Source organism: uncultured Pseudokineococcus sp. (genome assembly GCF_947495735.1).
Lineage (GTDB): Bacteria > Actinomycetota > Actinomycetes > Actinomycetales > Quadrisphaeraceae > Pseudokineococcus.
In genome coordinates, this window is sequence record NZ_CANMAA010000006.1 from 1 (window position 1) to 113022 (window position 113022).

Below are 113022 nucleotides of genomic sequence, written 5' to 3' on the forward strand. Positions count from 1 at the left end.
GTCCATCACGGCAGTGAACCTGACCATCGCCGTCCCCTGGTGGCTTCGGCTGTTGCGACCACCGCGAGGATCCGGGCAGGGCCGTCCGGACGGCCAGGGGGCGGAGGGCAGCGCTCAGACGGGCAGGGCCGCGGCGGCGTCGAAGCGCGACCAGACGGCCGCCAGCACCCGGGGCTCCAGCGCGCCGTCGGGCGCGGTGAGCAGGGGCTCGGAGACGGCGTCGGCGCCGACCCCGGCGAGCCGGTCGTGGAAGAAGCCGGGCCCGAGCAGGTAGGAGGCCACCAGGACGCGCCGGGCGCCCCGCTCGCGCAGGGCCGCGACGGCGTCCGGGACGCGGGGCTGCGCCGCCGCCCCGTAGCCCACGACGACCTCGCCGTCGTGGCGGGTCCGCAGCGCTGCGGCCACGCGCTCGACGTCGGGGGCGGCGCGCGGGTCGCTCGACCCGGCGGCCGCGAGCACGACGGCGTCCCCGGGGAGCGCGCCGGCCTCGGCGAGCCGGTCGGCGAGCACCTCGTCGAGCAGCGGGTGGGGGCCCAGGGGCCCGGCCGAGACCGCCCGAGACCACGGGGCCACGGCGCGCGCCACGTCGGAGCCCACGTGGTGCCCGGCGGACAGCAGCACCGGCACGACCACCACGCCGCGCTCGGGCGCGTGCTGGGCGACGACGTCGGCCACGGTCGGCGGCTGCACGTCGACGAAGGCGGCGCGCACGGCCGTGCCCGGACGGGCGCGCGACAGCGCGTCCACCAGCGCCCCGACGGTGCGCCGCCCCCGCGGCCCCCGCGTGCCGTGGGCGCACAGCACGAGCAGCGGTGCCGAGCCGCCGGGCGACGGCGTGCTCGGGGGCGGCGGCGTCGCGCTCTGCTCGTCCACGCACCGATCGTGGCACCTCGCGCGCGACGGCGTCGCCCCGCCCCGGCGCCCCGGCGCAGCCCGCTCGCCGGGCACCGAGCCCCGCCGGACCTCCCCGCGCGCGTGCTGCGCGCGCCGGCACCGCCCCGGCGTGCCGGAGACCGCCGCACCGAGGGACAGCACCGCCCGGAGACCCCGACGTCCCCGTCGTCGTCCTGCTCCGGGACCGCCCCGCCGGGAGCGCCCCGCCCGGGACCACCCTCCCTGGGAGCGCCCTGGGCGCAGCCTGCGCCTTCGCCCCGCCGGGCGCGCCGATCACGACGGCGCCGCGCGCTGCTGCGAGGATCGCCGGCATGAGCACTCCTGACGACAGCACCCGGCGCCCCGTGGCCGGCGACCCCGACCTCTCCGCGCACGGCGCCGCGCCCGCCGACGGCCCCGCCACCACCACCGACCTCGACCGCGACGACGACGTCCTCCTCGTCGAGGAGGACCGCCGGCGCGAGCGCGGCGGCTCCGCCGGCCCCGGTCTGGCCCTGTCCGGCCTGCTCACCGGCCTGCTGGCCCTCTTCCTCGCCGGGACGGAGTCCGCTGTCCGCGAGTGCACGCCCGACCCGGTCGGCGTCACCGCCAGCGGGGTCGACGGGTACCTCACCGCCCTGCTGCTCGCCGTCGTCGCCGTCGTCCTGTCGGCCGTCGGCGTGGCGCTCTCGCGGGAGGCGCGCTGGGGCGCGTCCGTCGGCGTCGCCGGCGTCGTGGTCGGCGTCCTCGTGGTCGTGGTGTGGCTGCTGTCGGTGTGGCTGCTGGCCGCCGACCCCGTCGACCTCGCCACGGTGACCTCGCAGGAGGCGACCTTCCCGCTGCAGGGCGTCGGCTGCGCCTGACCCGCCCGACCCTCGGCGACGAGGCCCCCGCGACGCACGTCGTCGCGGGGGCCTCGTGCGTCGGGGCTCCTGCGCGTCGGGGGTGCTGCGCGTCGGGGGGCTCGCCCGCCGGGGCAGGCGGGAGCCCGCCGCGGACCGAGGAGCCGCAGCGGCCCGCCCGGCCCGCCCGGCCCGCCCGGCCCGCCCGGGCCCGCCCGGCCCGCCCGGCCCGCCCGGCGCGGCGGGGCGAGGGCGCTCGGGGTGGGAGCATGCGGCGCGTGGGACTGGGTGGAGCGCCGGGCGAGTGGGCCGACTACGAGTGGGTGCGGCTCGCCGACCTGCCGCAGGCCCGGGACGGGCGGGCGGCCGGTGCCGCGGCGGGAGTCGCACCCGACGGGCCCCGGCGCCGGGGGCGGGTGCGGCGGTCCGCGACGAGCGCCCCGGCACCCGCGCCCGACCCGCTGGGCGCGGCCGTCTGCGCGTGGCTCGACCGAGACCCGCTGTGGGGCGAGGGACCGGGCACCCGGGTGCTGCTGGCCGACCTCGACAACCTGCGAGCCGGGCCCGTGCGCTGGCGCGCGCGCATGGCCGTGGTGGTCGGGCTGGCGCGCCAGGCCGACGTCGTGGGCATCTCGGGCCAGCACGGCGCGGCCGAGCGCGCCGCCCCGCACCTCGGGGAGTGGGCGGAGGTCGTGCGCGCCGTCGACGACGGCAGCGACCTCGCCGACCACGAGCTGCTCGACGTCGCCGCGTCGGTGCCGGCGGAGGCGGAGCCCCTGCGCGTGGTCGTGATGAGCAACGACAACATCTTCGCCGACCTCGCCGACCGGGGCCGCCTCGTCGTCGCCTCCCCGGGGGCGGACGCCCTCAGCGAGCGGCTCGACGGCGCCGCTGCCGACGTCGTCGACCTCGCCGCCCTCGAGGGCGCGATGGCCGCGGAGCTGGCCGCCGCCCTCGAGGCCGACGACGCCGAGGAGACCGGGGCGGGCTGAGCCCGCTCAGCGCACCTCGGCCAGCAGGCGCTGCAGCCGGCCCACGCCCTCGACGAGGTCGTCGTCGCCGAGGGCGTACGACAGGCGCAGGTAGCCGCTGGGCCCGAAGGCCTCGCCCGGGACCACCGCCACCTCCGCCTCGGCCAGCACGACCTCGGCGAGCTCGGCGGACGTCGTGGGGGTGCGCCCCCGCAGCTCGCGCCCGAGCAGGCCCTGCACGCTGGGGTAGGCGTAGAAGGCCCCCTGCGGCATCGGGCAGACCACGCCGTCGATCTCGCGGAGCATCGAGACCATCGTGCGGCGCCGGCGGTCGAACGCCTCGCGCATCGACGCGACGGCCGACAGGTCGCTGGTCAGCGCCTCCACCGCGGCGCGCTGGGAGACGTTGGCCACGTTCGACGTCAGGTGGGACTGCAGGTTGGTCGCGGCCCGCACCACGTCGAGGGGGCCGGCCAGCCACCCCACCCGCCAGCCCGTCATCGCGTAGGTCTTCGCGACGCCGTTCAGCACGACGCACGTGTCGGCGAGCTCGGGCACGAGGACCGGCATCGACGGCGCCGTGGCGCCGTCGTAGACGAGGTGCTCGTAGATCTCGTCCGTCACGACCCAGACGCCGTGCTCCAGCGCCCAGCGGCCGATCGCCTCCACCTGCTCGGGCGGGTAGACGGCGCCGGTGGGGTTGGAGGGCGAGCAGAAGAGCAGGACCTTGGTACGCGGGGTGCGCGCCGCCTCGAGCTGCTCGACGGTGACCAGGTAGCCGGCGTCCTCGCCCGCGAAGACCTCCACCGGCACGCCGCCGGCCAGGCGGACCGCCTCCGGGTAGGTCGTCCAGTACGGCGCGGGCAGGAGCACCTCGTCACCCGGGTCCAGCAGCGTGGCGAAAGCCGTGTACACCGCCTGCTTGCCGCCGTTGGTGACGAGCACCTGCGCGGGGTCCAGCTCGAGCCCGGAGTCACGCGCCGTCTTGGCGACGACCGCCGCCCGCAGGTCGGGGAGCCCCGCGGCCGGGGTGTAGCGGTGGTTGGCGGGCTCCCGCGCGGCGGCGGCGGCCGCCTCGACGACGGGTGCCGGCGTCGGGAAGTCCGGCTCGCCCGCCCCGAAGCCGATCACCGGGCGGCCCTGCGCCTTGAGGGCCTTGGCCCGGGCGTCCACGGCGAGGGTCGCCGACTCGGCGATGCCGCCGACCCGGGCGGACACGCGGGCCGCGGGGCCCCGGGGGGTGTCGCGGGGGGTGTCGCGCGGGGTGCCGCTCTGGGCTGCGGGGGAGGCGTCGGGGGCGGCGGTCTCGTCGGTCACGCGCGCGATCCTCCCACCGCGGACCCGGCCGGGGCCGGGTCCGCCCGCTCCGCGGACCGGCGCGCGCAGCCGCGCCCGAGGGGCGGGGTTCGACGGCGGCAGGCGCAGCCGCGTACAGTGACCGACGGCAGCACAGGTGCGCCGTCCGCCATCCCCGCCGGGGTGGTCGTCGGCGCGCCGCAGCGGCCGAAGGGCAGTGGCGCAATTGGTAGCGCACCGGTCTCCAAAACCGGCGGTTGTGGGTTCGAGTCCCTCCTGCCCTGCGGACGCCGTCCCCCCGGGGGGCGGCGAGGCAGCCGAGCGGTCCGGCGCGGTGGGGCGCCCAGCGGGGCGCCGTCGCGCGGGCCGCTGCGGCGCACCCGATCCCGAGACCCGAGGCAGGAGCCCCTGTGACGCACGCCGATGCGGCCGACGCCCCACGTCCTGGTGGAGGCGCTCCCGGTGACAGCGGCTCCGGCGGCGGCTCCTCGCCCGTCCGCGGTGGCGGCGCCGACCGGGCCCCCGGCGTGGGCGCCCGCCTGGTGCGCTTCCTGCGCGAGGTGTGGGCCGAGCTCAGCAAGGTCGTCCGCCCGACGCGACGCGAGCTCCTCACCTACACCGCGGTGGTGCTCGTCTTCGTGGCCGTCGTGATGCTCTACGTGTCCGCCCTGGACTTCGTCTTCGGGCGCGCCGTCCTCTGGGTCTTCGGCGGCGGCTGAGCCGCACCGGACCCCGTCCGACCCGAGACCCCCGCGGGCGCGCAGCGCCGACGCGCGCCCCCCCGCCCAGCACGCCGGAAGGCAGGCCCACCCGTGACCGAGCAGCAGACCGAGCAGCAGCCCGACCCCGCGCTCGACGCAGCCCTCGACCGGGAGGTCGAGACCGACGTCGCCCCGGACGTCACGCAGGACGCGGGCACCGGCGCCGGGCAGGGCGAGGACGCCGTCGCGCAGGACGAGGACGCCGTCGCGCAGGACAGGGAGCGGGTGGACGTCGGCGACGGCGCCGTCGGCCCGGTGGACGTGGACGCCTCCGACGAGGAGGGCGACCCGGTCGAGGAGTTCAAGGCGGCGCTGCGCCGTGAGCCGGGCGACTGGTACGTCATCCACTCCTACGCGGGCTACGAGAACCGCGTGAAGGCGAACCTCGAGAACCGCATCACCAGCCTCAACATGGAGGACTACATCTACGGGATCGAGGTCCCCATGGAGGAGGTGACGGAGATCAAGAACGGCCAGCGCAAGCTGGTCCGCCGCGTCCGGATCCCCGGCTACGTCCTCGTCCGCATGGACCTCACCGACGAGTCGTGGGGCGCCGTCCGGCACACGCCGGGCGTCACGGGCTTCGTCGGCCACACCCACCAGCCGGTGCCGCTGAGCCTCGACGAGGTGTTCTCCATGCTGGCGCCGACGATCGCGCCGAAGGAGCAGCGCGCAGGCGCCTCCGGCGGCGGCGAGGGCGGCGGCGCGCAGCCGGCGCGCACCACCGAGGTCGACTTCGAGGTCGGCGAGTCGGTCACCGTCATGGAGCCGCCCTTCGAGACGCTCCCGGCGACGATCACCGAGATCAACGCGGACGCCCAGAAGCTCAAGGTCCTCGTGTCCATCTTCGGCCGCGAGACGCCCGTCGAGCTGGCGTTCAACCAGGTCGCCAAGCTCTGACGACCCCCGGCAGGCCGGCGCCCCGCGGCGCCCGCCGCCGGCACCAGACCCCCGGCGGCGAGTCAGCGCCGCCGGCGCCCGCGGCCCCCGAGGTCCCGGGCACCTGCGAGAGAAGGACGTGCCATGCCCCCCAAGAAGAGGGTCTCCGGACTCATCAAGCTCCAGATCAAGGCCGGCGCCGCGACGCCGGCCCCGCCGATCGGCCCCGCGCTGGGCCAGCACGGCGTGAACATCATGGAGTTCTGCAAGGCCTACAACGCCGCGACGGAGTCCCAGCGCGGCAACGTGGTCCCGGTCGAGATCACGGTGTACGAGGACCGCTCGTTCACCTTCATCACCAAGACGCCGCCGGCCGCCGAGCTCATCAAGAAGGCCGCGGGCGTCGACAAGGGCTCCCCGACCCCCCACACCGCGAAGGTCGCCAACCTGACGGCCGAGCAGGTCCGGGCCATCGCCGAGCAGAAGCTCGAGGACCTCAACGCCAACGACGTCGAGGCGGCGAGCAAGATCATCGCCGGCACCGCGCGCTCGATGGGCATCACGGTCCAGGGCTGACCCGCTCCTCCCGGCGCCCCTCGGGGCACCGACCGCACCACCAGTGGCAGGGCCCGCGCTGGCTCGCCGACCACGACTCCCACCCGAAGGGCTCCCGGACTCCTCCGGTCGCCCGCCCCACCGCGGCCCCGCGCCGCGAGATGCGAGGAGCTGACATGCGCAGCAAGAAGTACCGCGCCGCCGTCGAGAAGATCGACGAGACCCGCCTGTACGCGCCGCTCGACGCCGTGCGCCTGGCGCGCGAGACGTCCACGACGTCCTACGCCGGCACCGTCGAGGTCGCCATGCGGCTCGGCGTCGACCCCCGCAAGGCCGACCAGATCGTGCGCGGCACGGTCAACCTGCCCCACGGCACGGGCAAGACGGCCCGCGTCCTCGTCTTCGCGACCGGCGACCGCGCCGCGCAGGCCGAGGCGGCCGGCGCGGACGTCGTCGGCGGCGACGAGCTGATCGAGCGCGTCCAGGGCGGCTTCCTGGACTTCGACGCGGCCGTGGCCACGCCGGACCTCATGGGCAAGGTCGGCCGGCTGGGCCGCGTGCTGGGCCCCCGCGGGCTCATGCCCAACCCGCGCACCGGCACGGTGACGATGGACGTGGCCAAGGCGGTCTCGGACATCAAGGGCGGCCGCATCGAGTTCCGCGTCGACAAGCACTCCAACCTGCACTTCGTCGTGGGGAAGACCTCCTTCACCGACGAGCAGCTGGTGCAGAACTACGGCGCGGCGCTGGAGGAGGTGCTGCGGCTCAAGCCGTCGGCGTCCAAGGGCCGCTACATCGCCAAGGCCGTCATGACCACGACGATGGGCCCGGGCATCCCGCTCGACGCCTCCCGCACGCGCGACCTCCTGGAGGAGACCCCCGCGGTCTGACGCACCTGCCCACGAGCCCCCGTCCCGGTCCCCGGGGCGGGGGCTCGTCGCGTCCCGGCCCGCGCGCGCCCGGTTCTCGTGCGCACGGGGCCGCCGGGCGGTGGAGGGGATTTGGCGCTCCTCCGCGCGTCGCCTAGGCTGCCCACGACCGAAGACCGCCGGTCGCCGTCCGCTCGCGGACGGCGCCAAGGTCCCGCGACCGACGCGGGTGCCGGCGCAGGTGCCAGCTCCTCCCGCCGTCACCCCCTGGGGTGCGGCGCCCCGAGCCCCGTGCGCCGTGCGCCGGGGCTCTCGTCGTCCCCGGGCCCGAGCCGTCGGGAGCCCGCTCGTCGGGGTCTCGACGGCGGTGGTGACCACCCACCCACCCCGGAAGGAGGGCCATGGCGAAGCCCGAGAAGGAAGCGGCGGTCGCCGAGCTCGCGGAGCGCTTCCGCGGCTCGAACGCCGCCGTGCTGACCGAGTACCGCGGGCTCAGCGTCGCGCAGCTCAAGCGGCTGCGCCGCGTGCTGGGCGACGACGTGACGTACGCGGTCTCCAAGAACACCCTCACGAAGATCGCGGCGTCCCAGGCGGGCGTCGACGCGTTCGACGCCGACCTCAAGGGCCCCACGGCCATCGCGTTCATCAGCGGTGACCCCGTGGAGGCCGCGAAGGGCCTGCGCGACTTCGCGAAGGAGAACCCGCAGCTCGTCATCAAGGCGGGTCTGCTCGACGGGCGCGCGATGAGCGCGGCCGAGATCGGCCAGCTCGCGGACCTCGAGTCCCGCGAGGTGCTGCTCGCCAAGACCGCCGGCGCTCTCAAGGCCACGCTGTCGCGGGGCGCCTACGTCCTCGCGGCGCCGCTGTCCAAGGCCGTCCGGACGGTCGAGGCCCTGCGCGTCGAGCGCGAGGCCCAGGGCGGCCCCGCCGCCGCGGACGAGGCTCCGGCCGACGCCGCACCCGCGGACGAGGCCTCGGCCGAGCCCGCTCCCGCGGACGCCTGAGCCGCACCCGGAGCGTGCGGCCCCGCCGCCCGCTCCGCCGCCCCCCGGGGCGAGCACCGCACCAGCACGCCCACCGAACCCGCCCCACCAGGCCCGCCGAGAGCGCGGGCCGGGCACCGACCTGAGAGGAACGCCCCCATGGCGAAGCTCAGCACCGACGAGCTGCTCGACGCGTTCAAGGAGCTCACGCTCATCGAGCTCTCCGACTTCGTGAAGAAGTTCGAGGAGACCTTCGACGTCACCGCCGCGGCCCCCGTGGCCGTGGCCGGCGGCGGCGCCGCCGGTGGCGCGCCCGCCGAGGCCGAGGAGGAGAAGACGGAGTTCGACGTCGTCCTCGAGGCGGCCGGCGACAAGAAGATCCAGGTCATCAAGGAGGTCCGCGCTCTCACGAGCCTGGGCCTCAAGGAGGCCAAGGACCTCGTCGACGGCGCTCCCAAGAACGTCCTCGAGGGCGTGGCCAAGGACGCTGCCGACGCCGCGAAGACCCAGCTCGAGGGCGCCGGCGCCACCGTCACCGTCAAGTGACCTGACCCGCCGACGCGCCGCTGAGGCGGGGCGCCGACGGGAGCACGACCGCCGAGGGGCGGGAGCAGCGGCAGCGCCGCGGCTCCCGCCCCTCGGCGCGTCCGGCCGCGGCGAGCGGGGGACCGGTCCCCGGCGACGGCGCGGCGGGCTTGACCGCGGCGCCGCCCTCGGCGAGAGTGCGGACGCATCCAGCCCCGCGGAGCCGTCTCGTGCGCCCGCCGCGGCCCGCGACGACGACGTCGACGGCGCCGGTTGGACACGCGAGCCTGCCTGCGGCTACTCTCGCGATTTCGCCCTGTCCTGTGCCGACCCCTCAGATGCCCGCGTCCCCTGGTGACGTGCCGGTGGGGCGCGGTCGGAAGCGCCCAGGACGGCGACCGATCCGCCCGCAGGCACGTGGAAGGACCCCTCTTGGCCGTCTCGCGCACAGCGTCTGACTCCACCACCCCCAGCTCCGCCGCACGCCGCATCTCCTTCGCCAAGATCGACGAGCCCCTCGACGTCCCCGACCTGCTCGCCCTCCAGACCGAGAACTTCGACTGGCTGCTGGGCAACGACCGCTGGCAGGCCCGCGTGGCCACCGCGCTCGAGCAGGGCCGGCAGGACGTGCCCACCAGCTCCGGCCTCGAGGAGATCTTCGAGGAGATCTCCCCCATCGAGGACTTCTCGGGCTCCATGTCGCTGTCCTTCCGCGACCACCGCTTCGAGCCTCCGAAGTACTCCCTCGAGGAGTGCAAGGAGCGCGACATGACCTACGCCGCGCCCCTGTTCGTGACGGCCGAGTTCATGAACGCCACCACGGGCGAGATCAAGAGCCAGACGGTCTTCATGGGCGACTTCCCGCTCATGACCGACCGCGGCACGTTCGTCATCAACGGCACCGAGCGCGTCGTCGTGTCCCAGCTGGTCCGCTCGCCGGGCGTGTACTTCGAGCGTTCCGTCGACAAGCTGTCCGACAAGGACGTCTACACCGCCAAGGTCATCCCCTCGCGCGGCGCCTGGCTCGAGTTCGAGGTGGACAAGCGCGACACCGTCGGCGTCCGCGTCGACCGCAAGCGCAAGCAGTCCGTCACGGTGCTGCTCAAGGCCCTGGGCTGGAGCGAGGCGCGGATCCTCGAGGAGTTCGGCGACTTCGAGTCGATCCGCACGACGCTGGAGAAGGACGGCGCGCAGACCACCGACGACGCGCTGCTCGACATCTACCGCAAGCTGCGCCCGGGCGAGCCGCCCACGCGCGAGGCCGCGCAGACGCTGCTCGAGAACCTGTACTTCAACCCGAAGCGCTACGACTTGGCCAAGGTCGGTCGCTACAAGCTCAACAAGAAGCTCGGGATGTCGGAGCCGCTGTCCGACGGCGTGCTGTCCGTCGACGACATCGCGGCCACCGTGCGCCTGCTGGTCACGCTGCACGCCGGCGGCGCGACCATGCCGGGCGTGGGCGAGGACGGCTCGGCGACCGAGGTACGCGTCGAGGTCGACGACATCGACCACTTCGGCAACCGCCGCCTGCGCAGCGTCGGCGAGCTCATCCAGAACCAGGTCCGCACGGGCCTGTCCCGGATGGAGCGCGTCGTGCGCGAGCGCATGACGACCCAGGACGTCGAGGCCATCACGCCGCAGACGCTCATCAACATCCGCCCCGTCGTGGCCTCCATCAAGGAGTTCTTCGGGACGAGCCAGCTGAGCCAGTTCATGGACCAGACCAACCCGCTGGCGGGGCTGACGCACAAGCGCCGTCTCTCCGCGCTGGGCCCCGGCGGTCTGTCCCGCGACCGCGCCGGCATGGACGTGCGCGACGTCCACCCGTCGCACTACGGCCGCATGTGCCCGATCGAGACGCCGGAGGGCCCGAACATCGGCCTGATCGGCTCGCTGTCGAGCTACGGCCGCATCAACGCCTTCGGGTTCGTCGAGACGCCGTACCGCAAGGTCGCCGACGGGGTCGTCTCGGACGACGTCCTCTACCTCACCGCGGACGACGAGGACGACGTCGTCATCGCCCAGGCGAACGCGCCGCTGACGGAGGACAAGCGCTTCGCCGAGGCCCGCGTCCTCGTGCGCAGCCGCGGCGGCGAGGCCGAGTTCGTGCCGGCCGACGAGGTCGACTTCATGGACGTCTCGCCGCGCCAGATGGTCTCCGTGGCCACCGCGATGATCCCGTTCCTGGAGCACGACGACGTCAACCGCGCGCTCATGGGCTCGAACATGCAGCGCCAGGCCGTGCCGCTCGTCAAGGCCGAGGCCCCCCTCGTGGGCACCGGCATGGAGCGCCACGCGGCCGTCGACGCCGGCGACGTCATCGTCGCGGTGAAGCCGGGCGCGGTCACCGACGTCTCCGCCGACGCGGTCGTCGTGAGCAACGACGACGGCTCCTCGAACACCTACCGGCTGGCCAAGTTCACGCGCTCGAACCAGGGCACGTCGTACAACCAGCGCGTGGTCGTGGACGAGGGCGTGCACGTGGAGGCGGGCGACGTCCTCGCGGACGGGCCGTCGACCGACAACGGCGAGCTCGCGCTCGGCAAGAACCTGCTCGTGGCCTTCATGTCCTGGGAGGGCCACAACTTCGAGGACGCGATCATCCTGTCGCAGCGGATCGTGCAGGACGACGTCCTGTCCTCGATCCACATCGAGGAGCACGAGGTCGACGCCCGCGACACCAAGCTGGGCGCCGAGGAGATCACGCGGGACATCCCGAACGTCTCCGAGGAGGTCCTCGCCGACCTCGACGAGCGCGGCATCATCCGCATCGGCGCCGAGGTCGTCCCGGGCGACGTCCTCGTCGGCAAGGTCACGCCCAAGGGCGAGACCGAGCTCACCCCCGAGGAGCGCCTGCTGCGCGCGATCTTCGGCGAGAAGGCGCGCGAGGTGCGCGACACCTCGCTGAAGGTGCCCCACGGCGAGACCGGCACCGTCATCGGGGTCAAGGTCTTCGACCGCGACGAGGGCGACGAGCTGCCCCCGGGCGTCAACCAGCTCGTGCGCGTCTACACGGCCCAGCGGCGCAAGATCACGGACGGCGACAAGCTGGCCGGCCGCCACGGCAACAAGGGCGTCATCTCCAAGATCCTGCCGGTCGAGGACATGCCGTTCCTCGAGGACGGCACGCCGGTCGACATCGTGCTCAACCCGCTCGGCGTGCCGGGCCGGATGAACGTCGGCCAGGTGCTCGAGCTGCACCTCGGCTGGATCGCCTCCCGCGGGTGGCAGGTCGAGGGGACGCCCGACTGGGCGAAGACCCTGCCCGAGGCCGCCTGGAGCGCCGAGGCGCGCACGAACGTCGCGTCGCCGGTCTTCGACGGCGCGTCGGAGGACGAGATCACGGGTCTGCTCGGCTCGACCATCCCGAACCGCGACGGGGTCCGCCTCGTCGACGGCACGGGCAAGGCGCGGCTGTTCGACGGCCGCTCCGGCGAGCCGTTCCCGGAGCCGGTGTCGGTGGGCTACCAGTACATCCTGAAGCTCCACCACCTCGTCGACGACAAGATCCACGCCCGCTCGACGGGCCCCTACTCGATGATCACGCAGCAGCCGCTGGGCGGTAAGGCCCAGTTCGGCGGTCAGCGGTTCGGCGAGATGGAGGTGTGGGCCCTCGAGGCCTACGGCGCGGCGTACGCGCTCCAGGAGCTGCTGACGATCAAGTCCGACGACGTGCTGGGCCGCGTGAAGGTCTACGAGGCCATCGTCAAGGGCGAGAACATCCCCGAGCCCGGCATCCCCGAGTCCTTCAAGGTGCTCATCAAGGAGATGCAGTCGCTCTGCCTGAACGTCGAGGTCCTCTCGGCGGACGGCACGATGATCGAGATGCGCGACTCGGACGACGACGTCTTCCGAGCGGCCGAGGAGCTCGGCATCGACCTGTCGCGGCGCGAGCCGAGCAGCGTCGAGGAGGTCTGAGCCGGCGTCCGGCGCGCGCTCCCGCAGCGCGCGCCGGACGCCCCCGCACGCCGCTCCCGGCGGTCGGTCCGCGCCCTGGCGGGCGCACCGGCCGGCGGGGGAGCGGCGCCCCGATCCACCACCCTTCACGCGAGAGAAGGACACCCCTTGCTCGACGGCAACCTCTTCGACGACCTGCGCATCGGCCTGGCTACCGCGGACAGCATCCGCGACTGGAGCTTCGGCGAGGTCAAGAAGCCAGAGACCATCAACTACCGGACGCTCAAGCCGGAGAAGGACGGTCTCTTCTGCGAGAAGATCTTCGGTCCCACCCGGGACTGGGAGTGCTACTGCGGCAAGTACAAGCGCGTGCGCTTCAAGGGCATCATCTGCGAGCGCTGCGGCGTCGAGGTGACGCGCGCCAAGGTGCGCCGCGAGCGGATGGGCCACATCGAGCTCGCCGCCCCCGTCACCCACATCTGGTACTTCAAGGGCGTCCCCAGCCGGCTCGGGTACCTGCTCGACCTGGCCCCCAAGGACCTCGAGAAGGTCATCTACTTCGCGGCCTACATGATCACGTGGGTGGACGAGGAGTCGCGGCACCGCGACCTGCCGTCCCTGCAGGCCGCCATGGAGCTCGAGAAGAAGCAGGTCTCCGACCGGCGTGACTCCGACGTCGAGGCCCGGGCCAAGCGCCTGGAGTCCGACATCGCCGAGCTCGAGGCCGAGGGCGCCAAGTCCGACGCCCGCCGCAAGGTGCGCGAGAGCGCCGAGCGCGAGATGAACCAGATCCGCCGCCGCGCGGACGCCGAGGTCGACCGCCTCACGCAGGTGTGGGACCGCTTCTCCAAGCTCAAGGTCTCCGACCTCGAGGGCGACGAGGTGCTCTACCGCGAGCTGCGCGACCGCTACGGCCTGTACTTCGAAGGCAGCATGGGCGCGAACGCGATCCAGAAGCGCCTCGAGAGCTTCGACCTCGAGGCCGAGGCCGAGCTGCTCCGCGAGATCATCCGCAGCGGCAAGGGCCAGAAGAAGACCCGCGCCCTCAAGCGGCTGAAGGTCGTCTCGAACTTCCTGACGACGAGCAACTCGCCGATGGGCATGGTGCTCGACTGCGTCCCGGTCATCCCGCCGGACCTGCGCCCGATGGTGCAGCTCGACGGCGGCCGGTTCGCGACGAGCGACCTCAACGACCTGTACCGCCGCGTGATCAACCGGAACAACCGGCTCAAGCGGCTGCTGGACCTCGGCGCGCCCGAGATCATCGTCAACAACGAGAAGCGGATGCTCCAGGAGGCCGTCGACTCGCTGTTCGACAACGGCCGCCGCGGGCGCCCGGTGACGGGCCCGGGCAACCGGCCGCTGAAGTCGCTGTCCGACCTGCTCAAGGGCAAGCAGGGCCGGTTCCGCCAGAACCTGCTCGGCAAGCGCGTCGACTACTCGGGCCGCTCGGTCATCGTCGTCGGCCCGCAGCTGAAGCTGCACCAGTGCGGCCTGCCCAAGCAGATGGCGCTCGAGCTCTTCAAGCCCTTCGTCATGAAGCGCCTCGTCGACCTCAACCACGCGCAGAACATCAAGTCGGCCAAGCGCATGGTCGAGCGCGCCGGCGGCAGCGGTGCCCGGTACGGCCACGTGTGGGACGTGCTCGAGGAGGTCATCACCGAGCACCCGGTGCTGCTGAACCGCGCGCCCACGCTGCACCGCCTGGGCATCCAGGCGTTCGAGCCGCAGCTGGTCGAGGGCAAGGCCATCCAGATCCACCCGCTCGTCTGCACGGCGTTCAACGCCGACTTCGACGGCGACCAGATGGCCGTGCACCTGCCGCTGTCCACCGAGGCGCAGGCCGAGGCCCGCATCCTCATGCTGAGCAGCAACAACATCCTCAAGCCGGCCGACGGCCGGCCGGTGACCATGCCCAGCCAGGACATGATCATCGGGCTCTACCACCTCACCGACCGGCGTGACGGCGGTGCGGGCGAGGGGCGCTCGTTCGGCTCGGTCGCCGAGGCGCTCATGGCGCACGACAACCGCGAGCTCGAGGTCGGGTCGCCGGTCAAGATCCGCCTCGACGGCGTGGTGCCCCCGGCGGGCGTGACGCCGCCGGATGGCTGGGAGGCGGGCTCGCCGCTCGTGCTCGAGACCACCCTCGGCCGGGCGCTGTTCAACGAGACGCTCCCGGTGGACTACGCCTACATCAACGAGGGCGTGGACAAGAAGCGCCTCTCGACGATCGTCAACGACCTTGCCGAGCGCTACGACAAGGGCCAGGTCGCGGCGACGCTGGACGCGCTGAAGGAGACGGGCTTCTACTGGGCGACGCGCTCGGGGACGACGATCTCCATCGCCGACGTCCTCACGCCGCCGCACAAGCAGGAGATCCTCGAGACCTACGAGGCCAAGGCGGAGAAGGTCCAGCAGCAGTACGAGCTGGGCCTGATCACCGACGACGAGCGCCGCCAGGAGCTCATCGAGATCTGGACCGAGGCGACCAACGTGGTCGCCAAGGACATGCAGGACAACCTCGACGCCAACGCCACGCGCAACTCGGTCTACCGGATGGTCGTCTCCGGGGCGCGAGGCAACTGGATGCAGGTCCGCCAGATCGCCGGCATGCGCGGCCTGGTGGCCAACCCGAAGGGCGAGATCATCCCCCGCCCGGTGAAGTCGAACTTCCGCGAGGGCTTCTCCGTGCTGGAGTACTTCATCTCCAGCCACGGCGCCCGCAAGGGGCTCGCCGACACCGCGCTGCGGACGGCGGACTCGGGGTACCTGACCCGGCGCCTCGTGGACGTCTCCCAGGACGTCATCGTGCGCGAGGAGGACTGCGGCACCCGCCGCGGGCTGCTCATGCCGATCGCCGACGAGTCCGCCGACGGCTCCGGCCTGCGGCGCGGCGAGCACGTGGAGACGAGCGTCTACTCGCGCACGCTGGCCTCCGACGTCACCGCGGAGGACGGCCAGGTGCTCGCGCCCGCGGGCAGCGACGTCGGCGACGTCCTCATCGACGCCCTCGTGGCGCAGGGCGTGCGGGAGATCAAGGTCCGCTCGGTCCTGACCTGCGAGTCGCGGGTGGGCACGTGCGCCCGCTGCTACGGCCGCTCGCTGGCCACCGGCAAGCTCGTGGACATCGGCGAGGCGGTGGGCATCATCGCCGCCCAGTCGATCGGCGAGCCGGGCACGCAGCTGACCATGCGCACCTTCCACACGGGCGGCGTCGCGGGTGACGACATCACCCACGGCCTCCCGCGCGTCCAGGAGCTCTTCGAGGCCCGCACGCCCAAGGGTGTGGCGCCGATCTCGGAGGTCCCCGGCCGCGTGAGCATCGACGAGACCGAGCGCGCGCGCCGGCTGGTCGTGACGCCGGACGACGGCGGCGAGGAGTTCGCGTACCCGCTCACGAAGCGCTCGCGCCTGCTCGTCTCCGACGGCCAGCACGTCGACGTGGGGGACCAGCTCCTGCACGGCGCCGTGGACCCCAAGCAGGTCCTGCGGATCCTCGGCCCGCGCAAGGTGCAGCAGCACCTCGTGGACGAGGTCCAGGAGGTCTACCGCAGCCAGGGCGTGGGCATCCACGACAAGCACATCGAGGTCATCGTCCGGCAGATGCTCCGCCGGGTGACGATCATCGACGCCGGTGACGCGGGCCTGCTCCCGGGCGAGCTCGCCGAGCGGGCGCGCTTCGAGGAGGAGAACCGCCGCGTGGTGGCGGAGGGCGGGAGCCCGGCCGCCGGGCGTCCCGAGCTGATGGGGATCACCAAGGCGTCGCTGGCCACGGACTCGTGGCTGTCGGCGGCGTCCTTCCAGGAGACGACCAAGGTGCTCACCGAGGCCGCGCTCGCGGGCCGGAGCGACCCGCTGCTCGGCCTCAAGGAGAACGTGATCCTGGGCAAGCTGATCCCGGCCGGCACGGGTCTGTCGCGCTACCGCGACGTGGTCGTCGAGCCGACGGAGGAGGCGAAGGCCGCCATGTACTCGATGCCCGGCTACGAGGAGGTCGACTACGACCACTTCGGCCTGGGCTCGGGCCAGGCGGTCCCGCTGGAGGAGTACGACATGGGCGGCGACTTCCGCTGACCCGCTGCGGCGGTCGGGCTCGCGCCCGACCGCTGCGGCGGTCGGGCTCGCGCCCGACCGCCGCGGCGTCCGGGCCGGGGCGCTCCTGCGGGGGAGCCCCGGTCCCGTCCCGTCCGGCGCCCCGTCTTTGACGGTGCGCGGGGCGGGCGCCTATCCTCGTGAGGACGTCCGGTGACCCGGGTGCTCACGCGCGCCCCGCGAGCGGTCTCACGGCTGCTCCCGGGCAGCGCGAGGCCGCAGCTCCACGAGCCGCAGCCGGCGAGGACAGATCAAGACACGCCCGGGCGCGGGGGTGGGCGGGAGCCCAGCACCCCGAGGCCGGACGCCGCGCTCGCGCGGCACACCGCACGAGAGCCGCCTGCCCAGGGCGGCGGCCCAGCACAGACGACAGACGGAGATGCACCGGTGCCCACGATCCAGCAGCTGGTCCGCAAGGGCCGGCAGGACAAGGTCGGGAAGCAGAAGACCCCGGCCCTCAAGGGGAGCCCCCAGCGCCGCGGCGTGTGCACCCGCGTGTACACCACGACGCCCAAGAAGCCGAACTCGGCGCTGCGCAAGGTCGCGCGCGTGCGGCTCTCCAGCGGCATCGAGGTCACGGCCTACATCCCGGGCGTGGGGCACAACCTGCAGGAGCACTCGATCGTGCTCGTGCGCGGCGGTCGCGTGAAGGACCTGCCGGGCGTGCGCTACAAGATCGTCCGCGGCTCCCTGGACACCCAGGGCGTGAAGAACCGCAAGCAGGCGCGGAGCCGCTACGGAGCGAAGAAGGAGAAGCGCTGATGCCTCGCAAGGGCCCGGCCCCGAAGAGGCCGCTCGTGATCGACCCCGTCTACGGCTCCCCGCTGGTCACCCAGCTGGTGAACAAGGTCCTGGTGGACGGCAAGAAGTCCACCGCCGAGCGCATCGTGTACGGCGCGCTCGAGGGCGCTCGCGCCAAGACGGGCAACGACCCGGTCATCGCGCTCAAGCGCGCGCTCGACAACGTCAAGCCCGCCCTCGAGGTCCGCAGCCGCCGCGTCGGCGGTGCGACCTACCAGGTGCCCGTCGAGGTCCGCGCGGGCCGCTCGACGACGCTGGCCCTGCGCTGGCTCGTCGGCTACTCCAAGGCCCGTCGTGAGAAGACCATGACGGAGCGCCTGATGAACGAGATCCTCGACGCCAGCAACGGCCTCGGTGCCGCGGTGAAGCGCCGTGAGGACACGCACAAGATGGCCGAGTCCAACAAGGCCTTCGCGCACTACCGCTGGTGAGCCGGTGGCGCGCGGCGGGGGAGACCCTCCCGTCGCGCGCCCGCTCCCGCGCAGCGACCCCTCACCGAAGGGTCGCCCCCACCGCTCCACGACCCAGGGAAGAGGCAGCGCCTAGTGGCACAGGACGTCCTGACGGATCTGCTCAAGGTCCGCAACATCGGGATCATGGCGCACATCGACGCCGGCAAGACCACCACCACCGAGCGGATCCTCTTCTACACGGGGATCAACTACAAGATCGGTGAGGTCCACGACGGCGCGGCCACCATGGACTGGATGGAGCAGGAGCAGGAGCGGGGGATCACGATCACCTCGGCCGCGACCACCTGCTTCTGGGAGGGCACCCAGATCAACATCATCGACACGCCGGGGCACGTCGACTTCACCGTCGAGGTGGAGCGGTCCCTGCGCGTGCTCGACGGCGCCGTCGCCGTCTTCGACGGCAAGGAGGGCGTCGAGCCCCAGTCCGAGACGGTCTGGCGCCAGGCCGACAAGTACGACGTCCCGCGCATCTGCTTCGTCAACAAGATGGACAAGCTCGGCGCGGACTTCTTCTTCACCGTCCGGACCATCACCGAGCGCCTCGGCGCCAAGCCGCTGGTCCTGCAGATCCCGATCGGGGCCGAGAACGACTTCATCGGCGTCGTCGACCTGATCCACATGCGGGCCCTCACCTGGCGCGGCGAGACGGGCAAGGGCGAGGCCTACGAGGTCGAGGAGATCCCGGCCGACCTGGTCGAGGTCGCCGCCGAGTACCGCGACAAGCTCCTCGAGGCCATCGCGGACACCAGCGAGTCGCTGATGGAGAAGTACCTCGGTGGCGAGGACATCGCGCCGGAGGAGATCAAGGAGGCCGTCCGCAAGGTCACGGTCGCCAGCGAGCAGTACCCGGTGCTCTGCGGGTCGGCGTTCAAGAACAAGGGCGTGCAGCCCATGCTCGACGCCGTCCTGGACTACCTGCCGACGCCGCTCGACGTCGAGGCCGTCAACGGCCACGACGTGCGCGACGAGGAGAAGGTGATCGTCCGCCACGCCGACGTCACCGAGCCCTTCTCGGCGCTGGCGTTCAAGGTCGCCTCGCACCCCTTCTTCGGCAAGCTGACCTACGTGCGCGTGTACTCCGGTCGCGTCGCTGCCGGCTCGCCGGTCACCAACTCGACCAAGGGCAAGAAGGAGCGCATCGGGAAGCTCTTCCAGATGCACTCGAACAAGGAGAACCCGGTCGACGAGGCCCGCGCCGGCCACATCTACGCGATGATCGGCCTGAAGGACACGACCACGGGCGACACCCTGTGCGACCCGCAGGACCAGGTGGTCCTCGAGTCGATGACCTTCCCCGAGCCGGTCATCTCCGTGGCCATCGAGCCCAAGACCAAGGGCGACCAGGAGAAGCTGAGCACGGCCATCCAGAAGCTCGCCGAGGAGGACCCGACCTTCCAGGTCCAGCTCGACGAGGAGACCGGCCAGACGATCATCAAGGGGATGGGCGAGCTCCACCTCGACATCCTCGTGGACCGGATGCGCCGCGAGTTCCGCGTCGAGGCGAACGTCGGCAAGCCGCAGGTCGCCTACCGCGAGACCATCCGTCGCTCCGTCGACAAGATCGACTACACGCACAAGAAGCAGACCGGCGGTTCCGGCCAGTTCGCCAAGGTGCAGGTGTCGATCGAGCCGCTGGACACCAGCGAGGCCGACGCGGCGATGTACGAGTTCTCCAACAAGGTCACCGGTGGCCGCGTGCCCCGCGAGTACATCCCGAGCGTCGACGCCGGCATCCAGGACGCGATGGCGCTGGGCGTCGTGGCGGGCTACCCGATGGTCGGCATCAAGGCGACGCTGCTGGACGGCGCCTACCACGACGTCGACTCCTCGGAGATGGCGTTCAAGATCGCCGGCTCGCAGGTGCTCAAGGAGGCGGTCCGCCGCGCGGACCCCGTGCTCCTCGAGCCGGTCATGGCCGTCGAGGTGCGCACGCCCGAGGAGTACATGGGCGACGTCATCGGCGACATCAACTCGCGCCGCGGCATGATCCAGGCCATGGAGGACGCCAGCGGCGCCAAGGTCGTCCGGGCGCAGGTGCCGCTGTCGGAGATGTTCGGGTACGTGGGTGACCTGCGGAGCAAGACGCAGGGCCGTGCGGTCTACTCGATGTCCTTCGACAGCTACGCCGAGGTCCCGCGCGCGGTGGCCGAGGAGATCGTCAAGAAGGTCCGCGGGGAGTGACCCCCCGGTCCTGACGGACCAGCGCCGGCGCCTCCGGGCGCCGGCGCGCCCCGCCCGGGGCGGCAGCAGCCAGCACCACCGAAGACCACGCCAGAGACATCCCAGGAGGACCCAGTGGCGAAGGCCAAGTTCGAGCGGACCAAGCCGCACGTCAACATCGGCACCATCGGTCACATCGACCACGGCAAGACGACGCTGACCGCGGCGATCACCAAGGTGCTGCACGACAAGTACCCGAACCTGAACCAGGCGTCGGCCTTCGACTCGATCGACAAGGCGCCCGAGGAGAAGGCTCGCGGCATCACGATCTCCATCGCGCACGTCGAGTACCAGACCGAGGCGCGCCACTACGCCCACGTCGACTGCCCGGGTCACGCCGACTACATCAAGAACATGATCACCGGCGCGGCGCAGATGGACGGCGCGATCCTCGTGGTGGCCGCGACCGACGGCCCCATGCCCCAGACGCGCGAGCACGTCCTCCTGGCCCGCCAGGTCAACGTGCCCTACATCGTCGTCGCGCTGAACAAGAGCGACATGGTGGACGACGAGGAGATCCTCGAGCTCGTCGAGATGGAGGTCCGCGAGCTGCTGACCTCCTACGACTTCCCGGGCGACGACGTCCCGGTCGTCCGCGTGTCGGCGCTCAAGGCCCTCGAGGGCGACGCCGAGTGGAGCAACAAGCTCATGGAGCTCATGGACGCCGTCGACACGGCGATCCCCGAGCCCGAGCGCGACGTCGACCAGCCGTTCCTCATGCCGGTCGAGGACGTCTTCACGATCACCGGTCGCGGCACCGTCGTCACGGGTCGCGTCGAGCGCGGCATCGTCAACGTGAACGAGGACGTCGAGATCGTCGGCATCAAGGAGACGAAGACCAAGACGACCGTCACGGGCGTCGAGATGTTCCGCAAGCTCCTCGACGAGGCGCGCGCGGGTGAGAACGTCGGTCTGCTGCTGCGCGGCATCAAGCGCGAGGACGTCGAGCGCGGGCAGGTCATCTGCAAGCCGAACTCGATCGTCCCGCACACGGAGTTCGAGGCGTCCGTCTACATCCTGTCCAAGGACGAGGGCGGCCGGCACAACCCCTTCTACTCCAACTACCGTCCGCAGTTCTACTTCCGGACGACCGACGTCACCGGCGTCATCGAGCTGCCCGAGGGCACCGAGATGGTCATGCCCGGCGACAACACGGACATGAAGGTGAACCTCATCCAGCCGGTGGCCATGGAGCAGGGTCTGCGCTTCACGATCCGCGAGGGCGGGCGCACCGTCGGCGCCGGTCAGGTGACCTCGATCACCCAGTGACACCCCGCCCTCCGGGGCGGTCCGGTCACGCGGTCAGACCCTCGGGTCGGGCCGCCTGATCACCAGCAGGGGCCCGCGCGCTCGTCGCGCGGGCCCCTGCTGCATGCTGGAGGGCCGGGTCGCCGGGTCGCCGCAGGTGCGGCCGGGGGAGTGGGGCCGGGGCGATTGGCCAAGGCCGGGGGCCCTCTGGCAGACTGCACCAGTTGATCCGCGCAGGCTCATGCCCGCGTGCCGCCATCCCGGGTCCTCCTGGGGGTCGAGCGGCGGCCGCACGAGCGGCGCCGGACTCCTGATCCGGAACAGCACGACGCACGCAGATCCACAGCACGACCACGCACACGGAGGTCTCCTCCGGCCAGACCCCCGGGTCGGGTGAGGAGCGAGACCGACCCGCTCGCGAACTGCGCGACACGCCCGACCTCGGGGGTCGGAGCGGGACGCGGTGCGGGCACGGCGGGTCGGGCCCGCGCCGCGGGCCGGCCCGCAGGACCTCAGCGGTACGACGGAGAGAGAGATCGCGACGCCATGGCGGGACAGAAGATCCGCATCCGGCTCAAGTCCTACGACCACGAGGTCATCGACAGCTCGGCGCGCAAGATCGTCGACACGGTGACCCGCGCTGGTGCGACGGTCGTGGGCCCGGTGCCGCTTCCGACGGAGAAGAACACGTTCTGCGTGATCCGCTCTCCGCACAAGTACAAGGACAGCCGCGAGCACTTCGAGATGCGCACGCACAAGCGGCTCATCGACATCATCGACCCCACGCCGAAGGCGGTCGACTCGCTCATGCGAATCGACCTGCCGGCGGACGTGAACATCGAGATCAAGCTCTGAGGACTGCTGACGCCATGACCACCACCACTCCTGACCAGCGCGTCGTCGCGGGTCTGCTGGGGTCCAAGCTGGGGATGACCCAGGTCTGGGACGCCGACGGGCGACTCGTGCCCGTGACCGTCGTCCAGGCCGCGCCGAACGTCGTGACCCAGGTGCGCACCCCCGAGACCGACGGCTACGCCGCCGTGCAGCTCGCCGCCGGCGCCGTCGACCCCCGCCGCGTGACCAAGCCGCTGACGGGCCACTTCGCCAAGGCCGGTGTCACGCCGCGCCGCCACCTCGTCGAGATCCGCACCTCCGACGCCGCCGGGTTCACGGCCGGCCAGGAGGTCACCGCGGAGATCTTCTCGGCGGGGCAGGTCGTCGACGTCGTCGGCACCACCAAGGGCAAGGGCACCGCCGGCGTCATGAAGCGCCACGGCTTCCACGGCGTCGGCGCCTCCCACGGCGCGCACCGCAACCACCGCAAGCCGGGGTCCATCGGCGGGTGCGCCACGCCGGGCCGCGTCTTCAAGGGCATGAAGATGGCGGGCCGCATGGGGCACGTACGCCAGACGACCCAGAACCTGACGGTCCACTCGGTCGACACCGAGAAGGGCCTGATCCTGATCAAGGGCGCTCTGCCCGGCCCCACGGGCGGCGTCGTCCTCGTGCGGACGCCGGCCAAGGCGATCGCGAAGGAGGCCTGAGCCGATGACCACGACCACCGACAGCACGGCCGTCGGCGCCGCGCCGACGACGCGCACCGTCGACGTCCACGACGCGGCGGGTGCCGTCACCGGCACCGTCGAGCTCCCGGGCGCGGTGTTCGACGTGACGTCGAACGTCCCGCTCATCCACCAGGTCGTCGTCGCGCAGCTCGCCGCGGCGCGCCAGGGCACCCACTCCACCAAGACGCGCGGCGACGTGCGCGGTGGTGGCAAGAAGCCCTTCCGCCAGAAGGGCACCGGCCGCGCCCGCCAGGGCTCGACCCGCGCGCCCCAGTTCGCCGGCGGTGGCGTGGTGCACGGCCCGCAGCCGCGGGACTACGCGCAGCGGACGCCCAAGAAGATGAAGGCGGCCGCCCTCCGGGGAGCGCTGTCCGACCGCGCGCGCCACGACCGCGTCCACGTCCTGTCCTCGGTCGTGGAGGGCGCGCCCTCCACCCGGGCCGGGCTGGCCGCCATCCGCGCGCTGCCGGGCACCGGCGGTCGCGAGGGCTTCCTCGTGGTCCTGGACCGCGCGGACGAGACCGCGTGGCTGAGCCTGCGCAACGTCCCGGAGGTCCACCTCCTGCGGGCCGACCAGCTGAACACCTACGACGTGCTGTGCAGCGACGACGTCGTCTTCACGACGGCGGCGCTGCAGGCGTTCCTCGGCGGCTCGCGTGCCGCCACGGCCGAGAGCGAGGGCGAGGCGTGAGCGAGGCAGGCACGACGACGGCCGCGGAGACGACGAGCGACCCGGCGCAGGCCGGCACGCTGTCCGCGCGCTTCGGCAAGGACCCCCGCGACGTGCTCCTCGGGCCGGTGGTCTCCGAGAAGAGCTACTCCCTGCTCGACGAGGGCAAGTACACGTTCCTCGTGGACCCGCGCGCGAACAAGACGGAGATCCGCATCGCCGTCGAGCGCGTGTTCGGGGTCAAGGTGACCGGGGTCAACACGATCAACCGCCAGGGCAAGGCTCGCCGCACGCGGGGAGGGACGGGGCGCCGCAAGGACACCAAGCGCGCCGTCGTGACCCTCCGCGAGGGCGACACCATCGACATCTTCGGCACCACGGCCTGAGCCGGCGCCACAGAAGAGGACTGAAGCATGGGAATCCGCAAGTACAAGCCGACGACGCCGGGCCGACGCGGCTCGTCCGTCGCCGACTTCGTCGAGATCACGCGGTCCACGCCGGAGAAGTCGCTGGTGCGCCCCCTGCCCAAGAAGGGCGGGCGCAACAGCAGCGGCCGGATCACGACGCGCCACCAGGGCGGCGGGCACAAGCGCGCCTACCGGGTGGTCGACTTCCGTCGTCACGACAAGGACGGCGTGCCCGCCAAGGTGGCGCACATCGAGTACGACCCGAACCGCACGGCGCGCATCGCGCTCCTGCACTACGTGGACGGCGAGAAGCGCTACATCATCGCGCCGACGCGCCTGAAGCAGGGTGACGTGGTGGAGAACGGGCCGGGCGCGGACATCCGTCCGGGCAACAACCTCCCGCTGCGCAACATCCCGGTCGGCACGGTGGTGCACGCCATCGAGCTCCGCCCGGGTGGCGGCGCGAAGATCGCCCGCTCGGCCGGCACCTCGGTGCAGCTCGTGGCGCGCGAGGGGGGCAACGCCCAGCTGCGCATGCCCTCCGGCGAGATCCGCAACGTCGACGTGCGCTGCCGCGCCACCGTCGGCGAGGTCGGCAACGCCGAGCAGTCGAACATCAACTGGGGCAAGGCCGGGCGCATGCGCTGGAAGGGCCGTCGGCCCACCGTGCGCGGTGTCGCCATGAACCCGATCGACCACCCGCACGGTGGTGGTGAGGGCAAGACCTCGGGCGGTCGCCACCCGGTGAGCCCCTGGGGCCAGGCCGAGGGCCGCACGCGGCGCCCGGGCAAGCCCAGCGACAAGCAGATCGTCCGCCGGCGCCGCACCGGCAAGAAGCGCTGAGGAGACCGGACATGCCGCGCAGCCTGAAGAAGGGCCCGTTCGTCGACGACCACCTGCAGAAGAAGGTGGACGTGCAGAACGAGAAGGGCACCAAGAACGTCATCAAGACCTGGTCCCGGCGCTCCGTCGTCACCCCGGACTTCCTGGGCCACACGTTCGCCGTGCACGACGGGCGCAAGCACGTCCCGGTCTTCGTCACCGAGGCGATGGTCGGCCACAAGCTCGGGGAGTTCGCTCCCACGCGGACGTTCCGCGGCCACGTGAAGGACGACCGCAAGGCTCGTCGTCGCTGACCTCCGGGTCGGCGGCGAGCCCTCACGGGCAGCACTCGTGGAACTGAAGGCGTAGAGGAAGAGAAGGCAGGACAGCGATGGAAGCCATGGCGAAGGCGCGCTACGTGCGCGTCACGCCCCAGAAGGCCCGACGCGTCGTCGACCTCGTCCGCGGCCGGCGTGCGGGCGATGCGCTCGCCGTGCTCGAGTTCGCCCCCCAGGCGGCGAGCGAGCCGGTGCGCAAGGTCGTGCAGAGCGCGATCGCGAACGCTCGCGTCAAGGCCGACCAGGCCGGCGAGGCGTTCGACGAGAAGACGCTCGTCGTCTCGGCGGCCTACGTGGACGAGGGCCCGACGATGAAGCGGTTCCGCCCGCGCGCCCAGGGTCGCGCGGCGCGCATCAACAAGCGCACCAGCCACATCACCGTGGTGGTCGCGCCGACGCCGGCGCGCGCCGCCGCGACGACCTCGACGACGGGGAGGAGCTCCTAGTGGGCCAGAAGGTCAACCCGCACGGCTTCCGGCTGGGCATCACCACCGAGCACCGCTCGCGGTGGTTCGCCGACTCGACGAAGGCGGGCCAGCGCTACCGCGACTACGTGGGCGAGGACGTCTCGATCCGCAAGCTCATGTCCACGGGCATGGAGCGCGCCGGCATCGCCAAGGTCGACATCGAGCGCACCCGCGACCGCGTCCGCGTGGACATCCACACGGCGCGCCCGGGCATCGTCATCGGTCGCCGCGGCGCCGAGGCGGACCGCCTGCGCGGCGAGCTCGAGAAGCTCACCGGCAAGCAGGTGCAGCTCAACATCCTCGAGGTCAAGAACCCCGAGACGGACGCGCAGCTGGTCGCCCAGGGCATCGCCGAGCAGCTCGCCAGCCGCGTGGCCTGGCGCCGCGCCATGCGCAAGGGCATGCAGACGGCGACGCGCGCGGGCGCCAAGGGCATCCGCGTGCAGTGCGCCGGCCGTCTGGGCGGCGCCGAGATGAGCCGCTCGGAGTTCTACCGCGAGGGCCGTGTGCCCCTGCACACGCTCCGCGCCAACATCGACTACGGCACCTACGAGGCCAAGACGACCTTCGGTCGCATCGGCGTCAAGGTGTGGATCTACAAGGGCGACCTCACGAGCCGCGAGCTGGCGCAGCAGCAGGCCAACGCTCCGCGTGGTCCCCGCGGCCCGGGCGGGCCCCGCGCCGAGCGCCCCGCCCGCGGGCGTCGTCCCGGCAGCGACGGCCCCCCGGCGTCGGCTCCGGCCACGGACGCCGGTGCCGCGCCGCAGGCCGTCGCGAACCCCGGAACGGAGGGCTGAGGCGTGCTCGTCCCGCGCAGGCTGAAGCACCGCAAGCAGCACCACCCCAGGCGCACCGGCGCCGCCAAGGGCGGCACCGCGATCGCCTTCGGCGACTACGGCATCCAGGCGCTCGAGCCGGCGTACGTCACCAACCGGCAGATCGAGTCCGCCCGCATCGCCATGACCCGCTACATGAAGCGCGGCGGGAAGGTGTGGATCAACATCTACCCGGACCGCCCGATCACGAAGAAGCCCGCCGAGACCCGCATGGGCTCCGGCAAGGGCTCGCCGGAGTGGTGGGTCGCGAACGTCAAGCCGGGCCGGATGATGTTCGAGCTGTCCGGCGTCCCGGAGGACGTGGCCCGCGAGGCCATGCGCCTCGCCATCCACAAGCTGCCGATGAAGTGCCGCTTCGTCGTGCGCGAGGGGAGTGACTTCTGATGGCCGTCGGCAGCGAGGACCTGGCTCCCGCGAAGCTCCGCGACAAGGACTCCGACCAGCTGGTCGAGGAGCTGCGCCGCGCGAAGGAGGAGCTCTTCAACCTCCGCTTCCAGTCGGCCACCGGCCAGCTGGAGAACCACACGCGGCTGCGCGCCGTCCGCCGCGACATCGCGCGCATCTACACGGTGATGCGCGAGCAGGAGCTCGGCATCATCAGCGCCCCGGCCACCGGGGGAGGCAGCAGTGAGTGAGGACGCAGTGAGCACGAGCGAGACGACGAGCGCGGCGGAGGCCGAGGGCTCGCAGACGAGCGGGCGCGGCTACCGCAAGACGCGCCTGGGCGTGGTCAGCAGCGACAAGATGGACAAGACCGTCGTCGTCGTCGTCGAGGACCGCGTCAAGCACCCGCTCTACGGCAAGGTCATCCGCCGGTCGAGCAAGGTCAAGGCGCACGACGAGACGAACGCCTGCGGCATCGGGGACCGGGTGCGGATCGCGGAGACGCGGCCGCTGTCGGCCACGAAGCGCTGGCGCGTCGTCGAGGTGCTCGAGAAGGCCGTCTGACACCGCGGCGGGCCGATCTCCTCCCGGGGACGTCGGCCCGCCGCAGGCACCACCCAGCACCCCAAGCACGCTTTCCCAGAAGTCCGTTCCGCCAGGCTCGGTGCGAGAACCGGCGCGACGACAGGAGTGTCGAACAGTGATCCAGCAGGAGTCGCGGCTCAAGGTCGCCGACAACACGGGTGCCAAGGAGATCCTCTGCATCCGGGTGCTCGGCGGCTCCGGCCGCCGGTACGCCGGCATCGGAGACGTCATCGTGGCGACCGTGAAGGACGCCATCCCCGGTGGCAACGTCAAGAGGGGCGAGGTCGTCAAGGCGGTCGTCGTCCGCACCCGCAAGGAGCGCCGTCGTCCCGACGGCTCGTACATCCGCTTCGACGAGAACGCCGCAGTGATCCTCAAGGCCGACGGCGACCCCCGCGGCACGCGCATCTTCGGCCCGGTGGGCCGCGAGCTGCGCGACAAGCGCTTCATGCGGATCGTCTCGCTGGCCCCGGAGGTGCTCTGACATGCCGAAGCTGAAGATCAAGAAGGGCGACCTCGTCCAGGTCATCTCCGGCGCCACGCAGGCGCGGGGCGGTGACCGGGGCAAGCAGGGTCGCGTCATCGCGGTGATCCCCGAGCGCCAGCGCGTGCTGGTCGAGGGCGTCAACCGCATCACCAAGCACGTCAAGGCCGGCGCCGGGCGCGGCTCGGGCGGCCGCGAGACCGTCGAGGCCCCCATCCACATCAGCAACGTGCAGGTGGTGGACCCCGAGACCGGTCGGCCCACGAGGGTCGGCGTGCGCACCGAGACGACCGAGCGCGACGGGCGGACCGTCACCACGCGCGTCCGCGTGGCCAAGCGCTCCGGCAAGGACATCGCATGAGTGAGACCACCACCGAGCTCGCGACCGACGCCTCGGGCGCGCAGCTGCCCCGCCTGAAGGCCCGCTACCGCGCGGACATCGCCCCGGCGCTGCGCGAGCAGTTCGGCTACCCGAACGTCATGCAGATCCCCGGCCTGGTCAAGGTCGTGGTGAACATGGGCGTGGGCGAGGCCGCTCGCGACTCCAAGCTCATCGACGGAGCCGTCCGCGACCTGACCACCATCACCGGCCAGAAGCCGCAGGTGACCCGGGCGCGCAAGTCCATCGCGCAGTTCAAGCTGCGCGAGGGCATGCCGATCGGCTGCCACACCACGCTGCGCGGTGACCGCATGTGGGAGTTCCTCGACCGGCTCGTGTCGCTGGCGCTGCCCCGGATCCGCGACTTCCGCGGCCTGTCGCCCAAGCAGTTCGACGGGCGCGGCAACTACACGTTCGGCCTCACGGAGCAGTCGATGTTCCACGAGATCGACCAGGACCGCATCGACCGCGTGCGCGGCATGGACGTCACCGTGGTGACGACGGCCCGGAACGACGACGAGGGCCGGGCGCTGCTGCGCCAGCTCGGCTTCCCCTTCAAGGAGGACTGACATGGCGAAGACCGCCCTCATCAACAAGGCCGCCCGCAAGCCGAAGTTCGCCGTCCGCGCGTACACGCGCTGCCAGCGCTGCGGCCGCCCGCACTCGGTCTACCGCAAGTTCGGCCTGTGCCGGATCTGCCTGCGCGAGATGGCCCACCGCGGCGAGCTCCCGGGCATCACCAAGAGCTCCTGGTGAGCTCCCGCCCCCGGCGTCGCCGGGGGCGCGCCGGCGCGCCGCAGCCCGCGGTCGCCGGCGCCTGCACCACCTGAGTCCCACGACAGCGCCGGTCCACCGGACCGGCACGGACGCCTCAGGTCCGCCCCCGCTCCGGCGGGTGCGCGGAAACCGAGGTGAGGAAGGGCGGACGAGCCCGATGACGATGACCGACCCGATCGCGGACATGCTCACGCGCCTGCGGAACGCCAACTCGGCGTACCACGACGACGTGACCATGCCCTACAGCAAGCTCAAGCAGCGGATCGCCGAGATCCTCCAGGCCGAGGGCTACATCGCCGGCTGGGCCGTGGAGGACGCCGAGGTGGGGCGCAAGCTCACCCTCGAGCTCAAGTTCGGCCCGAACCGCGAGCGCTCCATCGCCGGCGTCCGGCGGGTCAGCAAGCCGGGCCTGCGCGTGTACGCGAAGTCGACCAACCTGCCCCGGGTCCTGGGCGGCCTGGGCGTGGCGATCTTGTCCACGTCCTCCGGCCTCCTCACGGACCGGCAGGCCACGAAGCAGGGCGTGGGCGGGGAAGTCCTCGCCTACGTCTGGTAAGGGCGGAGGAGGAACGCATGTCCCGCATCGGCAGACTGCCCATCGACGTCCCCGCCGGCGTCGACATCAGCATCGACGGCCAGGACGTCGTCGTGAAGGGCCCTCGGGGCACCCTCACGCACACGATCCCCGGACCCATCTCGGTGGGTCGCGGCGAGTCCGGGGCCCTCGAGGTCACCCGGCCCGACGACGAGCGGACCAACCGCTCGCTCCACGGCCTCACCCGCTCGCTGCTGGCCAACATGGTCACCGGCGTGACGAGCGGCTACGAGAAGAAGCTCGAGATCGTGGGCACCGGGTACCGCGTGCAGGCGCGCGGCGGCTCCCTCGAGTTCGCGCTCGGCTTCAGCCACCCGGTCGTCATCGCGGCGCCCGAGGGCATCACCTTCACGGTCGAGGCCCCGACCCGCTTCTCGGTGCAGGGCATCGACAAGCAGCTGGTCGGCGAGGTCTCCGCCAACATCCGCAAGCTGCGCAAGCCCGACCCCTACAAGGGCAAGGGCGTCCGCTACGCGGGCGAGCAGGTCCGGCGCAAGGTCGGAAAGGCAGGTAAGTGATGGCACGCAGGTCTCCCTACCGCGGGGTCACGGCGGTCCGCGGCACCGGTACCACCGCCGCGCGCGGCCGTCGCCACCTGCGCGTCCGCAAGAAGGTCTCCGGCACTGCGGCGCGTCCTCGCCTCGTGGTCAACCGGTCCACGCGGCACGTGTTCGTGCAGGTCGTGGACGACACCGTCGGCCGGACCCTGGCCAGCGCGTCGACCATGGAGGCGGACCTCCGCGTCCTGGACGGCGACAAGACGGCCAAGGCCCGCCGCGTCGGCGAGCTGGTGGCCGAGCGCGCCCGTGCCGCGGGCGTCGAGGCCGTGGTCTTCGACCGCGGCGGTAACCGCTACCACGGCCGTGTGGCCGCTGTGGCCGACGGCGCCCGCGAGGGCGGGCTCGCCGTCTGAGCCGGCTCCCCGCCGCCTGACGCGAGACACGAGAGAGAGAAGAGACCAGACATGCCTGGACCCCAGCGCCGCGGCGCCGGCACCGGCACCGGCACGGGCGGCCCCGGCGGGAACGACCGCCGGGGCGGCCGTGACGGCCGCCGTGGCGAGCCCGCGGACCGCAGCCAGTTCCTCGAGCGCGTGGTGACCATCAACCGCGTCTCCAAGGTCGTCAAGGGCGGACGCCGCTTCAGCTTCACCGCGCTGGTCGTGGTGGGCGACGGCGACGGCACCGTCGGCGTCGGCTACGGCAAGGCGAAGGAGGTGCCCGCGGCGATCGCCAAGGGCGTGGAGGAGGCCAAGAAGGCGTTCTTCCGCGTCCCGCGCGCCCAGGGCACGATCCCGCACCCGATCACGGGTGAGGCCGCAGCGGGCGTCGTCCTGCTGCGCCCGGCCTCGCCGGGTACCGGTGTCATCGCCGGTGGCCCGGTGCGCGCCGTGCTCGAGTGCGCGGGCGTGCACGACGTCCTCACCAAGTCGCTCGGCTCGAGCAACGCCATCAACATCGTCCACGCGACGGTGGCGGCCCTGAAGGGCCTCGAGCGCCCCGAGTCCGTCGCGGCGCGCCGCGGCAAGACGCTCGAGGAGGTCGCCCCGGCGGCCCTCGTGCGGGCGATGTCGGGGACGGCGTCCTGATGGCGCGGCTGAAGGTGACCCAGACCCGCTCCAAGATCGGCGGGAAGCAGAACCAGCGCGACACGCTGCGCAGCCTCGGGCTCCGGCGGATCGGTGACGTCGTCGTCAAGGACGACCGTCCCGAGATCCGCGGGATGGTCTCGACGGTCTCGCACCTCGTGTCGTTCGAGGAGGTCGACTGACCATGGCTGACGAGACCACCGGCTCGCGGGGCCACGCCCTGCGCGTCCACCACCTGCGCCCCGCCCCCGGGGCCAAGACCGCGCGCACCCGCGTCGGTCGCGGTGAGGGCAGCAAGGGCAAGACCGCCGGTCGCGGCACCAAGGGCACGAAGGCCCGCTACCAGGTGCCCGCGGGCTTCGAGGGCGGGCAGACGCCGCTGCACATGCGTCTGCCCAAGCTCCGCGGCTTCAAGAACCCCTTCGGCACGACCTACCAGGTCGTGAACCTGGACCGGCTCTCCGAGCTGTTCCCCCAGGGCGGGACCGTGGGCGTCGACGAGCTCGTCGCCGCCGGCGCCGTCCGCAAGAACGAGAAGGTCAAGGTCCTGGGCCAGGGCAGCGCCGACGTCGCGCTGCAGGTCACGGCCCACGCGTTCTCGGCCTCCGCGGTGGAGAAGATCGCCGCCGCGGGCGGGAGCACCAGCACCCTCTGAACCACCCGACGCCCCGCCGCCCACCAGGGTGGCGGGGCGTCGTGCTACCGCCCCCGGGGCGGGCGGGGCGGTGCCGTGGCGCCGCCCGGCCCGTCGTCCGCGCGGAGCGCGCGCCCGCCCGGGTTGTCCCGAGCGGGCGCGCCGCGCGGGTAGTGTCCTTCCCCGGCGCTCCCTGCGAGGCGGGGCGGCGGCCCACCTGACCGCACCGACCCCCGTCGCCGTCCCGGCCTCGGGCTCGGCGACCGCCCGAGCCGGGCGATCTGGAGGAGACGTGCTCAGCGCATTCGTGCGGGCCTTCCGCACGCCGGACCTGCGGCGCAAGCTGCTCTTCACCGCAGGCATCATGGCGATCTTCCGGCTGGGCTCCTTCGTCCCCGTGCCGGGTGTCAGCTACGCGAACGTCCAGCAGTGCCTGTCGACATCGGCGTCGTCCAACGACCTGCTGGGCCTGGTGAACCTCTTCAGCGGGGGAGCGCTGCTGCAGCTCTCCGTCTTCGCGCTGGGGATCATGCCGTACATCACGGCGAGCATCATCACGCAGCTGCTCACCGTCGTGATCCCCCGCTTCGAGGAGCTGAAGAAGGAGGGGCAGTCCGGCCAGGCGAAGCTCACGCAGTACACGCGCTACCTGACGATCGCCCTGGCCGTCCTGCAGTCCTCCACCTACATCGCCGTGGCGCGCGCGGGCCAGCTCTTCCCCGGGTGCGCCGCCGAGATCATCCCGGACGACTCCGTGGTGACGATCGTGCTGATGGTCATCACGATGACGGCGGGCACCGGGCTCATCATGTGGATGGGGGAGCTCATCACCGAGCGGGGCGTCGGCAACGGCATGTCGCTGCTCATCTTCACGTCGATCGCGGCGACGTTCCCCGGCCAGCTGTGGAGCATCGGCCAGAGCCAGAGCCTCGGCGTGATGGCGATCGTCATCGCCGTCGGCCTCGTCATCGTGGCCCTCGTGGTCTTCGTGGAGCAGTCCCAGCGCCGGGTGCCGGTCCAGTACGCCAAGCGCATGGTCGGGCGCCGGATGTACGGCGGCACGAGCACCTACATCCCGATCAAGGTCAACATGGCCGGCGTCATCCCGGTCATCTTCGCCTCGTCGCTGCTGTACCTGCCGGCGCTGGTCGCGCAGTTCAACGACCCGCAGTCCGGCTGGGTGCAGTGGGTGAACGGCAACCTGGTGCAGGGCGACAGCGCGGCCTACATCATCACGTACATCGCGCTCATCATCTTCTTCACCTACTTCTACGTCGGGATCACGTTCAACCCGGACGAGGTCAGCGACAACATCAAGCGCGTCGGCGGGTTCATCCCCGGTGTGCGCGCCGGCCGTCCGACGGCCGAGTACCTCGACTACGTCCTGACCCGCATCACGCTGCCCGGGGCCATCTACCTCGGCTTCGTCGCCCTCATCCCGCTCATCGCCCTCGTGCTGGTCGACGCCACGCAGAACTTCCCGTTCGGCGGGACGTCGATCCTCATCGTCGTCGGTGTCGGCCTCGAGACGGTGAAGCAGATCGAGAGCCAGCTCCAGCAGCGCAACTACGAGGGGTTCCTTCGATGAGGCTCGTCCTCCTGGGCCCGCCGGGAGCCGGCAAGGGCACGCAGGCCGCCCGCCTGGCCGCCGAGCTGGACGTCCCGGCCATCTCCACCGGCGACATCTTCCGCGCGAACGTCACCGAGGGGACCGAGCTCGGGCGCACGGCGAAGCAGTACATGGACGAGGGCGAGTACGTGCCCGACGAGGTGACGAACGCGATGGTGCGCGACCGGCTGCGGGCCGACGACGCCCGGGACGGCTTCCTCCTCGACGGCTACCCCCGCACCCCCGCCCAGGTCGAGGAGCTCGACCTGATGCTGGGCGAGGCGGGCGTCGACGCCGTCGTGCAGCTGACCGTGGACACCGAGGAGGTCGTCGCGCGCCTGGCCCAGAGGGCCACGGAGCAGCAGCGCTCGGACGACGGGGAGGCGGTCCAGCGCCACCGCCTGGAGGTCTACGAGGAGCAGACGGCGCCCTTGGTCGATGTCTACGACCGTCGCGGGCTGCTGCGCCCGGTGGACGGCATGGGCGCCGTGCCCGCGGTGACCGCCCGCATCCTCGCGGCGCTGGACCGGGGCTGATCCCGTGGGTCTCCTGCGGCGCGAGCGCATCGAGTGGAAGACCCCCGAGCAGGTGCGGCTGATGCGCCGCGCGGGCCTGGTCGTGGCGGACGCCCTCGAGGCCGTCCGGGACGCGGTGGCACCGGGGGTCACGACGGGGCAGCTGGACGCGGTGGCGGAGCGGGTCATCCGCGGCGCCGGCGCGGAGCCGTCCTTCCTCGGCTACCAGGGCTTCCCGGCCTCGCTCTGCGTCTCGGTCAACGAGGAGGTCGTCCACGGCATCCCGGGGGAGCGGGTGCTGCGCGACGGCGACGTCGTGTCCGTGGACTGCGGAGCCGTGGTGGGCGGCTGGCACGGGGACGCGGCGTTCAGCGCCGTGGTCGACGGCGGTGGTGGCGCGGTCGACCCGGAGGACCTCGCGCTGGTCGAGGCGACCGAGGCCTCGATGTGGGCCGGCCTGGCCGCCCTCGCGACGGCCGAGCGCCTCGGAGAGGTCGGCGCGGCCGTCGAGGACGCCGTGGGGGGGCGCTACGGCATCGTCGAGGGCTACGTCGGCCACGGCATCGGCACGGCGATGCACCAGCCGCCGGAGGTCCTGAACCACCGCTCCCGCGACCGGGGCCCGCGCGTGCGCCCGGGGCTGTGCGTGGCGGTGGAGCCGATGGTCGCCCGCGGCGGCGCGGAGACCGACGTGCTCGAGGACGACTGGACCGTCGTGACCACCGACGGCTCCCGCGCCGCGCACTGGGAGAGCACGGTGGCCGTCCACGAGGGCGGCCTCTGGGTGCTGACCGCGCGTGACGGCGGGGCCGCGGGGCTCGCGCGCCACGGCGTCGTCGCCGCCCCGCTGGACTGACGGGCGCACCGGCCCCGTCGTCCGGGCGATCCGCACCGGACGACGATTTCGCGTCGGCGCCCCCCTCGCGTAGGCTGGCCCGTCGGTGCACGAGCGCGCTCGCACGCCCACGTCCTCGCCCCGCGGCTGGTTCGGCGAGGAGGTCCCCCGGCACGCCGGGGGGTGGGCTCTCTCACGCGCGCGAGGAGCACCGGACACCGGTTAACGACTGCGACGGGTGGCGCCTGCGGGCGCGCCCGCACCGAGCGGAGGGCAATGGCCAAGAAGGACGGGGTCATCGAGATCGAGGGCGCTGTGGTGGAGGCGCTGCCGAACGCCATGTTCCGCGTGGAGCTGTCGAACGGCCACAAGGTCCTCGCGCACATCTCGGGGAAGATGCGCCAGCACTACATCCGGATCCTCCCGGAGGACCGCGTGGTGGTGGAGCTGAGCCCCTACGACCTCACCCGCGGCCGCATCGTCTACCGCTACAAGTGATCCGGCGGCACCACCCGCAGCACCGCACCACCGCCCACCCGCGGAGCCCGTGGCCCGGCGGGGGTGCGCCACGTCCCGCGGGACGGTCCGTCCCAGCGCTCGCGCCGGCGGTCCGGCCCACCGAGCCCCACGAGCACCGGCGGACCCGAGGCGGGTCCGGCGGTGGAGGACAGCGATGAAGGTCAAGCCGAGCGTCAAGAAGGTCTGCGACAAGTGCAAGGTGATCCGCCGCAACGGCCGGGTCATGGTCATCTGCGAGAACCTGCGCCACAAGCAGCGCCAGGGCTGATCGCAGCCGGCGCCCGCGCACCAGCGGGCACCGGCACCGCAGCACCCGACCCCTGCGCCTCCTCTCCAGGAGGCCAGGACGTCACCCCCCGCCCGGAGGCGGGGGACCCGCCTCGCGGCGGGACGGTGCTGCCCCACACCTCCGGCTGAGCACCAGGAGCACCGCGATGGCACGCATCGTCGGCGTCGACCTCCCCCGCGACAAGCGGCTCGAGGTCGCGCTCACGTACATCTTCGGCGTCGGGCGCACCCGCGCCCTCGAGACGCTCGCGGCGACGGGCGTCAGCCCCGACCTGCGCGTCAAGGACATGACCGAGGACGACCAGGTCAAGATCCGCGACCACATCGAGTCGGCCTACCAGGTGGAGGGCGACCTCCGCCGCGAGGTGGCCGCCGACATCCGCCGCAAGGTCGAGATCGGCTGCTACGCGGGTCTGCGGCACCGCCGGGGCCTGCCGGTGCGCGGTCAGCGCACCAAGACGAACGCGCGCACCCGCAAGGGCCCGAAGCGCACGGTCGCCGGCAAGAAGAAGGTCGCCCGCAAGTAGGGCCGACCGGTCGGCCCCGGGCCACGCCCCGGTGGCCGGCCAGCTCCGCCCCGTGCGCCGCAGCGCGCGGGGCGACGGCTCCCAGACCCGCACCGGCAGGTGACCGCGGCAGCAGCCGCGGCACCCCGGCCAGCTCGCCCCACGTCCAGGAGAGAACCAGCCAATGCCCCCCAAGACCCGCTCGGCCGGCGGCGCACGCCGCACGCGCCGCAAGGAGAAGAAGAACGTCTCCTTCGGCCAGGCCCACATCAAGAGCACGTTCAACAACACCATCGTCTCGATCACGGACCCCACGGGTGCGGTGATCTCCTGGGCCTCCGCGGGCCAGGTCGGCTTCAAGGGCTCGCGCAAGTCGACCCCCTTCGCCGCGCAGATGGCCGCCGAGGCCGCCGCCCGCCGCGCGCAGGAGCACGGCATGCGCAAGGTCGACGTCTTCGTCAAGGGCCCGGGCTCGGGCCGCGAGACCGCCATCCGCTCGCTGCAGGCCACCGGCCTCGAGGTGGGCACCATCCAGGACGTGACCCCGCAGGCGCACAACGGCTGCCGTCCGTCCAAGCGCCGGCGCGTCTGACCGCGGCCAGCAGCGAGACGAAGGAGACCTGACACCACATGGCGCGTTACACCGGGCCTGACTGCAAGCGTTGCCGCCGCGAGAAGCAGAAGCTGTACCTGAAGGGCAGCAAGTGCGACTCCGGCAAGTGCCCCATCGAGATCCGTCCGTACCCGCCGGGCGAGCACGGCCGCGGGCGCACCAAGGACAGCGAGTACCTGCTGCAGATGCGTGAGAAGCAGAAGTGCGCGCGCATCTACGGCGTCCTCGAGAAGCAGTTCCGCGGCTACTACGAGGAGGCGCAGGGGCGCGCCGGGCGCACCGGCGAGACCCTGCTCGAGATCCTCGAGCTTCGCCTCGACAACGTCGTGTACCGCGCGGGCTTCGCCAAGTCGCGCGACGCCGCCCGCCAGGCGGTCCGCCACGGGCACATCCGGGTGAACGGCCAGAAGGTCGACATCCCGAGCGCCCGCGTGTCGCCGAACGACATCATCGAGGTGCGCGAGAAGTCGCTCGAGATGACGCCGTTCGTGGTCGCCCGCGCCGAGCTCGAGGGCAAGACCACGCCCGCGTGGCTCGAGGTGCAGGCCGACCGCATGCGCGCCCTGGTGCACGGGGTCCCCGCCCGTGCGGCCATCGACGTGCAGGTGCAGGAGCAGCTCATCGTCGAGTACTACTCGAAGTGATGCTCCACCCGGTCGTCTAGGACTACCGAGGGCCGGTCCTCGCCGCGTGCGAGGGCCGGCCCGCACCCGCGCCGGTCGACCACGACCGCGCGGGGGCCGGCGGGCGCTCGCGCGCCCGGGCCGGTCGCGCCCCACTGGGGTCATATGGCGGACCCCGCGCCCGGAAGGACACCCCGTGCTCATCGCACAGCGCCCCACGCTCACCGAGGACCGCGTCGCCGACCGCCGCTCGCGGTTCACCATCGAGCCGCTCGAGCCCGGCTTCGGCTACACGCTCGGCAACTCCCTGCGCCGCACGCTGCTCTCGTCGATCCCCGGTGCGGCGGTCACGAGCATCCGCATCGACGGCGTGCTGCACGAGTTCTCCACGATCCCCGGGGTCAAGGAGGACGTCACCGAGATCATCCTCAACGTCAAGAGCCTCGTCGTCTCCAGCGAGCACGACGAGCCGGTGACGATGTACCTGCGCAAGCAGGGCCCGGGCGAGGTCACCGCCGCGGACATCGCGCCCCCAGCGGGCGTCGAGGTCGCCGACACCGGTCTGCACATCGCCACGCTGAACGAGAACGGCCGGCTCGAGATGGAGCTGACCGTCGAGCGCGGCCGCGGGTACGTCTCGGCGGCGCAGAACAAGTCCGGCGACGCCGAGATCGGCCGCATCCCGGTCGACTCGATCTACTCGCCGGTGCTCAAGGTCACGTACAAGGTCGAGGCCACCCGCGTCGAGCAGCGCACCGACTTCGACCGGCTCGTGGTCGACGTGGAGACCAAGCCGTCCACCGTGCCGGCGGACGCCATGGCCTCGGCGGGCAAGACGCTCGTCGAGCTCTTCGGCCTGGCCCGCGAGCTCAACGTCGAGGCCGAGGGCATCGACATGGGCCCCTCGCCGACCGACGCCGCGCTGGCCGCCGACCTGGCGCTGCCGATCGAGGACCTGGACCTGACGGTCCGGAGCTACAACTGCCTCAAGCGCGAGGGCATCCACTCGGTCGGCGAGCTCACCGCCCGCAGCGAGGCCGACCTGCTGGACATCCGCAACTTCGGCGCGAAGTCCATCGACGAGGTGAAGGTCAAGCTCGGCACCATGGGCCTGCAGCTCAAGGACAGCCCGCCCGGGTTCGACCCGAGCGCCGCCCTCGAGGCCATGGAGGAGGACGACGACACGTCGTTCGCCGAGGACGAGCAGTACTGACCACCCGCACGAGCTTCCCGTACGGCCCACCTGAGGAGACACCATGCCCACCCCCACCAAGGGCCCGCGGCTCGGCGGCGGTCCGGACCACGAGCGGCTGATCCTGGCCAACCTGGCCACGCAGCTGTTCGAGCACCGCAGCATCACGACCACGCAGGCCAAGGCGAAGCGGCTCCGGCCCTTCGCCGAGCGCCTCATCACGTTCGCCAAGCGCGGTGACCTCGCGTCGCGGCGTCGCGTGATGACGGTCGTGCGCGACAAGACCGTCGTGCACGAGCTCTTCACCGACATCGCCCCGCAGATGGTGCAGCGCGACGGCGGGTACACCCGCACGACGAAGATCGGCCCCCGCAAGGGCGACAACGCCCCCATGGTGGTCATCGAGCTGGTGACCGAGCCCGTCTCGGCGCGCCAGGACGTCGTCCGCGAGGCCAGCGCCGCCACCGGTCGCGCGTCGCGTGACGCCGCCCGCGCCAGCGCCGCCGAGGCGGCCGACGTGCCGGCCGAGCAGCTCGGGGACGACGACGCCGCGGCGGTCTCCGCCGCGAGCGCCGAGGACTCGGCCGCGCAGGCCGAGGACGCGGCGGGCCGCGCCGACACCGAGGGCGCGGGCGACGCGACGGCCGACGCCGAGACGGCTGCCGGCGACGCGGACGCGCTGGCCCCCGGATCCTCCGACGCGCAGGACGCCGACGCGGCGGCCGACGCCGCCGACGAGGTCACCACGGCGTCCGAGGACGCCGAGAAGGACAGCCGCAGCTGACCGAGGACCGCGTGCGAGAGCCCGTCACCCCTGCTGGGGGAGGCGGGCTCTCGCCGTTCCCGGGGCCGCCTCGAGGACCGGGCGAGGGGCTCCTGCGGGTGCGCCTCGACCTGGCCTACGACGGGGCGGGCTTCGCGGGCTGGGCGGCGCAGCCGGGTCTGCGCACGGTCGAGGGGGAGCTGTCCCGGGCGCTGGGGCGGGTCCTGCGCGTCCCGGCCCCGCGCGTGGTGGTGGCGGGCCGGACGGACGCCGGCGTCTCCGCCCGCGGCCAGGTCGTGCACGTGGACGTCCCCGTCGCGGCGTGGGAGGCGCTGCCCGGCCGAGCGGTCGGGCGCGCGGACGCGCCCGCCCCGGCCGCGTCGCTGCTGCGGCGGCTGGCCGGCGCCCTGCCCGAGGACGTCGTCGCCCGGGGCGCGCGCCCGGCCCCGGAGGGCTTCGACGCCCGCTTCGGGGCGCTGCGGCGCCGCTACGCCTACCGGGTGGTCGACGACCCCGCGGCGCGGGACCCCCTGCGGCGGCGCGAGGTGCTCGTCGTGCGGCGGCGCCTCGACGAGGCGGCGATGGCGCGAGCCGTGGCGCCGCTGCTCGGCGAGCACGACTGGCTCCCGTTCTGCCGCCCGCGCGAGGGCGCGAGCACGGTGCGGACGCTGCTGCGCCTGGGCTGGTCGCGGCGGGACGACGGCGTGCTCGTGGCCGACGTCGAGGCGGACGCCTTCTGCCACCACATGGTGCGGTCGCTCGTGGGCGCGAGCCTGGCCGTGGGGGAGGGGCGCCGGGACGAGGGCTGGCCCGCCCGCGTGCTGGCGGCCGGGGTGCGCGACCCGGCCGTGGCCGTCGTCCCCGCGCACGGCCTGGTGCTCGAGGAGGTCGTCTACCCGCCCGACGGGGAGCTGGCCGCCCAGGCGCGCCGTGCGCGGGTGCACCGGGGGACGCCGGGCGCGCGACCGGGCGCGGCGGATGGCAGGGTCGAGCCATGAGCACGACACCTGATGACTCCAGCGCCGTCGGCGACGACGTCTACCAGCCCGACGGCGGCGGGGTGGGCGACGCCGCGGTGGAGCCCGACATCCGCGACTACGACGACGAGAACAGCCTCGGCACCCTGACGCAGGACGAGGCGCTCGACCAGGGGTACTCCCCGCCCGAGCGCCCCCGCGAGATGGGCCGGTTCGGCGAGACGCTCGAGGAGCAGCGCGAGGGCGAGAGCCTCGACCAGCGCCTCGCCGAGGAGGTCCCGGACCCGGCCATGGCGGTCCCGGACCCGCTGGCCGAGGACCCGGGACCCGTGCGCCACGACGCCGAGATGTCGACCGGCATCAGCGAGGACGCGCTCGACGAGCCGCTGCCCGGCACCGAGGCCGACCTGGACACCGACGGCGAGCTCCTCGACGACCAGGTGGGCGACGTGCGCGCGGGCCGGCTCGTGAGCCCGTCCGGCGGCATCGGGCCGGACACCGAGAAGGACGAGGTGGCCCGCGACGCCGGCATCGCCGGCGGGGCGGCCGGGGCCGAGGAGGCCGCCGTGCACGTCGTGGACGCGGACGAGGCGCCCGGGCTCTCCACCCCCTGACGCCCGACGACCACCCCCCGCCACGGGGGCAGCACGACACCGGGCGTCCCCGGGGCTCTCGCCCCGGGGACGCCCGTGCTTCGGGAGACTCGTGCGCTGGGACACTCGCGCGCATGGGCCACGTCGAGCTGAACCGGGTGAGCCTCGCGCTGCCCGACGGGCGGCCGCTCCTGCACGAGGTCTCCTTCCGGGTGGGTGAGGGCTCCACCACCGCGCTCGTGGGCCCGAACGGCGTCGGCAAGACGACGCTGCTGCGGGTCGTGGCCGGTGGCGTGATCCCCGACGCCGGGGCGGTGACGCGCTCCGGCGGCCTCGCGGTCCTGAGCCAGGACGTGGGGCGCGCCGGCCCCGGCCCCGGTGGCGAGCAGCGGGTCGTCCGCGACCTGCTCGTGGAGACCTCGCCGGCGCGGCTGTGCGACGCGCTGCTCGAGCTGGACGCCGCCGAGCTGGCGGTGATGGAGGTCGACGACGAGCCGAGCCAGATGCGGTACGCGCAGGCGCTGGTGGACGCGGGGGAGGCCGGGGCCTACGAGGTGGAGGTCGCCTGGGACGCCCTCACCCGGGCAGCCCTCGGGATCCCCTACGAGCGCTGCCGCTGGCGCTCCCTCGCCGAGCTCTCGGGCGGCCAGGCCAAGCGGCTGGCCGTGGAGGCGCTCCTGCGGGGGCCGGACGAGGTGCTCGTGCTCGACGAGCCGGACAACTCCCTCGACGTCCCCGCCAAGCGCTGGCTCGAGGCGGCGCTGTCGTCCTCGCCGAAGACGGTGCTGTTCGTCAGCCACGACCGCGAGCTGCTCGCCCGGACGGCGTCGTCGGTGGTCGCGCTCGAGCCCGGTCCGCGTGGAGCCGTGGCCTGGGTCCACGGAGCCGGGTTCGGCACCTGGCACGCCGCCCGGGAGGCGCGCACGGCGCGGCTCGAGGAGCTGCGGCGCCGCTGGGACGAGGAGCACGTCCAGCTCCGCGCGCTCGTGGTCTCCCTGAGGCAGCGGGCCACCTTCAACGACGGCATGTCCTCGCGGTACCAGGCGGCCCTCACCCGCCTGGCCCGCTTCGAGGAGGAGGGCCCCCCGCCCGAGCCGCCCCAGCAGCGGGCGCTGCGCCTGCGCCTGCGCGGCGGGCGCACCGGGCGGCGCGCCGTCGTGCTGGACCAGCTGGCCGTCCCGGACCTGCTGCTCCCCGCCGACGCCGAGATCTGGTTCGGCGACCGGGTGGCGCTGCTGGGGCCGAACGGGTCCGGCAAGTCCTCGCTCCTGCGGCTGCTCGCCGCGGGCGGCACCGAACCGGGGCCCGAGCACGCGCCCGCCACCTCCGACGTCCCGGTCGAACCGGTGCCGCACACGGGCACGGCCCGGCTCGGCGCCCGCGTGGTGCCGGGCTGGTTCTCCCAGCGCCACCGCGGCCCGGAGGTCCCCGGACGCGAGGCCGGGGGGAGGGGGCCGACGCTGCTGGAGGTCCTGCACCGCGGGGACGGCGCGCGAGCCGGCCTGGGCCGGGAGGGGGCGAGCCGCGCCCTGGACCGCTACGGCCTCGCCGGGGCCGCGGAGCAGACGGCGGCCGAGCTCTCCGGCGGCCAGCGGGCGCGCTTCCGGGTGCTGCTCCTGGAGCTCTCCGGCGCGACGCTGCTCCTGCTCGACGAGCCCACCGACGACCTGGACCTGGAGTCGGCGGAGGCGCTGGAGTCCGCGCTGGCGGACTTCGAGGGGACCGTCGTCGCGGTCACGCACGACCGCTGGTTCGCCCGCGGGTTCGACCGCTTCCTCGTGCTCGGCGCGGACGGGCGCCTCGTGGAGGTGGCCGAGCCGGTCTGGGAGCCCCTGCCGGCGCGCTGAGCGCCGGGCGGCCGCCGGGCGCGGTGACCCGGGTGGGACGGGAGCCGCTTTGACCGGCGCGGCGCCCTTCCGTACAGTCGACGCGAGTTCCGGGACGTGCCATGCCCTGCGGCAGCCACGTCCGCCTCGTCGGGTGACGACCGCGGTGGAGACACCGCGCGGCGTGCACGACGAGCCCCGGACGAAGCAGCCCGGACCCAGGCCGTGGACGACCCCGACAGGACGAAGGCAACGACCGTGCGCACGTTCTCCCCCAAGCCCGCTGACGTCGAGCGCCGCTGGCTCGTCATCGACGCCAATGACGTCGTGCTCGGCCGGCTCGCCACCCACGCCGCCTCGCTGCTGCGCGGCAAGCACAAGACCGTGTACGCCCCGCACGTCGACACGGGTGACTTCGTGGTCATCATCAACGCCGACAAGGTGGCGCTCACCGGCAGCAAGCGCGAGCAGAAGATCGCCTACCGCCACTCCGGCTACCCGGGCGGCCTCAAGGCGACCTCCTACACCGAGCTCCTCGAGAAGGACCCGGAGAAGGCCGTCGAGAAGGCGGTCCGGGGCATGCTCCCCAAGACGACTCTCGGGCGAGCGATGATCAAGAAGCTCAAGGTCTACTCCGGCCCGTCGCACCCGCACGGCGCCCAGCAGCCGCAGCCCTTCCAGATCACCCAGGTCGCGCAGTAGTCCCCTCGCGCCCGGCCCCCGAACCCGCTCCCGAGGAGAACCCGTGACCGTCCAGACCGACAGCACCGAGATCCAGGACGGCGGCCTCGACACCACCGTCGAGGACGACGCCCCCAGCAGCTACACCAGCGAGTCCGCAGCCACCGTCGGCGGTGGCCAGGGGATCGTGGCCCCGTCCATGGCCACCGGCCGCCGCAAGCAGGCCGTGGCGCGCGTGCGCATCTTCCCCGGCACGGGCCAGTACCTGATCAACGGCCGCGACCTCGCGACCTACTTCCCGAACAAGGTCCACCAGCAGCTCGTCAACGACCCGTTCACGGTCACCGAGCTGCAGGGCCGCTTCGACGTCGTCGCCAACATCGACGGCGGCGGGACCTCCGGCCAGGCCGGAGCGCTGCGGCTCGGCATCGCCCGCTCGCTCAACGCGGTCGACGTCGAGGCCAACCGCGCCGTGCTGAAGAAGGCCGGCTTCCTGACCCGCGACGCGCGGGTCAAGGAGCGCAAGAAGGCCGGGCTCAAGAAGGCCCGCAAGGCGCCCCAGTACTCCAAGCGCTGACCCGGCGCCGGGCCCGCCCGGCACCGCGACGCGTCGCACCGAAGCCCCGGGGCCTGCGCCCCGGGGCTTCGCCGCGTCCGGGAGCTCCTGCTCCCGCCCGCCGCCCGCTCCCGCGCCGCCCACGGCGCGGGCCCACCAGCGACCACACGGAGGACCCAGTGGCCAGGCTCTTCGGCACCGACGGGGTGCGGGGCGTCGCGAACGTCGCCGTCACCGCCGAGCTCGCGCTGGACCTGTCGGTGGCGGCGGCGCACGTGCTCGCGGACATCGGGGCGTTCGCCGGGCACCGGCCGCGCGCTGTCGTCGGGCGCGACCCGCGGGCGTCGGGGGAGTTCCTCGCCGCCGCGGTGACCGCGGGTCTGGCGAGCGCCGGGGTCGACGTCGACGACGTCGGCGTCGTGCCCACGCCCGCCGTCGCGGCGATCGTGGCCGCCACCGGGGCCGACCTGGGCGTGGTGCTGTCCGCCTCGCACAACCCGATGGCCGACAACGGCATCAAGTTCTTCGCCCGCGGCGGGCACAAGCTGCCCGACGACGTCGAGGACGCGATCGAGCGGCGCGTCGGCGAGACGTGGGCCCGCCCCACCGGCCCCGGCGTCGGCCGGGTCCGTCGCGACGACGAGGCGGGGCCCGCCTGGGCGCGCGCCCTCGGCGAGGCGGTGCCCCACCGCCTCGACGGCCTGCGCGTCGTCGTGGACTGCGCCCACGGCGCGGCCAGCGCCCTGGGGCCGCTGGCCCTGGCCTCCGCCGGTGCGGACGTCGTGGTCGTCGGCGCCTCGCCCGACGGGGTGAACATCAACGACGGCGTGGGGTCGACGCACCCCGCGGGCCTGCAGGCGGCGGTCGTCGAGCACGGCGCGGACGTCGGGGTCGCCTACGACGGCGACGCGGACCGGTGCCTCGCGGTGGACGCCACGGGGGCGCTCGTGGACGGCGACCAGATCATGGGCGTGCTGGCGCTCGCGCTGCACGAGCGCGGCGAGCTGCGCGGGGACGTCCTCGTGACCACGGTGATGAGCAACCTCGGCCTCGTCCTCGCGATGGAGGGCGCCGGCATCCGCTGCGAGCGCACCGCCGTGGGCGACCGGTACGTGCTCGAGGCGATGCGCCGCGGCGGCTACGCGCTCGGCGGCGAGCAGTCCGGGCACCTGCTGCTGCTCGACCACGCGACGACGGGCGACGGCGTCCTGACCTCGCTGCACCTGCTCGCCCGCGTCGCCCAGACCGGTCGTCCGCTCGCCGAGCTCGCCGCGGCCATCCCGCGCCTGCCGCAGGTGCTGGTGAACGTGCCCGGGGTCGACCGCTCGGCCGCGGGCACGGACCCGGGCGTGCGCGACGCGGTGGAGGCGGCCGAGGCCGAGCTCGGCGAGACCGGCCGGGTGCTGCTGCGCCCCTCGGGCACCGAGCCGCTGGTGCGCGTGATGGTCGAGGCGCCGAGCGCCGAGACCGCCCAGGCCGTGGCCGACCGCCTGGCCGACGTCGTCCGCCGCCGCCTGGCGCTGCGCGAGGACTGACGGCGCCGACCGCCGCGCGGGGACGGGTGGGCCGAGAACTCGCTGGTCGCAGGGCGGCGTCGGCGCCATCCTGCACCCCGTGCACGTGACGACCTGCTCCGCGGACGACCCCGCCTTCCTCGCCGGCGGCTTCAGCGCCTGGCACGCGGCCCTCGAGGCGGGCCGCCACCACGACCTCCCCTCGGCAGCGCCCTGGCCCGCGGCGCAGGCGCGCGCCGAGCTGGCGCACCCCGTCTCGTGGGAGCACGGGGCCGCCTTGTCGGCGGTGGGGTCCGGCGCCGTCGTCGGCGCCGCCCGCGCGGACCTGCCGCAGCGGGACAACCGCGACGTCGTCTTCGTGGACCTGGCCGTGCCCGGCCCCCACCGCCGCCGCGGCACCGGCACGGCGCTCCTGCGGGCCGTCTGCGACCTGGCCGAGGCCGAGGGGCGCCCGAGGCTGCTGACCGAGGTGGCCGTGCCGCTGGGGGCCGACGTCGCCCGGTGGCCGGGCACCGCGTTCGCCGCCCGGTCCGGGTTCTCGCTCGGCGTCGCCGACGTCCGCCGCGAGCTGCCCCTGCCCCCCGACGCCGGGCTCCTGGCCGGCCTGCGGGCGGGCGCCGCGCCCCTCGCGGCCGGCTACCGCTGGGGGGTGGTCCGCGGCACCCCCAGCCGTCGCGACGCCGCCGCGATGGCGGAGCTCTCCTCGCGGATGCTCTCCGAGGCCCCGCAGGACGACCTCGTCCTTCAGCCCGAGGACGTCGACGCCGGCAGGGTCCTGGAGGAGCACGGGCGCTCGCAGGCCCTGCGGCGCACGACGTGGGTCGCCCTGGCCCGCGCCCTCGACGGGACGACGGCGGGCTACTCCGTCCTCGTGCGCAGCGAGCACGAGCCCGGCGTCCTGCACCAGTGGGACACGCTCGTGCTGCCCGAGCACCGCGGGCACCGCCTCGGCCTGCTGCTCAAGGTCGACTGCCTCGCGCGGGCGCTCGCCGACGGGGAGGCCGAGGGGTGGGCGGGGGACCTGCGGGCGGTGCGGACGTACAACGCCGCCAGCAACGCCCCGATGATCGCCGTCAACGAGGCCATGGGGTTCCGCCCCGTCGAGCTCCTGCACGAGATGCAGGCCGAGGTCGCGGACGTGCGCGCGGCGCTGGCCGGTCGGGCCGCGGCGCGCGGCTGAGCGTCAGACCTTCCGCAGCCGCACGCGGCGGACCGTGTGGTCGGCGTCCTTGGTGAGCACGAGGGACGCGCGCCCGCGGGTGGGCTGGACGTTCTCGACGAGGTTCGGCTCGTTGACCGCGCCCCAGATCTCCAGGGCCAGGGCGGTCGCCTGCTCGTCGGTGAGGTCCGCGAACCGGCGGAAGTAGGACTCCGGGCGGCTGAAGGCGGTCTCCCGCAGCCGCAGGAAGCGCTCGACGTACCAGCTGCGGACGTCGGGGGTCCGCGCGTCGACGTAGATCGTGAAGTCGAAGAAGTCGCCGACGGCGAGCCCCTGGCGCCCGTCGGCGCGGGGGCGGGCGGGCTGCAGGACGTTGAGCCCCTCGACGAGCAGGACGTCGGGCCGCCGGACGACGACCTGGGCCCCCGGGACGATGTCGTACACGAGGTGGCTGTAGAGCGGGGCGCGGACCTCCTCGGCCCCGGACTTGACCGCCTGGACGAAGCGCAGCAGCGCGCGCCGGTCGTAGGACTCGGGGAACCCCTTGCGCTGGAGCAGTCCCCGGCGCTCGAGCTCGGCGTTGGGGTGCAGGAAGCCGTCGGTGGTCACGAGCTCGACGCGGGGCGTGCTGGGCCAGCGCGCGAGCAGCTCGCGCAGCACGCGGGCCGTCGTGGACTTGCCCACGGCCACCGACCCCGCCACGCCGACGACGAAGGGCGTGGGCGCCGTCCGCTCGCCGAGGAAGGCCGCGCGCGCCGCGTGCAGCGCTCGGGCGGCCTCGACGTAGAGCTCGACGAGGCGCGAGAGCGGCAGGTAGACCTCCTGGACCTCGGCGAGGTCGATCGGCTCGCCCAGGCCGGCCAGGCTCTCCAGGTCCTCCTCCGCCAGCTGCAGCGGGGTCGCGGGCGCGAGGGCGCTCCAGGCGTCCCGGTCGAGCTCGACGTACGGGGAGGAGTCGGCGGCCACGGGCGTCGATGGTGCCAGGCGCCCGCGGGTCGCCCGCGGGTGCGTCGCGGAGCGGGGGCCGGACGCGGCGCACCTACGCTGGCGCCCATGTGCGGGATCGTGGGGTACGTCGGGTCAGCGGGCACCGGGAAGGCGCTGGAGGTCGTCGTCGACGGCCTCGCCCGCCTGGAGTACCGGGGCTACGACTCCGCGGGCGTCGCCCTCGTGGGCGCCGACGGGCTGGCGACGCGCAAGAAGGCGGGCAAGCTCGCCAACCTGCGGGCCCTGCTCGACGCGGCTCCGATGCAGGAGGCGTCCACCGGCATCGGGCACACCCGCTGGGCGACCCACGGCGGGCCGACCGACGCCAACGCCCACCCCCACCTCGCGGGCGCCGGCGAGGACGAGGTCGCCGTCATCCACAACGGCATCATCGAGAACTTCGCCGCCCTGCGCGCCGAGCTCGAGGCGGACGGCGTCGAGCTGGCCTCGGAGACCGACACCGAGGCGGCCGCGCACGTCCTCGCCGGCCAGCTCGTCGCCGTGCGCGCCGAGGGGCTGACGGGCGGCGCCGGGCTGACCGAGGCGATGCGCCGCACGTGCCGCCTCCTCGAGGGGGCCTTCACGCTCCTGGCCGTGCGGGCGGGCGACCCGAGCACGGTCGTGGGCGCGCGGCGGAGCTCGCCGCTCGTCGTGGGCCTCGGCGACGGCGAGACCTTCCTCGGCTCGGACGTGGCGGCCTTCATCTCCCGGACCCGCTCGGCCCTGGCCCTCGGCCAGGACGAGGTCGTGACCATCACGGCGGACGGCGCCTCCATCACGACCTTCGACGGCGAGCCCGTCGAGGGCTCGCCCTTCCACGTCGACTGGGACGTCGAGGCCGCGGAGAAGGGCGGCTACCCCTCGTTCATGGCCAAGGAGATCGACGAGCAGCCGCGCGCGGTCGCCGACACCCTCCTGGGTCGCAGCGACGCCGAGGGCCGCCTGGTGCTCGACGAGGTGCGCATCTCCACCGACGAGCTCGCCGCGGTCGACAAGGTCGTCGTGATCTCCTGCGGCACGTCGTCCTACGCCGGCCAGGTGGCCAAGTACGCGATCGAGCACTGGTGCCGGATCCCCGTCGAGGTCGAGTACGCGCACGAGTTCCGCTACCGCGACCCCGTGGTCGACGCCCGCACGCTGGTGGTCTCGATCTCCCAGTCCGGGGAGACGATGGACACGCTGATGGCCGTGCGCCACGCCCGTGAGCTCGGCGCCCGCACGGTCTCCATCTGCAACACCAACGGCGCGACGATCCCCCGCGAGTCCGACGCCGTGCTGTACACCCACGCCGGCCCCGAGGTCGCCGTCGCGTCGACCAAGGCGTTCCTGGCCCAGATCACCGCGTGCTACCTGCTGGGGCTCTACCTCGGGTCGCTCAAGGGGACGGCCTCGGCGGCCCTGGTCAAGGACGTCCTCGACGAGCTGCACGCCATGCCGGAGAAGATCCAGACGGTCCTCGACGGCCTGGAGCGCGTGCGCGAGATCGCCCGCTTCATGGCCGACTCCCGCTCCGTGCTGTTCCTCGGCCGGCACGTGGGCTACCCCGTGGCGCTCGAGGGCGCGCTGAAGCTCAAGGAGCTCGCCTACATCCACGCCGAGGGCTTCGCCGCCGGCGAGCTCAAGCACGGGCCGATCGCGCTCATCGACGCCGGGCAGCCCGTCTTCGTCGTCGTCCCGCCGCCGAGCAGCCCGCACGGCCTGCACGGCAAGGTCGTCTCCAACATCCAGGAGATCCGCGCCCGCGGCGCCCGCACCCTCGTCATCGCCGAGGAGGGCGACGAGGGCGTGGCGCCCTACGCGGAGGAGGTCATCCGGGTGCCGGCGTGCCCGCCGCTGCTGATGCCGCTGCTGACCGTCGTCCCGCTGCAGGTCTTCGCCGCCGAGCTCGCCACGGCCAAGGGGCTCGACGTCGACCAGCCGCGCAACCTCGCCAAGTCCGTCACGGTCGAGTGAGCCGGCCGTGACGCCTCCCGCGCCCGGCGGTGGTCCGGTCGGCCCCGGAGCCGGGGGAGGCGTCGTCGGCGTGGGCGTCGACGTGGTGGGGATCGAGCGGTTCGCCGCGGTGCTGGCGCGCGGGGGCGCCCTGCGCGCGCGGCTCTTCGACCCCGACGAGGCCGACCTGCCGGTGCGCTCGCTGGCGGCGCGCTTCGCCGCCAAGGAGGCCCTCGCCAAGGCGCTCGGTGCCCCGCCGGGGCTGCGCTGGCGCGACGCCCGCGTGCGCCGGGGCGACCACGGCGCCCCCTGGCTGGAGCTGCGGGGAGGCGTGGCGCTGCGCGCCGCCGAGCTGGGCGTCGGGGCGGTGCACCTCTCGCTCAGCCACGACGCCGGCATCGCCACGGCGTTCGTCGTCGCCGAGCGCGCCCCGGCCACCGCTCTCCCGCCGGCCGCCCCCGCCCCCGGACCGCCGTCGCGTCCGGCGCCGCCCGTCCCCGGTGCGCCGCCCGCTGCTCCGGGCCGCCCGCACCCCGACCCGACGCACCCGTCCTGACCGGCTCGGGCTGACCGGCCCGAGCTGACCCGCCCGTCCCGACCCCGCCCGCCCCGAGCCCGAGGAGCCCCGCGTGACCAGCGCCCACGCCGTCGACGCCGTCCGCGCCGCCGAGGAGTCCGCCGCCGCCGACCTGCCCGAGGGGCTGGCGACGCTCGTCGGACGGGCCAGCGCGGCCCTGGCCCGCGTCGTCGGCGGCCAGCTGCGCGACGTCGCGGGCAGCGTCTACGGCGCCCGGCTGGTGCTCCTGGTCGGCTCGGGCACCAACGGGGGCGACGCCCTGCACGCCGGGGCGCTGCTGGCGCGGCGCGGCGCGGCGGTCACCGCCCTGCTGGCCGCGGGCCGGGCGCACGGGCCGGGGCTGGTGGCGCTGCGCGCCGCCGGCGGCCGCGTGCTCGAGGACGGCGCGGGCGCGCGGGGACGGGCCGCCGTCGCCGGGGCGGACGTGGTCGTCGACGGGCTGCTCGGCGTCGGGGGACGTCCCGGGCTGGCCGGGGACGCCGCCGCGCTCGCGGGCGCCGCGGCCAGGGCCCGGGCCCGCGTGGTCGCGGTGGACGTGCCCAGCGGCGTCGACGTCACGACGGGCGCCGTGCCGCCGCCCGCGGAGCCGGGCGGGGCCTCGGCCGTCCGCGCCGACGTGACCGTCACCTTCGGCACCGCCAAGCCCTGCCTGCTGCTGCCGCCGGCGTCGGCGCTCGCGGGTCGCGTCGTGGTCGCCCCGATCGGGCTGGCGGAGGACGACCTCGGCGACCCCGTCGTCGAGCGCCTCGGCGCCGCCGAGCTCGCGGCCCGATGGCCGCGCCCGCACGGCGAGAGCGACAAGTACTCCCGCGGCGTCCTCGGCGTGGTCGCCGGCGGGGCCACGTACACGGGGGCGGCGGTGCTCTCCACCGGCGCCGCCGTGCGCGCCGGGGCGGGGATGGTCCGCTACCTCGGTCCGGTGCCGCCGACCGACCTCGTGCGCGCCCGCTGGCCGGAGGTCGTGCCCGGCCCCGGCCGGGTGCAGGCGTGGCTGCTGGGCCCCGGCGTCGACCCCGACGACGAGGGCCAGGGGGAGCACGTGCGCGAGGCTCTCGCCCAGGACGTGCCGTGCGTCGTGGACGCGGGGGCGCTCCCGGCGCTCGTGACCGCCCTCGACGAGGGGGAGCGGGGCACGGGCAGCACGCTCGTCGTCCCGCACGCCGGGGAGCTGGTCCGCTTCCTCGGCCTGCTGGGGCACGAGTGCGACCGCGAGGACGTGGTCGCCCGCCCGCTCGAGCTAGCCCAGCGCGCCGCCGACCTCTCGGGCGTCGTGGTCCTCCTGAAGGGGTCGACGACGCTCGTCGTCGCCCCGGGGACCGACGGGTCTCGCCTGCCGGTGCGGGCGCAGGCGGACGGGACGCCGTGGCTGGCGACGGCGGGCAGCGGCGACGTCCTCGCGGGGGTCGTCGGCGCGCTGGCCGCCCTCGGCCTCGCCGCGCGGGACGCCGGCTCGCTCGGGGCGGCCGTGCACGGCCTCGCCGCGCACGCCGCCTCCGGAGGCGGCCCGCTGCACGCCGAGGCCGTCCTGCACGCGCTGCCCGAGGTCGTCACGGCGCTGCTCGAGGACGTCCCCCGGGCCTGACGCGCCGGGACCGGCGAAGGGCGCACGGGGCGGCGGCGCACCGCGTCGGGGAGCCGGCGGGACCGGGCCGGCGCCGCGTCGGACAGGGAGGGCGGCCACCGGGGGCGCCGCGGCGGCGGCCCCGGCGACCCCGGGGCCGGGGCGTCCCACGGTGGCGACGTGCGGCCCGTCGGGGGCGCCGCGCCGCAGGAGCCGAGACGACCGAGGTGGCGGAGCAGGGCGTGGTGGCTGCCGCCGGGAGCCCGGTGCGAGACTGGGCGGCGATGAACGAGCCCGCGGTGGAGCCCGCCGGAACGCACGCCGCCCCGGCCGGCGACGTCCTCCCCGGCGACGTCGTGCCCGGCGGCGTCCTCCCCGCCCGGGCGGTGGTGGACCTGGACGCCGTGGCCGCCAACACCGGCGTCCTGCGCGAGCGCGCGGGCGGCGCCGCGGTGATGGCCGTCGTCAAGGCCGACGGCTACGGGCACGGGATGGTCCCCGCGGCGCTCGCCGCGCTCGCCGGCGGCGCCACCTGGCTGGGGGTGGCCCACCTCGCCGAGGCGCTGGAGCTGCGCGCCGCGGGCGTCCACGCCCCGGTGCTCGCCTGGCTCGTGGTGCCCGGGCAGGACCTGGCCCCCGCCGTGGCCGCCGGCGTCGACGTCTCCGCCTCGGCGGTCTGGGCCCTCGAGGCGCTCGCGGACGCCGCGCGCCGCAGCGGGCGCACCGCCCGCGTCCACCTCAAGGTCGACACGGGGCTGTCGCGCGGCGGCGCCACGGCGGACGACTGGCCCGCGCTCGTGCGCGCCGCCGCCGCGGCGCAGGCCGAGGGCGCGGTCGAGGTCGTGGCCGTGTGGTCGCACCTGGCCTCGGCCGACGACGAGGCCTCCGACGACCTGACGCTGCGGCAGGTCGAGCGCCTCTCCGACGCCGTCGAGGTGGCGGCGCGCTGCGGCGTCCGCCCCTCGCTGCGGCACCTCGCGGCGTCCTCGGGGGTGCTGGCCCACCCGGCCGCCCACCTCGACCTCGTGCGCCCCGGCGTGGCCGTCTACGGCGTCTCGCCCGCGCCGCAGCGCTTCTCGGCCGCCGACGTCGGGCTGGTCCCGGCCATGTCGCTGCGGGCTCGCCTGGCGCTGGTCAAGGAGGTCGGCGCCGGGGAGGGCGTCTCCTACGGCCACTCCCACGTCACCGGCGCCCGCACCCGTCTCGCGCTGGTCCCGCTGGGGTACGGCGACGGGCTGCCGCGGCACGCCAGCGGCCGCGGCCCCGTGGCGCTCGCGGGGCGGCGGTACGCCGTCGCCGGGCGGGTGTGCATGGACCAGGTCGTGCTCGACCTCGGCGACGACGAGGCCGCCCGCGCCGCCCGCGCCGGGGACGAGGTCGAGGTCTTCGGGTCGGGCGCGGACGGCGGTCCCACCGCCCAGGACTGGGCGGACGCCGCCGGGACCATCGCCTACGAGGTCGTCACCCGCATCGGGGCGCGGGTGCCCCGCGTCCACGTCGGCGCCGTCGCCGAGCAGCACGGCCTCGCGCCCGCCCGGCGACCGTCCCCCGTCCCCGCCCCCTCCCGCGGAGCCGGAGGCGTGCGGTGACGAGCGGGGACAACCTGCGCCTGCTCCACCTCGGCGCGGGCCTCGCGGCCGCGGGCGCGGGGGCCCTCCTCGGGCTGGGTGCCGAGCGGCTCGCCGTCGGCCGCCCCCTGCTGCCCGGCCGGCGCCCGCCCCGGCGCGAGGTGCCGCTGGGCTCGCTGTCGGGCCGGCGGGTGGTCGTCCGCGCCGGGGACGGCACCGAGCTGCACGTGGAGGTGGACGACCTGCCCGAGGCCGAGCGCGCCGCCGCGGAGGCCGAGCGCCGCCCGACGGTCGTCCTCAGCCACGGCTACGGGCTGAACCTCGACTTCTGGCACGTCCAGCGCCTCGCCCTGCGCGGCCGCTACCGCCTGGTGCTGTGGGACCAGCGGGGCCACGGCCGCTCCGAGCGCGGGCCGAAGGGGTCGGCGACGATCGACCAGGTCGGCGAGGACCTCGAGGACGTCATCGCGGCGACCTGCCCGGAGGGTCCCCTCGTCCTGCTCGGGCACTCGATGGGCGGCATGGCCGTCATGGCGCTGGCGTCGCGGCGCCCCGACCTCGTCGCCGAGCGCGTCGTCGGGACGGCGCTGATCGCCACCAGCGCCGGCGGCATGGACACCAACGACTTCGGCCTCGCGGCCCTGGCGCCGCTCCTGCACCGGTTCGCCCCCACCGCGCTCGGCCTGCTGAGCCGGCAGGCGGCCCTGGTGGAGCGCACCCGCGCGCTCGGCGGCGACCTGGAGTCGGTGCTGGTGCGGCACTGGTCCTACGCCTCCCCGGTGCCCCAGGACCTCGTCGACTTCACCGCGCACATGATCGCCGGCACGAGCGTGGCGGTCATCGACGACTTCTTCCCGGCCTTCGCCCTGCACGACAAGGCCGAGGCGCTCGAGGCCCTGTCCGGCGGGGAGGTGCTCGTGCTCGTCGGCGACGGCGACCTGCTGACGCCGCCCTCCTACAGCGAGGACATCCTGCGGCGGCTGCCGACGGCCGAGTACGTGCTCGTCCGCGACGGCGGGCACCTGGTGCCGCTGGAGCACCCCGAGGTCGTGCAGGACGCCGTCGAGCACCTCCTCGCGCGCGCCGCCCGCGTGGTCGAGCACGACCGTGCGCAGGCGGTCGCCGAGACCGCGCAGGACGCCCTCCCCGAGGGGGGCGCGGGGTGAGCGACCGGGGCGAGCTCGTGCTCGAGATCCCCTCTGCGGCAGCGATGGACGACCTCGGGCGCCGGCTCGGACGCCTGCTGCGCGGCGGCGACCTCCTCGTCCTGTCCGGGGACCTCGGCGCCGGGAAGACCACGCTCGTGAAGGGCCTGGGGGAGGGGATGGGCGTGCGCGGCCCGATCACGTCCCCGACGTTCGTCATCGCGCGCGTGCACCCCTCGCTGGTCGGCGGCCCCGCGCTGGTGCACGCCGACGCCTACCGCCTGCAGGGCGCGCTCGAGCTCGACGACCTCGACCTGGACGCCGACGCCGGCTCCTCCGTCGTGGTCGTCGAGTGGGGCCGCGGGCTCGTCGAGCAGCTCGCCGGCGACCGCCTCGAGGTGGACCTGCACCGCGAGGACGGCGACCCGTCCTCGCTCGCGAGCCCCGCGCCCGCCGACGCCGGTGAGGTCGACGAGCACCGCACCGCCGTCCTGCGCGGCGTGGGGCAGCGGTGGGCCGACGTCGGTGCGCTCTTGGGCGTCGACGGCTGACACCGGCCCCGCGCCCCGGTGGCGCAGGACCTGGCGGTGGTCCTGCCCGACGGCGTCCGTGAGGCGCGGCGAGCCGCGCCCGCCGCCCGACCTACCCTGGGCGCGTGCTGCTGGCCCTCGACACCTCCGCCGTCGCGAGCGCGGCGCTGCTGGACGGCGGCCGCGTCGTCGCCGCGCGCACGTCGACCGACCCGCGCCGGCACGCCGAGCTGCTGCAGCCGATGGTGGCCGCCGTCCTCGCCGAGGCGGGCGCCTCCCGCGGTGACCTGGAGGCCGTGGCCGTCGGCGTCGGCCCGGGGCCCTACACGGGGCTGCGGGTGGGCTTGGCCGCCGCGCAGACGACCGGCCTCGCGCTCGGCCTGCCGGTGCACGGCGTCTGCAGCCTGGACGCGCTCGCCCGCGCGGCCGCCGACGCGCTGGCGGCCGACGGCGTCGGGGTGCCCGGGCGCTTCGGCGTCGCCACCGACGCGCGTCGGCGCGAGGTGTACTGGGGCGCCTACGAGCTCGGCCCGCAGGGGCTGCGGCGCACGGGGGGCCCGGGCGTGGGGGCGGCCTCCGACGTCGCCGGCGAGGCCCCGCTCTGGCTCGGGCGCGGGGTGCGCCTGTACGGGGAGCACCTGCCCGCCGTCCCCGGGACCGCGCGGGAGGCCCTGCTCGACCCCGGTGCCGCCGCGCTCGGCGTCGTGGCCGCCGACGCGCTCGCGGGGCGCGGCGCGACGCCGCTCGTGCCGGTGGAGCCGCTGTACCTGCGCCGGCCCGACGCCGTCGCGACCGCCGACCGCCTGCCGCCGCCGGCGCCGGCGCCCGTGCGCGCCCCGGCCCGCGACTCGGCCGCCGGAGCCCGGCGGTGACGTCGCCCGCGGCCGGCACGAGCGCACCTGCCTGCGGCTGGGAGCTGGCGCCGATGCGCTGGTGGGACGTCGCCGACGTCGCGCGCCTGGAGGCCGACGTCTTCGGCCCCACCGCGTGGAGCGCGGAGCTGTTCTGGTCGGAGCTGGCGGCGGCCGGCCGCGCGTTCTGGACGGCGCGGTCGGCGACCGGGGAGCTGCTGGGCTACGCCGGAGCGGCCTCGGCGGGGGCCGACGCCGACGTGCAGACGATCGCCACGGCGCCCGCCGCGCGGGGGCGGGGGCTCGGCGACGCCCTGCTGCGGGCCTGCGAGGAGCACGCCGAGCGGCTCGGCGCCACGGCCCTGCTCCTGGAGGTCGAGGCCGGCAACGCGCCCGCCGTGCGGCTGTACGAGCGCCACGGCTTCGAGCGGCTGGCCCGGCGACGGGACTACTACGGGCCGGGCGCCGACGCCCTGGTGATGCGCCGCCGCGTCGAGCACGACCCGATCGCCCTCGAGCCGGGCACCGGCGACCCCGGCGCCCCCGCCGCTCTCATCGCCCCCGCCGCCCCCATCGCCCCGAGAGCCCCAGGAGCCCCGACCGCATGAGCCCTCTCGTCCTGCTCCGGGCGGCCGGGGAGGAGGTGGGCGTCGACCAGGCGGTCGGCGGACTCACCGGCCTGTCCGGCGCCCTCGCGCGCTTCATCGCGGCCATCGGCGAGCCCGGCGTCTTCGTCGCCACGGTGCTGGAGACGGTGGTGCCCCCGGTCCCCAGCGAGGTGACGCTGCCGCTGGCGGGCTTCATCGCCGCGCAGGGCGGCATGAGCCTGGTCCTCGCGCTGGTCGCCGCCACGCTGGGCTCGCTCGTCGGCGCCCTCGCGCTGTACTGGCTGGGTCGGGCCTTCGGGGAGGCCCGCGCCGTGGCGTGGATGGCGCGGGTGCCCCTGGTCGACCGCGAGGAGGTCGAGCACGCCGTCGGCTGGTTCCACCGCCACGGCTCGGCGTCGGTCTTCGTCGGGCGGCTCGTGCCCGGCGTGCGCAGCCTCGTGTCGATCCCCGCGGGCGCCACGCGCATGTCCCTGCCGCGCTTCTGCCTGCTCACCGCCGCGGGGTCGCTGCTGTGGAACGCGTTCCTCGTGGGCGGCGGCTACGCGCTCGGGTCGCAGTTCGAGCGGGTGGAGCAGTACGCCCAGTACATCGACTACGCCGTCATCGCGGTGCTCGTCGTCCTGCTCGCCTGGTTCGTGCGCAGCCGGGTGCAGCGGGCCCGCCGGCACCGCGACGTGAGGGAGGCGCTGTGAGCGCGGCAGACCCGGGCACCGGCTCGCGGACGGCGGTCCCCCAGGGGGGCGGGGCGCGGCTGCTCCAGCCCGGCCGGCGCCCGGCGCCCGGGATCGAGCCGCTGGTCCTCGGCATCGAGACGTCCTGCGACGAGACGGGTGTCGGCCTGGTCCGGGGCACGACCCTGCTGGCCGACGCCGTCGCCAGCAGCGTCGAGGAGCACGCGCGCTTCGGCGGCGTCGTGCCCGAGGTGGCCAGCCGCGCCCACCTCGAGGCGATGGTCCCGACCATCACCCGCGCGTGCGAGGACGCCGGCGTCACGCTCGCCGACGTCGACGCGGTGGCGGTGACGGCCGGCCCGGGCCTCGCCGGCGCGCTGCTCGTGGGGGTCGGCGCCGCCAAGGCGCTCGCCTGGGCCCTCGACGTGCCGCTCTACGGGGTCAACCACCTCGACGCGCACGTCGCCGTCTGCGTCCTCGACGGCGGGCCGATGCCCACCCCCTGCGCGGCGCTGCTGGTCTCGGGCGGCCACACGTCGCTGCTGCACGTGGTCGACATCGCGAGCGACGTCCGCCTGCTCGGCGAGACCGTCGACGACGCCGCGGGGGAGGCCTTCGACAAGACGGCGCGCCTGCTGGGCCTGCCCTACCCCGGGGGCCCGTCCATCGACGCGGCCGCCCGCGAGGGCGACCCGACCGCCATCGCCTTCCCGCGCGGGCTGACGTCAGCTCGCGACCTGCAGCGGCACCGCTTCGACTTCTCCTTCTCGGGCCTGAAGACGGCCGTCGCCCGGTGGGTCCGCGCGTGCGAGGCCTCGGGGCGCCCGGTGCCGGTGGCCGACGTCGCGGCGTCCTTCCAGGAGGCGGTGGCCGACGTCCTCACCCGCAAGGCCGTCGACGCCTGCCGGGAGAACGGGCTCGAGCACCTCATGCTCGGCGGCGGCGTCTCCGCGAACGGGCGGCTCCGGGAGCTGCTCGCCGAGCGCTGCGAGGCCGCGGGGATCGCGCTGCGGGTGCCGCGGCTGCGCCTGTGCACCGACAACGGCGCCATGGTCGCCGCGCTCGGCGCCCAGGTGGTGGCCCGGGGGCTGGCGCCGTCCGGGCCCGAGCTCGGCGGCGACTCCTCCCTGCCCGTCGGGACGATCCTGGTCCCCTGAGGGTCGCGGCGACGCCTGGGCTCGTCCCGTGGCTGCGCCGGGGGCGGTCAGACGGCGATCGGGCGCGGGAGCGCGCGGCAGATCAGCGCGCTCTGGCGGCCGGCGACGCGGGTGAGGACGAGGACGGCCTCCTCGGGGCCCTCGAGCCGCAGGCGCCGGCGCAGCTCCTCGGGCTCGACCGCGGTGCCGCGCTTCTTGATCGTCAGGCGCCCGACGCCGCGCTCGCGCAGGCGCGCCCGCAGCGGCTTGAGCCCGAACGGCATCACCTCGTCGACGACGTAGCCGGTCGCCGACGGCAGCTCCAGGTGGCGGTCGGCGGTGACGTAGGCGATCGAGGGGTCGACGAGCCGGCCGTCGAGCGCCGCGACGACGGCCCCCACGAGGCCGGCCCGCACGACGGCGCCGTCCGGCTCGTAGAGGAAGCCGCCCACCGGGCCGACCGGGGGCGCCGTCGCGGCGAACGGGTCGGCGGCGTCGTCGACGACCGCCGCGGCGCCGCCGCGCACCACCACGGCGCTGCGCCGCACCCCGGGGCGCGCCAGGGGGCCGCTCCACAGGGCCGCCTCGACGACGTCGCCGTCGACGGAGGTCCACTGGCACTCCCACGCGCCGCCCGGGCCGGTGGGCACGAGGTCGTGGTCGATCCCGGGCGCGGTCTTGACGCCGACGGGCAGGCGCTCGGCGAGGTCGACGGCGAAGGACAGCGGAGGGCTGGCGCGCCGCGGGTCCAGGACGCGGCGGCCGGCGGCGTCCCGGCGCGCCGGGTCGAGCCAGACGCCGTCCACGCCCGTGAGGTCGGTCGCGACGACGTCCTCGCAGCGCACGGCGGCGGCCGGGAAGCGCCGCAGGTTGGCGGCGGCCACCGCGGCGGTCGGCTCGTCGCGGTCGACGGCGAGGACGCCGAGCCCCAGCCCGGCCAGCGCCAGGGCGTCCCCGCCGATGCCGCACCCGAGGTCGGCCACCCGCCGCACGTCGGCGGCGGCGAAGCGCCGCGCGTGCCGCGCGGCGACCTCCAGGCGCGTGGCCTGCTCCAAGCCCGCTGCGGTGAAGAGCATGTCGTCGGCGAAGGGGCCGAACTTGGCGACGGCCCGGGCGCGCAGGCGGCTCTGGGTCAGGGCGCCGGCCACGAGGGCGGGGTCGTGGCCCTCCGCGCGCAGCCGCGCCCCCAGCGCCAGGCCCGCCGCCTCCTCGTAGGGGGGCAGGGCGTCCAGCAGGGCCAGGCCCTCCGGCGCCAGCACGGCGGCGAGGCCGGCGACGGCGGGATCCTCCACGCCGCGGATCGTCGCACGCCGGACGACGCGGGCTCCCCCCACCGTGCTGGCACTCGGATTGACCGAGTGCTAACCACCGTCCTAGAGTCGCGCACGGCGAGACGGCAGGACCCGGCCGACCCCCGCGACGGCGGACGGCTCCCGCTGCACCGCCTGCCCCCGTCACGTGAACCACCACGAAGGAGAGGTCCGCACAGTGTCGGTCTCCATCAAGCCGCTCGAGGACCGCATCGTCGTCAAGGCCGTCGAGGCCGAGCAGACGACCGCATCCGGCCTGGTCATCCCGGACACCGCGAAGGAGAAGCCCCAGGAGGGCGAGGTCCTCGCGGTCGGCCCGGGTCGCATCGACGACAACGGCCAGCGCGTGCCCGTCGACGTCAAGGTCGGCGAGAAGGTCATCTACTCCAAGTACGGCGGCACCGAGGTCAAGTACGGCGGCGAGGACCTCCTGATCCTCTCCGCCCGCGACGTGCTCGCCGTCGTCGGCTCCTGACGACAGCGCCCCAGCACCCTGGCGGAGCGCGGCCCTCGGCCGCCCGCCCGCACGACCGCCCCGGCGGACCGGTCCGCCGGTCCCCGGGGCGTCCTGCGTCCGGAGGTCGACCAGCACCCCGCGCCGACGCGCGCCGAGCCGTCGTCCTCCGAGGCGCCCCGCCGGGGCGCCGCCGCACACCCGCACGACCCACCCAGGACGGAGCACCATGGCCAAGACCCTGAAGTTCGACGACGAGGCGCGCCGCGCGCTCGAGCGCGGCGTGGACGCGCTCGCCGACGCGGTCAAGGTGACCCTCGGCCCGCGCGGCCGCAACGTCGTCATCGACAAGCAGTGGGGCGCACCCACGATCACCAACGACGGCGTGACGATCGCCCGCGAGGTCGAGCTCGACGACGCGTACGAGAACCTCGGCGCGCAGCTCGCCAAGGAGGTCGCCACCAAGACCAACGACGTCGCCGGCGACGGCACCACCACGGCGACGGTCCTCGCGCAGGCGCTCGTGCACGAGGGTCTGCGCAACGTGGCGGCGGGCGCGGCCCCCGGCGCGCTCAAGCGCGGCATGGACGCCGCCGTCGTCGCGGTCGGCGACGCGCTGCGCGCCGCGGCCCGCGAGGTCGACGGCAAGGACGAGATCGCGCACGTCGCGGCCATCTCCAGCCAGGACCGCACCATCGGCGAGCTCATCGCCGAGGCCTTCGACAAGGTCGGCAAGGACGGCGTCATCACGGTCGAGGAGACCTCGACGGCGGCGATGGACCTCGAGTTCACCGAGGGCATGCAGCTCGACAAGGGCTACATCTCCCCGTACTTCGTCACCGACAACGAGCGCATGGAGGCCGTCCTCGAGGACGCCCACGTGCTCATCACCTCCGGCAAGATCAGCGCGGTGCAGGACCTCCTGCCGCTGCTGGAGAAGGTCCTGCAGACCTCCAAGCCGCTCTTCGTGGTGGCCGAGGACGTCGACGGCGAGGCGCTGTCCACGCTGGTCGTCAACAAGATCCGCGGCACCTTCACCGCCGCGGCCGTCAAGGCCCCCGGCTTCGGCGACCGCCGCAAGGCGATGCTCGAGGACCTGGCCGTCCTCACCGGCGCGCAGGTCGTCAGCGCCGACGTCGGCCTCAAGCTCGACCAGGTCGGCCTCGAGGTGCTGGGCTCGGCCCGCCGCGTCGTCGTCACCAAGGACGACACGACCGTCGTCGACGGCGGCGGGGAGCGCGACGACATCGAGGCGCGCGCCGCGCAGATCCGCTCCGAGATCGAGCGCACCGACTCCGAGTGGGACCGCGAGAAGCTGCAGGAGCGCCTCGCCAAGCTCGGCGGCGGCGTCTGCGTCATCAAGGTCGGCGCGGCCACCGAGGTGGAGCTCAAGGAGAAGAAGCACCGCATCGAGGACGCCGTCTCGGCGACCCGCGCGGCCATCGAGGAGGGCATCGTCGCCGGCGGCGGCTCCGCCCTCGTCCAGGCCGCCTCGGTGCTCGAGGGCGACCTCGGCCTGAGCGGGGACGAGGCGGTGGGCGTGGGCATCGTCCGCCGCGCCGTCGACCAGCCCCTGCGCTGGATCGCCGAGAACGCCGGTCTCAACGGCTACGTCGTCGTCGACAAGGTCCGCACGCTCGGCGGGGGCCAGGGCCTCAACGCGGCGACCGGGGAGTACGAGGAGCTCGTGCCCGCCGGCGTCATCGACCCGGTCAAGGTGACGCGCTCGGCGCTGGTCAACGCGGCGTCCATCGCGTCGCTGGTGCTGACGACCGAGACGCTCGTCGTCGAGAAGAAGGAGCCGGTCGAGGAGTCCGAGGCCGGGCACGGCCACGGGCACGGCCACTGATCCACCGCTGACGCGCCTCCCCGGCTCCGGGGCGGCGCGCGCGTGACGAGGGCCCCGGGCGGCACGCCGCCCGGGGCCCTCGTGCTCCCGGCCCGGCCGCCTCGCGCGGTCGAGGCGTCCAGGGTGCGCAGAAGGCCCCGCACCCTGGTCGGGTGCGGGGCCTTCGTGGTGCTGAGCGCTGCGGCGCCGGAGAGCGAGCCCCCCTCAGAGACGGTGCGCGGACGCCGAGCTCGGGGAGGTGGTCAGCTCGCGAGGGGGAGCACGCGGGCCGCGCTGCGACGGCGCGTGTACTCGGCCTCGCGCTCGTCCTCGGTCATGCCGCCCCACACGCCGTAGGGCTCGCGGACGGCGAGGGCGTGCTCCTTGCAGGACTGGATGACGGGGCAGCTGGCGCAGATGGCCTTGGCGGCGTTGTCGCGGTTGCGACGGCTCGGGCCGCGCTCGCCCTCCGGGTGGAAGAACAGGGTGTCGTCCGCCTCGCGGCAGGCGCCCTGCATCTGCCACTCCCAGAGGTCGGCGACGGGTCCGGGGAGGCGCGAGATCTCAGCCATGGGTGCTCCTGCGGTTCGTGCCCTGAGGGGGGCGGTGCGGTGAGCGCCTCGCTGGTGTCAGCGGCGGCGCCGTGTCGATGTGCAGGACGCTACAACCGATCCAGAAGTTGTTCAAGGACCTGCTGGCGCGGATCTGAACTTGTTCACCGAGCCGTCACGGCCTGTGCAGGAGCGCGCCAGGCGCGAGCGGGGCGCGGTGCCGACTGGCCGGCGGAGGCCGCCGCCGCCAGCATGGGGTCGTGCCCGCCTCCGCTCCCGCCCCCCGTGCCGAGGGGGACGTCGTGGGGCGACGATCCGACGACGACGCGAGACCCCCTGCGCGGCAGCGCCTCCGGAGTCGGCGCGAGGAGGTCCGGGTGGACTCCCAGGACGACAGCACGGCCGCGCTCGCGCCCGTGACGGCCCAGGACGGGGCGCCGACCCTGAAGGTCGCCGCCGTGGCGCGGCGCCTCGGCGTCGCCCCGGCGACGCTGCGCACCTGGGCGCGGCGCTACGACCTGGGTCCGTCGGCCCACACCGCCGGCGCGCACCGCCAGTACTCCCTCGAGGACCTCGACCGCCTCATGGTGATGCGGCGGATGACGCTGGAGGGCTACTCGCCCGCGGAGGCGGCCCGGGTGGCCGTGCAGACGTCCGGGACCACGAGCGCGGGGCCCGCGGCTCGCGCCCCCGAGCCCGCCCGGGCGCGGGAGGTGCAGCCGCCGGCCGAGCCCGGTCCGGCGCTGCGCGCGACCAGTCCCTCGGTGCGCTCGCTCGCGCGGGCGGCGATGGCCCTGCAGGCCGGCGAGTGCGGTCGCCAGCTCGAGGCGAGCACCGCGGTGAGCGGTGTCGTGGAGACGTGGACCGGGCTCGCCCGGCCGGTGCTGCAGGCCCTGGCCGACCGGGTCGGCGCCGTCGCGCCCGGGCGCTCGCCCGGCGCCCTGCTCGAGTCGGCGGTCATGGCCGCCCTGCGCGGCGTCGCCGACGCCGAGCCCGTCAGCGGTCCGAGCGTGCTCGTGGTCCGCCCGTGCGTGCCGGCCGAGGGCGCCGCGCGGGCGACTCCCGACGGCCCGACCGGGGACCTGCTCTCCCACGTCGTCGCCGCCGCGCTGCGCGAGGAGGGGGCGGACAGCTCCGTCCTCCCGGGGGCGCACCCGGCCGAGCGCGTCGCCGCGGTCGCCGAGCAGGTGGACGCCGCCGTCCTGGTCGTCGTCTCGGACGCCGCCGTCGGGAGCGCGGCCGCCGCCGAGACGGGGCGCCTGGTGGACCCCGACGGGCTGCGCGTGCTGCTCGTCGGCCGGGGGTGGGGGGACGGCGCACCCGCGCCGGTGGTCCCCGACCTCGGCGACGTCGTCGCGGCCGCCCTCGCCTGATCGGCGGCGGCGGTCGCCGCGGCGCCGCCGAGCGCACCGCGACCCGCCTCGCGCCCTCCGCGGCCCCCGCCCGACCCGTCCGGGGCGCCGGCTGCTCCGAACCCGGTCCGGAGCCTGTGGACGACGCCTGCGGCGGTCGTGCCTGCTGGGGTTCCCTCAGGTCTCGGTGCCCTCCTGCCGATCACCAGGGCAGACAGGCCGCGACCGCGGTCACACCACCCGGAGGTTCGCGTGTCCACCGTGCTCGTCTGCGACGACGTCCTGCCCGTGCGGGAGTCGCTCCGCCGCCAGGTCGGCTCCATCCCCGGCGTCAGCCGCACCGCGGGCGCCGCCAGCGGCGGCGCCGCGGCGCGCACGGCCCCGGGGGGCCCGCCGGACGTGGTCCTCATGTCCTGCTCCTCCCCGCGCTCGGCCGAGCACATCCGCTCCTGGATGCAGGCCCGGCCGCAGACCGCCGTCATCGCCCTGGTCGCGCCCGGGGACGGCGACACCGCCGGTGCGGCCATGGCCGCCGGCGCCTGCGCCGTGCTCGTCCGCGAGCCCAGCACCCCCGAGCTGACCGCCGTCCTGCACCACGCCATGTCCGTCAGCGACGCGCGCCGGGCGGCCGTCGCGGCCAGCGCCCAGGACGACGTGCCGGTGCTCACCGAGCGCGAGCAGCAGGTCCTCGCCGGCATGAGCCGCGGGCGCAGCAACGGCGAGATCGGCAAGGAGCTGTTCCTCTCCGAGGACACCGTGAAGACCCACGCGCGCAGGCTCTTCCGCAAGCTCGGCGCGGCCGACCGCGCGCACGCGGTCGCCATCGGGTTCCGCGCCGGTCTCGTGCGCTGACCCCGGGTCGGCGCCCGGTCGGCGGGGGGTCCTCCGGGCGGCGCGCGGGGGCTGCGGGCGGTCGTACGATCGCCTGACGCAGCGTCGCGTCCGCAGCCGTCCCCGTCCCCCTGGGAGCCCCGCCGTGCCGGACATGCCCGTCGACCCGTTCGCCCGCGTGGGCCTCACCTACGACGACGTCCTGCTGCTGCCGGGGGAGAGCGACGTCATCCCGAGCGAGGTCGACACCAGCACGCGCCTGTCGCGGCGGGTCGAGCTGCGGGTCCCGCTCCTGAGCTCGGCCATGGACACCGTCACCGAGTCGCGCATGGCCATCGCCATGGCGCGCCAGGGCGGCCTCGGGGTGCTGCACCGCAACCTCTCCATCGAGGACCAGGCCGACCACGTCGACCTGGTGAAGCGCTCGGAGGCGGGGATGATCACCTCGCCCGTGGTGACCTCGCCCGAGGCGAGCCTCGCGGAGGTCGACGCGGCCTGCGCCCGCTACCGGGTCTCCGGGCTCCCCGTCGTGGACGCGGGCGGCGTGCTCGTGGGCATCGTCACCAACCGCGACCTGCGGTGGGAGCCCGACCACAGCCGTCGCGTCGCCGACGTCATGACGCCGATGCCGCTCGTGACCGCGCCCGTCGGCGCCGACCGCGACACGGCGATGCAGCTGCTGCGCCAGCACAAGATCGAGAAGCTGCCGATCGTGGACGCCGACGGCCGCCTGCGCGGGCTCATCACCGTCAAGGACTTCACCAAGAGCGAGCAGTACCCGCTCGCCACCAAGGACGACGCCGGGCGCCTGCGCGTGGGGGCGGCCGTCGGCTTCTTCGACGACGCCTGGGAGAGGTCCATGGCGCTCGTGGAGGCGGGCGTGGACGTGCTCGTCGTCGACACGGCGCACGGGCACAGCCGCGGGGTGGCCGACATGGTGGCCCGGCTCAAGGCCGAGCCCGCCGCCGCGCACGTGGACGTCGTCGGCGGCAACGTCGCCACCCGCGAGGGCGCGCAGGCCCTGGTCGACGCCGGCGCCGACGGCGTCAAGGTCGGCGTCGGGCCGGGCTCCATCTGCACGACCCGCGTCGTCGCGGGAGTCGGCGTGCCGCAGGTCAGCGCGATCTGGGAGGCCGCGCAGGCCGCCCGCCCCGCGGGCGTGCCCGTGATCGGCGACGGCGGCCTCCAGCACTCGGGGGACATCGCCAAGGCGCTGGTCGCCGGCGCCGACGCCGTCATGCTCGGCTCGCTGCTCGCCGGCTGCGACGAGAGCCCCGGGGACCTCGTGTTCGTGGGCGGCAAGCAGTACAAGGGCTACCGCGGCATGGGCTCGCTCGGGGCGGCCCAGACCCGCGGTCGCGCCCGCTCCTACTCCAAGGACCGCTACTTCCAGGGCGACGTCGACGACGACGCCTTCATCCCCGAGGGCATCGAGGGCCGGGTGCCCTACCGCGGCCCGCTGTCCGCGGTGGCCCACCAGCTCGTCGGCGGCCTGCGGCAGTCGATGTTCTACACGGGCGCCCGCTCCGTGCCGGAGCTGCAGCAGCGGGGCCGCTTCACGCGGATCACGGCCGCGGGGCTCAAGGAGAGCCACCCGCACGACGTGCAGATGACGGTCGAGGCGCCCAACTACGGGCGCCGCTGACCGCGGCGGCCCCCGGCCGGGCGGCGACGGCGGAGGCGGCGTCCTCCGCCGTCGGTGCGCACCGCTAGCCTCCCGGCGTGGCTGAGATCGAGATCGGACGGGGCAAGCGCGCCCGGCGGACGTACTCCTTCGACGACGTGGCGGTGGTCCCGAGCCGCCGCACGCGCGACCCGGAGGACGTCTCGACGTCCTGGCAGATCGACGCCTACCAGTTCGAGGTCCCGGTGCTCTCGGCGCCGATGGACTCGGTGACGTCGCCGGCCACCGCCGTCGCGCTCGGCCGCCTCGGCGGCCTGGGGGTGCTCGACCTCGAGGGGCTGTGGACCCGCTACGAGGACCCGGAGCCGCTGCTGGCGGAGATCGCGTCCCTGCCCGAGGCCGAGGCGACGCGGCGCATGCAGGAGATCTACGCCCAGGACATCGACCCCGACCTGGTCACCCTGCGGCTGCGGGGGATCCGGGAGGCCGGCGTCACGGTCGCCGGGGCGCTCAGCCCGCAGCGCACCAACCAGCTCTGGAAGACCGTCGTCGACGCCGGCGTCGACGTGTTCGTCATCCGCGGCACCACGGTCTCGGCCGAGCACGTCTCCTCGCGCACCGAGCCGCTGAACCTCAAGAAGTTCATCTACGAGCTCGACGTGCCCGTCGTCGTCGGGGGCGCCGCCTCCCACACCGCGGCCCTGCACCTGATGCGCACGGGCGCCGCGGGCGTCCTCGTCGGCTTCGGCGGGGGAGCGGCCAGCACCACGCGCACGACCCTCGGCATCCACCCGCCGATGGCGAGCGCCGTCGCCGACGTCGCCGGGGCGCGCCGCGACTACCTCGACGAGTCCGGCGGCCGCTACGTGCACGTGATCGCCGACGGCGGCGTCGGCCGCTCCGGCGACCTGGTCAAGGCCGTCGCGTGCGGGGCCGACGCGGTCATGCTCGGCGCGGCGCTCGCCCGTGCGGTGGAGGCGCCCGGGCGCGGGTGGCACTGGGGGCCGGAGGCCCACCACACCGAGCTGCCGCGCGGTGAGCGGGTGCACGTCGGCACCGCGGCGCCGCTCGCGGAGATCCTCGGCGGCCCCGGCCGCACGGCCGACGGGACGACCAACCTCGTCGGGGCGCTGCGCCGCGCGATGGCCACCACGGGCTACTCCGACCTCAAGGAGATGCAGCGCTGCGAGGTCGTCGTCAGCCCCTACCAGCCCGGCTGACCGCCGGGCGCCTCGCCGGCGGGACGCCCCTGCGCCCCGTCCCGCGCTGCGCCTCCGGGGGTCCCCGGGGGAGGGTGGGGCCATGAGCGACGCCCCTACCCCGCCCCCCGGCCCCTCGACGAGCGGCTGGACCCCTGAGCAGGTCGGCGACCAGAGCGGCCGCACGGCGCTCGTGACGGGCGCCACCTCCGGGCTGGGGCTCGAGGTCTCCGCCGTGCTCGCCGACGCGGGCGCGCGCGTGCTCATGACGGCCCGCTCGCGCGCCAAGGGCGAGGCGGCGGTCGCGGAGGTGCGGCGCAGGGTGCCGAGCGCCCGGGTGGAGCTGGAGATGCTCGACCTCGCCTCCCTCGCCAGCGTCACCGAGCTCGCGCAGCGGCTGCCCGAGGGGCTCGGCGCCTCCGGGCTGGACCTGCTCGTGAACAACGCCGGCGTGATGGCCGTCCCGCACGCTCGCACCGAGGACGGCTTCGAGCTGCAGCTCGGCACCAACTTCCTCGGCCACTTCGCCCTCACCGGGCGACTGCTGGGCCCCCTGCTGGCGAGCGAGGCCGCCGGGCGCCGGCCGCGGGTGGTGGCGCTGTCGAGCATGGCCCACCGCTTCGGGCGCATCACCCCGCAGGACCTGATGCGCGAGAAGCGGTACGAGGCCTGGAGCGCCTACGGCCAGTCCAAGCTCGCCGACCTCATGTTCGCGCTCGAGCTCGACCGGCGCACCGATCGCGCGGGGCGCGAGCTCGTCAGCGTCGCCGCCCACCCCGGCATCTCGGCCACCAACCTCTTCACCGGCGGCCCGCTGGGCCGGCTGCCGGGCCCGGTGCGGGGTGCGCTGGGGCGGGTGGGCGAGGCGCTCATGCAGAGCGCCGAGATGGGCGCGTGGCCGGTGCTGCGCGCGGCGACCGCCCCCGACGTCGTCGGGGGCGAGTACTACGGCCCCGCCGGCGCCGGCGAGCGCAGCGGCCCGCCGGTCCGCGTGGGCACCTCCGCCCGCGCGCAGGACACCGACATGGCTCGCTGGCTGTGGCAGGAGGCCGTGCGGCTCACCGGTGTCGACTACGCCGATCTGGAGCCGACCCCCGCCTGACCCGAGCCGGTCCCATGCGGCCGGTGCCACGCGGCCGTCCCACGCGGACTCCCGGGTCCTCGCCGCTGGGCCGGCCGCCCTCGGCGGGCGCCCAGGGAGGCCCCGTACCGTGGCCCCGTGCCGCCGACCGACCCCCGCGCCCCCGCGGGCAGCCTCGTCCGGACGGCCCTGAGCCCGCGGATGCTGGCCCTGCTGGCGCTGGCGGTCGTCCTCGCCGTCGTCTTCGCCGAGCTGGGCTCCTGGCAGCTGGGGCGCTCGCGCTCCGGTGACCAGGCGCCGCCCGAGCGCGCGGTGGTCCCGCTGCAGGAGGTCCTGGCGCCGCAGGAGCAGCTGGACGGCGAGGCCGTGGCCGGCCCGGTGTCCGTCGAGGGCGCCTGGGCCGACGAGCCGCAGCAGCTGGTCGTCGACCGGGCGCCCGACGGCTCGCCGGGCGACGGCGCGTGGGTCGTGGCGGCCGTCGAGGTGGCCGACGGGACGGGCGACGGGGCGCTGCTGCCGGTCGTGCGCGGCTGGGTCGCCGGCGAGCCCGGCGCCGACGGCTTCGCCCCCGCCCAGGAGGTCCCGGAGCCGCCCGCCGAGCCGGCGGACCTCGTCGGGCACCTGGCCGTCTCCCAGGACCCCCGGGGCCTGGCCGCCCTCCCGGAGGGCCAGCTCGCCGCCGCGAGCTCCGCGGACCTGCTCAACGTCTGGGACGGGCGCATCTACGCCGGCTACCTGGTCGCGGACGCCCCGGCGCCCGGCCTGGCCGCCGTGCCCGCTCCCGAGCGGGAGGGCGGGACCAACCTCCAGAACGTCTCGTACGCCTTCCAGTGGTGGGTCTTCGCCGTCTTCGCCGTCCTCATGTGGCTGCGCGTCGTCCACGACGTGCACCGGCGCGGGCTGGAGCGCGCCGAGGACGAGGCGGAGGCCCGGCTCGCCCCCGCCGAGCACGTCCCGGTCGACGAGCCCGTCGACCGCTCCCGACCCCAGGAGGCCTCCCGGTGACCACCGGACCGTCGTCCACCGCCGCGCCCACCGGCGCCCGCGCCCGCCGGCTGCGGGAGGCGAGCCTCGGCCCGGCGCTCACCCGCTACCGGGTGATGGCGATCATCACGGGCGTCCTGCTCGTGCTGGTCTTCCTCAACCTCGGCGTCCGGCTCGTGACGCACCTGCTCGGGGACGAGGTCGAGCTGATCGGCAGCTGGCTCGCCGTCACCCACGGGTGGGTCTACATCATCTACCTGGTCACGGTGGTGGACATGTGGTCCCGCCTGCGCTGGGGGCCGGGCCGTCTGGCCGGGCTCGTGCTCGCCGGGGTGGTGCCGGCGGTGAGCTTCGTCGTCGAGCGGCGGGTCACGCGGGAGGTCCGCGCCCTGCTGCGCCAGCTCGGGGTGCCGTCGGGGTCCTCGTCCCCGCGGTGACCAGCGGCGGGGCGGCTCCCGCGCTCCGCGCGGTGAGGGCTGTCGAGCCGGCGCACTAGCCTGGCGCGCGTGAGCGAGCCCACCCGCGAGGCCACCGGCGACCCGAGCGCCGCAGACCCGGGCGCCCCCGGCCCCGACGACGCGCCCAGCGCCCAGCAGGTCGAACCCGTGCCGGGGCAGCTGCCCGCGGTCGCCCCCGGGGCCTCGGCCCCCGGTGGCGGGCTCCCGCCGGGCGAGCGGACCGCGCGTCCGGTCCTCGTCGTCGACTACGGGGCGCAGTACGCCCAGCTCATCGCCCGGCGCGTGCGCGAGGCCGACTCCTACTCCGAGGTCGTCCCGGCCTCGTCGAGCGTCGCCGAGCTGCTGGCGCGCGACCCCGCGGCCATCGTCCTGTCCGGCGGCCCCGCCTCGGTGTACGCCGAGGGCGCGCCGCTCGTGGAGGCCGACCTCTTCGAGGCCGGCGTCCCCGTCCTCGGCATCTGCTACGGGTTCCAGGCCATGGCCAAGGCGCTCGGCGGCGACGTCGCCCGCACCGGGCTGCGCGAGTACGGGGGCACCGACGCACTGCTCGAGCCCGTCGAGGAGACCGCCGCTGGCCCCGGCAGCGTCCTGCTCGAGGGGCAGCCGACCACGCAGAGCGTCTGGATGAGCCACGGCGACGCCGTCCGCAGCGCACCGCCCGGCTTCACCGTCACCGCCTCCACGCCGGGCGCCCCCGTCGCGGCGTTCGAGGACCACGAGCGGCGGCTCTACGGCGTGCAGTGGCACCCGGAGGTCAAGCACTCGACGTTCGGCCAGCAGGTCATCGAGAACTTCCTGCGCGGGGCGGGCGTGCCCGACGACTGGACCACCGAGGGCGTCATCGCCGAGCAGGTCGAGCGCATCCGCGCGCAGGTCGGCTCCGCGCGCGTCGTCTGCGGGCTCTCCGGCGGCGTCGACTCCGCCGTCGCCGCCGCGCTCGTGCACCGCGCCGTCGGCGACCAGCTCACCTGCGTCTTCGTCGACCACGGGCTCCTGCGGGCCGGCGAGGCCGAGCAGGTCGAGCGCGACTACGTCGAGGCCACCGGCGTCGACCTCGTCGTGGTGGACGCCGAGGAGGCCTTCATGGCGGCGCTCGCCGGGGTCACCGACCCGGAGACCAAGCGCAAGGCCATCGGCCGCGAGTTCATCCGCGCCTTCGAGGGGGCGGCGGCCGACCTGGTCGCGCGCGCCGGGGAGCACGGCGAGGAGGTGCGCTTCCTGGTCCAGGGGACGCTGTACCCCGACGTCGTGGAGTCCGGCGGCGCCGTCCACGGCGGCACCAGCTCCACGGCCACCATCAAGAGCCACCACAACGTCGGCGGCCTGCCCGACGACCTGCAGTTCGAGCTCGTGGAGCCGCTGCGCACCCTGTTCAAGGACGAGGTGCGCGCCGTCGGCGCCGAGCTGGGCCTGCCCGAGGCCATCGTCTGGCGCCAGCCCTTCCCGGGCCCCGGCTTGGGCATCCGCATCATCGGCGAGGTCACCCGGGAGCGGCTCGAGACCCTGCGGGCGGCTGACGCGATCGTCCGCGAGGAGCTCACCGAGGCCGGACTGGACCGCTCGATCTGGCAGTGCCCGGTGGTCCTGCTCGCCGACGTCCGCTCCGTCGGCGTCCAGGGGGACGGGCGCACCTACGGCCACCCGGTCGTGCTGCGCCCGGTCAGCTCCGACGACGCGATGACCGCCGACTGGTCGCGCCTGCCGCACGACCTGCTGGCGCGGATCTCCACGCGCATCACCAACGAGGTCGACGAGGTGAACCGCGTCGTCCTCGACGTCACGAGCAAGCCGCCGGGCACCATCGAGTGGGAGTGACGCCCGGGTGACCGGTCGGGGGCCCGCGCCGGCCGTGCCCGACCGAGCGGGGCAGCAGGTGCGCGCCGGGGTCGTCCTCGCGTGGGCCTCCCTGGCTGCCGCGGTCGTCGCCGCGGTGGCGACGGCTCTCCTGCTGGGAGGGACGGCGCTCGAGGACGGCGGCGCCGTCACCGTCCTCGTGCTGCTGGGGCTGCCGGCCCTCTGCTGCGCCGCGGGCGTGCTCGGCGCCCGCCGGCGCTCGCGCTGGGCGGTGCCGCTCATGGCCGCCGCGGCGCTCGTCTGCCTCGCCTGGACCCTGCTCACCGCGCTCGGGGTGGGCTTCCTCCCGCTCGTCCCGGCGGTGCTGCTCGTGGCGGCGACGGTCCTGTCGGGGGCCGGTCGCCTGGAACGGCGGATGGACGCGAGATCGCGGACGTCCGGGCGGTGAGCCGCAGGGCAGCGGCGCCGCGGCAGCCCGGGAGCGCGAGGTCAGGCGTGCCCGTGCGCCGGCGCCGCGCCGGCCTCGCGCGCGGCGGCTGACGGAGCCGTGGTGGCTCGACGAGCCACCTCCGGGTCACCGGTGAGCACGCCGCGCGCGACCTCGACCGGGTCCGGGCCCAGCGGCCCCCGGGCGCCCTGCTCCAGAGCGCGCGCCAGCCGCGCCAGGGTCGGCGAGCCCGCCGCCTCGACGACGAGGGCGGCCACCGCCTCCGGCGCCCCCGCTGCTGCGGAACCGGGCTCCAGCGCGGCCGCGAGCACCCGTCGCTGCTCGGGGTCGGCGCGCTCGGCCGCCAGGGCGGCCAGCGCCCCCAGGACGGCGCCCCGCGCGTCGGCGAGGTCCTCGGCGTCCGGGCCGTGCGAGGCCAGCGCGGCCTCCAGCTCGGAGGCGGCCGTCGCCTCGCGCAGCACCGCCCCCTCGCCGTGCCGGACGTCGACGACGCCGCGGACCTCGAGCGCGACGAGGGCCTGGGCGAGCGTCGCCCGGCTGACGCCGAGCTGCTCGGCCAGCAGGCGCTCGGGCGGCAGGCGCTCGCCGGGGGACAGGCCCTGGGCCTCGATGAAGGCCGTGATGTGGTCGGCCAGCTGCTCGTACAGGCGCGGGCGGCGCAGGCGGGCGGGACCCGTCGACGGCGCGCTGCGCGCGCGCCCCCGGGAGCCGGCCCCCTCGCCCACCGGGCACCCCCTCCTCGGCCGACGTCGCGGCGTCGTCGTCGCGGACCACGGCGTTGACAGCCGGCCTCGCTGGCCAAGAGGCTAGGCCACTGCGCCACCCCGGAGGGCGTGATCCACCGTCGTTCACCGTCGAACCGAGGTGCTGCCCGTGTCCCCTGATGTCATCGCGCTGCTGGTGCTGGCCGCCGTCTTCCTCATCGCCACCGTGCGGCCGGTCAACATGGGCGCGCTCGCGCTCGTGGCCGCCTTCGTCGTCGGCACGTACGTCTTCGGAGTCGAGACCGCCGACGTGCTCGGGGGCTTCCCCGCCAGCCTGTTCGTGATCCTCGTCGGCGTCACCTACCTGTTCGCCCTGGCGAAGAACAACGGCACCGTCGACTGGCTCGTGCACGCGGCCGTGCGCGCGGTCGGCGGGCGGGTCTCGCTCATCCCGTGGGCGCTGGCCCTGGTGGCCGGCGCCATCACCGCCATCGGCGCCGTCACCCCGGCCGCCGTGGCGATCATCGCCCCGGTCGCCATGCAGTTCGCCGTCCGGAACCGGATCAACCCCGTCCTCATGGGCTTCATGGTGGTCCAGGGCGCGACCGCCGGGAGCTTCAGCCCCATCGGCGTCTTCGGCATCATCACCAACACGGTCGTGCGCGACAACGACTTCGACCAGTTCCCCGTGCGCCTCTTCCTCGGCAGCGTCATCACCGCCGTGGTGCTGAACGTCATCGCCTACGTCGTCTACCGCAACCGCGACCTCGACGGCGGTCGCATCGACCGCTCCGGGCGCGACGAGGCCTTCTCGGTCGACGCGCTCGCGGCCAGCGCCACCACCCGCACGCCCGTGCAGGGGACGCCGTCGGCGCTCGTCGAGCGCGGGGAGCGCCTGCGGCACAGCGGCGGCCGCGGCGGGGGAGGGCAGGGCGAGGAGCCGGAGGTCGTCTCGCCGTCGCTGGACGCCCAGAAGTCCCTCACGCTGGCCGGCCTCGCCCTGCTGGCCGTCCTCGCGCTCGCCTTCGGCCTGGACGTCGGCTTCACGGCCCTCGCCGTCGCCGTCCTGCTGACGCTGCTGTTCCCCGCCTCCGCCAAGGGCGCGGTGGACAAGGTCAGCTGGGGCACCGTCCTGCTGATCGGCGGCATCGTCACCTACGTGGCGCTCCTGGAGGAGCAGGGCACCATCGACCGCTTCGGCGACGCCGTCGCCGGCTTCGGCACGCCGCTGCTGGCCGCGCTGGTCATCTGCTTCATCGGCGCGATCGTGTCCGCCTTCGCCTCGACCACCGGCATCCTCGGGACGCTCATCCCGCTGTCGGTGCCGTTCCTGCTCGCCGGCGAGGTCGGCACCGTCGGGCTCGTGGTCGCCCTCGCGATCTCCAGCTCGGTCGTCGACTGCAGCCCGTTCTCGACCAACGGCGCCCTCGTCGTCGCGAACTCCGAGCCGGAGATGCGCGACAAGATCTTCCGCTCGCTGATGATCCTCGGCATGGGCCTGGTCGTCGTCGCGCCCCTCGTGACCTGGCTCGCCCTGGTCGTCACGACGTCCTGAGCCCGGGCGGCCACCGCCCACCGCCCACCCCGCCCCTCGGAGGACCTCGTGACCGACCCCACCGGCCCGCTCGCCGGGACCCTCGTCGTCGACCTGACCCGCGCCCTCGCGGGTCCGCACGCCGGCATGGTGCTGGCCGACCTCGGCGCGCGCGTCGTCAAGGTCGAGACGCCGGGCGGCGGTGACGACACGCGCGGCTGGGGGCCGCCCTTCGTGGAGCCCGAGGGGGAGGGCGACCGCCAGTCGACGTACTTCATGTCCTGCAACCGCGGGAAGGAGTCCGTGGCCCTCGACCTCAAGAGCGAGGACGGCCGCCGCTACCTCACCGCGCTGGTGGAGCGGGCGGACGTGCTGCTCGAGAACTTCCGCACCGGCGTCCTGGACCGGCTCGGCTTCTCGACCGAGCGGCTGCTGGAGCTGAACCCCCGCCTGGTGGTGCTCTCCATCACCGGCTTCGGGCACGACGGGCCCGAGGGCGGGCGCGCCGGCTACGACCAGATCGCCCAGGGGGAGGCGGGGCTGATGTCGATCACCGGCTCGGGCCCCGACGACCCGCAGCGGGTGGGCACCCCCATCGCCGACCTGCTCGCCGGCATGACGGGCGTCCACGGCGTCCTCGCGGCGCTGCTGGAGCGCGAGCGGACCGGACGCGGCCAGGTGGTGCGCACCTCGCTGCTCGCCTCGGTCATCGGCGTCCACGCCTTCCAGGGGACGAAGTGGACCGTCGCCGGCGAGGTGGGGCGCGCGCAGGGCAACCACCACCCCTCGATCAGCCCGTACGGACTGTTCCGGTGCGCCGACGGAGCCGTCCAGATCGCCGTCGGCAGCGAGGGGCTGTGGCAGCGCTTCTGCGCGGGCTTCGGCGTCGACCCCGCGACCGAGGGGATGACGACCAACGGGGAGCGCGTGGGCCGGCGCGAGGAGGTGATCGCCCTCGTCGAGGACCTGTTCTCCTCGTGGTCGGCGCCCGACCTGCTGGCGCGCCTGGCCGAGATCGGGGTGCCCGCCGGCAAGGTCCGCACGCTCGACGAGGTCTACGCCTGGGACCAGACGGCGAGCCAGGGCCTGCTCGTGGACGTCGAGCACGCCACGCTCGGCACGCTCACGCTCCCCGGCCCGCCCCTGCGCTTCTTCGACGCCGACGGCGCGGAGACCACCCGCCGCGAGCACGTCGCCCCGCCCGTGCTGGACGGCGACGGCGACGCGGTGCGCGCCTGGCTGGACGCCGGGTGAGCGGCTCCGGCTCGTCCGCAGGAGCAGGGGCCCCCGGCGAGCGCCCCCGCCGCCTCGGCGGCCGGGAGATGCTCGAGCTGGTGCTCGACGACGGCACCTTCAGCTCGTGGGACGTCGCCCCCGTCCAGACCCGCACGAGCCCGGCCTACGCGGCCGAGCTCGTGCGGGCGGCGGAGCGCTCGGGGGCCGACGAGGCCGTCGTGACGGGCGAGGGCCGCCTCCGCGGGCGCCGCGTCGCCGTGGTCGCGGGGGAGTTCTCCTTCCTCGCCGGGTCCATCGGCGTGGCCGCGGCCGACCGGCTCGTCGCGGCCGTCGAGCGCGCCACGGCGGAAGGCCTGCCCCTGCTGGCGGCGCCGTCCTCGGGCGGCACGCGCATGCAGGAGGGCACCATCGCCTTCCTCACCATGGTGAAGATCTCGGCGGCGGTGGCGGCCCACAAGGCCGCCGGGCTGGCCTACCTGGCCTACCTGCGGCACCCGACGACCGGCGGGGTGTTCGCCTCCTGGGGCAGCCAGGCGCACGTGACGGTCGCCGAGCCGGGTGCGCTCGTGGGCTTCCTGGGGCCCCGCGTCTACGAGGCCCTCTACGGCCAGCCCTTCCCCGAGGGCGTGCAGACGGCGGAGAACCTGCACGCCCACGGCCTCGTCGACGCCGTCGTCGCGCCGGAGCGCGTCGCCGACGTCGCCGACCGAGCGCTGGGGATCCTGCTGGCCGGGCGCCCCGACGAGCCGCCGGTCCTCGCCGAGGGCGACGCGGTGCCCGCCGACCGCGCGCACGAGCTGCCCGACGTCCCGGCCTGGGACTCGGTGCTCACCTCGCGGCGCCGCGAGCGGCCGGGCATCCGCCGGCTGCTGCGGTACGCCGCACGGGACGTGGTGCCCCTCAACGGCACCGGCGCGGGGGAGAGCGACCCGGGCCTGCTGCTGGCGCTCGCCCGCCTGGGCGGCACCGGGTGCGTGCTCCTGGGGCAGGACCGCCGCGGGCAGACGCCGGACGCCCCGCTCGGGCCCGCCGCCCTGCGCGCGGCCCGCCGCGGCATGGCCCTCGCCGGGCAGCTCGACCTGCCCCTCGTGACGGTCATCGACACGCCCGGCGCCGCCCTGTCGGTGGAGGCCGAGGAGGGCGGCCTGGCAGGGGAGATCGCCCGCTGCCTCGCAGACCTGGTGACGCTGCGGGCGCCGGTGGTCAGCGTGCTGCTCGGCCAGGGCACCGGGGGAGGAGCGCTCGCGCTCGTCCCCGCGGACCGCGTCGTCGCCGCCCAGCACGCGTGGCTCTCCCCGCTGCCGCCGGAGGGCGCCAGCGCCATCGTCCACCGCGACGTGGCGCACGCCCCGGAGATGGCCGCCTCCCAGGGGGTGCGCTCGCTGGACCTCGTCCGCGACGGCGTCGTCGACGTGGTCGTGCCGGAGCGGCCCGACGCGGCCGTCGAGCCGGAGGACTTCTGCCGCCGGCTCGGGCGCGTCGTCGAGGCCGAGATCGACCGGCTGGTGCGCCAGCCCGCGGACGAGCGCCTCGCCGCGCGCCACGAGCGCTACCGGCGGCTGGGGCACGCGGGCTGACGGGCGCGGGCTCCGCCCTCCGGGCGTCCCGGAGGTGGAGCCGGCGCCCGGGTCGTGCTGCCGGTGCTCAGGCTCCGACGACGGCGAGGGACTCGCGGGCGATCTGCAGCTCCTCGGCGGTCGGGACCACCAGCACGGTGACGGGGGACCAGTCCGGGGAGATGCGCCGGACCTCGCCCGAGCGCTCGGCGTTGCGCTGCTCGTCGAGCACGACGCCGAAGCCCTCGAGGCCGGTGAGGGCGCGCCGCCGCACCTCGCTGCTGTTCTCGCCGACGCCCGCGGTGAGCACGACGGCGTCCAGGCGCCCCATCGCGAAGGCGTAGGCGCCGAGGTAGTGGCGCACGCGGTGGGCCATGACGTCCAGGGCGAGCTCGGCGTCGGCGTCGCCGCCGGCGGCCCGCTCCACGACCTCGCGCACGTCGGAGACGCCGGCGAGGCCCTTCAGGCCGCTGCCGCGGTTGAGCAGCTGGTCGAGCTCGTCCACCGACAGCCCGCCCTCGCGCAGCAGGTGCAGCAGAGCGCCCGGGTCGACGTCGCCGGGCCGGGTGCCCATGACGAGCCCCTCCAGCGGCGTCAGCCCCATGGACGTCTCGACGCTGCGCCCGCCGAGGACGGCCGTGGCGGAGGCGCCGTTGCCCAGGTGCAGCACGACCATGGCGACCTCCTCGGCGGGCCGGCCCAGCGCCTGCGCGGCGCGCGGGACCACCGAGGCGACGGACGTGCCGTGGAAGCCGTAGCGCCGCACACCGCTGCGCTGCGCCACCTCGCGGTCGAGCGCGTACGTGTGCGCGGCCGCCGGGACGGTCGCGTGGAACGCGGTGTCGAAGACGGCGACGTGCGGGACGCCGGAGACGGCCCGGCGCGCGACCCGGATGCCCTCGAGGTTGGCGGGGTTGTGCAGCGGCGCGAGCGAGGAGAGCTCCTCGACGGCCCGCTCGAGGTCGTCGTCGACGAGGGCGGGCGCGGAGAACCTCATCCCGCCGTGCACGACGCGGTGGCCGACGGCGGTGAGGCCGGCCTCGCCGAGGTCGGGGCCGTGCTCGGCGAACGCCTGCACGACCGCCTCGAGGGCGGCGCCGTGGTCGGGCACCTCGACGTCGCGCTCGGTGCGGTCGTCCCCGCGGTCGTGGCGCAGGCGGCCGGTACCGCCCGTCCCGATGCGCTCGACGAGTCCCGCGGCGAGCGAGCGGCCACCGCCGTCGTCGCCGACCTCGACGAGCTCGTACTTCACGCTGGACGAGCCGGAGTTCAGGACGAGCACGACGCCGCTCACGCGACCTCCTCCTGCGCGGCGTGCTCGGACGCCTGCACCTGGGCCTGGACGGCCGTGATGACGACCGTGCTGACGATGTCGCGGACCAGGGCGCCGCGGGACAGGTCGTTCACCGGGCGGCGCAGCCCCTGGAGGACGGGGCCGATGGCGACGGCTCCCGCGCTGCGCTGCACCGCCTTGTAGGTCGTGTTGCCGGTGTTGAGGTCGGGGAAGACGAAGACCGTGGCGCGCCCGGCCACGGCCGAGTCGGGCAGCTTGGTGCGCGCCACCCCGACGTCGACGGCCGCGTCGTACTGGATGGGCCCCTCGACGGACAGGTCCGGGCGCTGCTCGCGCACGAGCGCCGTCGCCCGGCGCACCTTCTCCACCCCGGCGCCCGAGCCCGAGCCGCCGGTGGAGTAGCTCATCATCGCGACCCGCGGCTCCACGCCGAAGGCCGCGGCCGTGTCCGCGCTGCTGGCGGCGATGTCGGCGAGGGCGCCGGAGTCCGGGTCGGGGTTGACGGCGCAGTCGCCGTACACGAGCACCCGGTCGGGCAGGCACATGAGGAAGACGCTGGAGACGACGTCGCGCCCGGGCGCCGTCTTGATGACCTCGAAGGCCGGGCGCAGCGTCTCGGCCGTGGTGTGGACGGCGCCGGAGACCATCCCGTCGGCGTCGCCGAGGTGGACCATCAGGGTGCCGAAGCGGGTGACGTCGGTGAGCAGGTCGTGCGCCTGCTCGGGCGTCACGCCCTTGTGCGCCCGCAGCCGGGCGTACTCCTCGGCGTAGCGCCCGCGGTCCGGCGACGTGGCCGGGTCCACGACGCGGGCCCCGCCGACGTCGGCGCCGACCTCCTCGGCCAGCGCCTGGACCTCGCCCTCGGGCCCCAGGAGGACGAGGTCGACCACGCCGCCCCGCAGCAGCTCCGCGGCGGCGTGGAGGACCCGCGGCTCCAGCCCCTCCGGGAGCACGACCCGCATCCGCTGGCTGCGGGCGCGCTCGAGCAGGACGGCGGCGAACATCCGCGGCGTGACGACCTCGACCCGCGCCTCGTCCGCCAGCGCCACGAGCCGGGCGCCGTCCACGTGGGCGGCGAACAGCTCGCGGGCGGCGCGGACCTGCTCGCGCGCCCGCTCGGTGCGCCGGGAGAGCCGGCCCCGGACGGCGAGCAGGCGCGCGGCGGTCTCCACCGTCCCCAGGTCGGTGCTCACGACGGGCAGGTCGCCGTCGAGGCCCTCGAGCAGGCGCACGACGACCGGCGGCAGGGCGAAGCCGCCCGTGAGCACCACCCCGGCGAGCTGGGGGAAGGTGGCCGACGCGTGCGCCGTCACCAGGCCGAGCACGACCTCGCTGCGGTCCCCGGGGACGATGACGACGGCGCGCTCGGCGAGGTGCTCGAGGGCGTGGGGCATGGACATCGCCGCGACGACGAGGCCGCCCGCGCGGTCGTCGAGGGCGTCGTCGGCGCCCAGGACGAGGGAGGCGTCGCACGCCTCCACCAGCTCGCGGACGCCCACCGAGGTCAGCAGCGCGTCCTCGGGGAGGGCGAAGGCCGGCACCGTCGGCGGGCCGTCGCGCCGCCCGGGGGCCGAGAGGGCGGCGACGACCTGCTCCAGCTCGTCCGGCGCGGCCCGGGTGGCCACGACGCCGAGCACGCAGGCGTGCTGGGCCACCACCTCGTCGCGGGCGACGTCGGCCACGGAGCGGACCTCGCGCGGCGTGCGCCCGAGCGCCTTGACCACCAGCAGGACGGGCGTGCCCAGGTCCGCCGCCACGCGCGCGTTGAGCGCCAGCTCCGTGGGACCCGCGACGTCGGTGTAGTCGCTGCCCAGCACCATCACCGCGTCGCAGCGCGCCGCGAGGGCGCGGTAGCGGGCGACGATCTCGTCGAGCGCCGCGTCGGCGTCGGCGTGGACGTCGTCGTACCCGACGCCGACGCTGGCCGCGTACGTCTCGTCGTCGACCTCACCGCCGTCCGCGAGCTCCGACAGCAGGACGTCGAGGACGTCGTCGCGGCCGCCGTCGGCGCGCACGAGCGGGCGGAAGACGCCCACCCGCCGCGGCGCCCCGGCGTCGGCGGACCTCAGGGCCGCGAGGACCCCGAGCGCGACGGTCGACTTGCGCGTCTCACCCTCGACGGAGGCGATGTAGAGGCTTCCCACGCCTCCGACGCTAGGGGGTGGCGCGCGGCCACGCGCGGTGCGGCCCGGGCCGGGGCCCGCCCCGGGGCGCCCTCAGCCGCCGGCGCCGACGGTCAGGCGCGAGGCGGCGTCGCCCGCGCGGACGACGTCGACGAGCACCTCGTCCGCCTCCACGACGGCGCCGTCCCAGACGACCGAGCGGACGACCTCGCCGTCCACGCGCGCGCCCTCGCCCACGACGCTGCGCCCGCCCGAGGCCGCGAGGTTGGCGGCGAGGTAGCGCCGCGGCGTCCCGCAGTCGACGGCGTCCTGGTCGGTGCGGTGCAGGTCGAGCCGCCCGGCGTCGCGCTCGGGGCGCCACAGGACCTCGAGGAGGCCGCTCGGGGTCGGCGCGAGGTCGCGCACGAGCCGCCACGGCAGGGCGCACGCGCCCGCGTAGCGGACGGCGGGGCCGTCCTGGCCCGCCCGGCGCAGCGGGTCGCCGGCGCCGGACCCGGCCGGTCCCACGAGCAGGCGGCAGCGCTCGCCGTCCCACCCCTCGAGCAGGCCGTCGAGGCCGGCCGGCAGCCACGCGTCGGCGTTGGTGAGGAGGACGTCGCGCCCGTCGAGCCACTCGCGCAGCGCGCCGAGGGCCCCGGCCGTGCCGAGCGCCTCCGGCTCCTCGCGGGAGAGGTGGGCCCGCGGGGTGCCGCCGAGCCGCCCGCCCGCGCCCTCCACGAAGCCCGCGACCTGCTCCGCGCGGGCGTGCGCGTTGACGGCGAGGTGCCGGGTCGGGTCGGCCCCCGCACCGGGCAGGGCGTCGGCGAGGCGCTGCAGGGCGTGCTCGAGCAGGGGGCGCCCGCCCACGGGGCACAGCGCCTTCGGGCGCAGGTCGGTGAGCGGGCGCAGGCGCGTGCCGGCCCCGGCCGCGAGCACGACCCCCGCGGTGCTCACCGCCGGCTCGCCGCTCACGGCCTGCTCACCGGGCGGGGGAGCCCGGCAGGACCTCGCCGTCGTAGCAGCCGGGCTGCTCGGCCCGCCGCAGCAGGTCGACGATCTCGCGCGTGGAGTCGTCGGCCTCCTCGAGCGCGCCCAGGGGCAGCCAGCGGAAGCCCTTCGCCTCGCCGCCGACGTCCACCTGCGGACGCACGGACGTGCGCAGCCGGTAGATGACGTCGACCCGGCGCACGCGGGCGTTGACCTGCGTGGCCACGGGCAGCCCGACGCGCACGTGCAGCCCCGTCTCCTCCCGGACCTCGCGCGCGACGCCCTCCGCGGGGCGCTCGCCGCGGTCCAGCAGCCCGCCCGGCAGGCTCAGGCCGGCGCGGTGCGGCTGGCGCAGGAAGAGCACCTCGCCGTCGTGCTCGATCGCGACGACCGCGCCGACCGTGAACCCCGGGGTGGCGGCGCGCACGAGCCCGCGGCGGACCGGCGCCGGGAGGTGGCGGAAGACGAGCAGCAGCGCGGTGTAGCCGCGGCGGCGCAGGACCGCCGGGGACCACGGCGCGGGCGTCGCACGAGCGGGGTCGGCCATGGGATCGAGCGTAGGGGGGTCCGCGGCCGCCGGCCCGGGTGCGGTGCCGGGCCGCGGCCCCGTCCGGTGCGGCGGCGTAGCGTTCGCCGTCGTGAGCGGTGCGACGTCCCGGCAGGTCCACCACGTCGAGGGGGCGGACGCCGAGGTGCCCGTCCGGCGCCAGCGCGTCGCCGCGTACGTGCTCTGCCGCCGCGGGGACGCGGTGCTGCTCTCGCGGCTGTCGCCGGGCACCCCGCGGCCCGGGCTGTGGTCGCTGCCGGGCGGCGGGCTGGACCACGGCGAGCACCCCCGTGACGGCGCCCGCCGTGAGGCGCACGAGGAGACCGGTCTCGACGTCGTCGTCGGGGGCGTCCTCGACGTCGGCTCGACGCACTTCACCGGGCGCGCGCCCGGGGGGTCGCTCGAGGACTTCCACGGCATCTCCGTCGTCTTCGCGGGCACCTGCGACGACGAGCGCCCCCCGCGCGTCCTCGACGTCGGCGGCACGTCGGACGCCGCCGCCTGGGTGCCGCTCGCGGACGTCGCGTCGGGGGTGGTCGGCGTCACCGAGGTCGTGCGGCTGGCGCTCGCCGCGGGCTGAGGCCGCCGGCGGCGGCCGAGGGCGCCCGTCGTCCACCGAGCCGGCTGCGGGCGGCGCCCGTCGTCGGCGCCGGTGCGTAGGCTCGGACCCGCCATGAGCGCTCTCTTCGACGACCTGCCCCTGCCCGGCCTGCGACCCCGGGGCAGCGGTGCCGCCGCGGCGGGCACCGCCGCCGGCGGCGTGCGCGAGCGGCTGCTCGCGGGGCGGTCGGGCGGCGGCGCCGAGAGCGCCCAGCCGCGGACCGGGCCCGGCTCGGCGCGGGCGCTCGCCCTCCTCGAGGGGCTCAACCCGCCGCAGCGCGCGGCGGTGCTGCACTCCGGCGGCCCGCTGCTGCTCGTCGCCGGCGCCGGCTCCGGCAAGACCCGCGTGCTCACCCACCGCATCGCGCACCTGCTCGCGGCGCGGGGCGTGCGCCCGGGCGAGGTGCTCGCCATCACCTTCACCAACAAGGCGGCGGCCGAGATGCGCGAGCGCGTCGAGGCGCTCGTCGGCCCGCCCGCCCGTGCGATGTGGGTCTCCACGTTCCACTCGGCGTGCGTGCGCATCCTGCGCCGCGAGGCCCAGGCCGTGGGCCTGCGCAGCAGCTTCTCCATCTACGACTCCGCCGACAGCCAGCGGCTGATGGCGCTCGTGTGCCGCGAGCTCGACCTCGACCCCAAGCGCCACCCGCCGCGGTCCTTCACCTCGCAGGTGTCGAACCTCAAGAACGAGCTCGTCGACGACGAGACCTACGCCGCGCGGGTCGCCGCGGAGGGCACGCCCGCGGAGAAGGTGCTGGCGGACGCCTACCGGCTCTACACGGCGCGGCTGCGGCAGGCCAACGCGCTCGACTTCGACGACATCATCATGCTCACGGTCAACGTGCTGCAGGCCTTCCCCGACGTCGCGCAGTCCTACCGCCGGCGGTTCCGGCACGTGCTCGTGGACGAGTACCAGGACACCAACCACGCCCAGTACGTGCTCGTGCGCGAGCTCGTCGGCGGCGCGGTGCACGGGGCGGACGCCGAGCGGTCGGGGGACGGCAGCGGGCGGGGCAGCGGGGACGGGAGCGACGCCGCGCTGCCGCCCTCGGAGCTGACGGTCGTCGGCGACGCCGACCAGTCCATCTACGCCTTCCGCGGCGCCTCGATCCGCAACATCGAGGAGTTCGAGAGCGACTACCCGGACGCGACGACGATCCTGCTCGAGCAGAACTACCGCTCCACCCAGACGATCCTCACCGCGGCGAACACCGTCATCGCCCGCAACCCCGACCGCCGGCCCAAGAACCTCTGGACGGCCGCGGGCCAGGGCGAGCCCGTCGTCGGCTACGTCGCGGACACCGAGCACGACGAGGCCGCCTTCATCGCCGAGGAGGTCGACCGCCTGCACGACGAGGCGGCCGTCCGCTACGGCGACGTGGCCGTCTTCTACCGGACGAACGCCCAGTCCCGGGCGCTCGAGGAGGTCCTGGTCCGCACCGGCGTGCCCTACAAGGTCGTCGGCGGCACCCGGTTCTACGAGCGCCGCGAGGTCAAGGACGCCCTGGCCTACCTGCGGGTGCTCGCCAACCCGACCGACACCGTGAACCTGCGGCGCATCCTCAACGTGCCCAAGCGCGGCATCGGCGAGCGCGCCGAGGCGTGCCTCGCCGTGCTCGCCGAGCGCGAGCGCATCCCGTTCGCGGCCGCGCTCGGCCTGGCCGAGGACGCGCCCGGCCTCGCGACGCGCAGCCTCACGGCGGTCACGCGCTTCCGCGAGCTGCTCGAGGAGCTGCGCACGGTCGTCGAGGCGGGCGCCGGGCCGGCGGCCGTCCTCGAGGCGGTGCTCGACCGCACCGGCTACGTGGACGAGCTGCGCCGCAGCGGCGACCCGCAGGACGAGTCGCGCGTGGAGAACCTCGCCGAGCTCGTCGCGGTGGCGGGGGAGTACGAGACGGCCAACCCCGAGGGGAGTCTCGGGGACTTCCTCGAGCAGGTCTCGCTCGTGGCCGACGCCGACGAGATCCCCGACGAGCCGGGCGACGGCGCGCACCCCGACGACGTCGCCGCGGCGCGCGAGGCCGCCGCGCAGGGCGTCGTCACGCTCATGACGCTGCACACGGCCAAGGGGCTGGAGTTCCCGGTCGTCTTCCTCACGGGCATGGAGGAGGGGGTCTTCCCCCACCAGCGCTCGCTGGCGGACCCGACCGAGCTGGCCGAGGAGCGCCGGCTCGCCTACGTCGGCCTCACCCGGGCGCGCCACCGCCTCTACGTCTCGCGCGCCGCCGTGCGGACCGCGTGGGGCCAGCCCCAGTACAACCCCGCGAGCAGGTTCCTCGACGACGTCCCGCCCGACCTGCTGCAGTGGCGCCGCGGCGCCTCGAGCGCGGTCGCGCCGTCCTCGACGCCCGCGGTGGCGCGCCTGGCCCAGCGCCCCGGCGTCCGCTCGCCCGGCAACCGCGAGGTGATCCACCTCGAGGGCGGGGACCGCGTGACCCACGACGCCTTCGGTCTCGGCACGGTCGTCCGCGTCGACGGCAGCGGGGACAAGGCCGTGGCGCACGTCGACTTCGGCGACCAGGGCGTCAAGCGGCTCCTCCTGCGGTACGCGCCCGTCGAGAAGCTCTGACCCGCCGGGCGCGCGGTGCACCCGACCGGGTTGCGGGTCGGTCACGCCGCGAGCCCGGCGGCGCGGTGCGCGCGGATGCTCTTTCAGAGTTGTACCGTCCCGGGCGGCGCCGCCACCCCCGAGGAGGCGCTCAGACCGACGAAGGAGAACCCCGTCCATGGCCAGCTTCCTCGACAGGTCCCGCACCGTCGCGGGACCGGGGTACTCCCGGTGGCTCATCCCGCCCGCCGCGCTCGCCGTCCACCTGTCCATCGGGCAGGTCTACGCGACGAGCGTCTACAAGACCTCCCTGGTCGAGCACTTCGGCACGAGCCAGACGGCGATCGGCGTCATCTTCTCCATCGCCATCGTCATGCTCGGCCTGTCGGCCGCGGTGCTGGGCAAGTGGGTCGACCACGGCGGTCCCCGCAAGGCCATGTTCACCGCGGCGATGTTCTGGGCGGCCGGCTTCTTCGTGGCCGCGCTCGGCATCTCCACGACCCAGCTGTGGCTGGTCTACCTCGGCTACGGCGTCCTCGGCGGCATCGGGCTCGGCATCGGGTACATCTCCCCGGTCTCGACGCTCATCAAGTGGTTCCCGGACCGCCCGGGCCTGGCGACCGGCATGGCGATCATGGGCTTCGGCGGCGGCGCGCTCATCGCGAGCCCGCTGTCCAACCAGCTCCTGCGCGCCTACGACCCGGGCTTCGACGGCGCCGCGGGCTCCGTCGCGGACGGCTCCGCCGTCGCGTCGCTGTTCGTCACCCTGGGCGTCGTCTACCTGGTCGCGATGCTCTACGGGGCCGCCACCATCCGCGTCGCGCCGCCGGACTACCGGCCCGCGGGCTGGGACCCCTCGACCCGCACGACGAACGCCATGGTCACGACGGCGGCCGTCTCGGCGGGCAACGCCATCAGGACGCCTCAGTTCTGGCTGCTGTGGGTGGTCCTCTTCTGCAACGTCACCGCCGGCATCGGCATCCTCGAGCAGGCGTCGCCCATGATCCAGGACTTCTTCCGCGACGGCGGCTCCTCCGCGGTCTCCGTCGTGGCGGCCGGCGGCTTCGTCGGGCTCCTGTCGCTGGGCAACATGGGTGGCCGCTTCGTGTGGTCCTCGACCTCCGACGTCGTCGGCCGCAAGCGCATCTACATGGTCTACCTGGGCGTCGGGGCCGTGCTGTACGTCCTGCTCGCGCTCGTGGGCCAGAGCGCCACCGCCCTCTTCGTGCTCCTGGCCTTCGTCATCCTGTCCTTCTACGGGGGCGGCTTCGCGACGATGCCCGCGTACCTGCGCGACCTGTTCGGCACCTACGAGGTCGGGGCCATCCACGGCCGCGTCCTGACGGCGTGGTCGGCGGCCGGGGTCGCCGGGCCGCTCATCGTCAACGGCTTCCTCGACGCGCGGGGCACGCCCGGCGAGCTCGTCGCCGCGGACTACCGCCCGGCGCTGCTCACGATGGTCGGCCTGCTCGTGGTCGGCTTCGTCGCCAACCTGCTCATCAAGCCCGTGGCCGAGCGCTTCCACGAGCCCTCCGACAAGACCGCCGCTCCCGCGGCCGGTCGCTGACCACGAGGAGACAGGCATGTCCCACACCGCCGCCGCCGGCCCCGAGGACACCGCGGGCGGTCGCAGCGACCCCTCCGCGGGCGTCCAGAAGATGCTCCTCGGGGTCGGGTGGACGCTCGTCAGCGTCCCGCTCCTGTACGGCCTGGTCCAGACCCTGCGTCGCGTCGTGACGCTCTTCACGGGCTGACCCCGCACGACCCCGGCGCCGAGAGGGCCGCACCCGACCGGGTGCGGCCCTCTCGCGCGTCGCGGGTCGCCGCGCGCGGGGCTCCGGGACGAGCGCGGGGGCGGGCGCCGCTAGGGTCGCGGCCGTGCGCCGCCGACCGGCGGCGCGAGAACCCGAGGTGAGGATCACTGGTGGACCTCTTCGAGTACCAGGCCCGGGACGTCTTCGAGCGGCACGGCGTCCCCGTGCTGCGCGGGGTCGTCGCGACGACGCCGCAGGAGGCGCGCGACGCGGCGGAGCAGCTGGGGGGCGGCGTGGTCGTCGTCAAGGCCCAGGTGAAGACGGGCGGCCGCGGCAAGGCCGGTGGCGTCAAGGTGGCCAAGGGGCCCGAGGAGGCCCAGGCGCACGCCGAGGCGATCCTCGGCATGGACATCAAGGGCCACACCGTGCACCGCGTGATGGTTGCCGAGGGCGCCTCCATCGCCGAGGAGTACTACTTCTCGATCCTGCTCGACCGCTCCGAGCGCCGCTACCTGGCCATGGCCTCCGTCGAGGGCGGGGTCGAGATCGAGCAGCTGGCCGTGGAGCGCCCGGAGGCCCTGGCGCGCGTGGCCGTGGACCCGCGCACCGGCGTCGACCGCGCCAAGGCCGAGGAGATCGCCGACGCCGCGGGCTTCGGCGCCGACGTCCGCGAGCAGGCCGTCGAGGCGTTCCAGAAGCTGTGGACCGTCTACCGCGAGGAGGACGCCACGCTCGTCGAGGTCAACCCGCTCGTGCGCACGGAGAGCGGCGACGTCATCGCCCTCGACGGCAAGGTGACGCTGGACGAGAACGCCGCCTTCCGCCACGAGGACCACGCGCAGCTCGAGGACGCCGAGGCGGCCGACCCCCTCGAGGCGAAGGCGAAGGCCAAGGGCCTCAACTACGTCAAGCTCGACGGCGAGGTCGGCATCATCGGCAACGGCGCGGGGCTCGTCATGAGCACCCTCGACGTCGTCGCCTACGCGGGGGAGGCGCACGGCGTGAAGCCGGCGAACTTCCTCGACATCGGCGGCGGCGCCTCGGCGCAGGTCATGGCCGACGGCCTCGACGTCATCCTCGGCGACGACCAGGTGCGCAGCGTGTTCGTCAACGTGTTCGGCGGCATCACGTCCTGCGACGCGGTGGCCAACGGCATCGTCTCGGCGCTGCAGATGCTCGGCGACTCCGCGACCAAGCCCCTCGTCGTCCGCCTGGACGGCAACAACGTCGTCGAGGGCCGGCGCATCCTCGACGAGGCGGCCCACCCGCTCGTGACCCTCGTCGACACCATGGACGGGGCCGCCGCGAAGGCGGCCGAGCTCGCGGCTGCGAAGTAAGGACGGACGAGAACATGGCGATCTTCCTCGACGACAGCAGCAAGGTCATCGTCCAGGGCATGACCGGCTCCGAGGGCACCAAGCACACGACGCGGATGCTGGCCTCCGGCACCCAGGTCGTGGGTGGAGTGAACCCCCGCAAGGCGGGCACCTCGCAGGACTTCTCCTTCACCACGGTCGACGGCGAGCAGAGCAGCGCCTCGGTGCCGGTCTTCGGCTCCGTGGCCGAGGCGATGGCCGAGACCGGCGCGAACACCTCCGTGCTGTTCGTGCCGCCGGCCTTCACGCGCGCCGCGGTGGTGGAGGCGGTGGACGCCGGCATCCCGCTGGCCATCGTCATCACCGAGGGCGTGCCGGTGAAGGACACGGCCGAGTTCTACGCGTACGCGGCCGAGAAGGGCACGACGCGCCTCGTCGGGCCGAACTGCCCCGGGGTCATCAGCCCCGGCAAGGCCAACGCGGGCATCATCCCCGCCGACATCACGGGCCCCGGCCGCATCGGTCTCGTCTCGAAGTCCGGGACGCTGACGTACCAGATGATGTACGAGCTGCGGGACCTCGGCTTCTCCACGGCCGTCGGCATCGGCGGCGACCCGGTCGTCGGGACGACGCACATCGACGCGCTCGCGGCCTTCGAGGCCGACCCCGAGACCGACGCCGTCGTGATGATCGGCGAGATCGGCGGCGACGCCGAGGAGCGCGCGGCGGCCTACATCGCCGAGCACGTCACCAAGCCCGTCGTGGGCTACGTGGCGGGCTTCACGGCGCCGGAGGGCAAGACCATGGGCCACGCCGGCGCCATCGTCTCCGGCTCCGCCGGGACGGCGCAGGCCAAGAAGGAGGCCCTCGAGGCCGCCGGCGTCAAGGTGGGCAAGACCCCCTCGGAGACCGCGCGGCTCCTGCGCGAGGTCCTGCCGGGCTGACGCCCCGCGGGGGCGACCCGCCCGCCACGAGCACCCGTCGCAGGACCGCACCGGTCCCGCGGCGGGTGCTCGTGCGCGCGGGCCCGGACGACGCACCCGAACCCGCCCTCGGACGACGTGCGGAGGCGACGCGCCCGGACGACGAGGCACCGGGCGGGACCCGGCGTCACGGCGTGGCGGGACCGGCGCCGTCGCGCCGGGGGAGACCATGAGGGCGATGAGCACGCCGACCGCCCCGCCGCAGGACCTCCCCGACCCGGCCTCCCCGGCGCCCGAGGACGGCGGCCCGGGCTCGCCGCGGGGCAGCGCCCTGCTCAGCTCGCCCCTGCTCATCGGGCTGCTCGCGGGGGCGCAGGCCGTCCTCGGGTCGCTGCTCTGCGTCGTCGCACCCGTGATGGCGGTCTGGCTGGTCGCCTCCCAGACCGGCGCCACGTGGGACGGGGCCCTGCGGGTCGCCGCCGACGGGTGGCTGCTCGCCCACGGCGCCGCCCTCGCCGTGCCGGGCGGCCGGCTGGCCCTGTGGCCCCTCGGCCTCGCCCTCCTGCCGGTGGTGTGGTGCGTCTCCGCCGGTCGGCGCACGGCTGTGGCGCTGGAGGAGACGCACCCGGCGGCGCGAGCCCCGCGCGAGGGCCTCGACAGCGCGCTGCTGGCCGCCCTGGCGGGCATCGCGGGCTCCTACGTGGTCCTCGCGACGGTGGTCGCGCTCGTCGCGGGCTCCTCGGTGGTGCGCCCCGGGCTGGGCTCCACGGCGCTGGGGGCGCTGCTGGTGGCCGGGGGCTCCGCCGGCGCGGCCATGGCCGGGGCGAGGCTGCGCCTGGCCGCCGGCGGTCCGCGCCGGCTCGGCGCCGCCCCGCGGCCGCGGCCGCTGGGGACGGCTCTGGCGGACCTCCTGCGGGTGCCCGCCCCGGCGAGGCCCGCGCTGCGCGCCGGGGGGCGGTCGCTGCTGTGGTGCCTCGTGGGCGCCGCCGCCTGCCTCGCGGTCTCGCTCGCGGCCGGCGCCTCGCAGGTGGCGGACCTCCACCGCGCCCTCGACGCCGGGGTGGTCGGCGGCGTCGTCCTCGTGCTCGGGCAGCTGCTGCTCCTGCCGACGGCGCTGGTCTGGGCGCTCGCGTGGACGGCGGGGCCGGGCTTCGCGGTCGGAGCCGGCACCTCCGTCAGCCCCGGGGCCACCGAGCTCGGGCTGCTGCCCGCCCTGCCCCTGCTGGGGGGGCTCCCGCAGCAGGGGACCGGCGGCGGCTGGCTCTGGGTGGTGCTGCTCCTGCCGGTGGCCGCCGGCGCCGTCGCCTCCGCCCGGCTGCGCCTGCTCGAGCCCCTGCGCGGGCCCTCGCCGACCGGGGACGGCGACGACGACGCGCCGTCGTCGACCCGTCGTCGGGCCGTCCTCGAGCTGCGCCGCCGGTGGGCGCCGGCCGCGGTCCGGGCGCTGGGCGTCGGGGCCGTCGCCGGCGCCGGCGCCGGCCTGCTGGCCGCGCTCTCCTCGGGACCGGTGGGCCCCGGCGCGCTCGCCGAGGTGGGGCCCGTGTGGTGGCAGGTGGCGGGCTGCGTCGGCGGCCTGGTCGCCCTCGGGTCCGCGCTCGTGCTCCTGGTGCCCGCGGGGGCGGGACGGGCGTCGCTGCGGCTCCTGCGGCGCTGAGGGCGCTGCCGGGGGCCCCCGCAGCGGGCCTCAGCCCCCGGCGAGCTGGGTCAGCTCGTCGGCCCAGCGGGTGATGCCGTCGGTGAACTCGTTCTGGCACTGCGTGCGGGCCCCGTCCGTGACGGCGCCCGACAGGCACTCCCGGAGCTCCTCCTGGACGGGCCAGACGAGGAGGGCCGCCGCCTGGGACAGCAGCACGAACAGGGCCAGCACCAGACCTCCCACGAGCACCGCCGCGGTGCCGCGCCGACGGGCGCGCAGGGCGGCCGCGAGGCCGAGGCCCCCGACGACGAGCGCGGCGACGGTGAACAGGAGGCCGACGGCCGACCAGGGGAAGGGCAGCCGCGCCGCCAGCAGCGCGCCCAGCAGCAGCAGGGAGAACAGGAGCGAGTGCCGAGCCGCCTCGCGCGCGGTCTCCTCGTCGCGGGAGCCGGGGGGCTCGCCCGGCCCCCCGGCCGTGCGGCGGGGCGGTGTGCTGCCGGGGGCGGCCACGGGGTCCTCCTGGGCTCGACGCGCGCCGGCGGGCACCGGGCGTGCCGCTATGGTCTCCGACCGTGACGGCTGGCGGGACGGCGACCCCGGGGGCGCCGCCGGACGCCTCCTCCTCGGCGCCCGCGCCCGGAGCGCGACCCTCGACGAGCGGTCGGCCCGGGGCCCGGGCAGCGGGTCCTGCCCGCGTCGTGGTGCTGGTCTCCGGCACGGGCACGAACCTGGGCGCACTGCTGGAGGCCTCCGCCGACGGCCGCTGGGGCGCCGCGGTCGTGGGCGTGGTCTCCGACCGCGCCGACGCCCCCGCCCTGCAGCGCGCCCGGGACGCCGGGCTGCCGGCCGAGGTCGTCGCCCTGCGCGACCACCCCGACCGCGCCGCCTGGGACGCCGCGCTGACCGAGGCGGTCGTGGCCCTGGCGCCCGACCTCGTCGTGCTCGCGGGCTTCATGCGGCTCGTCGGGCCGACGTTCCTCGGCCGCCTCGGCGGTCGCGTCGTCAACACCCATCCCGCGCTCTCGCCGTCCTTCCCCGGCACCCGCGCGCCGGCCGACGCCCTGGCCTACGGCGTGAAGGTCACCGGCGCCACCGTGCTGCTCGTCGACGAGGGCGTGGACACCGGGGCCGTGCTGGCCCAGGTCACCGTGCCCGTGCACGACGACGACGACGTCGAGGCGCTGCACGAGCGCATCAAGTCCGCCGAGCGGCCGCTGCTCGTGGACGTCGTCGGCCGGATGGCCCGCGGCGGCTGGTCCACCTCGCCCGACAACCCCCGGAAGGTGCTTCTCCCGTGACCTCTGCCACCCCGACCCCCCAGCCCGGCGACGGCGTGCGCCCGCTGCGTCGCGCCCTCGTCTCCGTGTGGGACAAGTCGGGCCTGGAGGAGCTCGCGCGCGGCCTGCACGGCGCCGGGGTCGAGATCGTCTCGACCGGGTCGACGGCCGCGCGCATCGCCGGTGCCGGCGTGCCCGTCACGGCGGTGGAGGAGCTCACCGGGTTCCCCGAGTGCCTGGACGGGCGCGTGAAGACGCTGCACCCGCGCGTGCACGCCGGGATCCTGGCCGACCGGCGGCGTCCCGAGCACGAGGCCCAGCTGGCCGACCTCGGCGTGGAGCCGTTCGACCTCGTCGTCGTGAACCTCTACCCCTTCGAGCAGACCGTCGCCAGCGGCGCGGGCGTGGACGAGTGCGTGGAGCAGATCGACATCGGCGGGCCGTCGATGGTCCGGGCGGCCGCCAAGAACCACCCGAGCGTGGCCGTCGTCACCTCGCCGGACGCCTACGAGCAGGTGCTCGCCGCGGCCGCGGGCGGGGGCTTCGACCTGGCCGCCAGGGCGCGCCTGGCCGCGCGCGCCTTCGCGGCCACCGCCGCCTACGACGCCGCCGTCGCGGCCTGGACGCAGACGGTCCTCGTGCCGGCGACGTCCGGCGCCGCGGGCGACGACGCGGCCCCGGCCGCGCCCTCCGACGCGGCGCCCGCCGCCACCGGCCCGGGGGCCCCCGGCGCAGCGGCCGAGCCGCCCGCCCGGCTCGAGCTCGCCTGGTCGCGGGCGGCGGTCCTGCGCTACGGCGAGAACCCGCACCAGAGCGCGGCGCTGTACCGGCCCGAGGGGGAGCCCGTGGCCGGGCTCGCCGGGGCCGAGCAGCTGCACGGCAAGGAGATGAGCTTCAACAACTGGACGGACGGCGACGCGGCCTGGCGCGCCGCCCACGACCACCACGACCCCTGCGTCGCGATCATCAAGCACGCCAACCCCTGCGGCATCGCCGTCGCCGACGACGTCGCCACCGCCCACCGCGCCGCCCACGCGTGCGACCCCGTGTCGGCCTTCGGCGGCGTCATCGCCGTCAACCGCCCCGTGACCGCCGCGATGGCCGAGCAGGTGGCCGAGGTCTTCACCGAGGTCGTCGTGGCCCCGGCGTTCGACGACGACGCGCTCGAGGTGCTCACCCGCAAGAAGAACGTGCGGCTGCTGCGGGCTCCGGCGCCGAGCGCCGGTGAGCGGCTCGAGCTGAAGCCCGTGGACGGGGGGCTGCTCGTGCAGACGGCCGACCGCCTGCAGGCCGCCGGGGATGACCCGCGGACGTGGACGCTCGCGACCGGCGCGCCCGTCGCGGACGAGATCCTGGCCGACCTGGCGTTCGCCTGGCGCGCGGTCCGCGCGGTGCGCTCCAACGCGATCCTGCTGGCGGACGGGCGCGCCACGACCGGCGTCGGCATGGGCCAGGTCAACCGCGTGGACTCCGCGCGCCTGGCGGTGGCGCGGGCGGGGGACCGCGCCGCGGGCTCCGTGGCCGCCTCGGACGCCTTCTTCCCCTTCGCCGACGGCCTGCAGGTGCTCCTCGACGCCGGCGTGCGCGCGGTCGTCCAGCCCGGCGGCTCGGTGCGCGACGAGGAGGTCGTCGCGGCGGCGACCGCGGCCGGGGCGGCGATGTACCTCACGGGCACGCGCCACTTCACCCACTGACGCGTGGCCGACGAGCAGCCCCGGCCGGGCCCGCGCGAGCGCGAGCGCGAGGAGGGGCCGGACGTGGAGGTGGACCTGCGCGCCCGTCGGCGGCACGGGACGGCGGTGCTCGTGCTGGTGGCGGCGGTCGTGGCCGCCGCGGTGCTGGCCGGCCCGCTCCTGGGCTTCCGCGCGACGGGGCTGGTCCTGGGGGCCGGGCTGGTGGCCGTCGCCGCCGTCCGGCTGCTCGGCTCCACCCGGCTCGCCGGGCCCCTGGCCGTGCGCTCGCGGTCCGTGGACGCCGCGGTCGCGCTGGTGCTCGCGGCGGCGCTCGTCGTGCTCTCGCTCACCACGCCGGGAGCCGACGCCCTGCCCTGAGGGCGCTCCCCCGACGAGGACGGCCCCCCGTCCGGCGCCGCGAGGACGCCGGGCGGGGGGCCGCCGCAGCTCGAGCCCGGATCAGCCGAGCAGGCCCATGCCCTGCACGGCGTCGCGCTCCTCGGCCAGCTCGGCCACGGAGGCGTCGATGCGGCTCCGGGAGAAGTCGTCGACCTCCAGGCCCTGGACGATCTCCCAGGAGCCGTCGCGCGTGGTCACCGGGAAGCTCGAGACCAGGCCCTCGGGGACGCCGTAGGAGCCGTCCGAGCGCACGGCCATGGAGGTCCAGCCGCCGTCGGCGGTGCCGGTCAGCCACGTGCGCACGTGGTCGATGGCCGCGTTGGCCGCCGAGGCCGCGGAGGACGAGCCCCGGGCCTCGATGATGGCGGCGCCGCGCTTCTGCACCGTCGGGATGAAGTCGGACTCGACCCAGGACTGCTCCACGACGTCCAGGGCGGGGCGCCCGCCCACGGTCGCGTGGGTGAGGTCGGGGTACTGGGTCGCGGAGTGGTTGCCCCAGATGGCGAGCCGGGAGACGTCGGGCACGCCCGCGCCCGCCTTCTGCGCCAGCTGCGCGACGGCCCGGTTGTGGTCGAGGCGCGTCATGGCCGAGAAGCGTTCGGCGGGGACGCCCGCCGCGTTGTTCATGGCGATGAGGCAGTTCGTGTTGGCCGGGTTGCCGACGACGAGGACGCGCAGGTCGTCGGCCGCCGACTCGGCCAGCGCCCGGCCCTGGCCGGTGAAGATGGCGCCGTTGGCCTCGAGGAGGTCGCCGCGCTCCATGCCCTTGGTGCGGGGGCGGGAGCCGACGAGCATCGCGACGCTGGCGCCGTCGAAGGCGGTCGCCGCGTCGTCGGAGATGTCGACGCTCTGCAGCAGCGGGAAGGCGCAGTCGTCGAGCTCCATCGCGACGCCCTGGGCCGCGCCGAGGGCGGGGGTGATCTCGAGGATGCGCAGCCGCACGGGGACGTCGGGCCCCAGGAGCGCGCCGCTCGCGATGCGGAACAGCAGGCTGTAGCAGATCTGCCCGGCGCCGCCGGTGACGGCGACGGTGACGGGGGAGCGGCCGGAGCTCCCGGTCGCGGTGGTCTGCGAGGTGCTGGAGGTCACGCTGCACTCCTTCGTGCCCGGACCGCGCGGGCGCCGGGTCTCGTGGTGGGGACGGGGCTGCCTGCGCCCTCCCGCGACGGTATCGGCCCCGCCGCGGGCGTGCGGCGCGACGCGGGGCCCCGCGCCGCGGCGCGCGCCCCGCCCCCTCGGCCGCGCGGCCCGGTAGTTTGACGTCGAGACAGTGACCGCTCGCGACGAGGAGAGCTACCGCATGGCCAAGATCAAGGTCGAGGGGACCGTCGTCGAGCTCGACGGCGACGAGATGACGCGGATCATCTGGCAGTTCATCAAGGACCGCCTGATCCACCCGTACCTCGACGTGGACCTCGAGTACTACGACCTCGGCATGGAGCACCGCGACGCCACCGACGACCAGGTGACGGTCGACGCGGCGCACGCCATCCAGAAGCACGGGGTGGGCGTCAAGTGCGCCACCATCACCCCCGACGAGGAGCGGGTCGAGGAGTTCGGCCTCAAGAAGATGTGGCGCTCGCCCAACGGGACGATCCGCAACATCCTCGGCGGCGTCATCTTCCGCGAGCCGATCGTCATCTCCAACATCCCGCGCCTCGTGCCGGGCTGGACCAAGCCGATCATCGTGGGCCGTCACGCCTTCGGGGACCAGTACCGCGCCACCGACTTCCGCTTCCCGGGCGAGGGGACGCTGACGGTCTCCTTCACGCCGGCCGACGGCTCCGAGCCCATCGAGCACGAGGTCTTCCAGGCCCCCGGCGCGGGCGTCGCGGTGGCGATGTACAACCTCGACGACTCGATCCGCGACTTCGCGCGCAGCTCGCTCAACTACGGGCTCGGCCGCGGCTACCCGGTGTACCTGTCGACGAAGAACACGATCATGAAGGCCTACGACGGGCGCTTCAAGGACATCTTCGCCGAGGTCTTCGAGGCCGAGTTCAAGGAGAAGTTCGCCGAGGCGGGCATCACCTACGAGCACCGCCTCATCGACGACATGGTCGCCGCGTCCCTCAAGTGGGAGGGCGGCTACGTCTGGGCCTGCAAGAACTACGACGGCGACGTGCAGTCCGACACCGTCGCGCAGGGCTTCGGCTCGCTCGGCCTCATGACGTCGGTGCTGACCTCGCCCGACGGGCGCACCGTCGAGGCCGAGGCGGCGCACGGCACCGTCACGCGGCACTACCGCCAGCACCAGGCGGGCAAGCCGACCTCGACCAACCCGATCGCGTCGATCTACGCCTGGACGCGTGGCCTCGCCCACCGCGGGCGCCTGGACGGCACCCCCGAGGTCACCGAGTTCGCGGAGACCCTCGAGGACGTCGTCATCAAGACCGTCGAGAGCGGCAAGATGACCAAGGACCTCGCGATGCTCGTCGGCCCCGACCAGGGCTGGCTGACCACCGAGGAGTTCCTCGCGGCGCTGGACGAGAACCTCTCCGCGCGCCTGGGCTGACCGCTCCTGCACCACGACGAGGGCCCGTCACCGCGACCGCGGTGGCGGGCCCTCGTCGTGCTCGGCGCCCCGGGGGCTCAGGTCGGCGGTGCGGGGTGCGAGCCCTTCCGCAGGTCCGGCTCGAGGTAGATGACGCGGGCGATGGGCACGGCCTCCCGCACCCGCCGCTCCGCGGCGTCGATGGCGTGCGCCACCTCCTCCGCGGTGCTCGCGCCCGGGACGGCGATCTTCGCGCCGACGAGCAGCTCCTCGGGCCCGAGGTGCAGCGTGCGCAGGTGGATGATGCTGCGCACGCCCTCGCCGGGGAGCGCGGCCTCGATGGCTCGCACCTGCGCCGGCGTCGCGCCCTCGCCGACCAGGAGGGACTTCATCTCGACCGCCAGGACGACGGCGACGGCGGTCAGCAGGAGCCCGATGCCCCCGGTGCCGGCGGCGTCCCAGCGGCCGTCCCCGGTCAGGAGCGTGAGCCCGACGCCACCCAGGGCGAGTACCAGGCCGACCAGGGCCGCTGAGTCCTCGAGCAGCACGACGGGCAGCTCCGGCGCCCGCGCGGTGCGGATGAACCGGGGGAGGCTCTGGGCCCCCCGGACCTCGTCCGCCTCGCGCACGGCGGTCCGCAGGCTGAGGGACTCCATCACCAGAGCCGCGACGAGGACGACGACGGGGACCCAGCGCCAGGAGGTGATCGGCTCCGGGTCGTGGAACTTCTCGTAGGCCTCGTACAGGGCGAACAGCCCGCCGACGCTGAAGAGGACGACGGCGACGACGAAGCCGTAGACGTAGCGCTCGCGGCCGAAGCCGAACGGGTGCTCCGGGGTGGCCGACCGCCGGGACCGCTTCCCCCCGACGAGGAGCAGCACCTGGTTGCCCGAGTCGGCGAGGGAGTGGATGGACTCGGCGAGCATCGCCGAGGAGCCGGTCAGCAGGTAGGCGAGGAACTTGGTCGCCGCGATGCCGAGGTTGGCCGCCAGGGCGGCGAGGATCGCGGTGCGCGATCCCGAGTGGCCACCGCCGCCGTCGGAGGGCGCTGCCTGGCCCGCCGAACTGGTTGCCTGAGGTGTCGTCATGGTCCTGAGGGGAGCACACGACCGCCGGGCGCGCTCGCGCTGGCCCGCCTCAGCCGGAGAAGACCTCGTCGTCCAGCCGCGGGTCGAGCTCCTCGAGGCGCAGGGACAGCAGGAGCTCCCCGCGGGGCGGTGCCGCGCGCAGCAGCAGCCCGCTGGCCGCGTCCACGACGACCACCAGCTCCCGCCCCGCCCGCAGGCCACCCAGGGTGCCGCGCACGCAGGGGCGGCCGTCGACGACGACGTCCTCGACGCCCCCCACGACCAGGCCGGCGACCGCCGCGCGGCGCTCGCGCGAGGGCAGGGCGCCCACGGCGGGCGGCAGGCCGGTGACGAGCGCCAGCGGGTCGAGGGCCGCGCCGACGCCGGTGCCGAGGGGCAGCGGGGTGCCGTGCTCGTCGAGCGGGACCCCGAGCGCTCGCGCGAGGACGCCGCCCTCGGCGTCCTCGAGGCGGACCCCGGCCGGCACCCCCATGAGAGGGCGCCGCAGGAGCGCGCGAGCCGCGCCGGGGGCCAGGAGATCGCCTCCCTCGAGGAGCGCGACGCGCGCGGAGGACCACCAGCCCGCGGTGCCGGCGAGCAGATCCCGCAGATTCCGCAGGTCCGGCTGGTCCTGGTCCCGGTCCGGGGCGTGGTCCGGGCGGTGCCGGTGCGCGTGGTCTCCGTCGGCGGGCACGGCTCCCACCGTACGGCGGTCGGCGGCCCCGGTGCGCCGCCGCCGACGACCGGCGGTGCGCGGCCGGGTGACGCCGGCGGGCTCCTCTCCAGCAGCCGCACCCGGGCGCCGACACCCCGGTGCGGGGCGGGAACGGGCCCGGGCCGCGGGAGGAGGTCGTCGTGGCTCAGCAGGGGTCGGTCGCACGTGGTGGCGTGGCGCGGAAGGTCGCCGCCGTCGCGGGCGCGGGGGTGCTCGGCACGGCCGTCATCGGCGGTGCGGCCCTGGCGGGCACCGCCTCCGTCGAGCGCGCCGAGCAGGCGCTGGCGACGAGCGCGGAGGCGGACCTCCTGGTGCGCGCGCTCGACACCCGCGCGAGCGAGCTCAAGGTGGCCGCCTACCGGTCCCTGACCTCGGACCCGGCCGGCGCCCGGGCGGACGTCGCCGAGGACTCCGCGACCGTCGAGGAGCTGCTGGGCGAGCTCGGGGCGCTGCCGCTCGACGACGCCGGCCAGGAGAGCGCCGCGGCCCTGGAGGACACCTACGGCACCTACCTCGCCGACATCAGCGCGTTCGTCGACCTCGCCGTCGCCGACCAGGCCGCCGCCCTCGCCCGCCAGGACGAGGTCCAGGTGGCGAACGACAGGACGGACGAGGTCGTCGGGGCCGCGGTCGACTCCTTCACCGAGGACCGCCAGGCCCGGACCGCCCAGGTCGAGGCGGCGCTGTCGGCCCTCCGCTACACCGTCCTCGTCGTCGCCTCCGTCGTCGTCGTGGCCCTGCTCGCGCTGGGCGTCGCCGTCAGCCGCAGCATCGTCCGGCCCCTGCGCCAGGCGGTCGCGACGCTGGAGCGCGTGGCCGCGGGCGACCTGACCGCGCGCCTCGGGAGCACGTCGGCCGACGAGGTCGGCCAGATGGCGCGCGCGCTCGACACCACCGTCGAGACCCTGAGCGGGGCCATGTCGACCATCGCCGCGTCGTCCACGGCCCTCGCGGCCGCGGCCGAGGAGCTGTCCGCCACCTCGCAGCAGATCACCGGGGTCGCGCAGTCCTCGGCCGACCGGGCGGGCAGCGTCGCGACCTCCGCGGACGCCGTCGCGGGCAGCGTCTCCACGGCGGCGGCCGGCGGCGAGCAGATGGGCGCCTCCATCACCGAGATCGCGCACAACGCCACGGAGGCCTCCCGGGTGGCCTCGGACGCCGTCGAGGCGGCGGAGCGCACGTCCGCGTCCGTGAGCCGGCTCGCGGAGTCCAGCCGCGAGATCTCCGTGGTGGTCCGGGTCGTCTCCGGGATCGCCGAGCAGACCAACCTCCTGGCGCTCAACGCCACCATCGAGGCGGCGCGGGCCGGCGAGGCGGGCAAGGGCTTCGCGGTCGTGGCGGGCGAGGTCAAGGACCTGGCCCAGGAGACCGCCCGCGCCACGGAGGACATCGGCCGGCGCGTGGAGGCCGTCCGCGCCCAGGCGGAGGACGCGCTGCAGGAGATGACCCGCGTCGGGGAGGTCGTCGGCCGCATCCACGACAGCCAGGCCAGCATCTCGGCGGCGGTCGAGGAGCAGACGGCGACGACGGCCGAGATGGGGCGCAGCCTCGCCGAGGCCGCGGCCGGCGCGGGGAGCATCGCCGGGGACCTGTCGGGGATCCTGCACGCCGCGCGCACCACCACCGACGCCGCCGACCAGTCCCAGCAGGCGGTCGTCGAGCTCGCGCGCATGTCCTCCGACCTGCAGGTGCTGGTGGGGCGCTTCCGCTACTGACCGCCGGCGGGGCGGGCAGACCGTCATCCCTGCCTAGGGTGGCGGGCATGGACCTGGGACTGGCCGGCACGCGGGCGCTCGTCACCGGTGCGAGCCGGGGGATCGGCCTCGCGGTCGCCGACGCGCTGGCCGCGGAGGGCGCCGACGTCGCGCTGCTGGCGCGCGGGGCCGACGGCCTCGCCGCCGCCGCCGCACGCGTCGGCCGCCACGGGGGCCGGGTGCGCACGGCGTCGGTCGACGTCACCGACTTCGGGGCCCTGGCCGCCGAGGTCGACGCCGCCGCAGCCGATCTCGGCGGGCTCACGCACGTCGTGGCCAACGCGGGCGGGACGGTCGGCGGGGGCAACCTCCTCTCCGGCTCGGCGCAGGAGTTCGTGGACACCTACGCGCTCAACGCCGGCCACGCCGTCGCGCTGCTGAAGGCGGCCGCCCCGCACCTGGCCGCCGCCGGGGGAGGGGCGGCCGTCGTCATCTCCTCCGTCACGGGGCACCGCCCGGCGCCGCGCACCGCCTACGCCGCCGCCAAGGCGGGGGAGATCCACCTCGCGGCGACCCTGGCCCGCGAGCTCGCGCCCCAGGGCACGCGCGTGAACTCGGTGAGCCCCGGCTCGATCCGCTTCCCCGGCGGGGGCTGGGAGTCCTTCGAGGGGGCGAACCCCGAGCGCTACGCCGACTTCGTCGACCGCGAGTTCCCCCTCGGCCGGCTCGGGCGCCCGGAGGAGGTCGGCGAGGTCGTCGCCTTCCTGCTGTCCGAGCGCGCGTCCTGGGTCTCGGGCACCGACGTCGTCGTCGACGGCGCGCAGGGCTACCCGAGCGGGCGGCGCTTCACCGACTGACCGCCGGCCACGGGCGGACCGGGACGTGGGAGCCGCTGCGGCTCAGCGGAAGACGACGGTGCGGTGCCCGTCGAGGAGCACGCGGTGCTCGGCGTGCCAGCGGACGGCGCGGGCCAGCACCTGCGCCTCGACGTCCTGGCCGATGCCGACCATGTGGGCCGCCGACGAGGCGTGGTCCACGCGCTGGACGTCCTGCTCGATGATCGGGCCCTCGTCCAGGTCGGCCGTCACGTAGTGCGCGGTCGCGCCGATGAGCTTGACGCCGCGGTCGTGGGCCTGGGCGTAGGGGCGGGCGCCCTTGAAGCTCGGCAGGAACGAGTGGTGGATGTTGATGGCCCGCCCGTGCAGGGCGCGGCACGTGTCGTCGCTGAGCACCTGCATGTAGCGCGCGAGGACGACCAGCTCGACGTCGCGCTCCTCGACGAGGGCGAGCAGGCGGGCCTCGGCCTCCGCCTTGGCGCCGCGCTCGACGGGCAGGTGCGTGAAGGGGACGTCGTAGGACGCCGCCATCGGCTCCAGGTCCCGGTGGTTGCCCACGACGCCGACGACGTCGACCGGCAGGCGCCCCGAGCGCTGGCGGAACAGCAGGTCGTTCAGGCAGTGCGCCGCGCGCGAGACGAGCACGAGGGTGCGCACGGGGCGCCCCAGGACGTCGAGCGTCCAGTCCATGCCGAACCGCGCGGCGACCGGCGCCAGGCGCGCGGCCAGCTCCTCGCGCCCGAGCGGCACCTCGACCTGCACGCGCAGGTGGAAGCGACCCGTGCCGGGGTCGCCGTACTGCTGGCTCTCGGTGATGTTGCCGCCGGACTCGGCCAGGACCCCGCTGACCGCGTGGACGATGCCGGGGCCGTCGGGGCAGGCCAGGACCAGGACGTACGCGGGCACGGTCTCGTCGGCCGGGGCGGTGGTCACGGTCGGGCACGCTACTGGCCGCCCCGGGCTACCCTGGCCCCGCCGCGACTGGCGAGGGTGGTCACCACCGGGGAGCGGCAGCGAGGTCGGTGCGCCGCGGGTGGGCCGGCCCCGAGCAGCGCGCGGTCGTCCGCCTGGGCCGTCGCCTGCGACGCACGAGACGCCCCGCCCGTGCCCGCCAGCCGCGAGGAGACGCGATGAGCACCGTCGAGCCCGTCCAGCCCCTGAGCCCCGCCGAGGTCCACGAGGACCCGCCCGCGGCCCCGGTCGCCCGCACCCCCGTGGACGGCGGCGTCACCGACCGCCCGCTCGCCGAGGTCGACCCCGAGATCGCCGAGGTGCTCGAGCGCGAGCTCGGCCGCCAGCGCGGCACCCTCGAGATGATCGCCAGCGAGAACTTCGCCCCGCGCGCCGTCCTCGAGGCGCAGGGGTCGGTGCTCACCAACAAGTACGCCGAGGGCTACCCGGGGCGCCGCTACTACGGCGGCTGCGAGTTCGTCGACGTCGCGGAGGACCTCGCCCGCGACCGCGCGAAGGCCCTGTTCGGCGCCGAGCACGTCAACGTCCAGCCGCACGCGGGCGCGCAGGCCAACGCCGCCGTCATGCACGCGCTCATCCGCCCCGGCGACACGATCATGGGCCTCGAGCTCGCCCACGGCGGGCACCTGACCCACGGCATGAAGATCAACTTCTCCGGGCGCCTGTTCGACGTCGCCACCTACGGGGTCGACCCCCAGACCCACCTGGTCGACATGGACCGCGTGCGGGAGACGGCCCTCGAGCGCCGCCCGAAGCTCATCATCGCCGGCTGGTCCGCCTACGCCCGCCACCTCGACTTCGCGGCGTTCCGCGCGGTCGCCGACGAGGTCGGCGCGCTCCTCATGGTCGACATGGCGCACTTCGCGGGCCTCGTGGCCGCGGGCCTGCACCCCTCGCCCGTGCCGTACGCCGACGTCGTCACCTCCACGGTGCACAAGACGCTCGCCGGGCCCCGCAGCGGCGTCATCCTCTGCCGAGCCGAGCACGCCAAGAAGATCGACTCGGCCGTCTTCCCGGGGCAGCAGGGCGGGCCGCTCATGCACGCGGTCGCCGCGAAGGCCGTCGCCTTCAAGATCGCCGCGAGCGAGGAGTTCCGCGAGCGCCAGGAGCGCACCCTCCGCGGGGCGAGGGCCGTGGCCGCGGCCCTGACGACGGACGCCGCCCGCGGCGCCGGCGTGGACGTCCTCACCGGCGGCACCGACGTCCACCTCGTGCTCGCCGACCTGCGCGAGTCCGCGCTCGACGGCAAGCAGGCCGAGGACCGCCTCCACGAGGCCGGCATCACGGTCAACCGCAACGCGGTGCCCTTCGACCCGCGACCGCCGATGGTGACCTCCGGGCTGCGCATCGGGACGCCCGCGCTCGCGACCCGCGGCTTCGACGACGCCGAGTTCGCCGAGGTGGGCGAGGTCATCGCCGAGGCGCTGCAGCCGGAGTGCGACGTCCCGGCGCTGCGGGCGCGGGTCGCCGACCTCGCCGAGCGCTTCCCGCTCTACGCCGGGCTGGAGGGCTGGTGACCGGCGCTCGCGCGGTCGTCCTCGACGGGCGCGCCGCGGCGGCGGCGGTCAAGGCCGACCTCGCGCAGCGCGTGGCCGCGCTGCGCGAGCGCGGCGTCGTGCCGGGCCTGGGCACGGTGCTCGTGGGCGACGACCCGGGCAGCGCCAGCTACGTCGGCGGCAAGCACCGCGACTGCGCCGAGGTCGGCATCGAGTCGATCCGCGTGGAGCTGCCCGCGGACGCCGGCGCGGCCGCGGTGGAGGCGGAGGTCGCGCGGCTGAACGCGGACCCGGCCTGCACCGGCTTCATCGTCCAGCTCCCGCTGCCCTCGGACGTCGACACCAACCGCGTCCTCGAGCTCGTGGACCCGGGCAAGGACGCCGACGGCCTGCACCCGACCAACCTCGGCCGGCTCGTGCTGCGCGTGCGCGAGGAGGCCACCTCCCCGCTGCCCTGCACGCCGCGCGGGTGCCTGGACCTGCTGGCGCGCCACGACGTCCCGCTCGACGGCGCGGAGGTGGTCGTCGTGGGCCGCGGCACGACGGTGGGCCGCAGCATCGGCCTGCTGCTGACCCGCCGCGACGTCAACGCCACGGTGACGCTGTGCCACACCGGGACGCGCGACCTGTCCGCGCACCTGCGCCGGGCCGACGTCGTCGTCGCGGCGGCCGGGGTGCCCGGGATCGTGCGCCCGGAGGACGTGAAGCCCGGTGCCGCCGTGCTCGACGTGGGCGTGAGCCGCGTCGTCGACGCCGCCGGGAAGGCGCGGCTCGCGGGCGACGTCGCCCCGGGCGTCGAGGAGGTCGCCGGCTGGCTCTCGCCCAACCCCGGCGGCGTCGGGCCCATGACCCGCGCGCTGCTGCTCGCCAACGTCGTCGAGGCCGCGGAGCGCTCGCTGGCCTGACGAGGCTGCTCGAGCGTGACGAACGGCCGGAACGCCAGGTCGAGACTGACGAAGGGCGTGATCCCCGGCCAGGGATCACGCCCTTCGTCGGTCTCGACCGCTGCGGGTGACGAGCAGGCGGGCGAGGTGCCGCAGGAGCTCCTCCGGACGCGCGAGCACCTGCGCGTCGACCTGCAGCACCACCCAGCCGAGGGCTCGGAGGCGGTTGTGGCGGGCCAGGTCCCGCGAGTGCTGGCGCGGGTCCCGGTGGTGCGCGCCGTCGTGCTCGACGGCGACCCGCTGCTGCGGCCAGGCGAGGTCGAGCCGGGCGACGAAGGCGCCGTCGGCGTCGCGCACCTCGTGCTGGGGGACGGGCGGCGGCAGGCCCGCGTCGAGGACGAGCAGCCTCAGCGACGTCTCGCGCGGGGACTCCGCCCGCGGGTCGAGGCGGGCGAGCAGCCGGTGCGCGCGGACCACGCCCCTGGCGCCCGCTCGGCGCTCGAGCTGGGCGCGGAGGGCCTCCGGGGTGAGCGACCACCGGTGGGCCACGGCCTCCGCGGCGCCTGGGGCGCGGGCGTCGGGCAGCGTGCGCAGCAGGTCGACCGCGGTCCGCGCCGGCGACGTCGCCCAGCCCAGGGCGGTCCGGACCAGCTCGTCCCGCTCGAGGCGGCCCTCCCGCACGCGCAGGCCCTCGCGGGACCGGGGCGCCGGTCGGGGTGCGATGACGACGACGTCGTCACCCGCCCCGGCCTCGGGCACCCCGAGGGCCAGGCGGCCGAGAGGTCGGCCAGCACCGCGGAGCGGTGCAGGGCGGCGAGCGAGGCTCGGGCGAGCTCTCCGTGGTCAGCCGGCCGGTCGCCCGTCGAGCGGTAGACGCCGCGCGAGGCGCTCGAACCCCGGGCCCGCCAGCTGGCCCTCGGTGAGGCGCCCGTCGAGGCGGCGTCGCGCCACGGGGACGCCGCGCAGGTCGGCGGGGACCTCCAGTCGCTTCGGCACCCGGGGAGGGTGCCCGCTCGGGCCAGGTCCCCGCGGCGCCCCTGTGGACGACCCGTCGAGACCGACGTCTCGCACGATCCCGGCGCCGGGATCATGCGGTCCATCGGTCTCGGCGCAGCCGTCCCTCGGTTCGTCGGTCTCGGCGCAGCCGTCCCTCGGTTCGTCGGTCTCGCCGGGCGCCGGCGTCAGGGCTCGCGGTGCACCCGGTGCTGGGCGGCCTGGGCGAGGGGCTTGACGACGAGGAGGTCGACGTCGACGTGCGGCGGGCGGGTGACGACCCAGGAGACGCAGTCGGCGACGTCGTCGGCCGTCAGCGGCTCGGCGACGCCCTCGTAGACCTTCGCGGCGGCGCCGGCGTCACCGCGGAAGCGGTTCGTCGAGAACTCCTCCGTCGCGACCATCCCGGGGGCGATCTCGCTGACGCGCACCGGCTTCCCGAGGAGCTCCAGGCGCAGGGTCTCGGCCAGCGCGGTGGTGCCGTGCTTGGCGGCCGTGTAGCCGCCGCCGCCCTCGTAGACGATGCGGCCGGCGGTGGAGGACATGACGACGACGTGCCCGTTCCCGCTGGCCACCAGTGCGGGCATCAGCTCCTTCACCACGCGCAGGGCGCCCAGGACGTTCACGTCGTACATCCAGCGCCAGTCCTCGACGCTCGCGTCGACGACGGGGTCCATGCCCACGGCGCCGCCGGCGTTCGCGACGAGGACGGCGCACTCGCCGACCTCGCGCGCCATCGCGGCGACCGAGGCGTCGTCGGTGACGTCGCACACGACGGCGCGCCCGCCGACCTCCTCGGCGAGGGCGCGGATCCGGTCCTCGCGCCGCGCGGCGAGGACGACGTCGAAGCCGTCGGCGGCGAGGCGGCGCGCCGTCGCGGCGCCGATGCCGCTGCTCGCGCCGGTGACGACGGCGGTGCGGCGGGCGGGGGAGGTCCGGGGTCGCTCGGGAGCGGTGCCGTCGGCAGGGGTGTCAGCGGGGGCCATGGTGGGTGCCTAGCATCCCCCGGTGCCCGACGCAGCCCCTGCCCAGACCACCGCTCCCACGACCCCGCCCGACCGCGCCCCCGGCGCTCCCCTGGTCGTGGCCACCGCCAACGTCAACGGCGTCCGCGCGGCCGTGCGCCGCGGCATGGGGCCGTGGCTGGCCGCGCGCGGCGTCGACGTCCTGTGCCTGCAGGAGGTCCGCGCCGACGACGACGTGCTCCGGCGCGCGCTCGCCGAGATGGCGGGGGAGGGGGCGCCGGCGAAGGGCGCCGCCCAGGGCGACGCCGTGGCCGGCTGGCACCTCGCGCACGTCGAGCCCACCGACGCCGGCACCAAGGGCCGTGCGGGCGTGGCCGTCGCCAGCCGGCTCCCGATCTCGGCCCTGCGCACCGACCTGGGCGACGCCGACCCGCAGGGGCGCTTCGCCGGCGCGGGTCGCTGGCTGGAGGCCGACGTCGCGCTCCCCGACGGGCGCGCGCTCACCGCGGTGAGCGCCTACGTCCACTCCGGCGAGGCGGGCACGCCGCAGCAGGAGGACAAGATGGCGTTCCTCGCGGCGGCCACCGAGCGCATGGCCGCGCTCGGGGCGGACGGCGACGCGCTCGCGCTCGTGACGGGCGACCTCAACGTCGGGCACCGCGAGCTCGACATCAAGAACTGGAAGGGCAACGTCAAGAAGGCGGGGTTCCTCCCCGAGGAGCGCGCCGCGCTCGACCGCTGGTTCCGCGCCCCCGGGGGCGCGGGGGACGACGCCGGCGGCCTCGGCTGGGTCGACGTCGCCCGCCGGCTCGCCGGCGAGGTCGACGGCCCCTACTCCTGGTGGTCCTGGCGGGGGCAGGCCTTCGACCGGGACACGGGCTGGCGCATCGACTACCAGGTGGCCACGCCGGCGCTCGCGGCCGCCGCGCGCACCTGCGAGGTCGACCGCGCCCCCACCTACGCCGAGCGCTGGAGCGACCACGCGCCGGTGGTGGCGACCTACCAGCTCTGAGCCGGGCCGGCGCGGACCCCGGGGCCTCCCGGGCCCCGGGGTCTCAGGCCGTGTGGGCGGGCTGACCGGCGCCCGCGCCGGGCCGGGCCTCGCCGCGGCGCGCGCGCACCTGGTCGCGCGCGTCCTCGGCGGCCGGGAGCAGCAGCTCGCCCCACGCGGGGAACGGGTGCACGACCTCGGCGAGCAGCTCCACGTCGAGGCGACCGCGCACGGCGAGCACGAGCTCCCCGCCCCAGCTGTCCGCCTCGGGCCCGACGACCGAGGCGCCCAGGAGCACCCCCGTCCGCGCGTCGACGACGAGCTCGACCGTCCCCGGCCCGTCGTAGCGCTCGACGTGGGCCCGGCCCGTGTCGTGGGTCGGCTGCGACGCGACGACCACGTCGTGGCCGGCCTCCCGCGCGCCGTCCGCGGTCAGGCCCGTCGCGAGCACCGGCGGGTCCACGTAGACGGCGCGCGGCATGCCCGTCTCGTCACCGTCGCGGGGACGCCCCACGAGCGCGTCCGCGACGACCCGCGCCTGGTAGTTGGCCCCGTGGGTGTACGGCGCGAGCCCGTTGACGTCGCCCACGGCGTAGACGTCGTCCAGGGGCTCCCCGTCGGCCAGCACGCGGTACCGGGCGTCCACGGCGAGGGCGCCGGCGTCCGTCGTGTCGAGCACCAGGCCCTCGACGCACTGCAGGCGGGGCTTCCTCCCGCTCGCCAGGAGCACGCGCTCGCCGGTCACCTCCGAGCCGTCGTCGAGCTCGAGGACGACGCCGTCGCCGCCCGTCCTGGCCCGGCGCGCGGTCACGCCCGTGCGCACCTCGACGCCGGTGGCCGTCAGCGACCGCACGACCGCCTCGCCCACCGACGGGTTCTCGCTCGCCAGCACCCGGGGGGCGGTCTCGACGAGCGTCGTGCGCACCCCGAAGGAGGCGTAGACCTGCGCCAGCTCGCAGCCGACGGCCCCGCCGCCGAGCACGAGGAGGCTGCCGGGGCGGTGGTCGCTCGAGAGGGCCGCGTCGCTCGTCCACGTGGCGACGTCCGCGAGCCCGTCCACCGGGGGAGCCGACGGGCTGCTGCCGGTGGCGAGCACGAGGGTCCGCCAGCGCAGCACGTCGACGACGTCGCCGGGCTCCTCGGGCGAGGTGCCCCCGCGCCGCACGCGCACGAGGCCGCCGCCCGCGGCGTCGCGCTCGACCTCGCCCCACCCGCGCACGAGCTCGACGCCGGCCTCGCGCAGCCCGTCGGCCTTGCCGCCGTCGTCGAGGTCCGCCGTCGCCTCCTCCCGCCGCTGCAGCGCCCACGCCCAGGCGCCGTCGTGGTCGGTCGACCCGCTGCGGCGGTGCCCCCGGGCCGCCAGCAGCATCGCCTTGCTGGGCACGCACGCCCAGAAGGGGCACTCGCCGCCCACGAGGGAGCCCTCGACGACGGCCACGGACAGGCCCGCGGCCGCGGCGCGCGGCCCCGCGGTCTCGGCGGCGGAGCCGCCGCCGACGACGAGGACGTCGACCACGCGGGGCTCCGCGCCGCCGGTGCCCTCGCGGTCGAGGCCGGGGGCGGGGTCGGGGGCGGGGCGGGTGCCGGCGCGCTCGGACGGCGCGGTCTCGGTCGTCATGCCCCGAGTCTGCGGCGCCCGCCGCCGCGCGGTGCGGGCGGGGGCGCGGGGCGCGCCTGCGCGGGGCGGCCGGGCTGCCATGATGACGACCATGCCCGCACCGCCCGCGACGTCCGCCGCGACCCCCGCGCCAGCCCTGACCCCGGGCGACCAGCCCGCCGGCCAGCCCGCTCGCGACGCGGGCTCCCGCCCGCGCATCTTGTCGGGGATGCAGCCGACGTCGGACTCGCTGCACCTCGGCAACCTGCTCGGCGCCCTGCGGCAGTGGGTCTCGCTGCAGGACACGCACGACGCCCTCTACTGCGTCGTCGACCTGCACGCCCTGACCGTGCAGGTGGACCCGGCCGTGCTGCGCCAGCGCACCCGGCGGACCGCGGCGCAGTACCTCGCCGCCGGCGTGGACCCCGAGCGCGCGTCCCTGTTCGTGCAGAGCCACGTGCCCGAGCACGCCCAGCTGGCGTGGGTGCTCAGCTGCCTCACCGGCTTCGGCGAGGCCAGCCGGATGACGCAGTTCAAGGACAAGTCCCAGCGCGCCGGCGCGGACACGGCCAACGTCGGGCTCTTCACCTACCCCGTCCTCATGGCCGCCGACATCCTGCTCTACGACACCGACCAGGTGCCCGTGGGCGACGACCAGCGCCAGCACCTGGAGCTGGCGCGCGACCTGGCCGGCCGGTTCAACTCCCGCTTCGGGCGCACCTTCGTGCTGCCGCAGGCCTACATCCCCCCGCAGACGGCGCGCATCGCCGACCTGCAGGACCCGACCTCGAAGATGAGCAAGAGCGCCGCCAGCACAGCCGGTCTCATCGACCTGCTGGACGAGCCCCGCGTGGTCGCCAAGAAGATCCGCTCCGCGGTCACCGACACCGGGCGCGAGGTCGTCTACGACCCCGCGACCAAGCCCGGGGTCTCCAACCTCCTCGCGATCCACAGCGCCCTGTCGGGCACGGCGGTGGCCGAGCTCGAGGCGCGCTTCGCGGGCAGCGGCTACGGGGACCTCAAGAAGGAGGTCGCCGACGTCGTCGTCGAGGTGCTCACCCCGCTGCGGGCGCGGACGCTCGAGCTCCTGGACGACACGGCGCAGCTCGACGCGGTGCTCGCCACCGGCGCGGAGCGCGCGCGCTCGATCGCCGGCGAGGTCCTCGCGCGGGCGCACGACCGCCTCGGCCTGCTGCCGCCGGCGACGGGCGGGTGAGCGGCGCGCACGAGGGGGCCGCCGACCGCCTCGACCAGACCATGGGCCTCCCCCTCGCGCCGGCGGCCGCGGGCGTGGTGACGATCGGCGTCGCCGTGGCGGTCCCCGAGCCCCACGCGGACGAGCTGCGGGAGTGCCGCCGCGGCTTCGGCGACCCCCTCGCCGACGCGGTGCCGGCCCACGTGACGCTCCTGCCGCCCACCTCCCTGCCCGTCCACCGGGTCGAGGACGTCGTCGAGCACCTGGAGCGCGCCGCCGGCACCACCGCGCCGTTCACCATGCGCCTGCGGGGCACCGGGACCTTCCGGCCCGTCTCGCCCGTCGTCTTCGTGCAGGTGGCCGAGGGCATCTCGGCGTGCGAGCTGCTCGAGCGGGCCGTGCGCTGCGGACCGCTGGGCCGCGACGTCGAGTTCGCCTACCACCCGCACGTCACCGTCGCCCACCACGTCGTCCCGGACGCGCTCGACCGGGCCTTCGACGAGCTCTCCGAGTACGAGGTGGTCTTCCCCGTGGACGCGTTCTGGCTCTACCGGCACGGCGACGACGGGGTCTGGCGCCCCGACCAGCGCTTCGCCCTCACCGGTGCCCCGCCGGTCGAGGAGACCGCGCGGGAGCCGCTCCCCCCGGGGGAGGCCCCGTGAGCGCGGACGCGGCGCAGGACGCCTCGCCCGGCCTGGTGGCGCGGCTCGCCGGCTCGCGGCCCGTGCGCGCCCTGCTGCAGTACCTCGGCCACCGCGGCAACGTGCTCGCGGGCGGGATCGCCTTCGTCGGGCTGTTCTCGCTCGTGTCGCTGCTCGTCGTGGCCGCGTCCGTCCTCGGCCTCGTGTTCGGGTCGAGCTCCGAGCTCCAGGCGCAGGTCTACAGCCAGCTCAACGGCACCGTCCCCAACCTCGTGCGGACCGACGAGAGCCCCAGCGGGCTGCTGGACCCGAGCAGCCTCCTGCGCTCGGACGTGCTGAGCCTGACCGGCGGCGTCGCCCTGCTCGTGGCCCTGGTCACGGGGCTCGCGTGGCTCGACGCGCTGCGCGAGGGCATCCGCGCCGTCTTCACCGAGCCCCCGGACCAGCGACCGGTCCTGCTCAAGAAGCTGCGCGACCTGCTCGTGCTGCTGACCCTCGGGCTCGTCCTCCTGGCGACGGGGACGGCGACGCTGGTCGTCGGCGCCGCCTCGCGGACGCTGCTCGAGCTCGTCGGGCTGGAGGGCTCGGCCGTGGGCCCCGTCCTCCTGCCCGTGCTCACCTTCGCCGTCGTCGCCGCGGTCGACACCGGCGTCTTCCTCGTGCTGTTCCGGGTGCTGTCGGACCTGCGCCTGCCGGTGCGCGACGTGCTGCAGGGCGCCGTCGTGGGCGGCGTCGCCCTCGCGCTCATCACGACGCTGAGCGGAGGGCTGCTGCAGCTCGTGGGCAGCAGCGACAACCCCCTCGTCACGGCCAGCGCGACGCTCGGGGCCATCCTCATCTGGCTCGGGCTCCTGGCTCGGGTGACGCTGCTCGCCGCGGCGTGGGCCGCCACGACCGCCGAGGACGCCGGGAGCGTCCGCCTCGAGCGCCGCGAGGCGGCGGCGCCGGTCGGGGCGGTGCGCGAGGACCTCGACGTCCCCGCGGGGCCCCGCCCCCGGACCGCGGTCACCTTCGACCAGCGCACCACCGACCGCACGACGCTGGCCGCGGGCGCGCTCCTCGGCGCCGTGGGGGTGGGCCTGCTGCACATGACGACGGGCGCCGCCCGCGCCGTCGTCGACGGGCTGCGCGACCGGGACTGACGGGTCGTCGCGGCCTCACCGACCCACCGGGACGACGTGGGCCGAGCCGGTCGAGCTGGCCGGTCGGTCGGGACTCCGGTGCGCCCTCGCCGAGGTGACGGCGGCTCAGCGCGGGGGCGGGTGTCCTGCGGGGCACGTGAGGCGAGCAGCTCGAGCGGGGCGCACGCCCGCGAGAGCGCGTAGCCAGTGCCCCGCAGGACACCCGCCCCCGCGCACCCGACCGAGGACGACCCGCTCCCCGTCGCCTCCGGCGGAGCGAGCACGGTCGCCGGGCGTCCGACCCAGCACTCCCGCGCCCCGGTGCGCGCCGTGGACACTCGCCCCCGCGCAGCCACCGGGGACGACGACGGCCCGGCACCTCCCGCGGGAGGAGCCGGGCCGTCGTCGTGGGCGGCTGGGCCGCGCCCGCGTCAGACCGTGCGGGTCAGCAGGGCGCGCTTGACCTCGTGGATGGCCTTGGTGACCTGGATGCCGCGGGGGCACGCCTCGGAGCAGTTGAAGGTGGTGCGGCAGCGCCACACGCCCTCGCGGTCGTTGAGGACCTCGAGGCGGACGTCGGCGCCCTCGTCGCGGCTGTCGAAGATGAAGCGGTGGGCGTTGACGATCGCCGCCGGGCCGAAGTACTGGCCGTCCGTCCAGAACACCGGGCACGAGGACGTGCACGCGGCGCACAGGATGCACTTGGTGGTGTCGTCGAAGCGCTCCCGCTCCTCCTGGCTCTGCTTCCGCTCGCGCGTCGGCTGGTGCCCGGAGGTGATGAGGAAGGGCATGACCTCGCGATAGGACTGGAAGAAGGGCTCCATGTCCACGACGAGGTCCTTCTCGACGGGCAGGCCCTTGATGGGCTCGACCGTGATCGGCTTGTCGGGGTTGATGTCCTTCACCAGCACCTTGCAGGCGAGCCGGTTGACGCCGTTGATGCGCATGGCGTCGGAGCCGCAGACGCCGTGGGCGCAGGAGCGCCGGAAGCTCAGCGAGCCGTCCTGCTCCCACTTGATCTTGTGCAGGGCGTCCAGCACCCGGTCGGTGCCGTGGAGGGTGACCGTGAAGTCCTCCCAGCGCGCCTCCACGGGCGTGCCGTCCTCGGCGTCCTCGGCGTTGTACCGGCGGATGCGCATGACGACGTCGAAGCTCGGGATGGCGCCGAGCTCGCCGTTCTCCGAGGACGCCTCCTCGCCGGCCTTGCCGT

The 113022-nt window shown here is 75.3% G+C and carries 114 protein-coding genes, 1 tRNA gene and 1 pseudogene; 96 read left to right on the plus strand and 20 right to left on the minus strand.

Features of this window, described 5'->3' with window-relative positions:
• Positions 1-114: 114 nt before the first annotated feature.
• Entirely contained in the window at positions 115-873 is a 759-nt protein-coding gene (locus tag Q0848_RS09875; RefSeq protein ID WP_299037059.1) for a sirohydrochlorin chelatase, read from the minus strand.
• A 332-nt stretch (positions 874-1205) separates the two neighbouring features.
• Between Q0848_RS09875 and Q0848_RS09880 the strand changes: the two genes are divergently transcribed.
• Positions 1206-1736 (plus strand): hypothetical protein, encoded by a 531-nt coding sequence (locus tag Q0848_RS09880; protein ID WP_299037061.1) that lies wholly within the window; start codon positions 1206-1208, stop codon positions 1734-1736.
• 257 nt (positions 1737-1993) lie between these two features.
• Entirely contained in the window at positions 1994-2707 is a 714-nt protein-coding gene (locus Q0848_RS09885; RefSeq protein WP_299037063.1) for a hypothetical protein, read from the plus strand.
• Positions 2708-2713: 6 nt separating this feature from the next.
• Here Q0848_RS09885 and Q0848_RS09890 read toward each other — a convergent pair whose 3' ends face one another.
• Positions 2714-3904: a pyridoxal phosphate-dependent aminotransferase gene (locus Q0848_RS09890; protein WP_366146527.1), complete on the minus strand. Its 1191-nt coding sequence runs from the start codon at positions 3902-3904 to the stop codon at positions 2714-2716.
• A 289-nt stretch (positions 3905-4193) separates the two neighbouring features.
• Between Q0848_RS09890 and Q0848_RS09895 the strand changes: the two genes are divergently transcribed.
• The 51 genes from Q0848_RS09895 to Q0848_RS10145 all read left to right on the plus strand — a co-directional run bounded on the left by Q0848_RS09895 (position 4194) and on the right by Q0848_RS10145 (position 46606).
• A tRNA-Trp gene (locus Q0848_RS09895) sits at positions 4194-4266 on the plus strand.
• Between the two features lie 126 nt (positions 4267-4392).
• Entirely contained in the window at positions 4393-4701 is a 309-nt protein-coding gene (gene secE / locus Q0848_RS09900; RefSeq protein WP_299037067.1) for a preprotein translocase subunit SecE, read from the plus strand.
• Positions 4702-4794: 93 nt separating this feature from the next.
• On the plus strand, positions 4795-5643 hold the full coding sequence (gene nusG / locus Q0848_RS09905) for a transcription termination/antitermination protein NusG (protein ID WP_299037069.1): 849 nt from the start codon (positions 4795-4797) through the stop codon (positions 5641-5643).
• 123 nt (positions 5644-5766) lie between these two features.
• Positions 5767-6198 (plus strand): 50S ribosomal protein L11, encoded by a 432-nt coding sequence (rplK, locus tag Q0848_RS09910; RefSeq protein WP_299037071.1) that lies wholly within the window; start codon positions 5767-5769, stop codon positions 6196-6198.
• A gap of 155 nt (positions 6199-6353) precedes the next feature.
• Entirely contained in the window at positions 6354-7067 is a 714-nt protein-coding gene (gene rplA, locus Q0848_RS09915; protein ID WP_299037073.1) for a 50S ribosomal protein L1, read from the plus strand.
• A gap of 380 nt (positions 7068-7447) precedes the next feature.
• Positions 7448-8050, plus strand: coding sequence for a 50S ribosomal protein L10 (gene rplJ / locus Q0848_RS09920; protein ID WP_299037075.1), 603 nt, complete (start codon positions 7448-7450; stop codon positions 8048-8050).
• A 138-nt stretch (positions 8051-8188) separates the two neighbouring features.
• Entirely contained in the window at positions 8189-8575 is a 387-nt protein-coding gene (gene rplL, locus Q0848_RS09925) for a 50S ribosomal protein L7/L12 (RefSeq protein WP_299037077.1), read from the plus strand.
• 411 nt (positions 8576-8986) lie between these two features.
• Positions 8987-12472 carry a DNA-directed RNA polymerase subunit beta gene (gene rpoB / locus Q0848_RS09930; protein ID WP_299037079.1) on the plus strand — a complete coding sequence of 1162 codons (3486 nt, stop codon included), beginning with the start codon at positions 8987-8989 and terminating at the stop codon, positions 12470-12472.
• A 147-nt stretch (positions 12473-12619) separates the two neighbouring features.
• On the plus strand, positions 12620-16525 hold the full coding sequence (locus Q0848_RS09935; protein ID WP_299037081.1) for a DNA-directed RNA polymerase subunit beta': 3906 nt from the start codon (positions 12620-12622) through the stop codon (positions 16523-16525).
• Positions 16526-16930: 405 nt separating this feature from the next.
• Positions 16931-17305, plus strand: a complete 375-nt coding sequence (gene rpsL, locus Q0848_RS09940) for a 30S ribosomal protein S12 (protein ID WP_123379914.1) — start codon at positions 16931-16933, stop codon at positions 17303-17305.
• Positions 17305-17775 (plus strand): 30S ribosomal protein S7, encoded by a 471-nt coding sequence (gene rpsG, locus Q0848_RS09945; protein ID WP_299037084.1) that lies wholly within the window; start codon positions 17305-17307, stop codon positions 17773-17775. Before rpsL ends, rpsG begins: the two co-directional genes overlap by 1 nt.
• A 114-nt stretch (positions 17776-17889) precedes the next feature.
• On the plus strand, positions 17890-19998 hold the full coding sequence (gene fusA / locus Q0848_RS09950; protein ID WP_366146524.1) for an elongation factor G: 2109 nt from the start codon (positions 17890-17892) through the stop codon (positions 19996-19998).
• Between the two features lie 114 nt (positions 19999-20112).
• Complete coding sequence (tuf, locus tag Q0848_RS09955) at positions 20113-21306, plus strand: elongation factor Tu (RefSeq protein ID WP_299037086.1); 1194 nt, start codon at positions 20113-20115, stop codon at positions 21304-21306.
• Between the two features lie 525 nt (positions 21307-21831).
• The gene (rpsJ, locus tag Q0848_RS09960) at positions 21832-22140 is read left to right on the plus strand and encodes a 30S ribosomal protein S10 (protein WP_299037088.1); all 309 of its coding nucleotides are present in this window, start codon (positions 21832-21834) and stop codon (positions 22138-22140) included.
• Positions 22141-22154: 14 nt separating this feature from the next.
• Positions 22155-22829, plus strand: coding sequence for a 50S ribosomal protein L3 (gene rplC, locus Q0848_RS09965; protein WP_299037090.1), 675 nt, complete (start codon positions 22155-22157; stop codon positions 22827-22829).
• 4 nt (positions 22830-22833) lie between these two features.
• On the plus strand, positions 22834-23541 hold the full coding sequence (gene rplD, locus Q0848_RS09970; RefSeq protein WP_299037092.1) for a 50S ribosomal protein L4: 708 nt from the start codon (positions 22834-22836) through the stop codon (positions 23539-23541).
• Positions 23542-23600: 59 nt separating this feature from the next.
• On the plus strand, positions 23601-23906 hold the full coding sequence (gene rplW / locus Q0848_RS09975) for a 50S ribosomal protein L23 (RefSeq protein ID WP_299037420.1): 306 nt from the start codon (positions 23601-23603) through the stop codon (positions 23904-23906).
• A gap of 27 nt (positions 23907-23933) precedes the next feature.
• Positions 23934-24770, plus strand: coding sequence for a 50S ribosomal protein L2 (rplB, locus tag Q0848_RS09980; protein WP_299037094.1), 837 nt, complete (start codon positions 23934-23936; stop codon positions 24768-24770).
• Between the two features lie 11 nt (positions 24771-24781).
• On the plus strand, positions 24782-25063 hold the full coding sequence (gene rpsS, locus Q0848_RS09985; RefSeq protein WP_299037096.1) for a 30S ribosomal protein S19: 282 nt from the start codon (positions 24782-24784) through the stop codon (positions 25061-25063).
• A 77-nt stretch (positions 25064-25140) separates the two neighbouring features.
• The gene (gene rplV, locus Q0848_RS09990) at positions 25141-25533 is read left to right on the plus strand and encodes a 50S ribosomal protein L22 (protein WP_299037098.1); all 393 of its coding nucleotides are present in this window, start codon (positions 25141-25143) and stop codon (positions 25531-25533) included.
• Positions 25533-26351: a 30S ribosomal protein S3 gene (rpsC, locus tag Q0848_RS09995; protein WP_299037100.1), complete on the plus strand. Its 819-nt coding sequence runs from the start codon at positions 25533-25535 to the stop codon at positions 26349-26351. The genes rplV and rpsC overlap by 1 nt, the downstream gene beginning before the upstream one ends.
• Positions 26352-26354: 3 nt before the next feature.
• The gene (gene rplP, locus Q0848_RS10000; protein WP_299037102.1) at positions 26355-26774 is read left to right on the plus strand and encodes a 50S ribosomal protein L16; all 420 of its coding nucleotides are present in this window, start codon (positions 26355-26357) and stop codon (positions 26772-26774) included.
• Positions 26774-27025 carry a 50S ribosomal protein L29 gene (gene rpmC, locus Q0848_RS10005; RefSeq protein ID WP_299037103.1) on the plus strand — a complete coding sequence of 84 codons (252 nt, stop codon included), beginning with the start codon at positions 26774-26776 and terminating at the stop codon, positions 27023-27025. The genes rplP and rpmC overlap by 1 nt, the downstream gene beginning before the upstream one ends.
• A 7-nt stretch (positions 27026-27032) precedes the next feature.
• The gene (gene rpsQ, locus Q0848_RS10010; RefSeq protein WP_299037421.1) at positions 27033-27338 is read left to right on the plus strand and encodes a 30S ribosomal protein S17; all 306 of its coding nucleotides are present in this window, start codon (positions 27033-27035) and stop codon (positions 27336-27338) included.
• Positions 27339-27474: 136 nt separating this feature from the next.
• Positions 27475-27843 (plus strand): 50S ribosomal protein L14, encoded by a 369-nt coding sequence (gene rplN / locus Q0848_RS10015; protein WP_299037105.1) that lies wholly within the window; start codon positions 27475-27477, stop codon positions 27841-27843.
• A 1-nt stretch (position 27844) separates the two neighbouring features.
• Positions 27845-28204, plus strand: a complete 360-nt coding sequence (gene rplX / locus Q0848_RS10020; RefSeq protein ID WP_299037106.1) for a 50S ribosomal protein L24 — start codon at positions 27845-27847, stop codon at positions 28202-28204.
• A complete protein-coding gene (rplE, locus tag Q0848_RS10025) occupies positions 28201-28791 on the plus strand; it encodes a 50S ribosomal protein L5 (RefSeq protein ID WP_366146525.1) in 591 nt (196 codons plus the stop codon). Before rplX ends, rplE begins: the two co-directional genes overlap by 4 nt.
• A 1-nt stretch (position 28792) precedes the next feature.
• On the plus strand, positions 28793-28978 hold the full coding sequence (locus Q0848_RS10030) for a type Z 30S ribosomal protein S14 (RefSeq protein ID WP_299037108.1): 186 nt from the start codon (positions 28793-28795) through the stop codon (positions 28976-28978).
• 178 nt (positions 28979-29156) lie between these two features.
• Positions 29157-29555, plus strand: a complete 399-nt coding sequence (gene rpsH, locus Q0848_RS10035) for a 30S ribosomal protein S8 (RefSeq protein ID WP_299037110.1) — start codon at positions 29157-29159, stop codon at positions 29553-29555.
• Between the two features lie 17 nt (positions 29556-29572).
• On the plus strand, positions 29573-30112 hold the full coding sequence (gene rplF, locus Q0848_RS10040) for a 50S ribosomal protein L6 (RefSeq protein ID WP_299037112.1): 540 nt from the start codon (positions 29573-29575) through the stop codon (positions 30110-30112).
• On the plus strand, positions 30112-30507 hold the full coding sequence (gene rplR, locus Q0848_RS10045; RefSeq protein WP_299037114.1) for a 50S ribosomal protein L18: 396 nt from the start codon (positions 30112-30114) through the stop codon (positions 30505-30507). The genes rplF and rplR overlap by 1 nt, the downstream gene beginning before the upstream one ends.
• A gap of 51 nt (positions 30508-30558) precedes the next feature.
• Positions 30559-31182 (plus strand): 30S ribosomal protein S5, encoded by a 624-nt coding sequence (gene rpsE / locus Q0848_RS10050; protein ID WP_299037116.1) that lies wholly within the window; start codon positions 30559-30561, stop codon positions 31180-31182.
• A complete protein-coding gene (rpmD, locus tag Q0848_RS10055) occupies positions 31182-31364 on the plus strand; it encodes a 50S ribosomal protein L30 (protein ID WP_299037118.1) in 183 nt (60 codons plus the stop codon). Before rpsE ends, rpmD begins: the two co-directional genes overlap by 1 nt.
• A 2-nt stretch (positions 31365-31366) precedes the next feature.
• Positions 31367-31837, plus strand: coding sequence for a 50S ribosomal protein L15 (gene rplO, locus Q0848_RS10060; RefSeq protein WP_366146526.1), 471 nt, complete (start codon positions 31367-31369; stop codon positions 31835-31837).
• A gap of 271 nt (positions 31838-32108) precedes the next feature.
• Positions 32109-33404, plus strand: a complete 1296-nt coding sequence (gene secY / locus Q0848_RS10065) for a preprotein translocase subunit SecY (RefSeq protein WP_299037120.1) — start codon at positions 32109-32111, stop codon at positions 33402-33404.
• Positions 33401-33961 carry an adenylate kinase gene (locus Q0848_RS10070; protein WP_299037121.1) on the plus strand — a complete coding sequence of 187 codons (561 nt, stop codon included), beginning with the start codon at positions 33401-33403 and terminating at the stop codon, positions 33959-33961. Before secY ends, Q0848_RS10070 begins: the two co-directional genes overlap by 4 nt.
• 4 nt (positions 33962-33965) lie before the next feature.
• Positions 33966-34796: a type I methionyl aminopeptidase gene (gene map, locus Q0848_RS10075; RefSeq protein WP_299037123.1), complete on the plus strand. Its 831-nt coding sequence runs from the start codon at positions 33966-33968 to the stop codon at positions 34794-34796.
• Between the two features lie 255 nt (positions 34797-35051).
• Positions 35052-35273, plus strand: a complete 222-nt coding sequence (gene infA, locus Q0848_RS10080) for a translation initiation factor IF-1 (RefSeq protein ID WP_123379890.1) — start codon at positions 35052-35054, stop codon at positions 35271-35273.
• 175 nt (positions 35274-35448) lie between these two features.
• Positions 35449-35562, plus strand: coding sequence for a 50S ribosomal protein L36 (gene rpmJ, locus Q0848_RS10085; protein WP_299037125.1), 114 nt, complete (start codon positions 35449-35451; stop codon positions 35560-35562).
• A gap of 166 nt (positions 35563-35728) precedes the next feature.
• A complete protein-coding gene (gene rpsM / locus Q0848_RS10090) occupies positions 35729-36109 on the plus strand; it encodes a 30S ribosomal protein S13 (protein ID WP_299037128.1) in 381 nt (126 codons plus the stop codon).
• 163 nt (positions 36110-36272) lie between these two features.
• Positions 36273-36680 carry a 30S ribosomal protein S11 gene (gene rpsK, locus Q0848_RS10095; RefSeq protein WP_123379888.1) on the plus strand — a complete coding sequence of 136 codons (408 nt, stop codon included), beginning with the start codon at positions 36273-36275 and terminating at the stop codon, positions 36678-36680.
• A 38-nt stretch (positions 36681-36718) separates the two neighbouring features.
• The gene (gene rpsD, locus Q0848_RS10100; protein WP_299037131.1) at positions 36719-37345 is read left to right on the plus strand and encodes a 30S ribosomal protein S4; all 627 of its coding nucleotides are present in this window, start codon (positions 36719-36721) and stop codon (positions 37343-37345) included.
• 175 nt (positions 37346-37520) lie between these two features.
• The gene (locus Q0848_RS10105) at positions 37521-38537 is read left to right on the plus strand and encodes a DNA-directed RNA polymerase subunit alpha (protein WP_299037132.1); all 1017 of its coding nucleotides are present in this window, start codon (positions 37521-37523) and stop codon (positions 38535-38537) included.
• A 43-nt stretch (positions 38538-38580) separates the two neighbouring features.
• Complete coding sequence (gene rplQ / locus Q0848_RS10110) at positions 38581-39300, plus strand: 50S ribosomal protein L17 (protein ID WP_299037134.1); 720 nt, start codon at positions 38581-38583, stop codon at positions 39298-39300.
• A gap of 92 nt (positions 39301-39392) precedes the next feature.
• Positions 39393-40277, plus strand: a complete 885-nt coding sequence (locus tag Q0848_RS10115; RefSeq protein ID WP_366146528.1) for a tRNA pseudouridine synthase A — start codon at positions 39393-39395, stop codon at positions 40275-40277.
• Positions 40274-40870 (plus strand): DUF5709 domain-containing protein, encoded by a 597-nt coding sequence (locus Q0848_RS10120; RefSeq protein WP_299037137.1) that lies wholly within the window; start codon positions 40274-40276, stop codon positions 40868-40870. The genes Q0848_RS10115 and Q0848_RS10120 overlap by 4 nt, the downstream gene beginning before the upstream one ends.
• A 113-nt stretch (positions 40871-40983) precedes the next feature.
• Positions 40984-42696, plus strand: a complete 1713-nt coding sequence (locus Q0848_RS10125; RefSeq protein ID WP_299037138.1) for an ATP-binding cassette domain-containing protein — start codon at positions 40984-40986, stop codon at positions 42694-42696.
• Positions 42697-42933: 237 nt separating this feature from the next.
• Complete coding sequence (rplM, locus tag Q0848_RS10130; protein WP_299037424.1) at positions 42934-43377, plus strand: 50S ribosomal protein L13; 444 nt, start codon at positions 42934-42936, stop codon at positions 43375-43377.
• Positions 43378-43447: 70 nt separating this feature from the next.
• On the plus strand, positions 43448-43933 hold the full coding sequence (rpsI, locus tag Q0848_RS10135; RefSeq protein WP_366146529.1) for a 30S ribosomal protein S9: 486 nt from the start codon (positions 43448-43450) through the stop codon (positions 43931-43933).
• Positions 43934-44091: 158 nt separating this feature from the next.
• A complete protein-coding gene (gene glmM, locus Q0848_RS10140) occupies positions 44092-45447 on the plus strand; it encodes a phosphoglucosamine mutase (RefSeq protein ID WP_299037140.1) in 1356 nt (451 codons plus the stop codon).
• Between the two features lie 79 nt (positions 45448-45526).
• Complete coding sequence (locus Q0848_RS10145; protein WP_299037142.1) at positions 45527-46606, plus strand: GNAT family N-acetyltransferase; 1080 nt, start codon at positions 45527-45529, stop codon at positions 46604-46606.
• A 3-nt stretch (positions 46607-46609) separates the two neighbouring features.
• On the opposite strand, the gene coaA is transcribed toward Q0848_RS10145, so the two are convergent.
• The gene (coaA, locus tag Q0848_RS10150) at positions 46610-47551 is read right to left on the minus strand and encodes a type I pantothenate kinase (protein ID WP_299037144.1); all 942 of its coding nucleotides are present in this window, start codon (positions 47549-47551) and stop codon (positions 46610-46612) included.
• Positions 47552-47638: 87 nt separating this feature from the next.
• Between coaA and glmS the strand changes: the two genes are divergently transcribed.
• The 10 genes and pseudogenes from glmS (at position 47639) to tsaD (ending at position 58172) form a co-directional block, all read left to right on the plus strand.
• Positions 47639-49525 carry a glutamine--fructose-6-phosphate transaminase (isomerizing) gene (gene glmS / locus Q0848_RS10155; RefSeq protein WP_299037146.1) on the plus strand — a complete coding sequence of 629 codons (1887 nt, stop codon included), beginning with the start codon at positions 47639-47641 and terminating at the stop codon, positions 49523-49525.
• A 7-nt stretch (positions 49526-49532) separates the two neighbouring features.
• A pseudogene (locus Q0848_RS10160) lies at positions 49533-49931 on the plus strand (holo-ACP synthase); the annotation flags it as partial.
• Between the two features lie 202 nt (positions 49932-50133).
• Positions 50134-51663 carry a bifunctional ADP-dependent NAD(P)H-hydrate dehydratase/NAD(P)H-hydrate epimerase gene (locus tag Q0848_RS10165; protein ID WP_299037150.1) on the plus strand — a complete coding sequence of 510 codons (1530 nt, stop codon included), beginning with the start codon at positions 50134-50136 and terminating at the stop codon, positions 51661-51663.
• 263 nt (positions 51664-51926) lie between these two features.
• Positions 51927-53231, plus strand: coding sequence for an alanine racemase (gene alr / locus Q0848_RS10170; protein WP_299037152.1), 1305 nt, complete (start codon positions 51927-51929; stop codon positions 53229-53231).
• Positions 53228-54376, plus strand: a complete 1149-nt coding sequence (locus Q0848_RS10175; RefSeq protein ID WP_299037153.1) for an alpha/beta hydrolase — start codon at positions 53228-53230, stop codon at positions 54374-54376. The genes alr and Q0848_RS10175 overlap by 4 nt, the downstream gene beginning before the upstream one ends.
• Entirely contained in the window at positions 54373-54906 is a 534-nt protein-coding gene (gene tsaE, locus Q0848_RS10180; RefSeq protein ID WP_299037155.1) for a tRNA (adenosine(37)-N6)-threonylcarbamoyltransferase complex ATPase subunit type 1 TsaE, read from the plus strand. Before Q0848_RS10175 ends, tsaE begins: the two co-directional genes overlap by 4 nt.
• Before the next feature lie 104 nt (positions 54907-55010).
• Positions 55011-55757: a tRNA (adenosine(37)-N6)-threonylcarbamoyltransferase complex dimerization subunit type 1 TsaB gene (tsaB, locus tag Q0848_RS10185; RefSeq protein WP_299037157.1), complete on the plus strand. Its 747-nt coding sequence runs from the start codon at positions 55011-55013 to the stop codon at positions 55755-55757.
• Positions 55754-56344 carry a ribosomal protein S18-alanine N-acetyltransferase gene (gene rimI / locus Q0848_RS10190; protein ID WP_299037159.1) on the plus strand — a complete coding sequence of 197 codons (591 nt, stop codon included), beginning with the start codon at positions 55754-55756 and terminating at the stop codon, positions 56342-56344. Before tsaB ends, rimI begins: the two co-directional genes overlap by 4 nt.
• Positions 56341-57036, plus strand: a complete 696-nt coding sequence (locus Q0848_RS10195) for a DedA family protein (RefSeq protein WP_299037161.1) — start codon at positions 56341-56343, stop codon at positions 57034-57036. Before rimI ends, Q0848_RS10195 begins: the two co-directional genes overlap by 4 nt.
• A 92-nt stretch (positions 57037-57128) precedes the next feature.
• A complete protein-coding gene (gene tsaD, locus Q0848_RS10200) occupies positions 57129-58172 on the plus strand; it encodes a tRNA (adenosine(37)-N6)-threonylcarbamoyltransferase complex transferase subunit TsaD (RefSeq protein WP_366146530.1) in 1044 nt (347 codons plus the stop codon).
• 47 nt (positions 58173-58219) lie between these two features.
• Here tsaD and Q0848_RS10205 read toward each other — a convergent pair whose 3' ends face one another.
• Positions 58220-59443, minus strand: coding sequence for a THUMP-like domain-containing protein (locus Q0848_RS10205; RefSeq protein ID WP_299037164.1), 1224 nt, complete (start codon positions 59441-59443; stop codon positions 58220-58222).
• A 196-nt stretch (positions 59444-59639) separates the two neighbouring features.
• Here Q0848_RS10205 and groES point away from each other — a divergent pair, with 196 nt between their 5' ends.
• Together groES and groL are read left to right on the plus strand one after the other, a co-directional pair.
• Positions 59640-59936 carry a co-chaperone GroES gene (groES, locus tag Q0848_RS10210; RefSeq protein ID WP_299037166.1) on the plus strand — a complete coding sequence of 99 codons (297 nt, stop codon included), beginning with the start codon at positions 59640-59642 and terminating at the stop codon, positions 59934-59936.
• A 208-nt stretch (positions 59937-60144) separates the two neighbouring features.
• A complete protein-coding gene (groL, locus tag Q0848_RS10215; protein WP_299037168.1) occupies positions 60145-61764 on the plus strand; it encodes a chaperonin GroEL in 1620 nt (539 codons plus the stop codon).
• Between the two features lie 242 nt (positions 61765-62006).
• On the opposite strand, the gene Q0848_RS10220 is transcribed toward groL, so the two are convergent.
• Entirely contained in the window at positions 62007-62315 is a 309-nt protein-coding gene (locus Q0848_RS10220) for a WhiB family transcriptional regulator (protein ID WP_299037170.1), read from the minus strand.
• A 356-nt stretch (positions 62316-62671) separates the two neighbouring features.
• Here Q0848_RS10220 and Q0848_RS10225 point away from each other — a divergent pair, with 356 nt between their 5' ends.
• The 9 genes from Q0848_RS10225 (at position 62672) to Q0848_RS10265 (ending at position 72065) form a co-directional block, all read left to right on the plus strand.
• A complete protein-coding gene (locus tag Q0848_RS10225) occupies positions 62672-63667 on the plus strand; it encodes a MerR family transcriptional regulator (RefSeq protein ID WP_299037172.1) in 996 nt (331 codons plus the stop codon).
• 231 nt (positions 63668-63898) lie between these two features.
• Complete coding sequence (locus Q0848_RS10230; protein WP_299037174.1) at positions 63899-64498, plus strand: response regulator transcription factor; 600 nt, start codon at positions 63899-63901, stop codon at positions 64496-64498.
• A 133-nt stretch (positions 64499-64631) separates the two neighbouring features.
• A complete protein-coding gene (guaB, locus tag Q0848_RS10235; protein ID WP_299037428.1) occupies positions 64632-66122 on the plus strand; it encodes an IMP dehydrogenase in 1491 nt (496 codons plus the stop codon).
• A 77-nt stretch (positions 66123-66199) separates the two neighbouring features.
• Positions 66200-67321 (plus strand): GuaB3 family IMP dehydrogenase-related protein, encoded by a 1122-nt coding sequence (locus Q0848_RS10240; protein WP_299037176.1) that lies wholly within the window; start codon positions 66200-66202, stop codon positions 67319-67321.
• Between the two features lie 82 nt (positions 67322-67403).
• The gene (locus tag Q0848_RS10245) at positions 67404-68402 is read left to right on the plus strand and encodes an oxidoreductase (protein WP_299037178.1); all 999 of its coding nucleotides are present in this window, start codon (positions 67404-67406) and stop codon (positions 68400-68402) included.
• 117 nt (positions 68403-68519) lie between these two features.
• A complete protein-coding gene (locus Q0848_RS10250) occupies positions 68520-69386 on the plus strand; it encodes an SURF1 family protein (RefSeq protein WP_299037180.1) in 867 nt (288 codons plus the stop codon).
• Positions 69383-69802 (plus strand): DUF3817 domain-containing protein, encoded by a 420-nt coding sequence (locus Q0848_RS10255; protein WP_299037182.1) that lies wholly within the window; start codon positions 69383-69385, stop codon positions 69800-69802. The genes Q0848_RS10250 and Q0848_RS10255 overlap by 4 nt, the downstream gene beginning before the upstream one ends.
• Before the next feature lie 291 nt (positions 69803-70093).
• Positions 70094-71638, plus strand: coding sequence for a glutamine-hydrolyzing GMP synthase (gene guaA, locus Q0848_RS10260; protein ID WP_366146531.1), 1545 nt, complete (start codon positions 70094-70096; stop codon positions 71636-71638).
• A gap of 34 nt (positions 71639-71672) precedes the next feature.
• Positions 71673-72065 carry a hypothetical protein gene (locus Q0848_RS10265; RefSeq protein WP_299037186.1) on the plus strand — a complete coding sequence of 131 codons (393 nt, stop codon included), beginning with the start codon at positions 71673-71675 and terminating at the stop codon, positions 72063-72065.
• Positions 72066-72106: 41 nt separating this feature from the next.
• Here Q0848_RS10265 and Q0848_RS10270 read toward each other — a convergent pair whose 3' ends face one another.
• Positions 72107-72790, minus strand: a complete 684-nt coding sequence (locus Q0848_RS10270) for a FadR/GntR family transcriptional regulator (protein ID WP_299037188.1) — start codon at positions 72788-72790, stop codon at positions 72107-72109.
• A 148-nt stretch (positions 72791-72938) separates the two neighbouring features.
• On the opposite strand from Q0848_RS10270, the gene Q0848_RS10275 reads away from it, so the two are divergent.
• The 3 genes from Q0848_RS10275 (at position 72939) to Q0848_RS10285 (ending at position 77116) form a co-directional block, all read left to right on the plus strand.
• A complete protein-coding gene (locus tag Q0848_RS10275; protein ID WP_299037191.1) occupies positions 72939-74324 on the plus strand; it encodes an SLC13 family permease in 1386 nt (461 codons plus the stop codon).
• Between the two features lie 48 nt (positions 74325-74372).
• A complete protein-coding gene (locus tag Q0848_RS10280) occupies positions 74373-75557 on the plus strand; it encodes a CaiB/BaiF CoA-transferase family protein (protein WP_299037193.1) in 1185 nt (394 codons plus the stop codon).
• A 68-nt stretch (positions 75558-75625) separates the two neighbouring features.
• Positions 75626-77116, plus strand: coding sequence for a carboxyl transferase domain-containing protein (locus tag Q0848_RS10285; protein ID WP_366146532.1), 1491 nt, complete (start codon positions 75626-75628; stop codon positions 77114-77116).
• A gap of 67 nt (positions 77117-77183) precedes the next feature.
• Here Q0848_RS10285 and Q0848_RS10290 read toward each other — a convergent pair whose 3' ends face one another.
• From Q0848_RS10290 to Q0848_RS10305, 4 genes are all read right to left on the minus strand, one after another.
• Positions 77184-78389, minus strand: coding sequence for an acetate/propionate family kinase (locus tag Q0848_RS10290; RefSeq protein ID WP_299037197.1), 1206 nt, complete (start codon positions 78387-78389; stop codon positions 77184-77186).
• The gene (gene pta / locus Q0848_RS10295; RefSeq protein WP_299037199.1) at positions 78386-80533 is read right to left on the minus strand and encodes a phosphate acetyltransferase; all 2148 of its coding nucleotides are present in this window, start codon (positions 80531-80533) and stop codon (positions 78386-78388) included. The genes Q0848_RS10290 and pta overlap by 4 nt, the downstream gene beginning before the upstream one ends.
• Positions 80534-80605: 72 nt before the next feature.
• Positions 80606-81463, minus strand: coding sequence for an NTP transferase domain-containing protein (locus tag Q0848_RS10300; RefSeq protein WP_299037201.1), 858 nt, complete (start codon positions 81461-81463; stop codon positions 80606-80608).
• Between the two features lie 7 nt (positions 81464-81470).
• Positions 81471-82025 (minus strand): NUDIX hydrolase, encoded by a 555-nt coding sequence (locus Q0848_RS10305; protein WP_299037203.1) that lies wholly within the window; start codon positions 82023-82025, stop codon positions 81471-81473.
• A 91-nt stretch (positions 82026-82116) separates the two neighbouring features.
• Here Q0848_RS10305 and Q0848_RS10310 point away from each other — a divergent pair, with 91 nt between their 5' ends.
• The 7 genes from Q0848_RS10310 (at position 82117) to Q0848_RS10340 (ending at position 90820) form a co-directional block, all read left to right on the plus strand.
• A complete protein-coding gene (locus Q0848_RS10310) occupies positions 82117-82605 on the plus strand; it encodes an NUDIX hydrolase (RefSeq protein ID WP_299037205.1) in 489 nt (162 codons plus the stop codon).
• Between the two features lie 93 nt (positions 82606-82698).
• Complete coding sequence (gene pcrA / locus Q0848_RS10315; protein WP_299037207.1) at positions 82699-85194, plus strand: DNA helicase PcrA; 2496 nt, start codon at positions 82699-82701, stop codon at positions 85192-85194.
• 157 nt (positions 85195-85351) lie between these two features.
• Positions 85352-86740 carry an OFA family MFS transporter gene (locus Q0848_RS10320; protein ID WP_299037209.1) on the plus strand — a complete coding sequence of 463 codons (1389 nt, stop codon included), beginning with the start codon at positions 85352-85354 and terminating at the stop codon, positions 86738-86740.
• A gap of 16 nt (positions 86741-86756) precedes the next feature.
• Positions 86757-86927 (plus strand): hypothetical protein, encoded by a 171-nt coding sequence (locus Q0848_RS10325; RefSeq protein WP_299037211.1) that lies wholly within the window; start codon positions 86757-86759, stop codon positions 86925-86927.
• A gap of 170 nt (positions 86928-87097) precedes the next feature.
• Positions 87098-88264 (plus strand): ADP-forming succinate--CoA ligase subunit beta, encoded by a 1167-nt coding sequence (gene sucC / locus Q0848_RS10330; RefSeq protein ID WP_299037213.1) that lies wholly within the window; start codon positions 87098-87100, stop codon positions 88262-88264.
• A 14-nt stretch (positions 88265-88278) separates the two neighbouring features.
• Entirely contained in the window at positions 88279-89187 is a 909-nt protein-coding gene (gene sucD / locus Q0848_RS10335; RefSeq protein ID WP_299037215.1) for a succinate--CoA ligase subunit alpha, read from the plus strand.
• A gap of 217 nt (positions 89188-89404) precedes the next feature.
• Entirely contained in the window at positions 89405-90820 is a 1416-nt protein-coding gene (locus Q0848_RS10340) for a DUF6350 family protein (protein WP_299037217.1), read from the plus strand.
• A gap of 30 nt (positions 90821-90850) precedes the next feature.
• On the opposite strand, the gene Q0848_RS10345 is transcribed toward Q0848_RS10340, so the two are convergent.
• Positions 90851-91312 (minus strand): hypothetical protein, encoded by a 462-nt coding sequence (locus tag Q0848_RS10345; RefSeq protein WP_299037219.1) that lies wholly within the window; start codon positions 91310-91312, stop codon positions 90851-90853.
• Between the two features lie 188 nt (positions 91313-91500).
• Here Q0848_RS10345 and purN point away from each other — a divergent pair, with 188 nt between their 5' ends.
• From purN to Q0848_RS10360, 3 genes are read left to right on the plus strand one after another with little or no spacing between them, the layout of a single operon-like run.
• Entirely contained in the window at positions 91501-92100 is a 600-nt protein-coding gene (gene purN, locus Q0848_RS10350; RefSeq protein ID WP_299037221.1) for a phosphoribosylglycinamide formyltransferase, read from the plus strand.
• Positions 92097-93773, plus strand: coding sequence for a bifunctional phosphoribosylaminoimidazolecarboxamide formyltransferase/IMP cyclohydrolase (purH, locus tag Q0848_RS10355; RefSeq protein ID WP_299037222.1), 1677 nt, complete (start codon positions 92097-92099; stop codon positions 93771-93773). Before purN ends, purH begins: the two co-directional genes overlap by 4 nt.
• Positions 93774-93776: 3 nt before the next feature.
• Positions 93777-94130: a DUF3017 domain-containing protein gene (locus Q0848_RS10360; RefSeq protein ID WP_299037224.1), complete on the plus strand. Its 354-nt coding sequence runs from the start codon at positions 93777-93779 to the stop codon at positions 94128-94130.
• 81 nt (positions 94131-94211) lie between these two features.
• Here Q0848_RS10360 and Q0848_RS10365 read toward each other — a convergent pair whose 3' ends face one another.
• Positions 94212-95240, minus strand: a complete 1029-nt coding sequence (locus Q0848_RS10365) for a malate dehydrogenase (RefSeq protein WP_299037226.1) — start codon at positions 95238-95240, stop codon at positions 94212-94214.
• Between the two features lie 211 nt (positions 95241-95451).
• Here Q0848_RS10365 and Q0848_RS10370 point away from each other — a divergent pair, with 211 nt between their 5' ends.
• Positions 95452-96666 carry an NADP-dependent isocitrate dehydrogenase gene (locus tag Q0848_RS10370; RefSeq protein ID WP_299037430.1) on the plus strand — a complete coding sequence of 405 codons (1215 nt, stop codon included), beginning with the start codon at positions 95452-95454 and terminating at the stop codon, positions 96664-96666.
• Positions 96667-96743: 77 nt separating this feature from the next.
• Here the strand turns inward: Q0848_RS10370 and Q0848_RS10375 are convergent, their stop codons facing one another.
• Both Q0848_RS10375 and Q0848_RS10380 read right to left on the minus strand, forming a co-directional pair.
• Complete coding sequence (locus Q0848_RS10375) at positions 96744-97733, minus strand: cation diffusion facilitator family transporter (protein ID WP_299037228.1); 990 nt, start codon at positions 97731-97733, stop codon at positions 96744-96746.
• Positions 97734-97782: 49 nt separating this feature from the next.
• On the minus strand, positions 97783-98406 hold the full coding sequence (locus Q0848_RS10380) for a hypothetical protein (protein WP_299037229.1): 624 nt from the start codon (positions 98404-98406) through the stop codon (positions 97783-97785).
• Between the two features lie 161 nt (positions 98407-98567).
• Between Q0848_RS10380 and Q0848_RS10385 the strand changes: the two genes are divergently transcribed.
• Together Q0848_RS10385 and Q0848_RS10390 are read left to right on the plus strand one after the other, a co-directional pair.
• Entirely contained in the window at positions 98568-100142 is a 1575-nt protein-coding gene (locus tag Q0848_RS10385) for a methyl-accepting chemotaxis protein (RefSeq protein ID WP_299037231.1), read from the plus strand.
• 47 nt (positions 100143-100189) lie between these two features.
• Positions 100190-100978, plus strand: coding sequence for an SDR family NAD(P)-dependent oxidoreductase (locus Q0848_RS10390; protein WP_299037233.1), 789 nt, complete (start codon positions 100190-100192; stop codon positions 100976-100978).
• A 42-nt stretch (positions 100979-101020) separates the two neighbouring features.
• On the opposite strand, the gene purU is transcribed toward Q0848_RS10390, so the two are convergent.
• Positions 101021-101890 (minus strand): formyltetrahydrofolate deformylase, encoded by an 870-nt coding sequence (purU, locus tag Q0848_RS10395; protein WP_299037235.1) that lies wholly within the window; start codon positions 101888-101890, stop codon positions 101021-101023.
• Between the two features lie 281 nt (positions 101891-102171).
• Between purU and glyA the strand changes: the two genes are divergently transcribed.
• Positions 102172-103446: a serine hydroxymethyltransferase gene (glyA, locus tag Q0848_RS10400; protein ID WP_366146533.1), complete on the plus strand. Its 1275-nt coding sequence runs from the start codon at positions 102172-102174 to the stop codon at positions 103444-103446.
• Positions 103443-104330, plus strand: coding sequence for a bifunctional methylenetetrahydrofolate dehydrogenase/methenyltetrahydrofolate cyclohydrolase (locus tag Q0848_RS10405; protein WP_299037239.1), 888 nt, complete (start codon positions 103443-103445; stop codon positions 104328-104330). Before glyA ends, Q0848_RS10405 begins: the two co-directional genes overlap by 4 nt.
• 75 nt (positions 104331-104405) lie before the next feature.
• Here the strand turns inward: Q0848_RS10405 and Q0848_RS10410 are convergent, their stop codons facing one another.
• From Q0848_RS10410 to Q0848_RS10420, 3 genes are all read right to left on the minus strand, one after another.
• Positions 104406-105068, minus strand: a complete 663-nt coding sequence (locus tag Q0848_RS10410) for an endonuclease domain-containing protein (RefSeq protein ID WP_299037241.1) — start codon at positions 105066-105068, stop codon at positions 104406-104408.
• 84 nt (positions 105069-105152) lie between these two features.
• Positions 105153-105305 (minus strand): hypothetical protein, encoded by a 153-nt coding sequence (locus Q0848_RS10415; RefSeq protein WP_299037243.1) that lies wholly within the window; start codon positions 105303-105305, stop codon positions 105153-105155.
• A gap of 185 nt (positions 105306-105490) precedes the next feature.
• Positions 105491-106288, minus strand: a complete 798-nt coding sequence (locus Q0848_RS10420; RefSeq protein ID WP_299037245.1) for an SDR family oxidoreductase — start codon at positions 106286-106288, stop codon at positions 105491-105493.
• Between the two features lie 91 nt (positions 106289-106379).
• Here Q0848_RS10420 and Q0848_RS10425 point away from each other — a divergent pair, with 91 nt between their 5' ends.
• Entirely contained in the window at positions 106380-107279 is a 900-nt protein-coding gene (locus Q0848_RS10425; protein ID WP_366146534.1) for an exodeoxyribonuclease III, read from the plus strand.
• A gap of 43 nt (positions 107280-107322) precedes the next feature.
• Here the strand turns inward: Q0848_RS10425 and Q0848_RS10430 are convergent, their stop codons facing one another.
• Positions 107323-108876 carry an NAD(P)/FAD-dependent oxidoreductase gene (locus tag Q0848_RS10430; RefSeq protein ID WP_299037249.1) on the minus strand — a complete coding sequence of 518 codons (1554 nt, stop codon included), beginning with the start codon at positions 108874-108876 and terminating at the stop codon, positions 107323-107325.
• A gap of 91 nt (positions 108877-108967) precedes the next feature.
• Here Q0848_RS10430 and trpS point away from each other — a divergent pair, with 91 nt between their 5' ends.
• From trpS to Q0848_RS10445, 3 genes are read left to right on the plus strand one after another with little or no spacing between them, the layout of a single operon-like run.
• Positions 108968-110071 (plus strand): tryptophan--tRNA ligase, encoded by a 1104-nt coding sequence (gene trpS, locus Q0848_RS10435; protein WP_299037251.1) that lies wholly within the window; start codon positions 108968-108970, stop codon positions 110069-110071.
• Entirely contained in the window at positions 110068-110712 is a 645-nt protein-coding gene (locus tag Q0848_RS10440) for a 2'-5' RNA ligase family protein (RefSeq protein WP_299037253.1), read from the plus strand. The genes trpS and Q0848_RS10440 overlap by 4 nt, the downstream gene beginning before the upstream one ends.
• A complete protein-coding gene (locus tag Q0848_RS10445) occupies positions 110709-111833 on the plus strand; it encodes a YihY/virulence factor BrkB family protein (protein WP_299037254.1) in 1125 nt (374 codons plus the stop codon). The genes Q0848_RS10440 and Q0848_RS10445 overlap by 4 nt, the downstream gene beginning before the upstream one ends.
• Before the next feature lie 410 nt (positions 111834-112243).
• Here Q0848_RS10445 and Q0848_RS10450 read toward each other — a convergent pair whose 3' ends face one another.
• On the minus strand, positions 112244-112951 hold the full coding sequence (locus tag Q0848_RS10450) for a succinate dehydrogenase iron-sulfur subunit (RefSeq protein WP_366146535.1): 708 nt from the start codon (positions 112949-112951) through the stop codon (positions 112244-112246).
• Positions 112952-113022: the final 71 nt, after the last annotated feature.

Excerpts from the sequence above, each read along its gene's own strand:
- Q0848_RS10220 (WP_299037170.1), bottom strand. The coding sequence starts at position 62,315 with ATGGCTGAGATCTCGCGCCTCCCCGGACCCGTCGCCGACCTCTGGGAG.
- Q0848_RS10340 (WP_299037217.1), top strand. The coding sequence starts at position 89,405 with ATGAGCACGCCGACCGCCCCGCCGCAGGACCTCCCCGACCCGGCCTCC.
- Q0848_RS10325 (WP_299037211.1), top strand. The coding sequence starts at position 86,757 with ATGTCCCACACCGCCGCCGCCGGCCCCGAGGACACCGCGGGCGGTCGC.
- rpsS (WP_299037096.1), top strand. The coding sequence starts at position 24,782 with ATGCCGCGCAGCCTGAAGAAGGGCCCGTTCGTCGACGACCACCTGCAG.
- rplJ (WP_299037075.1), top strand. The coding sequence starts at position 7,448 with ATGGCGAAGCCCGAGAAGGAAGCGGCGGTCGCCGAGCTCGCGGAGCGC.
- Q0848_RS10420 (WP_299037245.1), bottom strand. The coding sequence starts at position 106,288 with ATGGCCCCCGCTGACACCCCTGCCGACGGCACCGCTCCCGAGCGACCC.
- rplO (WP_366146526.1), top strand. The coding sequence starts at position 31,367 with ATGGCTGACGAGACCACCGGCTCGCGGGGCCACGCCCTGCGCGTCCAC.
- Q0848_RS10430 (WP_299037249.1), bottom strand. The coding sequence starts at position 108,876 with ATGACGACCGAGACCGCGCCGTCCGAGCGCGCCGGCACCCGCCCCGCC.
- groL (WP_299037168.1), top strand. The coding sequence starts at position 60,145 with ATGGCCAAGACCCTGAAGTTCGACGACGAGGCGCGCCGCGCGCTCGAG.
- guaB (WP_299037428.1), top strand. The coding sequence starts at position 64,632 with ATGCCCGTCGACCCGTTCGCCCGCGTGGGCCTCACCTACGACGACGTC.
- rplF (WP_299037112.1), top strand. The coding sequence starts at position 29,573 with ATGTCCCGCATCGGCAGACTGCCCATCGACGTCCCCGCCGGCGTCGAC.
- rpsJ (WP_299037088.1), top strand. The coding sequence starts at position 21,832 with ATGGCGGGACAGAAGATCCGCATCCGGCTCAAGTCCTACGACCACGAG.
- Q0848_RS10450 (WP_366146535.1), bottom strand. The coding sequence starts at position 112,951 with ATGCGCATCCGCCGGTACAACGCCGAGGACGCCGAGGACGGCACGCCC.
- rpmD (WP_299037118.1), top strand. The coding sequence starts at position 31,182 with ATGGCGCGGCTGAAGGTGACCCAGACCCGCTCCAAGATCGGCGGGAAG.
- Q0848_RS10195 (WP_299037161.1), top strand. The coding sequence starts at position 56,341 with ATGAGCCCTCTCGTCCTGCTCCGGGCGGCCGGGGAGGAGGTGGGCGTC.
- trpS (WP_299037251.1), top strand. The coding sequence starts at position 108,968 with ATGCCCGCACCGCCCGCGACGTCCGCCGCGACCCCCGCGCCAGCCCTG.
- Q0848_RS10305 (WP_299037203.1), bottom strand. The coding sequence starts at position 82,025 with ATGGCCGACCCCGCTCGTGCGACGCCCGCGCCGTGGTCCCCGGCGGTC.
- rpsE (WP_299037116.1), top strand. The coding sequence starts at position 30,559 with ATGCCTGGACCCCAGCGCCGCGGCGCCGGCACCGGCACCGGCACGGGC.
- Q0848_RS10120 (WP_299037137.1), top strand. The coding sequence starts at position 40,274 with ATGAGCACGACACCTGATGACTCCAGCGCCGTCGGCGACGACGTCTAC.
- rpsM (WP_299037128.1), top strand. The coding sequence starts at position 35,729 with ATGGCACGCATCGTCGGCGTCGACCTCCCCCGCGACAAGCGGCTCGAG.
- sucD (WP_299037215.1), top strand. The coding sequence starts at position 88,279 with ATGGCGATCTTCCTCGACGACAGCAGCAAGGTCATCGTCCAGGGCATG.
- pcrA (WP_299037207.1), top strand. The coding sequence starts at position 82,699 with ATGAGCGCTCTCTTCGACGACCTGCCCCTGCCCGGCCTGCGACCCCGG.
- rpmJ (WP_299037125.1), top strand. The coding sequence starts at position 35,449 with ATGAAGGTCAAGCCGAGCGTCAAGAAGGTCTGCGACAAGTGCAAGGTG.
- rplD (WP_299037092.1), top strand. The coding sequence starts at position 22,834 with ATGACCACGACCACCGACAGCACGGCCGTCGGCGCCGCGCCGACGACG.
- glmS (WP_299037146.1), top strand. The coding sequence starts at position 47,639 with ATGTGCGGGATCGTGGGGTACGTCGGGTCAGCGGGCACCGGGAAGGCG.
- rpsG (WP_299037084.1), top strand. The coding sequence starts at position 17,305 with ATGCCTCGCAAGGGCCCGGCCCCGAAGAGGCCGCTCGTGATCGACCCC.
- rplC (WP_299037090.1), top strand. The coding sequence starts at position 22,155 with ATGACCACCACCACTCCTGACCAGCGCGTCGTCGCGGGTCTGCTGGGG.
- Q0848_RS10125 (WP_299037138.1), top strand. The coding sequence starts at position 40,984 with ATGGGCCACGTCGAGCTGAACCGGGTGAGCCTCGCGCTGCCCGACGGG.
- rplR (WP_299037114.1), top strand. The coding sequence starts at position 30,112 with ATGGCACGCAGGTCTCCCTACCGCGGGGTCACGGCGGTCCGCGGCACC.
- rplV (WP_299037098.1), top strand. The coding sequence starts at position 25,141 with ATGGAAGCCATGGCGAAGGCGCGCTACGTGCGCGTCACGCCCCAGAAG.
- infA (WP_123379890.1), top strand. The coding sequence starts at position 35,052 with ATGGCCAAGAAGGACGGGGTCATCGAGATCGAGGGCGCTGTGGTGGAG.
- rpsK (WP_123379888.1), top strand. The coding sequence starts at position 36,273 with ATGCCCCCCAAGACCCGCTCGGCCGGCGGCGCACGCCGCACGCGCCGC.
- Q0848_RS10370 (WP_299037430.1), top strand. The coding sequence starts at position 95,452 with ATGGCCAAGATCAAGGTCGAGGGGACCGTCGTCGAGCTCGACGGCGAC.
- rplX (WP_299037106.1), top strand. The coding sequence starts at position 27,845 with ATGCCGAAGCTGAAGATCAAGAAGGGCGACCTCGTCCAGGTCATCTCC.
- Q0848_RS10390 (WP_299037233.1), top strand. The coding sequence starts at position 100,190 with ATGGACCTGGGACTGGCCGGCACGCGGGCGCTCGTCACCGGTGCGAGC.
- rpmC (WP_299037103.1), top strand. The coding sequence starts at position 26,774 with ATGGCCGTCGGCAGCGAGGACCTGGCTCCCGCGAAGCTCCGCGACAAG.
- rplL (WP_299037077.1), top strand. The coding sequence starts at position 8,189 with ATGGCGAAGCTCAGCACCGACGAGCTGCTCGACGCGTTCAAGGAGCTC.
- Q0848_RS10070 (WP_299037121.1), top strand. The coding sequence starts at position 33,401 with ATGAGGCTCGTCCTCCTGGGCCCGCCGGGAGCCGGCAAGGGCACGCAG.
- Q0848_RS10375 (WP_299037228.1), bottom strand. The coding sequence starts at position 97,733 with ATGACGACACCTCAGGCAACCAGTTCGGCGGGCCAGGCAGCGCCCTCC.
- alr (WP_299037152.1), top strand. The coding sequence starts at position 51,927 with ATGAACGAGCCCGCGGTGGAGCCCGCCGGAACGCACGCCGCCCCGGCC.
- Q0848_RS10320 (WP_299037209.1), top strand. The coding sequence starts at position 85,352 with ATGGCCAGCTTCCTCGACAGGTCCCGCACCGTCGCGGGACCGGGGTAC.
- Q0848_RS10245 (WP_299037178.1), top strand. The coding sequence starts at position 67,404 with ATGAGCGACGCCCCTACCCCGCCCCCCGGCCCCTCGACGAGCGGCTGG.
- rplK (WP_299037071.1), top strand. The coding sequence starts at position 5,767 with ATGCCCCCCAAGAAGAGGGTCTCCGGACTCATCAAGCTCCAGATCAAG.
- Q0848_RS10030 (WP_299037108.1), top strand. The coding sequence starts at position 28,793 with ATGGCGAAGACCGCCCTCATCAACAAGGCCGCCCGCAAGCCGAAGTTC.
- rplA (WP_299037073.1), top strand. The coding sequence starts at position 6,354 with ATGCGCAGCAAGAAGTACCGCGCCGCCGTCGAGAAGATCGACGAGACC.
- rpsH (WP_299037110.1), top strand. The coding sequence starts at position 29,157 with ATGACGATGACCGACCCGATCGCGGACATGCTCACGCGCCTGCGGAAC.
- rplE (WP_366146525.1), top strand. The coding sequence starts at position 28,201 with ATGAGTGAGACCACCACCGAGCTCGCGACCGACGCCTCGGGCGCGCAG.
- Q0848_RS09880 (WP_299037061.1), top strand. The coding sequence starts at position 1,206 with ATGAGCACTCCTGACGACAGCACCCGGCGCCCCGTGGCCGGCGACCCC.
- rplB (WP_299037094.1), top strand. The coding sequence starts at position 23,934 with ATGGGAATCCGCAAGTACAAGCCGACGACGCCGGGCCGACGCGGCTCG.
- Q0848_RS10285 (WP_366146532.1), top strand. The coding sequence starts at position 75,626 with ATGCTCGAGCTGGTGCTCGACGACGGCACCTTCAGCTCGTGGGACGTC.
- rpsD (WP_299037131.1), top strand. The coding sequence starts at position 36,719 with ATGGCGCGTTACACCGGGCCTGACTGCAAGCGTTGCCGCCGCGAGAAG.
- rplQ (WP_299037134.1), top strand. The coding sequence starts at position 38,581 with ATGCCCACCCCCACCAAGGGCCCGCGGCTCGGCGGCGGTCCGGACCAC.